A 115,343-nucleotide genomic window follows, 5' to 3' on the forward strand; every position below is an offset into this window, starting at 1 on the left:
GGGCGCCTTGATCGACGACGCGGAGACACTGAAAGGCTGGTAGCTGTAGCGGCCGGCGTGCAGGATCTGCATGGCGATCTTTCCGCCCGCGTCGTGAACCGCCTTGGTGATCCGGCGGTGACGGCGCGCTTCGATGCGGTTGGTCAGCTTGGCACCGAAGGGCAAGAGCCAACCGGTGCGGTTGGGCGCGTAGCCGCCGGTGATGATCAAGCCGACTCCGCCACGGGCACGTTCGGCGAAGTACTCGGCCAAGCGGTCGGTGTCCTTCGCGCGATCTTCGAGGCCGGTGTGGATCGATCCCATGACGACGCGGTTCTTCAGCGTCGTGAATCCGAGGTCGAGCGGTTCCAGCAGGCGGGGGAACTGTGTATCCGTCATGACTGAAGATGTCCTTCCGTGGCGTACTCGCCAGTGTCTTCGATGGCGTACTCGCCAGTGGGCAATGCGTCCAGAACTTCCTGGCACCAGTCGGTGAATCCTTCTTCGACGCGGATACCGCCGCGAAGTACCAGGTACTGGTGCAGTGAAGAGCCGGAAAGTGCTGCTGGATTAGGGAAGTCACGCTTTTCGATGAGTCGGTAGACGTCGAGGCGGGCGGCGTGGCCGTCGCGGTGGCGAGCGACTTCGCGTCGTAGAGCGGGGAGATCGGCGTGCGCTGCGGCCCTGATCTTGATGGCCAACTCGTTGCGCAGGTGGTTCGGTTCGGACGGCTCGGCGATCCATCGGGTCAGTTCGGCGCGGCCGGCATCGCTGACGCGGTACATCTTCTTGTCCGGGCGGCCGTCCTGCGCGATGGCCTCCACCTCCACCCAGCCTGCCTCGTCCATTCGCTTGAGGACTCGGTAGATCTGCTGGTGCGTCGCGCTGTGGAAGAAGCCGATCGACTTGTCGAACCGGCGTGTGAGGTCGTATCCCGACGCATCCTGTTCGGACAGGGAGACGAGCAACGCATGTTCGAGTGCCATGGAAAAAGTATCTATGCACTCAGGTGCGTATGCAACTAAGTGCGTACTAACTTGGGTGCATAGAAGGTTTTGTATGTCGACTTCGGAGAGAGGCGCCGAGTCGCCCGCGCGCAGTTAGGCTTCGCCGTATGAGCGCCGAGTCCACGAGCATGCAGGCCGAGCCACCCGCAGGCATCGGTGGTGCGGCCACGAAGAGTCAAGTGTTCGCGTGGGGGCTGTGGGATTGGGGATCGGCAGCATTCAATGCCGTGATCCTCACGTTCGTCTTCTCGGTCTATCTCACCGACGCGGTCGGCGACGACCTGCCCGGCACGATTTCGGCAACTACGTGGCTCAGTTGGGCTCTCGGGATCGCCGGCTTCTTCATCGCGATACTCGCCCCGATCACCGGACAGCGTTTCGATGCGTCGGGTAAACGCAAACTCTCGCTCGCGATACTCACCGGCATCACCGTGCTCTCGATGGCGGGTCTCTATTTCGTCGAAGACAACTACCGCTACCTGTGGCTCGGATTGGTTCTGCTCGCAATCGGTTCGGTGATTTTCGAACTGGCCGGCGTTCCGTACAACGCCATGATGCGGCAGGTGTCGACACCGGAGAATCTGGGACGAGTCTCCGGCTTCGGCTGGGCCATGGGATATTTCGGCGGAATCGTGCTGCTGTTGCTGTGCTACTTCGGGTTCATCGTCGGCGACGGCGACACTCGGGGATTCCTGGGATTGACCACCGACGGCGGCATGAACATCCGGATGGTGGCACTGCTGGCTGCAGTGTGGTTCGCGGTCTTCGCGATTCCGGTGTTCTTCAAGGTTCCCGAGTTGCCCAGCCCCGCGGTCGATCCGGGAGCGTCCAAGGCCGGGTTCCTCGACTCCTATCGGGTGTTGTGGCGCGATCTGCGCGAACTCTGGAACGTCGACAGGCGCACGATCTGGTACCTGATCGCGAGCGCACTCTTTCGTGACGGTCTGGCGGGTGTGTTCACCTTCGGAGCCGTGTTGGCTGTCAACGTCTACGGAATCAGTGCGGCCGACGTCCTGCTGTTCGGTGTTGCCGCCAACGTGATTTCCGCAATCGGTGCATTGGTGGCCGGACGCTTCGACGATCGGATCGGACCCAAACAGGTCATCACCGTCTCGCTGGCGTCGATGATCGTGGTCGGCGCGATATTGATCGCGGTGTCCGGGCCGGTGATGTTCTGGATCTTCGGTCTCGCCCTCTGCCTGTTCGTCGGGCCCGCTCAGTCTTCGGCACGAACCTTCTTGGCACGCATCACCCCGCCTGGGCGTGAAGGTCAGATGTTCGGCCTGTATGCGACCACAGGCCGAGCAGTGTCGTTCTTGGCGCCGACACTGTTCGGCCTGTTCGCTTGGCTCTTCGGTGCAGACCGTGCCGGCATCATCGGACTGCTGGTGGTTCTCGGCGTCGGCCTTGCCGCATTGTCGATGGTGAAGGCGCCGGAAGGGGACAGTGCGATCCCCGTCAATCCTTGAAGTAGACCAACTGGTGTGTCGTAGCGAGCAATGCGCCGTCACTGCCCCAAATTTCGGCCGACTGATCGAAGTATCCGTTTCCGAACCGTTGGGTCCGCGCCGTTCCCAGCACGGAATTGTCTGCCTGTGCGGTCAGCGTCTGAGCGTCGGCGTGGAAGTAGATGGTCATCGAGACCGTTCCGGCCGGAGCCATCTTGCCTCGGCGCAAGAAGACTCGTGGGAAGAAGACATCACACAGTGCGGTCAGCGACGTGAAGTCGAGAGCGCGTGCCGGCTGATCTCGCACCCAGAGCGTCGTGGTCGAGTCGGGGTGCTCGCCCGACTCCAGATCGGGGATCGCACCTTCGACAAAGCGCATCTCGTAGTTCTGTGCCCAGGCGATGAACTCGGGGAACGGCAGCAGCGCAACGTTTTCGGCCGACGGAACTTCCGGCATCGTGATCTCGGTAGACGACCAGGTTTCACGCCTGGTACCGAACACAGCCGTCGCGGTAGTGGCGACGGTTCCGTCCTGAGACAGTTCGATGGACCAGTGCTGCGTCGAGCGGTTGGTACGCACCGGCCGGGCGGAGATCTCGAAGGCGCCCTCGGAGATCGGACCGGCAAAGTTGACGGTCAACGACAGCGGATCGCCGAGGCGTTCGGGGTGCTTCAGTACAGATTCGACCAATGTGGCAGCGGTGACGCCGCCGAACGGCCCGACCATGTTGTTGTACGCCGGATTGGTTTCGCCGGTCGACAAGCCGGCCGTGAGTGGCGTCAATCCGACAGCGGTGTCGAACGGATGGGGTGGTGCAACGGTCTCGGTCATCGCAGAACTCCTGGTGGTGGAATCAATTCGGCTCTATGTATGACAACATACATAGAGCCGAATTCGTCGCGACGATCAGGATCCTGCACGTGCGAGGATTGCCTCGGCCAACTCTTCGGCTCGCTCTTCCGGAATCCAGTGACTTCCGCCGTCGAGCACGACGAACTCGTAGGGAGCGTCCACGAATTCACCACAGCGTTCTGCGCCTGCGCGGCCGAGCGCTGTGTCGCCGGTGCTCCAGACATACGTGGTCGGCACGGTGGTGCGATCGATGTCGCCGAAGTCGCGAGTCATCGCGCGGTACCAGTTCAAGGCGCCGGTGAGCGCGCCCTCCCCGCTCAGGACACGAATGTGCTCGTCGGCGAATTCAGGATCGATCTGGCCGTCGAACATGGCGCGCAGCCGGCGGAAGTTGTCCTCCGACAACACTTCCTCGGCTTTGCCCTCCTGTCGGAGAAGTCCGATGTACGACGAGCGTTGCTTCTGGTCCTCGTCCTCGCGGAGTGCCCAACCGAAGGCGGTGGGGTGGGGGACCGAGATGGCTGTCAGGCTGCGGATCCGGTTCGGATGGCGACCGGCGACCTGCCAGGCGACCGCCGAACCCCAGTCGTGGCCGACCAGATGCGCGTCGGACAGGCCGAGTGCGTCGAGCAATCCGACGACGTCGGCTACCAGATGCTCGATCTTGTAGGCATCCACCCCTTCGGGGCGCGCGCCGGCGGAGTATCCGCGCTGATTCGGTGCGATCACACGGTATCCCGCCGCGGTGAGCAGTGGTGTGACCTTGCCCCAGGATGCGGCGCTCTCCGGGAAGCCGTGCAGCGCTACCAGCGGAATGCCGTCGTCCGGGCCCGAGATCAGTACGTCGAAGGTGAGGTCGCCAACGGGGATTTCGTATGTACTCGTGGAAGACATGACTCTCACCGTACGTCGAAAAGGTGAACCCGAGGTCAGTTTCGAGGTGGATTCCAGGTGGCCATTCCGAGCATGATGACTCGCAGTTGCTTCTCGGCTCGTGTGATGACGGCGGCTTCGTCGCGATACCCGGCAGTCCCGGCGTCCAGCAGTTCGACGACAGCGCTGAACATCGTCGAGACGATCAGGTCGGCAGCCATTTCCAGATCGTCCGACGACCAGCTTTCCAGTCCGGCAATTCTGGAGAGGTCGATGGTCAGTTCGCTGACGAACAACCGCATTTCAGTGGCTATCGCACGTCGTACCTCACTGACGCCGCTGTAGCGTTCGCGGCAGAGGAACCGAAACTGTCGCTCGTGTGTATGCACTTGTCGCACAAGGATGCCCAGTGACGTAGCGGCGTCCTTGGTGCTGGGATTACGCCTTGCGTCGCGCAGCATCTGGCGCAACATGCGCATGCTCTCTTCGACGAGGACGACACCGACGTCCTCCAGTGAAGCGAAGTGGCGGTAGAACGCCGTCGGAACGATCCCGGCTTCCCTGGCTACCTCTCGCAAGCTGATTCCGGCGAAGCCGCGATCGGCCGAGAGGTCCATGGCAGTGTCCAGGAGCGCTTGGCGTGTGCGTTCCTTCTTTGCGGCACGACTTTCCGGTTCCCTGTTGTCGGGTTCCCTGCGCTCTGGGTTCACCGGTCCGGCCTTCGTCACGACGTCGAGTGTAGGTACAGGCATTCCGGCTCCTTTCGGCAACTCGTGTAACTCGGATCACATTCTTGTTGACATGTACTTGTGTGCACCTGTCACACTATCTTCGGTGAACATTTGTACACTGAATTCACGCCGTCGGGGGAAGCTAGCCCAGCAATCGATACACCCGGCAATCGAAGTACGAGGAGGGTCATGACAATCGCATCTGCTCCTGAGAACACGACACCGAAGTCCACACCTCGGCGCGGACTGTCCTTGGTGGGACTGATCGAAGCCATGGCTGCTCCACATCAGATCGATCGGTACCTCGAGTTGGTCAACCCGATGGCGACCGTTCGTGACATCCGCGCGCAGGTTGTCGCCGTCGACCATCCGACCGCTGACTCCGTCACTCTGACGCTGCGCCCGACTCGCCAGTGGCGCGGTTTTCAGGCGGGCCAGTTCGTGCAGTTGGGCGTGGTGATCGACGGTGTTCGTCACACTCGCTGCTACTCGCCGGCCGGCGGCGCGTCTACGCGCAGCGGGCTGATCGAGCTCACCGTGAAAGCGCATCCCGGTGGCCTGGTGTCGCAGTATCTGTACGCCAACGCGGCGCCTGGACTCGTTGTCAGCCTCTCGCAGGCAGACGGTGTGTTCTCCCTTCCCGTCGACCGCCCGCGTCGGGTGTTGTTGATCAGTGGCGGCAGTGGAATCACCCCGGTCATGTCGATGCTTCGGACGCTGGTGGAGGAGGAGCACTCGGGCGAGATCGTGTTCGTGCATTACGCGAACACCGATGCCGACGTGGCATACACGCGCGCGCTGAAGACCATCGCCGAGCAGAACCCGAACGTGAAACTGGTACTCGTGTACACCGAAAGCGGTGGAGGTGACCTCGAAGGTTTCTTCGATCGCGGGCACCTCGACGCCGTGGCTCCGTGGATCGCCGATCCGGACACGATCGACGCCCAGGCTTATCTCTGCGGGCCTCCCGGTCTGATGCGGGGAGTGCGTGAGGTGTTCCGTGAGCTCGACGTCGAGCACTTGCTCAATACCGAGGAGTTCGCGCCGGCGGTGGCCGAGCCGGGTGAGGCCGGCGGCGAGGTGTCATTCACCAAAAGTGGGGTGGCGGCCGAGAACTCCGGCGAAACACTTCTCGAACAAGCAGAAGCTGCGGGCCTCAATCCCGAATACGGATGCCGGATGGGAATCTGCTTCTCCTGCACCTCCGTCAAGAAGGCGGGTCGTACCCGAAACGTGCGCACCGGTGAGACAGACGACGAGCCGGACAAGAAGATCCAGCTGTGCGTCAGCGCTCCCGTCGGCGACGTCACCGTCGACATCTGAAGTCCCATTTTCCACACGACTGTCTGGAGACCGACATGTTTGGACTTTCACTTCCCACCCTCCCGTTCCTCGGCAACGGTTCCGATGCGAAGGACGACGCTCCCGTCGTCCTGACGTACGAGCAGGTCGAGGAGATCGGCCGCGAGTTGGACGCCTTGCGTGATCGCACCGTCGCTTCGCTTGGGGCCGAAGACCGGGAGTACATCTACAAGATCATCAAGGCTCAGCGCGGGTTCGAGGTCGCAGGTCGCGGCTTGATGTACCTCGGATTCCTGCCGCCGGTGTGGCTCGCGGCAGTCGGTGCGCTGAGTGTGTCGAAGATTCTCGACAACATGGAGATCGGCCACAACGTCATGCACGGTCAATATGACTGGATGCGGGAACCCGGGCTCAATTCCGAAGTCTTCGAATGGGATACGGTGTGCCCGGCCGACCAGTGGCGCCACTCGCACAACTACATGCATCACACGTACACCAATATTCTCGGCAAAGACCGTGACATCGGATACGGCATCCTGCGTATCGACGACGCGCAGAAGTGGAACCCCTATTACCTCGGTAATCCGGTCTGGGCCTTTGCCTTGATGATGCTCTTCGAGTGGGGTGTGATGATGCACGATCTCGAGATCGAGAACGTCATCCAGGGCAAACGCAAGTGGCACGACGTCAAGCCGCTTCTGAAGGGCTGGTGGAACAAGGCGGGCAAGCAGGTCCTCAAGGACTACGTCATCTTCCCGGTTCTGACGGGGCCGCTGTTCGTGACCACTCTCGCGGGGAACGTCACCGCCAACCTGGTCCGAAACGTGTGGACGTACTCGATCATCTTCTGTGGCCATTTCCCCACCGGCGTACAGAGCTTCACCGAGGACGAGACGGCCGACGAGACTCGTGGTCAGTGGTACGTGCGTCAGATGCTCGGCAGCGCCAACATCGAGGGAAGCCCGCTCTTCCACATCATGTCCGGCAACCTCTCGCACCAGATCGAGCACCACCTGTTCCCGGACCTGCCTGCGCATCGTTATCCGGAACTCGCTCCCCAGGTGAAAGAATTGTGTGGGAAGTACGGTTTGCCGTACAACACCGGTGGGTTCTTCAAGCAGATCGGTTCGGTATGGGGCAAGATCTTCAAGCTCGCTCTTCCGCCCGGTTTGGTCAAGTCGAAGACGCCTCCCGGTGTTATCGTCGAGCGCCAGCGAACTGCAGCCTGAGAGGCACACACTGATGGTCGGGAAATTCGAACGCCGCAAGGACACGGTCCAGGAACTGACCGAAAGTGCAGCCAACCACGTGGGCTCCATCGCGATGATCATCGCCGGGGCTGTTCGAGACGTGACGCGCGAGATCGGTGACTGGGTGTCCGACGGAATCGAGATGCGTGAAGCAGCGAAAAAGGCTGCGGCTGACGATCGTTCGGAGTCCGTGACCATCGAGCACGACGAGACCGATCCGCCGGAAGATTGGCGTTGATTCCAGCTCTTCGATCGCCGAGACAGTAAGGCCGACGACCGGATCGCCCAATCGCGAGCCGTTTCGCCTGAACGACCACGTTGCCCTCCGTCACAGATGACGGAGGGCAACGTGGGTTTCGTGGACTGTTTCGGCGGCCGAAGACGCGGATCGAACACCGATCACAAGTGAGGTCCTAAGCAGCGCTTCCGAGGCTCGCCGAGTCGAAGCTGCCGAGCCCGGTGCTACCGAGACCGCTGCTACCGACCCCGCCCAATGCGAGCGCATTGCTGCTACCCGCGCTCAGTAGCTGGACGATGATGTTGATGACGATGGGGTCGCCGGTGAGCGGAATTGTAGGCACAGGGGGACCTGCTTTCTGTTTCGAGATGTGGTGAGCAAGGTGAGCAAGGTGAGCGGCGACGGGTTCGTCGACGTGGTCAGGCGGGCTGTTTCAGCCACTTCCGGTGCTGCCGAGCGACACGATAGAGCCGTTGCCGAAGCCGAGTGCTCGGGAGAGTGAGCCGAAGTCGATGACCAGGCTGCCCAGGGTGTGCTGGTTTATCACAGTGGTTCCTGTCTGTGCCGCGACTTTGTGATGCGAGCGGGTAAGTCGATCAGGGAGCAGGCGTCGTGGGAGTTTCGCCGCCGCCGCCGCCAATCGGAGAGTTGTTGGTGTAGAGGAAACTGCTGCCGGCGTTGAACATCTGTAGGACGGTGTTCATGACGACGGCCAAAGCGCCTGTGGTTGGTGCGGCGATCATGTGCTTGCTCCTGGTTTCAGCGGTGGCGACGTGGTGGTCACCGTGGTCACCGCCATCACAGTGTCAGGCGGCTTGGAGCGGGCCCTGCGCGAGAGATTCTCTCGCACAGGGCCCGAGATTCGTCCTAGGAGACGCCGCCGCCATCCGTCGAGCCCGTGCCGGTGCTGCCCGCGTTGAAGAGCTGCAGGATGGTGTCGAAGAAGGCACCGAGGAGAGCGTTATCCTGGCCGTTGATCATGTGTTTCCCCTTAATTGTTACTGGTTTGCGCGGTGATTCGCACCACACTTTTATAGCCCGGTTCGGAGCGGAAAAGTGGGGTCCAGGCGCCACACGTGGACAGCTAATAGCGAGGATGTGAGTGTTCACATTTTCGCTGGACGATTGTCCACATCAGTGCTTGCGAAAGTCAGAGAGATCATGGCAGCGCGCAGTTTGAGCAGTTCAGAGGGCAGGGCCGGATCCAATCCGGTCAGGGTTGCGATGCGCTTGATTCGATTGTCGACGGTGTTGGTGTGCAGGCCGAGCGCCGACGCGGTGCGCTGACGATGCTGGCCGTTGGCGAGATGTATGGACAATGTCTGCAGCAGTTCCGGATTGCCGTCGAGTGGCCTTAGAAGATTGATCAAGCTGTCGCGGCCTGCGCCACCCCGAGTGAGTTGATACTCGAGCGCGAGGTCTTCCATTCGGTACGACCGCGCCGGCAGTCTCAGGCGCCGCACGAGTTGCGCCAATTCGTGAGTGGTTGCTTGGGCGGCGGCGATATCTCGTACCGCGGCGTTCTCGGCGATTGCTGTGATCTCCACCCCCACCGTTGCGCGTGCACGTTGGATGACCTCGCACACTGTTCCCCAGTCGGGTGTGCCCTCGATCAGGACCAGACCACGTTGCGGTGCAGGAGCTTCGAGCAGTGCCGACCCGAAGTGGGCCGCGATTTTCGATTGAGCGACGGAGAGGTCACGGTAGGCCTGTATGCGCTGGTGGTTGCCGTTGCGTGCTCCCGGGCGGATGGGCGGCAGGTTCACCAGGAGCCGCAGGACGAGATAGCGGGGTGCGAGTTCAACGCCCATCTGCAACGCAAGCTGGGTGGGATCGTCGCCGTCCAGCATGGCTTTCACGAGAGCGCCGGCGGAGTATTCCCCGAGTTGGGAGCCAGCTGGAAGAGCCGAGAGATAGCTGATCGAGATGAACGAGTGAAGCCGCTGCGCGAGTGCGAACAAGAACTCGTTGAGATCCCCGAGATTGGCGGAGTCCTCGGCGTCGGCCCGGCTGAGGATGAGGGTGCGGAAAGTGCTGATGCCCTCGTTGGTCAAGTTGAGGATCGCGCTGAGTGGCACGCCTTTCAATGCTTGTTGGACGGTCATCGTGTGAATGCCGTCCAACTCTTGGTCGGTGGGAAGTTTGCGGTGATCCAGCAGCTGGATCCCCACTTGGAGCCCCTGCACGATCACCGCAATCAGTTCCCGACGAACTGCCTCCGTTTGGAGGGAAGTCAACGTCGGGTTGGCACGGGACAGGTGATCTACGAGATCGCTTGCCAGTGGGATGACGTCGTTGACCGCTGTGGAGGCGGGCTTGCCTCCCAACATGAGCGGTCCCGGGTTGTTCAGCAGCGCTGGGGACATGGGTGGCCTCCTCTAGACAGGTGCGTCGCCTGGCACAGGCACCCGGAGGCTCGGCGCGTTACGAAGCGGGGTACACGCTGAGGCCTTGTTCGGGGACATACTCGCCGCTGAAATTTGCGGATCGAATTGCGCCAGGCGTTGTGATTTCTACCACATGAACGATCGTCCAACTGTGAAATGGACAAATGTGAAGATAAGTCCATATGCCCCACGCGCTGCGGACCTAAACAATCGTCCACTTACGGTGTTTTTCGACGTCAGAGCGGAAAACGGATTCGGAGGACATCACGAGTTCCGTCTGGGATCATTGCCGGCGCCTACGGTGCTCGTCGCGGGCGATTTGCTCAGATCAAGCTCGAGGGCCCTGGGTCCTCGCGGACCCAGGGCCCTCGAGGCCTAGGTATTGATTCGACCAGTCCGATGTACGGGAACCGGTTCAGGGTGAAATCACCCCTTTTTGTACTACTGTCTGTATTGCGGAAATCTCTAGATGACGCCCAGTGAAATCATGGCGTCGGCCACCTTCACGAAGCCGGCAATGTTCGCGCCGTGCACGTAGTCGCCCGGCTTTCCGTACTCGGCAGCGGTGTTGATGGTGCGCTTGTGAATGCCGCGCATGATTCCGGCGAGACGCTCGTCGGTGTACTCGAAGCTCCAGGAATCACGCGAAGCATTCTGCTGCATTTCGAGGGCGGAGGTTGCGACGCCACCGGCGTTGGCCGCCTTGCCGGGCGCGAAGGCTACGTTCGCGTCACGGAAGAGCTGGATGCCACCGGGGGTGGTGGGCATGTTCGCGCCTTCGGCAACGGCCTGAACGCCGTTGGCGATCAAGGTCTTTGCGGCATCTTCGTCGAGCTCGTTCTGAGTCGCGCAGGGGAGTGCGACGTCGCACGGCACGTCCCAGATGGAGCCATCGGCGATGAACTCGGCATGCGGAACTGCGTCGGCGTACTCGCTGATGCGGCCGCGGCGAACTTCCTTGATCTCCTTGAGGAGGTCGAGATCAATGCCCTTCTTGTCCACGATGTATCCCGAGGAATCCGAGCAGGCGATCGCGACGCCGCCGAGCTGGTGGATCTTCTGGATTGCGTAGATGGCGACATTGCCGGATCCGGAGATCACGACGTTCTTGCCTTCGAGGCCTTCACCCTTTGCCTTGAGCATTTCGGCGACGAAGTACGCGACGCCGTAGCCGGTGGCCTCGGTGCGAACCTGCGATCCGCCCCAGGTGATGCCCTTGCCGGTGAGGACGCCCGACTCGTACGTGTTGGTCAGCCGCTTGTACTGACCGAACAGGTAGCCGATCTCGCGACCGCCGACGCCGATGTCGCCGGCCGGAACGTCGGTGTATTCACCGATGTGACGCTGCAGTTCGGTCATGAAGGACTGACAGAAGCGCATGACCTCTGCGTCGGAGCGGCCCTTGGGATCGAAGTCCGAGCCACCCTTGCCGCCGCCGATGGGCAGGCCGGTGAGTGAGTTCTTGAAGATCTGCTCGAAGCCGAGGAACTTCACGATGCCCAGGTTGACGCTGGGGTGGAAGCGCAGGCCGCCCTTGTAGGGGCCGAGTGCACTGTTGTACTGCACGCGGAAGCCACGGTTGACGTGAACGTTGCCCTGGTCGTCGGTCCACGGCACGCGGAAGATGATCTGGCGTTCCGGCTCGCAAAGCCGCTCGATGAGTCCGGCGTCGGCGTAGCGGGGGTGGCGTTCGAGCACTACGTGAAGAGACTCGAAGACCTCTGCGGCGGCCTGATGGAACTCGGGCTCTCCTGCATTGCGAACCAAAACCTGATCGTAAATCTGCGCTACGCGGTCACGTACGGACACCGCTCACCTACCTCGTTGTGAGAACTCTTTTACATTTCCGTTACATACTAGGCGCCTTTATTGCTGTATCGGACAACTGTCCTGTGAAGGTGAAATCGGACACAGCTGTCACTTGTGTCAGTTGAACGGGCGATTTATAACAATTTGCTCAGCTTTCACTCTCTTAACACAGTCCAAATGGTTTGCTTCTGCGGTCGGGGATCACTGTGCCTGTGGTCCGAACGGGAGTCGAAATGATCAGAGGGGCTGCACGTGCGTAATAAACACTCCATGTCGGCGATGTTGTCGATAGGCGTCGTCACGATTGCCGCGACGATTGCCGCAGCACCGTCTGCGTCGGCGATCGGCGGACCGTGTGGGTCGGGAGGAAGTGGTTCCGCCGGATCGATGACGGGTTCGCTCGGTTCGCTGACCGGATCACTTGGCAGTGGTTCCGCCGGTACCGGCTCCCTCGCCAACGCGTTGCCCTGGATCACCGGCGCGCCCAACGGTGCTCTGCCGGTGCTGACCGGCCGCACCAAAGCGATCGAAATGGTCACTGGCCCAGGCAGTCCCAACAACACGATCGAGCGGTTCAACGTGTCGGGAACCGACCTCGGAATCATGTGGGACAACGGTCTTTCGGGGCCGGATCACGACGTTCTGATGGCATTCGGCGATACGGTTGGCGACTGCGACACCCCGGGTGACGACTGGCGCAGCAACGTGTTGTTCCGCAGCAACGACACCGCCATCGCCGACGGCATGAAGATCGACAGTTCTCCTTTGGACGGCCCCAATCATTCTAAGGAGATCATTCCGGGATTCGGCATTCCGGGCGAGTTCACCACCATCCCGACCGCTGGAATCTCTTACGGTGGTGTGCAGTACATCAGATTCATGTCCGTTCGGTCGTGGGACGAACCCGGAGCCTGGACCACCAACTACTCGGCTCTGGCTTTCTCCACGGACAACGGCGAGAACTGGGAGCTCGATCCGGCGACGGTTCGCGCGAACACAGAAGGACTCGGTATCCCGGGGATTCCGGCGGTATCACCGATCAATTCCAACTTCCAGCAGAGCGCCTTCCTCGACGGACGCGATGGTTACCTGTACGAATACGGAACTCCCTCAGGTCGTTTCGGTAAGGCGGTCCTGGCGCGAGTGGCCGGCGCCGACATCAGAAACCTCGGCGCCTACGAATACTGGGACGGCTCCGGTTGGAGTCCGCGAGATACCGATGCCGTTCAGGTCATCAAGGCACCGGTCAGTGAACTTGCCGTGCAGTGGAACGACTACCTGAACAAGTACGTTGCCATGTACACCAGTGCCGAGGGCAACCTGGTGATCCGTCAGGCCGACCAACCGCAAGGCCCGTGGAGTGGTACGCAGACCCTGTTGAGTGGAATCACGTTGCCCGCGTTGTACGGCGGATTCATGCACCCGTGGGCGAGCGGACAGTTCCTCGAATTCGTCGCCACCACGTGGGACCGTTACAACGTCATCTACATGCGGACCGATTTGAACGGACTCCAGATGGCGTCATCGGATTCGCGCGATCGTCCTGACCCCGCGACCACCGGTGAGGCTCGCGTCCTCGAAGTCACGATGCCGGAAGACCGCTAGCCCGAGCAAGATTCGACAACTGTGTCCTGCAACTCGATCGAGTTGCAGGCCACAGTTTTGTGAGCGTTGATTTCGGTGATGCTCAGAGAATGAAGAGCATTTCCTGATACGTCGGGAGTGGCCAGTGATCGTCGGCGACGATGGTTTCGAGGAAGTCGGCCGCTGCACGTACCTCTGCCATGGCGGGCAGGAGTGCGTCCTGTGCGTGCTTGGCCTGATCGAATGGCGACTCGCCGGCGTCGGTGTCGATTGCTGCGCGCAGGGCCGCGAGCGCTGTGCGCAGAGCCGCAACGGGCGCCGACACTTCTTCGAGCGGAGCTGAATCCGGTTCGAGGCCGGCGGACTTCAGTGCGACGAAGTTCTGCGCAACTTCCGTCTGGTGGCGCACTGCAGCCGGAAGGATCAGCGTCGTACCGATTTCGGCGGCCAGGCGTGCCTCGACGCCGATGCTCAGTGAGTACTGTTCGAGTCCGACCTCGTAGCGACTGTGCATCTCTCGGTGGTTGAAGACCTTGTACTTCTCGAAGAGTTCCATCGAGGACTCGGTGATCAGTTCAGGAAGGGCGTCCAGCGTCGTGCGAAGGTTCGGCAGGCCGCGAGACTCGGCCTCGATCTGCCAGTTCTCCGAGTAGCCGTCGCCGTTGAAGACAACCGCACCGTGGTTGGTGATGATCTCGGTGAGCAGATTCTGGACAGCGGTGTCGAAATCCGCGCCGTCGGCGACCGCGGCCTCCAGTTCGGTGGCCATGTAGTCCAAGGCCTCGGCCATGATCGTGTTGATGGTGACCATCGGGCCGTTGACTGTTTGCAGCGATCCTGGCGCGCGGAACTCGAAACGGTTGCCGGTGAAGGCAAATGGGCTCGTGCGGTTGCGGTCGCCCGGATCGGTCGGCAGGACGGGAAGGGTGTCGGCTCCGATCATCATGGTGCCCTTGTCCTTCGACGATGTTGCCGCGCCCTTGGCGATCTGCTCGAAGACGTCGGCCAGTTGATCGCCGAGGAAGATCGAGATGATTGCCGGGGGAGCCTCGTTGGCACCGAGACGGTGATCGTTGGTTGCCGATGCGACCGACGCGCGCAGGAGGCCGGCGTATTTGTGGACGGCCCGGATGACTGCGGCGCAGAATACGAGGAACTGGGCGTTGTCATGCGGATTGTCGCCGGGGACAAGCAAACTGCCGAGTTCGGAGTTGCCCAGCGAGAAGTTGACGTGCTTGCCGGAGCCGTTGACACCGTCGAACGGCTTCTCGTGGAACAGACATTCCATGCCGTGCTTCTTGGCGATGGTTTTGAAGGTGGTCATCAGCAACTGCTGGTGGTCGGCGGCGATGTTGCCTCGCTCGAACATCGGGGCGATTTCGAACTGGCCGGGCGCAACCTCGTTGTGCCGTGTCTTGGCGGGGATGCCGAGTTTGAACAGTTCCCGCTCGGTGTCCATCATGAATCCGAGCACACGTTCCGGGATCGCCCCGAAGTAGTGGTCGTCGAACTCCTGGCCCTTGGGCGGCTTTGCGCCGAAGAGTGTTCGGCCGGCGTTGAGGAGGTCGGGGCGGGCGAGGAAGAAGTGTCGATCGATCAGGAAGTACTCCTGCTCGGGACCGCAGAACGACACGATGTGCTCGGGGTCGTCGTGGCCGAACAACTTCAGGATTCGTTCGGCGTGGAAACCCATTGCCTGTTGTGAACGCAGCAGGGGAGTCTTGTGGTCGAGCGCTTCGCCGGTCATCGAAACGAACACGGTCGGGATACACAGTGTGTTGCCGTTGGGGTTTTCGAGAACGTAGGCCGGGCTCGTGACATCCCAGCCGGTGTATCCGCGAGCCTCGAATGTGTTGCGCAGCCCGCCGTTCGGGAAACTCGAAGCGTCGGGTTCACCTTGGATCAAGGTCTTGCCGGCGAACTCCGCCAGTGCACTGCCGTCGCCGACCGGCTCGAGGAAGCTGTCGTGCTTCTCGGCCGTCAACCCGGTCAGTGGATAGAAGACGTGGGCGTAGTGGGTTGCGCCTTTCTCCAACGCCCAGTCCTTCATCGCCGACGCGACCGCATCGGCGACCATGGGATCAAGCGGTTTGCCTTGCTCGATCGTCGCCATCACCGACTTGTAGACGAGCTTGGGCAGTCGCTTCTGCATGACCACCTTGTTGAAGACGTTGGCACCGAACACCTCGCCGGGTGTCTCGTCGGTGGTGAAACTGACCACCGGAGGTGTGTAGGCCTCGACGTCCTTGATCGCTTGCAAGCGAACTGCATTTCCACTCATGTGCTTACCCCTCGCCCGGGCCCAGGGCTGCGCTGCTGATTGCGAGCCCGACTTCGGCAAACCCTACGAACCTCCGGTATCGGGGGTGTTTCGTAGATATTGCGCCTGTCCGCAAACTTCGAGTCACAACGGAAATGTCGATCTGTCGGAGGTCTACGGCAGACTTCGAGCCGACGGGCTATTGCAGGACAGTCGAATCGGAGAGTCTTTGTGATCAGGGTGTTGGTGCCAACAACGGTGGAGCAGGGCGATCTCGCGGAAGTGCTTCGGTTGTACGAGGAACTTGTCACCGAGACCCGAAAAGAGGTCGGCTGCATCAATTACGAGTTACTGCAGCGCACCGACAATCACTGCGAGCTCGTGTTGGCGGAGGAATGGGAATCGCAGGAGCACCTCGACGCCCACACTCATACCGAGCACTTCGTCAGGTTGGTTGAGGCGCTGGACAAGCTCGAGACGGCAGCGCCGGCGCAGATCTTCACGAAGGTTCTGTAGCGGCGGGATCAGGGCTCAGCGCCTGCTCATCTTGTAGACGCGAACGAGCGTGCCGTCCAATTCGGGGGCCACGGTGCCGCAATGAAAGCTGTGGGTTCGTCGAGGTACTGGACCCCGTGCCTTTCGCCGTGAAAAGAAGTTTGAATCGAATAACAGGCGGCTGTGACGTCGACTTCGAGGGAACCGTCGACCACTGACAACACCCAGGTGTCGAATTCTTCGAGCAGTACAGCGGACCCCCTGTCGCATCCGTCGCAGGCACAGTCAGGAATGGACGCCATCGCCACAGCCGGGTTGCCCGCGGCGATCGTGACATTGAACGGGTGGGCGCTGTCGACCGGAGTGTGCGTGGTCAGCACGAGCGGAACCGCACCGTCACTCGAAGGCTCCAAAACGGTGTCGGCCCCGCCGGACTCCAAGGGACGGAGCGCCCATCGCACAGGCGGTACTTCTCGTGCCCAGCCGCGATCGACGAGGACCTTTGTCCACGCTCGAGCTCTTGCCACCACGATCAGGAACTTCTCCGGATCGGTACAACGCTCGTACGAGTCCTTGCGGGGTTGGACGTCGCCGCTGTATGGGCTCAGCCACCCTGGTGTCTGCGCGCCCGTGATGGCGAACGCGGCAGCGACGTCATCGAGTAGGTCGCATAGTTCGCGAGAGAGCCTGGAATCGTCTTCGCTCCAGCCATTTTCGCGGGCGGAGAGGACGTTGTTGTTGTAAGTCTCCCACCACGGCCTCGTCGGGTCCGTAATCATGACGGCAACGCTACTGGCAACTCTGACGATCAGTCTCCGATATATCCGGTCTCCGGGTTGACCTTGCTGAGGAAGTCGCGGATCGACGCACGGTGTTCATCGATAGTTTCGGGCTGAATTTCGTTCGATGGACTGTTCGCTCGGTCGAGGACACTGTAGTAGGAAACACGGTGAAAACTGGAAAACCCGTACCCCTCGTTCGGCCCCGATTTCCAGTCGTAGTCGGACGCGCCCGGCTCCCCGGGGCGGACCGTCACCGTGAAGATTTCTCCATCGACTTCCAGCGTGAATGGCCCATCATCTGCGATCGGACGGCTTTCACATGTCGACTCGTCCTGTTCCTCGAACGTCATGTGTCGACCCTGTCACAAGGGAAGGGCTACAACGATTGGTCGGGTCCGGTCAACGAGGCGGGACCGGTAGTCGGTTGGTGTGCGCCGGTGAACCGCTCGACGACGGATACAACGACGATCGCGAGTGCCAGGATTCCAACGGTCCGGGCGAGTGACTTCAGGGTCTTCGGAAGTGCCTTCTTCATGCGAGGCAGATTACTGCGGACGGCAGGTAATTTGTGGGCTAGGTTTCGGTCCGTATCGGACTGCTCTGCCCAGTGGCCGCTCGTCCACGCAGTGTGACTATCCGTGAATCAAATCTTGTGGTGCCCCCGGCAGGATTCGAACCTGCGACCAAGAGATTAGAAGGCTCTTGCTCTATCCCCTGAGCTACGGAGGCGCGTGGAACATCATACTCGAGGGTTCGGGATGTGACGCGCGCCGCCCAACTCCGACGCGTTGTCGTAGTCGGTTCGCGAAGGTCCTACCCTTGAGGTATGGCTACACCCGACCTCGCGCCGACAGATTCCCCACCGGAGTCCACACAGCACAGCGGTGCACCCGCTTCTTCGACCGCGATATTCGTGGTCAGTGGACTCATCGCAGGGCTCACCGCAGCCATCGTGGTGGGATTCTCCGCGTCGCAGGCACTGACTCTTCTGGGTATCCCGGATCCAGGTCCGATCACCACATACGGCCTCCCCGCGATGCGTGCACTGGGGGAGATCGCCGCGGTCATCGCGATCGGGTCACTGCTGCTGGCCGCGTTCTTCGTGCCGCCGCAGAAGTCGGGTGTCCTCGACGTCGACGGCTATCGAGCAGTCCGAACTGCATCGCACGCCGCGATCGTGTGGGCAATCTGTTCGTTCATGATGGTGCCTCTGACGCTCTCCGACACGTCGGGTCAGCCGTTCGCCGAAGCGATCAAACCGGCAAACCTCTGGTCGGGACTCGATCAGGTCGAGATCGCCGGCGCCTGGCGCTGGACGGCGATCATCGCGGTTGTTCTGGCGATCCTGGCCCGACTGACACTGCGCTGGTGGTGGACACCGCTCCTGCTGCTGGTCGGTCTTCTCGGACTGATGCCGCTTGCTCTCACCGGTCACTCGTCTTCGGGCGGCTCGCATGACATCGCTACCAATAGTCTGATCCTGCACCTCGTGGCGGCTTCGCTCTGGGCCGGCGGGTTGTTCGCGCTACTGGCACACGCGCGCCGCGGCGGCGATTACACCGACGTAGCGGCTCGACGCTTTTCGACGGTCGCATCCATCTGCTTCGTCGTCATGGGATTCAGCGGCGTCATCAACGCGATTGTCCGTCTGCCTCTCGACGACGTTTTCACCACGACGTATGGACGATTGATCGTCGCGAAAACGGTTGCACTGATCATCCTCGGGTTCTTCGGTTGGGCTCAGCGGAGTCGGGCGCTGCCGGCACTGGCGGAGAACCCGAAGAGTCGCTCTGCTCTGATTCGATTTGCCGGCGCTGAAACGATCGTGATGGCGGCGACCATCGGTCTCGCGATCGGCCTCGGTCGTACCCCGCCGCCTCCGCCGCTGTCGATTCCCTCGATCCCCGAGGTCGAACTCGGTTACAACCTTCCGGACCCGCCGTCGTTCATGGCGTTCGTGACGGACTGGCGATTCGACCTCATGTTCGGCACCGCCGCAATTGCTGCGGCGATTCTGTACGGCATCGGCCTGCGCAAGCTGGCCAAGCGTGGAGACTCCTGGCCCGTCGGCCGAACCATCGCCTGGATGAGCGGTTGCGCGGTGCTCCTGATCGCCACGTCGTCCGGTGTCGGCAAGTACGCGCCGGCAGTCTTCAGCGTTCACATGGGCGCACATATGGCGCTGTCGATGTTGGGCCCAGTCCTGCTGGTTCTGGGTGCGCCGATCACTTTGGCTCTGCGGGCGCTCGATCCGGCGGGCAAGGACGGCGTGCCAGGCATTCGCGAGTGGATTCTGACCGCGCTGCACAGCCCGTTCTCACGATTCATCACCCACCCGATCGTTGCGGCAGTTCTCTTCGTCGGCGGTTTCTACGCGCTGTATCTCGGCGGAATCTACGGCGCGACCGTCGACTCGCACAGCGCTCACCTGCTGATGAACCTGCACTTCATCCTCAGCGGCTATCTCTTCTACTGGGTGGCGATCGGAATAGACCCGTCACCACGCCAATTGCAGCCGGTGACCAAGCTGGCGATGGTCTTCGGCTCACTTCCGTTCCACGCGTTTTTCGGCGTGGCATTGATGAGCACCACCGCCGTCATGGGCGGCGCGTTTTTCCGCTCGCTCGGACTCGGTTGGAACAACGACCTGATCGGCGATCAGCAGCTGGGCGGCAGCATCGCGTGGGCGACCGGCGAGATCCCACTCATGGTGGTCATGCTCGCGCTGCTGGTTCAGTGGTCGCGCAGTGACGGAAGGACCGCGCGCCGAACGGACCGTGCGGCCGAGCGTGACCACGACGCCGACCTCGCTGCTCACAACGCCATGTTCGCCGAATTGGCCAGGCGGGACCGCGAGGGGTGGAAACCGCGTGAGGCTGCTGACGCGGAGACTGCAAGCGAGGACTCTGCGGACGAGACACCCAGCGAGAAGAAATCCGACGAATCCTCCACTAGCACTTAGTTCCGACACTGCCCGGGCCGTTTGGCTCGGGCAGTGCTGTTTCTCCACAGCTGTCCCGCCGATGCACAGGTGGAAATCGAAATCCCGAGCCAGGCGTTTGCCGTTCCACAATCGAAACTGCCGACGCAATGATCGGCCCCGCGGCAGTTGGCGGGTTCTGGAGTTCGAAGGGGGATCGGACATGTACGAAACGCATGCAACGGTTGTCGGAACCGTCATCACCAATCCGGTGAAGCGGCAGACAACCAATGGCGAAGAGGTGCTGAGCTTTCGGATGGCGAGCAACACGCGTCGCAAAGACGCGGTGACCGGAGAGTGACGGACGGAGCGACCCTCTATCTCACGGTCAGCTGCTGGCGGCGGTTGGTCACCGGCGTCGGCGCATCCATCATGAAGGGTGATCCGGTCATGGTGGCGGGGGAGTTGCGCACCAACGAGTACACGACCAAAGAGGGTGTGCCTCGTTCCGATCTCGAGCTACGGGCGACTGCGGTAGGCGCGGACCTTACTCGTTGCATCTCGAAGATCGAGCGTCAGAGCAAGCCGACGTCGGCGGAGAATGTCGAGGACGCAGTCGACACCGTCGCTGCGTGAGGACTCACACCGAGGGTTTCGGGCAGTCGCGGGGCCGAGAGTCGTGCCCCGCGTCCACTCGCTCGAGAAGTTCGGTGAGAGTTGCTCGCTCCGATTCGTCGAGGTCGTCGAACACATCCGAGGATTCGCGGCGTTGAGCTTTCGCGACGTCGGCAGCGAGGGTAGCGCCGGCGTCGGTGAGCTCGAGTAACACGGCTCGCCGATCGTTCGGATCGGGAGTGCGGCGCACCCATCCGGCCTCTTCGAGGGAATCCACGACGTCGGTCGCCGACCGCGGAACGATGCGCAATCGCTCGGCAAGAAACCCGAGTCGAACCGGCTCGCCCACTCGGGTCAGTACTCGCAGCGCTCGGCTTTGCGACGGCGAGAGACCGAATGGTTCCAGCGCTGCCACTTGGCGTCGGCGGATGAGCCGTGCCACGGACATCACGACGTCGGTGAGTTCGCGCTCTCGGGAATGCATGGCGTCAGTCTAGCGTTGTTGGTGTCAGCCTCATAGTGAGGTAACCTCATCAATATGAAACTAGGGTGAGAAAGCCTCCAGGAGGTAGAACGTGAAACCAGATCACATGCGAAACATCGAACGATCCGCTGTCGAGATCACTCCGGCGGACTCCGTACCGGCAAAGCGCGTACTCGGACTGTTCGCGCCGTATCGAACTCAGATCGCCATCGTCACCGCGGTCATCACACTCAGCGCGATCGTGGCGTTGGGCAGTCCGCTGCTCCTACGCGAAATGCTCGACAAGGCGATCCCGGACAAGAACCTCGGACTCGTCAGCGTTCTGGCCATCGGCATGATCGCCATTGCCGTGATCACGAGCTGTCTCGGCGTGGCGCAGACTTGGATGTCCAACAGCATCGGCCAGAAACTGATGCACCAACTGCGCGTGCGGGTCTACTCGCATCTGCAGAGCCAGTCGCTCGGATTCTTCGCTCGAACCCGAACCGGAGAAGTTCAGTCGCGCATTGCCAACGATATCGGCGGTATGCAGTCGGTGGTCACCAACACGGCAACGTCCATCGCGCAGAATGCAACGACCGTGGCAGCCACCATTGTTGCTCTGTTCCTTCTGGATTGGCGACTCGCCATCTTCTCGCTGGCGATCTTGCCGGTGTTCATCCGTATCGCACGCAAGATCGGTGACGAGCGCCGCAAGATCTCGGGTAAGCGGCAGAAGCTACTCAGTGATCTGTCGGTCCAGGTGGAGGAATCTCTCTCCGTCAGTGGCATTCTCCTCGGCAAGACGACCGGCGCGAAGTCGGCTCTGACGGATCGATTCACCGAGCGTTCAGCGGAAGTCGCGGACGTCGAACTCCGGGCCATGATGGCCGGCAAGTGGCGCATGGCGACCATGTCGATCACTTTCGCGGCCATGCCCGCACTGGTCTACTGGTTTGCCGGTTTCACTCTCGATCACGGCAACACCATCACCGTCGGCACCCTCGTCGCATTCACCACACTGCAGACCCAATTGTTCCGCCCCACCATGATGCTGCTCAACACGGGCGTCGAGGTGCAGAGTTCGATGGCACTGTTCAGTCGCGTGTTCGAGTACCTGGATCTGCCGATCGACATTGCGGATCCGGAAGAGTCGAAGAGCTTCGACCGCACCAAGATGTCCGGCGAACTTCGGTTCGACCACGTCGACTTCTCGTATCCAGGAACCGACAGCAAGACTCTCGACAACATCGACCTCACGGTCCCGGCCGGCGGAACCTTGGCGCTGGTCGGCTCCACAGGTTCGGGCAAGACCACCCTCGGATACTTGGCGGCACGTCTGTACGACCCGACTGCGGGATCGGTGAGAATCGACGACATCGATCTGCGGGACCTCGATCTGGCGACGGTCTCCGATCTGGTGGGCGTGGTGTCGCAGGAGACGTACCTCTTCCATACGACGATTCGTGAGAACCTTCGGTTCGCGAAACCCGATGCCACCGACGCCGAGATCGAGCAAGCAGCGCGCATCGCGCAAATCCACGAGTTCATCTCCGGTCTCGACGACGGGTACGACACCATGGTCGGCGAGCGCGGCTACCGATTCTCCGGTGGTGAGAAACAGCGCATCGCGATCGCGCGCACAGTTCTGCGGAATCCGCCGATCCTGGTCCTCGACGAGGCGACGAGCGCCTTGGACAATCGCACTGAACGTGCGCTGCAGGACGCGCTCGACGAGCTGATGGTCGGACGCACCACTCTTGTTGTAGCGCACAGGCTTTCCACGGTTCGAGATGCGGATCTCATCGCGGTCCTCGACCAGGGCGTGGTTGTGGAAAAGGGCACCCACGACGAACTTGTGCAACAAGGTGGGCGATACGCACAGTTGCTTGCGGCCTCGGGTAGCGACGCCGTCGAACTCCCGTCGGAACTGCAGACCGTGTGAGTGTAAGAAATGTCGGCCATTTCACTTCCGCAAGTTTCTAGAACGTGTTCTACTTTAGTGGTCGTTGATCGACTATCAGTGGAGGCGGAAAGATCATGGGTCAGGTTCTGGACAACATCTCACAGTTCGCCGACGAGATCCGCGCCGACGGAGTCGAGGGCGACAAGCTGATGCGCTTGACGGACGGCAGCGCGAAGCGTTTGCGCGACGCCGGCGTCATCCGGATGTTGCAGCCGAAGGAATTCGGAGGCCTCGAGGCGCATCCGCGTGAATTCGCCGAGACGGCAATGGCTATCGGCGCGATGGACGGTGCCACCGGTTGGGTCAGCGGCATCGTCGGTGTTCATCCGTGGGAGCTTGCGTTCTTCGACCGCAAGGCTCAGGAAGAGGTGTGGGGAACCGATCCCGATACGTGGATGGCGTCACCGTATGCGCCGATGGGCGTGGCGAGGCCGGTCGAGGGCGGCTACATCCTCAACGGTCGTTGGTCGTTCTCGTCCGGTACTGATCATTGTGACTGGATCATGATCGGCGCGATGGTCGGTGACGAGTCCGGTAAGCCGTTGATGCCGCCGAAGATTCTGCACGTGTTGTTGCCGCGCTCCGATTACGACATCGACCAGGACAGCTGGAATGTCGTGGGCCTGCGCGGTACGGGGTCGAAGGACCTGATCGTCAAGGATGCGTTCCTGCCGACGTATCGGACTCTTGATGCGGGAAAGGTTTTCGACGGGACGGCGTGGAAGGAAGCGGGCCGTACGGAGACGTTGTACAAGTTCCCGTTCTCGTGCATTTTCCCGTTGGGGATCACTTCGTCGTTGATCGGTATTGCTGAGGGTGCGTTGGCGTGCAACATGGCGGCGCAGCGTGAGCGCGTGACGGTCAGTGGTGTTCCGATCAAGGAAGATCCGTACGTGCTGTTCGCGATCGGTGAGGCGGCGGCCGAGATCGCTGCTTCTCGGGCTGCGATCTTGGAGACGGTGGATCGTTTCTGGGACATGACCGAGAAGGGTCAGGAAGTTTCGTTCGAGCTTCGTGCGATCGGTCGGCGCACGCAGACTGCTGCGGCGTGGCGGGCGGTGCGGGCGGTGGACGAGATCTTTGCTCGTTCCGGTGGTGGCGCGTTGCAGTTGAACACGCCGATGCAGCGGTTCTGGCGTGATGCGCATGCCGGTCTCGCGCACGCGATCCATGTGCCTGGTTCCATTTTCCATTCGTCGACGCTCTCGCAGCTCGGTGGCGAGCCGAAGGGCATCCACCGGGCAATGATCTGAGCCGTCCGGGGGACACCGGAGGTGTCCCCATCGCGGTTTTCGTGGGGGTCGATGAGCATGTCGGTGAATCTGGTCGATGACCTCGGACTGTCCGCAGAACCCGGATCGGAGTGAGTGCCAACGCGCAATGTGGGTTATAGGACAAACACCGATAGGCTGGCGGTCATGGCTGAGTTCATTTACACGATGAAGAAGGTGCGCAAGGCGCACGGTGACAAGGTCATCCTCGATGACGTCACGATGAGCTTTTACCCCGGCGCGAAGATCGGTGTCGTCGGACCGAACGGCGCTGGTAAATCCAGCATCCTCAAGATCATGGCCGGACTGGACCAGCCGGGCAACGGCGAGGCATTCCTGGCTCCGGGCGCGACCGTCGGCATCCTCATGCAGGAGCCGGAGCTCGACGAGACCAAGACGGTTCGCGAGAACGTCGAGGACGGTCTCGGAGAGACGATGGTCCAGCTCAAGCGGTACAACGAGATCGCCGAGCTGATGGCCACGGATTACTCCGACGAGCTCATGGAAGAGATGGGCGAACTGCAGGAGAAGCTCGATCACGCAGACGCGTGGGAGATCGACTCGCAGCTCGAGCAGGCTATGGACGCCCTGCGCTGCCCCCCGCCGGAAGAGATGGTCACCCACCTCTCCGGTGGTGAGAAGCGACGCGTTGCGCTCTGCAAGCTGCTGCTGAGCAAGCCCGACCTCCTGCTCCTCGATGAGCCCACCAACCACCTCGACGCCGAATCTGTCCTGTGGCTCGAGCAGCACCTCGCTGCTTACCCCGGCGCAATCCTCGCCGTGACCCACGATCGTTACTTCCTCGATCACGTCGCGCAGTGGATCTGTGAAGTCGACCGCGGACGCCTGTACCCGTACGAGGGCAACTACTCCACCTACCTGGAGCAGAAGGCTGCACGCCTCGAAGTTGCCGGCAAGAAGGATCAGAAGCTGCAGAAGCGCCTCAAGGACGAGCTCGCATGGGTTCGTTCCGGCGCCAAGGCCCGCCAGGCCAAGAACAAGGCTCGTCTCGATCGCTACGAGGAAATGGCGAACGAAGCCGAGAAGACCCGCAAACTCGACTTCGACGAGATCCAGATCCCGGCACCGCCGCGCCTGGGTGACGTGGTCGTGGAGGTCTCGAACCTCGACAAGGGATTCGACGGCCGCGTGCTGATCAAGGATCTTTCGTTCACGTTGCCGCGCAACGGAATTGTCGGCGTCATCGGCCCCAACGGCGTCGGTAAGACGACGCTGTTCAAGACCATCGTCGGTCTCGAGGAGCCTGACGCCGGTGAGGTCAAGATCGGTCAGACGGTCAAGCTGTCCTACGTCGACCAGAACCGTTCCGGAATCGACCCCAAGAAGACGGTCTGGGAGACCGTGTCCGACGGGCTCGATTTCATCGTCGTCGGCCAGACCGAGTTCCCCTCGCGTGCGTACATCAGCTCGTTCGGTTTCAAGGGCCACGATCAGCAGAAGCCGGCCGGCGTCCTCTCCGGTGGTGAGCGCAACCGCCTGAACCTGGCGATGACGCTCAAGCAGGGCGGCAACCTGATCCTGCTCGATGAGCCCACCAACGACCTCGACGTCGAAACCCTCGGCTCGCTGGAGAACGCTCTCGAAGAGTTCCCCGGCTGCGCCGTCGTGATCTCGCACGATCGCTGGTTCCTGGACCGCACCTGTACCCACATCCTCGCGTGGGAAGGTGGCTTCGGCGACAACGAGGCAGCTTGGTACTGGTACGAGGGCAACTTCGAGGGCTACGAGGCGAACAAGGTCGAGCGACTCGGCCCCGACGCCGCACGCCCGCACCGCGTGACTCACCGCAAGCTCACCAGGGACTGATCCGGTGTCCGACGTATACACAGCGCAGATCCAGGTCCGGTGGGGCGATTCCGACCGGTTGGGTCACGTCAACAACACGCGTTACGTCGAGTACATGCAGGAAGCTCGCATCCAGTTCCTGGAAGCGAAACTGGCGCCGCTCGGCGGCCGACCGGGATACCTCGTGGTTCGAAAGATGACCATCGAGTTCCTCAAGCCGGTCACCGATCGGTCCGGTCCGTTGAACGTGGAGATCTTCACGACTCACGTCGGGACTTCCTCGTTCACGGTTCGGCACGTCATCCGTGACAACGCGGGTGTCGAATGCGCCTTCGGCGACGCGTTGATGGTCGGATTCGACACCGTGTCCGAAAAGTCCAGACCGCTGGCGGACAGCGAACGTGCGGTGCTCGAAGCATCGCTTGTTCAGATGACGACATCGTAGATTTCGTTTCTCAGTTCACCCTAGGTACTGGTTGCCGCGGCTAGTCTCGAGTCAGAGATTGGTCGCGGCGATCAGAACCCACAAGGATGTGAGCCAGGAATGACAGACCGTGTACGGCAGCAGGGCACAGGCCTCGACGAAGCGACGTTGTTGACGCGTCTTCGCGAGGCCTTTTTCACGCACATCGACGAGGGTGACAGCGACGATGTCATCAACGGTCGATCGGATCGAGTCCTGCTCGCGCATCTCGCGCTCGGGAGGCAGCGGACGCCAGGCACGGCCGTATGGCGTGTGTACCGCCCGTCAGGATCCGAGGGTCTCGGCGCTGCCGTCCAGATCGTCACCGACGACATGTCGTTGCTCGTCGAGTCCGTTACCGCGATGCTCAACCGACAAGGCGTGGGAATCAGTCAATTCGCCCATCCGATCCTGACGGTTGAACGTGACAACGCGGGCAATCTGATTTCCTTGGGCGACAGCGGTATCCAAGAATCCTGGATGCACGTCCAGTTGGACTCCGAAGTCGAGGATTCCGATCTCGACGCGATCGAAGCCCACCTCGGCAAAGTGCTCGCGGACGTCCGCCAGGTGGTTGGTGACACCCCGGACATGAAGGCACTGCAACTGCGCGTTGCCGACGAGTTGGAGAGTGCTGCAGAAACTGCCTCCGGGAGGATCACCCCCGAAGAATTCTCCGATACCGCTCGGCTGCTCCGGTGGATGGCGGACGGAAACTACGCCGTACTCGGATACCGGCGATTCGAGGGCACGAAGGACGGCTCGCGCACGGTCGCCGGCAGCGGGCTCGGCGTGCTGCGCTCCGACGCGGTCACCGAAGGCCCGATGAGTTTGCCTCCAGTTGCAGATCTCCCGGATCGACCGCTTCTGGTCCTGACGCAGGGATCGTTCCCCGCCACGGTGCACCGCGCTGTCTACCCGTACTTCGTGGGTGTCTCGATCCTCGACGACGAGGGAAACATCGTGGGGGAGCACAGATTCCTGGGTGTGTTCACCGTGGTCGCACTCCACGAGAACGTCCTCGCGATTCCTCTGATCGAGCGACGCGTCCGCGAAGTCATCGCGCGTGCCGGTGTCGACCTGCATTCGTACTCCGGGCAGGCGATGCTCGAGGTCATCCAGTCCTTCCCGCGCACCGAGTTGTTCTCGAGCGATGCCGAGACCTTGTTCGAGACCGTCCACGCCGTGCACAGCATCGGGCTGCGTCGACAGGTGCGACTCTTCGTCCGCGAGGACACGTTCGGACGGTTCGTATCCTGCTTGGTGTATCTGCCTCGCGACCGGTACACGACGCGGGTGCGACTGGCGATGCAAAACCTGTTGTGGCGCGAATTCGGCCCAGGCACAGTTGATTACACCGCCCGGGTTACCGAGAACGATCTTGCGCTGTTGCACGTGACGATCCGGCGCGATCCGGACAGTGAGCCGGTTCATCTGGATGTCTCCGAGGCCAACCGCGAGCGAGTTCAGGCCCTGCTGACCGAAGTCAGTCGTAGCTGGGACGACCGCATCAACGACCTTGTTCGCGACATTCCGGGTGTGGATCCGGAACTGGTGCAACGGTATTCGCGGGTACTTCCCGATGGATACAAGGAGGACTTCGAGCCGTCACGCGCGCTGGCCGACATCGCCAGGCTCGAGGCGTTGGCGCCAGGCGCGATCGACGTACTGCTCTATCGCGCTGTGGACTCCGCGCCCGGTGCCTGGCGCTTCACGCTCTTCGTCGGCGGCGACGGCATCTCGTTGAGTCAGGTGCTCCCCGTGCTGCAGTCACTCGGCGTCGAAGTTCTCGACGAGCGGCCGCACGTCGTGCAGCGACTCGACGGCGTTCAGTGCTGGATCTACGATTTCGGATTGTCGGTACCGGCGGACCTTCGGGCGTCGGTCGAGATCGACCTCGATGCGCAGGTGCCACTCGAGACCAGTACCGCCCCGCTGACCGAGGTCCAGAAGCGATTCACGGCTGCATTCGGTGCAGTCTGGTTCGGCCGGGCAGAAGCTGACCGATTCAACGAGTTGGTGCTGCGGGCCGGAATGTCCTGGCGGCAAGCCGTGGTGTTGCGTGCTTACGCAAAGTATTTGCGCCAGGCCACATTTCCGTACAGTCAGTTCCACATCGAAGGAATCGCGCTAACGCACCCGCAGACCGCGTTTGCATTGGTGCAGTTGTTCGAGGCGATGTTCGACCCCGAGAAACAGGACGACATTCGCGTCGCCGAATTGGACGAGCAGTTGCGTGCGTCCATCGACGAGGTACTCAGCTTGGATGCCGATCGCATTCTGCGTGGAATGTTCTCCTTGGTGAAGGCGACCTTGCGTACCAATTTCTACGTCGTCGACGCCGATGGCCGCTCTCGCGACTACCTGTCGGTCAAGCTCGATCCCTCACGGATCAGCGAGTTGCCCAAGCCGCGGCCGGCTTTCGAGATCTACGTGTACTCACCCGAGGTCGAAGGCGTCCACCTGCGATTCGGCGCAGTCGCGCGCGGCGGACTCCGCTGGTCCGACCGGCGCGAGGATTTCCGCACCGAGGTGCTCGGCTTGGTGAAGGCTCAGGCCGTCAAGAACGCGGTGATCGTCCCGGTCGGCGCCAAGGGCGGCTTCGTCGTGAAGAATCCGCCTCTGCCGACGGGTGATCCGGCCGCTGATCGAACGGCGACGCTGGAAACGGGCAAGGCCTGCTACACCACGTTCATCTCCGGATTGCTCGACATCACCGACAACGTGCACGCGGCCACCGGCGAAGTTGTGACGCCGGATCGAGTGGTGCGCAAGGACGATCAGGATCGCTACCTGGTGGTCGCCGCGGACAAGGGCACGGCGACGTTCTCGGATCTCGCGAATTCGGTTGCCGCCAAGTACGACTTCTGGCTCGGCGACGCGTTTGCCTCCGGTGGCTCCGTGGGATACGACCACAAGGGCATGGGAATCACCGCTCGCGGCGCCTGGGAAAGCGTCAAGCGGCACTTCCGCGAACTCGGGGTCGACACGCAGACGCAGGATTTCACGACGGTAGGCGTCGGCGACATGAGCGGAGACGTGTTCGGCAACGGAATGCTCCTCAGTCGGCACATCCGTCTGGTGGGCGCGTTCGACCATCGACACATCTTCCTCGATCCGAACCCGGATGCAGCGAGCTCGTTCGTCGAACGTCAACGACTTTTCGAGTTGCCACGGTCGTCGTGGGCCGACTACGACAAGAGCCTGATCAGTGAAGGTGGCGGCGTCTGGGACCGCACGGTCAAGTCGGTTCCGATCGCCGAAAGCGTCAGGATCGCACTGGGTCTGGCCGAGGGGGTCACGAAGCTCTCGCCGCCGGAATTGATGCAGGCGATTCTGTCGGCACCGGTGGATCTGCTGTGGAACGGCGGAATCGGTACATACGTCAAGGCTTCGACCGAGACGAACGCGCAGGTCGGAGACAAGAGCAACGACGCTGTGCGAGTCGACGGTCAAGACCTGCGGGTCAAGGTGATCGGTGAGGGCGGCAACCTCGGCGTGACTGCTCTGGGACGAATCGAGTTCAGCGCCAACGGCGGTCACATCAACACCGACGCCATCGACAACTCGGCCGGGGTCGACTGCTCCGATCACGAAGTGAACATCAAGATCCTTCTCGATTCGCTCGTGCGTTCGCAGTTACTGCCGACGCAAGAACGGAATCCGTTGCTGGCGTCGATGACCGACGACGTGGCGGCGTTGGTGTTGGCGGACAACATCGCCCAGAACGCGCTGCTCGGAATCTCCCGCGTGACGGCGCCGCAGATGCTCGGTGTTCACCGCCGTCAGTTGACGGATCTGACCAAGGCACGTGGCCTTGACCGCAAGCTCGAGGCGTTGCCGACCGACAAGGAGATCGAGCGTCGACTCGAGGCCGGTGTGGGTCTGACGTCGCCGGAATTGGCGACGCTGACGGCGCACGTCAAGCTTTCACTCAAGGACGATCTGCTCGCAACCGAGTTGCCGGACAACGATTTCTTCGCCCAGCAGATCCCGCAGTACTTCCCGACCGCTGTTCGCGATCGGTTCGAAACGGAGATCAAAGCACACCCATTGCGGCGGCAGATCGTCGCGACGATGCTCGTGAACGAAGTGATCGACAACGGCGGAATCACGTACGCCTACCGCCTGGCCGAGGAGACCGGAGCGAGCAGTACGGACTCGATCCGCGCGTACGCCGCTGTGCGAGAGGTCTTTGCGCTCGACGAGGTGTGGTCGCGAATCCGCTCGGCCGGCGTCAGTGCAGAGATCGAAAACGAGCTGATCGTGGAGTCATGCCGCTTGCTCGACCGCGCGTCGCGGTGGTTCCTGGCCAATCGGCCCCAGCCGATCGCGGTCGGCGCCGAAGTTGCGCGCTACTCGGCAGCGTATCGGGCGACGGCGCCGCTGGTTCCGGGGCTGCTCGCCGGCCACCAGCTCGACGATCTGCTCGTGCGCGCTCAATCCGTGATCGATCGCGGGGCTCCGGAAGCGTTGGCGCTGGACGTGTTCCGACTGCTCGACGTCTACTGCCTGCTCGACATCGCGGATATCGCCGACATCGCAGATCACGACATCACCGAAGTCGCGGAGCTGTACTACGCCTTGGACGCGCATCTGGGAATCGACTGGCTGCTGAGCGCGGTCTCGGGACTCGAGCGCGGCGATCGCTGGCACTCGCTTGCTCGGCTCGCGTTGCGAGACGACCTCTACAGTTCGCTGCGGCAGTTGACGATGGAGGTTCTGGCCGGCGGCGAGCCGGGGGAGTCGCCGCAGGAGAAGATCGACGAATGGGAATCGACCAACGCCTCGCGGCTGAGTCGGGCGAGGGCAGCTCTCGTCGAGATCTTCGAGTCTGGGACGCTTGACCTCGCGACGCTCTCGGTGGCGGCGCGGCAGGTTCGTAGCATGGTGCGCAGCATGGGCACCCGATCGGAGGTAGGACGTTGAGCGAAGGATTCCACGCCGAAGTTGTGGTTCGGTGGTCCGACATGGATGCCTTCCAGCACATCAACCACGCACGGATGGTGACGTTGCTCGAAGAGGCGAGGATTCCTTGGTTGTTCGAAGACTCGCGCCCGACGGTCACCCTGCGTGACGGGGCTGTGATTGCCGATCTCCATGTGCGGTACCGCGGGCAACTGCGGCACGAAGATTCACCGCTCGATGTCTTCATGTGGGTGGAAAAGGTTCGCGCGGTGGACTTCACCATCGCGTACGAGGTTCGCCCCCGCGGCGCCGATCTCAGCGTCCCGCCGTCCATCGTGGCATCGACTCAGATCGCGGCCTTCGATATCGACACTCAACGTCTGCGCCGCCTCAGCGGGCCCGAGCGGGAGTACCTGGAGAGCTGGCAACGTGCATGAACGTGTCCTGACCGTGCCCGAGGAGGCCGAGCGAAAGAACTTGGCCGGCTTCATCGGTCACGCCTTGCGTTTGGACGAGTCCGCGGTCATCCGAATGCGTCGACGCGGCGATGCGCACCTGAGCGTCTGGGCGTCAACGGGTTTCGACGCTCTGGCGACGCGAACCGTGGCGGGCACCATCAACCCTGACGACACGTCGGCTGCCGGCGATCAGTTGCTCTCGGCGGTGGAGCAGGCAACAAGTGAGCTGATCGATCCGGGGTTCGCCATGGATTCGGCGTGGCGTGGGGCGTTGCCGCCGATGGACGGCTTCGAGCACCTGGACGACGTACCCGCCCGGGTGTTGATCGAACTGGCGCAGCGGGGCAACGCCTTGGCGCTCGAGCATGGAAGTAGTCACGGTCCGCCGGCGTCGTTGCTCGATCAGGACGTGCTCGAGGTCAGTGGTCCGTCAGGCACGGTCGGGATCTCGATGCGAGTTATTTTTGCCCTGACCGCAATGGGATTCGTTCCGCACGCCGGATCCGAAGCGATGACTGCGGACATCGATCTCGAACAGATCGACGCGTCGGAACTGGTTCGGGTGCGGGCGAGTAGATCGTGGGTGCGCCTCGATGCACGGTTTGGTTCGATCTACCGTCACCGCGGTGGTTCGATACCGCTGATGGTTGCGCGGTAGGAGTTCAGGCGACGGCCACCACCAGCGCGATGGGGCCGCCGCCTGACGACGTGCGAGAGTGTTCGGTCAGATCAGCCACGCCGCAGCGTTGACGGGCAACTGACCGTCGACGAGTGGTGCGCTGCTCAACAGCAGCTGCCCGCTCGGCAGTGCGATCGGCACCTCCGTGGTGTTGAGAGCACAGATCAGACCGCCGCGTCGACGGAAAGCGAGGCAGCCGGGGGGACTGCCGTACCAATCGATGTCGGTGCCGGAAAACTCCGGCCTGGCGCTACGAAGTTCGAGGGCGGCGCGATACAGCGAGAGCATCGAGTCCACATCCTCGATCTGAGCCTCCACGGTGAGCGTCGACCACTCGGCCGGCATCGGCAGCCAGGTGCTCGCACCGGTGGTGAATCCGAAAGGCGGCTCGGTTCCTTCCCAGGGAAGGGGCACTCGACAGCCGTCGCGTCCTCTCTCGGCATGCCCGGATCGTTCCCAGACCGGGTCCTGTAGTGCATCGTCGGGCAGGTCGACGTTCGGCAGGCCGAGTTCGGCTCCGTTGTAGATGAAGCTCGCGCCCGGAAGCGCCAACTCGACGAGGATCATCGCCCGTGCGCGTTGCGTTCCGATCTCGCCCCCGCCGTAGCGCGTGACTTCACGTTCGACGTCGTGATTCGACAGTGTCCACGTGGGCACACCCCCGACCTCGGCGACGGCCGCGAGGGAGTTCTCCACGGCCTCTCGGACGGACTCGGCGGAGAATTCGGTTTCTGCAAGCCGGAAGTTGAATCCGAGATGCAGTTCGTCTGGCCGGATGTATTCGCCGAACTTCTGGTTGTCCTTCACCCAGATCTCGCCGACGGTCATCGCCTCCGGGAACTCGTCCATGACCTTGCGGATGCCGCGGTGGATTTCGTGAACTGCCGGATTGTTGAACCGCGGGTCGTCGTCGGAATTGCGCATGAGCTCGTTGAGCTCCCAGTCGTGGTCCGGCAAACCGTCGGGCTTGGCCATTCCGTGGGCCACGTCGATGCGGAATCCGTCGATTCCGCGCTCGAGCCAGAAGCGCAGAGTCTTGGCGAGGTCGTCGAAGACCTCGGGGTTGTCCCAGTTCAGGTCCGGCTGTTCCTTGGCGAAGATGTGCAGGTACCACTGGCCGGGTGTTCCGTCGGCTTCGGTGACGCGGGTCCATGCCGGGCCGCCGAAGATGCTCGGCCAGTTGTTCGGCGGTTCGTTGCCGTTTTCACCTTTGCCGTCTCGGAAGATGTAGCGGGATCGCTCCGCAGAACCGGGCGCCGACGCCAGGGCTGCCTTGAACCACTCGTGCTGATCACTCGTGTGGTTCGGGACCAGGTCCATGGTGACCTTGATTCCGCGCTCGTGGGCTGACGTGATCAGCGAATCCATCGTCGCCAGATCACCGAACAGGGGATCGATGTCGCGAGGATCCGAGACGTCGTAGCCGTGGTCTGCCATTGGTGACTTCATCACCGGGCTCAACCAGATCGCGTCGATGCCGAGCAGTTCGAGGTAGCCGAGTTTCTCCTCGACTCCGCCGAGGTCGCCGATACCGTCACTGCCCGAATCGGCAAAGGAACGCGGATAGATCTGATAGAAGACCGCCTCGTTCCACCACGGGGCTTCGGGCCGGCTTACAGAGGACGAATCCGCGGGGGTGCTCACAGCAGTTCATAGTGCCAAACGTCTGGCACTCTCACGACTTGGACACGGCAAAAGCGTGACTCTTTACCTAGCCTTGGTGTACTTTGCATTTACGCGGTGACTCCATGTGGCAACTTTGGTGTTACTGCCGGGGGAGAAGTATCGAGAATTCAACCAAGGGGGCTTGGCCTTGACTTTGTCGGCAATCGAAGCGGTCAGTTTGGATCACGTACTGCTCGACGATGATCCGATCAACCGTGACTGGATAATCTTCGGCACACCGGTTGCACGGTCGGCGCAATGGTCGGCGAGTAAAGACGGGACCACGACTACGCACGTCTGGGATTGCACGAAGGGGCGCTTCCGCTGGTACTTCCATGCGGACGAAATCGTGCACATCATCGAAGGGTCGGTCACCGTTCAGGGCGACGGAATCGCGAAACGAACCCTGGGCGTCGGCGATGCCGCACTCTTCCGGGCGGGCAGCTGGTCGGAGTGGGAGGTCGAAGAGTACGTGCGCAAGCACGCAATCTTGAGTTCTCCGCTACATCCCACGGTGTCGTTCGGGGTACGAGCGGCCCGCCGGATCGCGCGTGTGTTCAGGCCGAAGGCGAAGTAAACGGTCAGATGGCGGAGTTCACCATGGACGCAGCAGCCATCTCCATGTAGTCGATCAACTGCTTGCGGTGCACCGGGCTCAGGGTCTTCTCGTCGATGGACGCGATGGCGACGTGCATGCACCGAAGCCACGCATCACGCTCGATCGGGCCGATCACGAAAGGATTGTGGCGCATCCGCAGACGCGGGTGCCCACGCTCCTCCGAGTACGTGTGCGGCCCGCCCCAGTACTGCTCGAGGAACATCCGCATCCGCCGCTCGGCCGGACCGAGATCGGCCTCGGGGTAGAGCGGGCGCACAACCTCGTCCTTCGCGACTTCTTCGTAGAATCGCGCGGTGAGCTTGTGAAACGTCTCGGCTCCGCCGACGGCGTCGTAGAAGGTCTGCTGCACGTCGTGCTGTACGTCATTCATGGCAAGTTCCATTGTGCCTGACGGCCGTAGTGGTCGGTTTCCGGGTCGACGACGGTTGCATCGGGTCGGAATGCGTACCCATTCACCGGAAATTCACCGGCCGTCCTGGCAATTTTGTTCGAAATGGGAGTGCGTAACGCGATCATCCGTGGTCAACTTGGGGGCAGTCTCCCGGAGGTCGTATGAAGAACCGACATGCTGCACGCAATCACCGACAACTCCAGCCCACTAGCGCGCGGAACGACCACGCGTTAGGGGCTGTTCTGGAAGTTGTTCCTGACGGGTTCGCGCACACTGCTGACCCACTCTTTTCCGAAGAGCATTCTCACCTCGAGATGTTCCCTCCCGATCGCGTTGTGCCCGAGTGGGTAAAACGTCGGGTGCTACTGCTCAACGTCACGTACGAACCGCTGACCGCCCTTCCTGCCAGGCGCGCGGTCGTACTGATGGCCTGCGGCAAGGCCGATACCGTCCACGAGGACGAACAGGGCCCGGTAGTCCATTCTGCGGACTGGTCGGTGCAGGTTCCCTCGGTCATTCGATTGCGCACCTATGTGCGCGTTCCGTATCGCGCCCGCATCCCCATGACCCGTGCCGCACTGATGCATCGTGACCACTTCCGATGTGCGTACTGCGGAGCCAAAGCCGAAACCATCGACCACGTCGTTCCTCGCAGCAGAGGTGGCGGGCATTCGTGGGAGAACTGCGTCGCGTGCTGTGCCCCCTGCAATCACCGCAAGGCCGACAAGATGCTCAGCGAACTCGGATGGACTCTCCGTGCGGAATTGGTTCCCCCGTCCGGTCCGCATTGGCGTCTGCTCGCGGCGACCAAGGAATTGCATCCGGCGTGGATGCCGTATCTCGGCGTGGGCGCAGCCTGAGCTATGTGTCGGCGTGGGCGCAGCCTGAGCGGCGTTCTGTCGTCACGGAAACGAAATTGCCCGAGAATTTGTGGCCCTGACGCTTTCCTTCCTGGCGTTCTGGGCTACGTTATCTGGTGTGAGCATTCTCGAGGTAGTACTGATATACGTTGGGATTCCGGCCTTGATCACCGCGTTCTTCGCGGCTGCGTCCTTCCTCGGGAAGAAGACGCCGGGACCGGTTCCGCCGGCGTTCCATCTCGGTGAGTCGTGGGATCACGCTCCCGTGCTGTGGAGTGCTGTCGACGAAGTCACCGTTCGCGGTGGCCATCACGGCAGTGCACACGCAATCGAAGCCGGTTCGGCTGATCTGATCGGAGGGTCCGCAAGTGGCAAGTGGTGATCATTCGACCGCGCTCGCAGTAGCGCCCGAGGACCTGCCCGTCGGCAGCGTCGTCACGTCCAGCGGACGCGTTTCCGGTGTGCACCGCATCGGCGAGCCGTTCACCGACGATCTTCCGTTCGAGACCATGGATCTGGTCGCGCTCGACGTCGCGATGACCGAAGCGACGCGGGCCACCAAGGTGCGATTCAACGCCTACATCGGTGATCTCGGTTCTGATCCGGCAGCGGGTGCCGACGCACTGTTCCCGACCACGCCCGAAGCCGAGCGTTCCGTGCTGATCGCCGTCTCGCCCAACCAGCGCACCGTCGAGGTACGCAGCGGGCGGGCAATCGCCGATCGGGTCACTGATCGCGTTACCCAGCTCGGAGCAACGGCAGCTGTTGCATCCTTCAGTGAAGGCAACCTGATCGACGGACTGATCAGTGCCATCCGCGTTATGGCAGCCGCAATTTCAGCGCCGTAACTGTTTGTCAGACACAGGCCGGTGCCCGCGTCGATTCGTGAGAATCGACGCGGGCACCGGCCTTTCGCATGTCAGCTCGCGTCGAACTTTCGTGCTGCGAGTGAACGAACCACACCAGCCTGGCCTTCGACGACCAGACGACGTAACGCGGGAGGGATGTCGCCTTCGAGGAATCGGTCTGCCGCCGCGACGGATTCTGCGGAGATCGACCACGCCGGGTAGAGCCCGATGACGACGGTCTGTGCCACTTCGCTCGAGCGTCGTTCCCACACCGCCGCGATGTCGGCGAAGTAGCGGGAGACGAAGGGTTCGAGCAATTCGTCCTGGCCTTCGCGAGCGAACCCGCCGATGATCGATCGTGCGGTGATGTTGGGCACCGAGTCGTCGCCGACGACCTTCCCCCAGACCTCTTCCTTGACAGCGGCCTGCGGACGTCCGGCCGCGGCCGCCGCGGCTTGACGAGCGCCCGCAGCGGTCGGGTCACGCTGGGCTTCGGCGTCGATGAACGGAGTTGCGGTTCCTTCAGCGTCGATCTCACCGGCAGCTGCCAGTGCCCCGACGATGCGCCAGCGCAGGTCCGTGTCGACGATCAGGCCGTCGAGCCCAACGGTGGAGGGATCGGCGTCGAGCAATTCGCGCAGTACCTCGGTGTGCCACGGGGAGAGTGCTGCACCGGTGAGTGCGTTGACGAATGCCAGCTGGTGGTCGGACCCGGCCTCTGCCTCACGTGCGAGTTCGAGCAACCGATTGGCGAAGCTCGCCGCGCCTTCGGCCTCGGCCCAGGCCGGATCTGCGTAGGAGCCGATGGCGGTTTGGGCTTGGAGCAAGAGACGTTGCACCACACCGACTTCGGTCTCCGAACTGATGCCGCGCTCGACCAGTGCGACGAAGTCGCGTGCCTTCAGTTCGGCCTGACGGGTCATTTCCCACGCCGCCGACCAGACCAGGGTGCGGGGGAGTGAGTCGGTGATGTCGCCGACCCGCTCGATCGCCGTCGCCAAAGATTTGGGATCGAGTCGCACGGAGCCGTAGGTGAGATCGTCGTCGTTGACCAACACGAGTGCACCGCGGGCGACGCCGACAAGTTCGGGGACGTCCGTGCTTTCCACAGCATCGAGGTCGAGTTCGACGCGATGGCTTCGCACCAACTTGCCGTCGACGTCGTCGTAGATGCCGATGGCGATCCGGTGGATTCGCCGCTCGCCGGCGCCTGGTGCCGCACCGTCCTGCAGGACGGCGAAGCGGGTGAACTTTCCGTCTGCGTCGACATCGAAGTCGGGGCGCAGGATGTTCAAACCGGTGGTCTTGAGCCACTGTCGACCCCAGTCGGAAAGGTCACGGCCCGAGGACTTTTCGAGTGAGCCCAGCAGATCGTCGAATGTTGCGTTTCCGAATGCATGCTCACGGAAGTACTCACGCAGTCCGGCGAGGAACGGCTCGAGTCCGACGTATGCGACCAACTGTTTGAGGACGCTGGCGCCCTTCGCGTAGGTGATGCCGTCGAAGTTGACCTCGACGGCAGCCAGGTCCGGAATGTCCGCGGCAATCGGGTGCGTCGACGGCAACTGATCCTGGCGGTATGCCCACGACTTCTCGACGTTGGCGAACGTCGTCCAGGCGTTCGTGTACTCCGTGGCCTCGGTCTGGCACAGGACCGAAGCGAAGGTCGCGAACGACTCGTTGAGCCACAGGTCGTCCCACCACGCCATCGTGACGAGGTCGCCGAACCACATGTGCGCCATTTCGTGCAGCACCGTTTCGGCACGACGCTCGTAGGAGTAGCGGGTCACCTTGGACCGGAAGACGTAGTCCTCGAGGAAGGTCACGGCGCCGGCATTCTCCATCGCGCCCGCATTGAATTCGGGGACGAAGAGCTGGTCGTACTTGCCGAAGGCATAGGGAACACCGAAGTTGCGGTGGTAGAAGTCGAATCCCTGCTTGGTCTCGGTGAAGAGCCGCTCCTCGTCCATGAACTCGGCCAGCGAAGCGCGGCAGAAGATTCCGAGCGGGATGTCGCCGTGCTCGTCGGAGTAGTTGTCGGTCCACTGCGCGTAGGGACCGGCGATGAGCGCCACCAGGTACGTGCTCATCTTCGGGGTGGTCCGGAAAACGTGCTTGCCGGGATCGGCGGCAAGGGTCTCGACGACCGCGGAGTTGGAGATGACCTTCCACGACGTGGGAGCGGTGACGTGGATGTCGAACGTGGCCTTCAGATCGGGCTGATCGAAGCACGCGAACATGCGCTTGGCGTCAGCCGTCTCGAACTGTGAGTAGAGGTAGACGGCGTCATCGGTCGGGTCGACGAATCGGTGCAGTCCCTCGCCGGTGTGGGAGTAGATGCAATCGGCCTCGATGACCAACTCGTTGTCGGCAGCGAGGTCGGGAAGGCTGATGCCCGTCGACTCGTCGTAGTCGGAGACGTCGAGTGCGGTGCCGTTGAGGACCGCGGAATGGACTCGGGCCGCGACGATGTCGACGAAGCTGCTTGCTCCGGCCGTAGCCGTGAACGTGACGGTGGTCTTCGAAGAGAACGTCTCCTCGCCCGGTGCGTCGTTGCCGTCGGTGAGATCGAGTTCGATCAGATAGTTCTCGACGGTCAGGATTGCTGACCGTTGCGCTGCGGTTTCGCGTGTCAGGTTCGGTGCGACCACAAAGATCTCCTCGTAGATGGTGCGGATCTATTACGTCCATCCCATCACGAAGAGAACGGCTTTACTCAAGCGGACACTTCTGCCAGCGGAATCTCCGGATCGGCCAGCCGCTCCGGATCGACAGGACGCGAAGAGGCGACCAATTCCTTGATGGCGTCACCGGCATCCCAGATGTTCACGTTCATGCCGGCGAGCACCTTGTTCGCGGAATCGAGCCAGAAGGCCAGGAACTCGCGCTTGTCGACGTCGCCGCGCGTGACGACACGGGAGTAGCCGCCGTGCGGTGCGTGACCCACGTATTCCATCCCGAGGTCGTACTGATCGGTGAAGAAATACGGCATGCGCACGTACTCGGCGGGCCGACCCAACATGGTGTCTGCGGCCGTCTCGGGTTGGTTGAGTGCGTTTGCCCAGTGCTCCACCCGAATTCGTGCATTCAGAATCGGATGCTGTGCGGCCGCGATGTCGCCTACTGCAACGACGTCGGGGTCGCTGCTCTGCAGACCGGCGTCGACGAGAACTCCGTTGTCGACGTCGATACCCGCCTCCGACGCCAACTCGGTGTTCGGCAACGCGCCGACAGCAATCAACACGGCGTCGGCCGGAATCACGGTGCCGTCGCTCAAAGTGACGCCGGCGGCGTGATCGCCGTCGACAGAGATTGCGCTGACGTCCGTGCCAGTGCGCAAGTCGACGCCGTTCTGGCGGTGCAGAGCGGCGAAGACCTCACCCATTTCCGGGCCGAGGGTCGATTCGAGCGGAAGGCCGGCATGCTCGAGCACGGTGACGTCGACGTCGAAACCGCGAGCCGACGCGGCAATTTCGAGACCGATCCAGCCGGCACCGATCACGACGAGCTTCTTGTCGGCGGCCAGGGTGCGCAGTAGCGCAGCGGCTTGATCGACTGTTCGCACGTAGTGAACGCCCTCGGCGTCGGACCCCGGGATGTCGAGGCGCCGCGAACGTGAGCCGGTGGCCAAGGCGAGCTTGTCGTAGCTGATCGTGGAACCGTCCGGAAGTGACACGGTGTGCGCAGCGGGGTCGATGGCCGTTGCCGTCGTTCCCGGACGAAGATCGATGTGATGGTCGCGGAACCACTCGCCGTCGTGGACGGTGAATTCGGGGAGTGTCTTCTTGCCTGCGAAGAACTCTTTCGACAGCGGCGGCCGCTCGTACGGAAGGTGGTCTTCTTCGCTCAATACGGTGATCTCACCGTCGAAATCTCTGTCACGCAGGGCTTCTGCGATCTTTGCGCCCGCGAGCCCGCCGCCGACGATCACGAATCTCCGGTTGGTGCTCATTACTGAACCACTCCTTCGTACTCGTTTCTTTTCGACACTACTGCGATCGGAAGGTGGTCCGGGGGAAAGCGCGGGAAGGATTGCGGGTTCATGATTGTTGGCAGAACGGGAGTATGTCCCCGAACTGATAGAACCTGACCGACATGAACTGATAGGGAGTTTCTTCGTGAGCGCAACCTCGAGTAAGACCACGGACACTGCTGACTTCTGGTTCGACCCGCTCTGCCCGTGGTGCTGGATCACCTCGCGCTGGATTCTCGAGGCCCAGCAGGTACGCGACATCGAGGCCAAGTTCCACGTGATGAGCCTTGCGGTTCTCAACGAGGGCCGCGACCTCCCCGACGAGTACCGCGAGATGATGACCAAGGCCTGGGGCCCGGTCCGCGTCGCTATCGCTGCAGCGCAGCTGAAGGGTGACGAGATCCTGCTGCCGCTGTACACGGCCATGGGTACGAAGATTCACAACGAGGGCAACAAGGACTTCGCCGACGTCATCAAGTCGTCGCTCGCCGAGGTCGGACTGCCGCCCGAACTGGCCGAGGCTGCCGACACCGACAAGTACGACGAGGCACTGCGTGAGAGCCACCACAAGGGCATGGACGCCGTCGGACCCGACGTCGGAACCCCGACGATCCATGTCAACGGCGTGGCGTTCTTCGGTCCCGTGCTGTCACGTATCCCGCGCGGCGAGGATGCAGGCAAGGTGTGGGACGGCGCCGTCGCGCTGGCCGGCTACCCGCACTTCTTCGAGCTCAAGCGGACCCGCAACGAGGATCCTCAGTTCGACTGAGCGGTAGTGAGCGCCGGATTTCGGTAGAGCTGACCGGGCCGGAAGAACAGATGCCCTGAGTGCGTGCGGTTGCGAAGCGCGGCCGCACGCCAGGTCAGCACCGGATGCGACGACAAGATGTTGACGAACCACGGGAAGAAACCGGATTCGAGTGTCGCGCGATCGGCGAGTTCGTCGAACCCGACCAGACCCACGAGATACTTTCCGGCGCCGAGGACACCCATCGCGCCCGGTGCGCCCTGTGGGCGCATGTGAAAACCGAAGTTGTCTGCCGTGTACTCCATGGAACGCGACAGCGAAGACCCGATCACCGGAATGTAGTTCGACGCGAACTGTCCCCACTGGCGCCAGTACGACGCATGCCCAGCAGCGATGTGGCCGACCTCGTGACCGATGATGAATGCGAGCGCATCGGGCTCGCGGGCCTGCCCACCGACCTCGAACAGGTCGCTGTAGACGACGACGAAACGCCGAAATCCGTGCCCTGACGCAAATGCGTTGATCCGTCCGTTCCCCAGCACGACGTAGGCATCCGGCGGAGTTTTCATGCCGAACCGTGCCGCGGCCTCGGCAACCAGCTGATACCCCTCCGGAAATTGCGAAGGCGTCATCTTGATTCCGTTGACCTGCTGCGATCCGTACAGCTGACCTCGCGCGAGGAACAGCAGGATCGGAGCCGCGAGCACCACGAGGATCCACGTCGACAGATCACCCGCAGCGATCAGAACGATCGCCACCACATAGGTGACGACTGTCGTCAGAACGGCGAGCACGAGTAGCGGGATTTCCCACGGGTGGCGAACCGCGTCACTGCCTGGTGACACACGAACGGCGGGTGCAGCGGCCTGGCCGTTGACGGGGTACATGGGCACCACGATAGGTGCGCTCGCGCGGCGATGCGTGTTCCTGAAAGTGTGACGTCGACCCGGGTGCGCCCGGCTGGTCGGGCCTGAGAGAATTGTCGCCATGCGCGTATACCTGGGTGCCGACCATGCCGGATTCGAACGTAAGAACGAGATCATCGAACACCTGAAAGCGAACGGCCACGAGGCTATCGACTGTGGTGCTCACGAGTACGACGCCGTGGACGACTACCCGGCATTCTGCATCGAAGCCGCAAAGCGCGTCGTTGCCGACGAGGGCAGCCTGGGAATCGTCCTGGGTGGCAGTGGCAACGGTGAGCAGATCGCCGCGAACAAGGTTCCCGGCGCACGGTGCGCTCTCGCTTGGAGCGTCGAAACGGCGAAGCTGGCCCGCGAGCACAACAACGCTCAGCTGATCGGCATCGGTGGACGTATGCATTCCCTCGAGGAGTCACTCGCCATCGTCGACGCTTTCCTCGCCACCGCATGGTCGGGTGAAGAGCGTCATCAGCGTCGTATCGACATCTTGTCCGAGTACGAGAAGACCGGCGTCGCACCGGCTCTGCCGCAAGCCTGATCCGAAAGTTGTTCCGTGCCTGAAGGTCATACCCTGCATCGACTGGCACGGTTGCATGCCCGCAAGTTCGTCGGTTCACCGGTCCGCGTCGTCAGCCCGCAAGGCAGATTCGCCGAGGACGCGCGTCTGGTGGACGGACACGTACTCACGTCCTCGGATGCCTGGGGGAAGCACCTCTGGCACACCTATGACAACGGATTGACAGTTCACGTACACCTCGGGCTGTACGGAAAGTTCACCGACTCCGCCCTGCCGATGGAAGAACCGGTAGGCCAGGTCCGGATGCGAATGGTCGGTGCCGATTTCGGCACCGACCTTCGTGGTCCCACCGCCTGCGAAGTCCTACTGCCGCCTCAGGTCGCCGTGATCGAGGCCAGACTCGGGCCGGACCCACTGCGCCGCGGCGCGGATCCACACCAGGCATGGGTGCGAATCTCCAAGTCCAAGAAGGCGATCGGCGCGCTGCTTCTGGATCAAGCGGTCCTGGCGGGTGTCGGCAACGTCTATCGCGCCGAACTTCTCTTTCGTCACGGAATCAGCCCTGAACGACCGGGGAATCTCGTCTCTCACGACGAATGGACTGCCATGTGGGCAGATCTTGTCGAATTGATGAAGGTTGGTGTCAGGCGCGGGAAGATGCACGTCGTTCGCGCCGAGCACGACAACGGTGATCCGGCGTACGCGAAGGATCGTCCGCGGACTTACGTTTACAGAAGAGCAGGATCGCCGTGCCGCGTGTGCGGCACACCGATCCTGCATTCCGTCATGGAGGCGCGAAACCTGTTCTGGTGCCCGGTGTGCCAGCCGGCTTAGAAGTCGAAGCCGCCGAAGTCTCCGCCGCCGAAGTCTCCGCCTCCGAAGTCCCCGTAGTCGCTGCCTCCACCGTCTGCGGTGAAATCGGTGTTGTCGACACTTCCTTGTTCCGCGCCGGAGTCACCGGCGTCCATACCTTGATCTCCCGAGTCGCCCTGATCTCCCGAGTCGCCCTGATCTCCCGAGTCACCCTGGTCTCCCGAGTCGCCGGCTCCCGTATCGCCACCCTGCGCGAAAGCTTCTGCGCCGTAAGGAACCCCGGCCATGCCGGAGAACATGGTCGAGAACAGCATCATCGAACCCAGACCCCAGGCGCCGGCGACGAGGGCAGGCTTCCACCAGGGTTCGGAGTACCAGCCGGCCGGGACCGGGCGTCCGGCGACTCGGCCACCGGGGTAGTAGTTGGGTGTGTGCGACGACGGATTGGGTGATGCCGCGACCTTGCGGCCCTCGAATTCGACCTCACGGTCTTCGGTGACCGAACCCGCAGCCTTCTGTCCGTCGATGGAAGGAACTTCCGGTCCCGGATCCATGCCCATTGCCACCCGCGCCGCGCGGATGTAGTAAAGCCCTTCCAGCGCAGTCTGTTTCGCGAGACGTGCCTGCACCGGCGTTGCGGCCTGATCGATCTGCGAGCCTGCGGCGTTGTACCGTTCGGCCGCGTCGGCGAGGGCTTGGCGCGACGCGTCGTCACTGCCGGTCAGGTTGTAGACCTGACCGCCGAGGCGTTCGATCGCCTGCCTGGCATCGGCTTTCGCGTCGTCGAGTTGTGTTGCGCTGTGGCCGGAACCGCGTTGCTGGCTTTTCATGACCAGAAATACGACTACGGCCAGAACGACGAGTATGAGAAGAATCGTGGTCACGAGTGGCCTCCCGAGCAGAATCGATCCGGACAACTCCAGGATACGGACCACAGGGGAGTGGCCTGAGTGCACAAAGTCTGAACACAAAAAATCCGCACCGGCCAGGCCGATGCGGATTTTTGTGGAGTTTCCCTCCTCATGGAGGGGATGACGGGAATCGAACCCGCGTGATCAGTTTGGAAGACTGAGGCTCTACCATTGAGCTACATCCCCGTGCATACGACAACTCGGGATCGCCGTGTTCGTCGTCTGCGATACGAAACTGTACCCAATGCCCCACCGGATTTCATAATCGGGGGGTTGGAGAAGTTCGATACCGTCGTTCACCTGGGGAATTGCCGAAATGCCCGGCGAGTCGGGGTGTCTTGCCTTGCGGCCCGGCTTCTGATTCCGGCTGTCATCACGTTTCGTTCAGCCAAGGCTGTATGTGGCGGCGGTCGGATGACATACTGACGGGGTCGGACAGGCGGGCCGTGTACAAACGACGGTCGGGTTCGTGAGAGAGTAGTGAGCGCGATAGGGTTGTGCGCGGTCACCGATGGTGGCTGCCTTTGTGGCCCGTTGTCTTTGTGGCCTCGGATGGCCGTATCGTGTGTTTCATGTGATCGGAAACGGGATGTAGCGCAGCTTGGTAGCGCATCCGCTTTGGGAGCGGAGGGTCGCAGGTTCAAATCCTGTCATCCCGACAAGTACGTACATGGCACTTCACCTCCAGTAAGTCCGGGAGTGAAGTGCCGCGCCAGACAGCAGTACCGATTCAACACAAGTTGTGAGCAAGACCAGACGAAGGAGCGAAGTTTCGTGAAGAGCACCGTCGAGCAGCTCAGCCCGACGCGAGTCCGTATCAACGTTGAGGTGCCCTTCGCGGAACTCAAGTCTGATTTCGACAAGGCCTACAAGGCCCTCGCGCAGCAGATTCGTCTCCCCGGCTTCCGTCCCGGCAAGGCTCCGGCTCGCCTCCTCGAAGCACGTGTCGGTCGCGGCGCTGTGCTCGAGCAGGTCGTCAACGACGCTCTGCCGTCGCGTTACTCCGAGGCTGTCACCAGCGCCGGCGTGAAGGCCATCGGCCAGCCCGAGATCGAGGTCACCAAGATCGAAGACGGCGAGCTCCTCGAGTTCACCGCCGAGGTCGACGTGCGCCCCGAGATCGAGCTCCCTGACTTCAGCTCCATCAACGTCGAGGTCGATCCGATCGAGATCACCGACGAAGCCATCGAAGAGCAGTTGCTTTCGCTGCGTCAGCGTTTCGGCACCCTCACCGGCGTCGACCGCGCAGTCGAGGACGGCGACTTCGTCTCCATCGACCTGTCGGCCACCGTCGACGGCGAGAACGTTGCCGAGGCAACCGCTAGCGGACTGTCGCACGAGGTCGGATCGGGCCAGCTCATCGAGGGCCTCGACGAAGCCATCATCGGCCTCAAGGCGGGGGAGTCCAAGGACTTCACGTCGACGCTGGTCGCCGGCGAGTACGCGGGCAAGGAAGCTGTTGTCACCGTGACCGTGCAGACGGTCAAGGAGCGCGAGCTTCCGGCTGAGGACGACGAGTTCGCTCAGCTCGCCAGCGAGTTCGACACCCTGGAAGAACTGAAGGCTGACCTCCGCGAGCGCGTCGCACGCGTCCGCAAGGTCGAGCAGGCCGGTCAGATCCGCGACAAGGTTCTCGAGCAGCTGCTCGAGACCGTCGAGGTTCCGTTGCCGGAAGCCGTCGTCAAGGCTGAGGTCGATGCTGCACTGCACGACGCCGTTCACGGTCTCGATCACGACGAAGAGGCACTGAACAAGCTCCTCGAAGAGCAGGGCAGCAGCCGCGAAGAGTTCGACAAGGATGCCCAGGAAGCCGCTGAGCGCTCCGTCAAGACGCAGCTCTTGCTCGACTCGATCGCCGATGCGGGCAACGTCACCGTCGGTCAGGACGAGCTCACCGAGCGCATCCTGTTCCAGGCGCAGCGTTACGGCATGGCTCCTGAGCAGTTCATCCAGCAGATCCAGCAGGCCAACCAGCTCGGCGCCGTCTTCGCAGACGTCCGTCGTGGCAAGGCTCTCGCGTCCGTCGTCGAGTCGGCCGGTGTCAAGGACACCTCCGGCGCCGTTGTCGACACCGCTGAACTGTTCGGCAGCAGCGAGGACGAAACCGAAGCGGATGCGTCTGATTCCGCCGAGAGCGAAGACAAGTAAAAACGCAGGCGGACGGGTGTTTTCACCACGATCGACTGCACTGAGTTTTCCGCTTTGAGCGAAGTAGGGCGGCACCGGGACTCCGGTGCCGCCCTACTTCGTTACTGTCTGTGTCAGTAGAAGTGTTTCGCATAGACGATCCACCGCACAAGTAGATCCACATAGAAGGCAGGTACCGTGACTTCCAATCACCTGGAGACTTTGCAGAGTCCCGCCATGACTTCAGCGACCGCTGGGTTGAACCTCAGCGACTCGGTGTACGAGCGCTTGCTGCGAGAGCGCATCATTTTCCTCGGTACCCAGGTCGACGACGACATCGCCAACAAGCTGTGCGCGCAGATCCTGCTGCTCTCGGCCGAGGACCCGACGCGAGACATCTCGCTCTACATCAACTCGCCCGGTGGATCTGTCACCGCAGGTATGGCGATCTTCGACACGATGCAGTTCGCCGAGTGCGACATCGCCACCTTCGGTATGGGCCTTGCGGCGTCGATGGGTCAGTTCCTGCTCTCGGCAGGCACCAAGGGCAAGCGTTACGCACTGCCTCACGCCCGCATCATGATGCACCAGCCGTCCGCCGGTATCGGTGGTTCCGCCAGTGACATCGCGATCATGGCCGAGCAGTTCAAGCACACCAAGCGCGAAATGGCCGAGCTGATCGCTCAGCACACCGGCCAGACGGTCGAGCAGATCACCGCGGACTCCGACCGTGACCGTTGGTTCACGGCGAAGGAAGCTCTCGAGTACGGCTTCGTCGACCACGTCGTCTCCCGTGCGAATCAGGCCGGCGGCACCGGCAACTGAGCCGGTTCGTCCATCCTTTCGCTGCCCAATTCATACTTTGGAGAACTGATGACCAATCTTTTCGGAGCTAACTCGCTGGGCGGCCAGGCGCCGTCGGGCCCCCAATCGCGTTACATCCTGCCCCAGTTCACGGAGCAGACCAGCTACGGCGTCAAGACGTCCGACCCGTACAACAAGCTGTTCGAGGAGCGCATCATCTTCCTCGGCTCGCAGGTCGACGACGTCTCCGCCAACGACCTCATGGCACAGTTGCTGGTTCTCGAATCGCAGGATCCGGACCGCGACATCACCATGTACATCAACTCGCCCGGTGGTTCGTTCACCGCGCTGATGGCGATCTACGACACGATGCAGTACGTCCGTGCCGACATCTCCACCGTCTGCCTCGGTCAGGCTGCTTCGGCAGCTGCTGTCCTTCTCGCCGGTGGTACGCCGGGCAAGCGCTTCGCGCTCCCCAACTCGCGCATTCTGATTCACCAGCCGGCCACGGGCGGCATCCAGGGTCAGGTTTCCGATCTGGAGATCCAGGCTGCGGAAATCGAGCGTATGCGTCGACTCATGGAGAGCACGCTGTCGCTGCACACGGGCAAGGATCCGGAGACCATCCGCGTCGACACCGATCGCGACAAGATCCTCACGGCCGAGCAGGCCAAGGAGTACGGCATCATCGACGACGTGCTGGCTTACCGGAAGCTCAGCGCACAGAAGTAGTCGATTTCCGCCTCGTGTCGAGGATCTGTATTCCGATTCCCGACACGAGGCGGACACGTCGAGAAGTGCCTGGTGGAGCGCTCGCCAGGCTGAAATCTCGACTCTTTTCTTTTTTATCCGCAGGCGAAACGCCGAGAACAGGTCGACCCCGTTCGGGATCTGCGGGTACCGTCACTTCACGGGCTGGTTCTCGACCGGCGTTCTGCGATTGTTCGACCAGATTTGTTCGATCGGTTTGTTGATCAGTTTGTCTGATCCGACAACTTCTGATCTGACAACTTCTGATCTGATACCGAGTACTGCGGAGCGTCTCGACCGATCGAGTGGCGGCGAGTGCACGTACATGATGGAAAGTAGGGACCTCACGAGATGGCACGCATCGGCGACGGCGGGGATCTGCTCAAGTGCTCTTTCTGCGGCAAGAGTCAGAAGCAGGTCAAAAAGCTCATTGCAGGACCCGGGGTGTACATCTGCGACGAGTGCATCGACCTCTGCAACGAGATCATCGAAGAGGAATTGGCCGAGTCGAGCGAGGTCAAGCTCGACGAGCTTCCCAAGCCTGCGGAGATCCGAGAATTCCTCGAGAACTACGTCATCGGTCAGGATTCCGCCAAGCGGACGCTGGCCGTGGCCGTCTACAACCACTACAAGCGCATTCAGGCCGGAGACAAGGGCCGTGATGCGCGGGGTGAGACGGTTGAGCTCGCAAAATCCAACATCTTGATGCTCGGCCCCACTGGCTGTGGCAAGACGTACCTCGCTCAGACTCTCGCGAAGATGCTCAACGTCCCGTTCGCCATCGCCGATGCGACGGCGTTGACCGAGGCCGGCTACGTCGGTGAGGACGTCGAGAACATTCTGCTCAAGCTGATTCAGGCTGCCGACTACGACGTCAAGCGCGCCGAGACCGGAATCATCTACATCGACGAGGTCGACAAGATCGCTCGCAAGAGCGAGAACCCGTCGATCACGCGTGACGTCTCCGGCGAAGGTGTTCAGCAGGCGTTGCTGAAGATCCTCGAAGGTACGCAGGCGAGCGTCCCGCCGCAGGGTGGTCGCAAGCATCCGCACCAGGAATTCATTCAGATCGACACCACGAACGTGCTGTTCATCGTCGCGGGTGCTTTCGCTGGTCTCGAGCGGATCGTCTCCGATCGTGTCGGCAAGCGCGGTATCGGTTTCGGCGCCGAGGTTCGGTCGAAGGCCGAACTGGATACGGTCGATCGTTTCGCCGAGGTCATGCCGGAGGATTTGATCAAGTTCGGTCTGATTCCCGAGTTCATCGGCCGTTTGCCGATGATCGCGTCGGTGACCAACCTCGACAAGGAATCGCTCGTTCAGATCTTGTCGGAGCCCAAGAACGCTCTCGTCAAGCAGTACCGTCGTCTCTTCGACATGGACGGCGTCGAACTCGAGTTCACCGAAGAAGCGCTCGACGCTATTGCCGATCAGGCGATCTTGCGTGGAACCGGCGCTCGTGGCCTGCGCGCCATCATGGAAGAGGTTCTTCTTCCGGTGATGTACGACATCCCCAGCCGTGACGACGTCGAAAAGGTGGTCGTCACCGCGGAGACCGTCAACGACAACGTACTTCCGACCATCGTTCCGCGTAAGCCGGAGCGTGGCGAGCGTCGCGACAAGACGGCGTAGAAACTTCAAAACGACTGTGGCCCGGTATCTCTCGCGAGATGCCGGGCCACAGTCGTTCGTGCAACACAGTCGTTCGTGCAGGGTGTCTGGGGGGGTGTTCGGCTAGATCGGGTTGCCGAGTTCCTTGAGGGGAGTGCGGAACGTCTCCTTGGCGGTGAACGCGGAGATCGCGCAGATGACGCAGGCCACCGATGTCAGAATGGCAACGGGCATCCAGTGTGTCTTGTCCCCGCCCATGAGGGCGTTGCCGATGGCGGGCGCAAAGCCTGCGAGGGCGAAGCCGACCTGGGTGCCGATCGCGATGCCGGAGTAGCGGACCTTGGTGTTGAACATTTCGGAGTAGAACGACGGCCAGATGGCATTCGGGGCAGCGTAGAAGACGGACATCAATCCGATTGCGGCCAGGAAGATCAGCGGGACGTTGCCGCTGGCGATTGCGCCGAAGTACACGTAGATGAACACCGCGCTACCGAGGGCGCCACCGATGAACAGCGGCCTGCGACCGATCCGGTCGGAGAGAATCGCCCAGGCGGGCTGGCTGAGCAAGGCCACGGCGTTGGCTGCGATGGCCACCCAGAGCATGGTCGACTTCGGAATCCCCACTTCCTCGGTGGTCGCGAAGGCGAGTCCGAAGACGGAGAAGATGGTCGAGACGACGGCGATGAAAGCGCAGCAGATCACGCGAATCAGATTTGCGCTGTGGGTGCGAAGGAGATCGGCAACAGGCAATTTGGCGACGGCCTTCGACTCCTGCTGCTCGGTGAACTCTTCCGGCTCTTCGAGCTTGAGACGCATGATGTATGCAGCCACGAGAACGATCAGGCTGCCCCAGAACGGGATTCGCCAGCCCCACGTGTAGAGGATGTCGTCGGGGAGTGCGGCGATGGGCAGGAAGACGAGGCTGGCGAGGATGAAGCCGGCCTGGGTGCCGTTGAGGGTCCAGCTGCAGAAGAATGCCCGTCGACCTTCGGGAGCATGTTCGAGAGTCAGTGAGCTGGCGCCACTCTGTTCGCCAGCGGCGGAGATGCCCTGAGCGATTCTCATCAGGACCAGCAGTATTGGTGCAAGAACTCCGATCGAATCCGCGCTGGGAATACATCCGATGAGGAATGTTGCTGCGCCCATCATGATGAGCGTGAGCAGCATGATCTTCTTGCGGCCGACGCGGTCACCGAAATGGCCGAGGACTACAGCGCCGAGGGGACGCGCGACGTACGCGACACCGAAGGTGGCCAGCGAAAGCAGTGCCGCATGTCCGCTGTCCGGGAAGAACACGGTGGGGAAGATGAGTGCAGCGGCGGATGCGTAGATGTAGAAGTCGTAGTACTCGAGCATGCTGCCGAGAAACGACGACGTTGCGGCGCGCTTGACCTTGGTCGTGTCCGGCCTGGCCAAGGATCCCGCCTCGGGTCCGGACGGGGTAACCGTGCTAGCTGACATGCTCATCTCCTGAGTGGAAGCGTCGTGGAGGCTCTACATCCGCCGATGGTGTTCGTCGAGGGTGTTCGTATCGAGAACGTCTGTGCGGAGAGCGATACAAGGAATGTAACCGACGCCACAGCGACTACACAAGATTATTAACCAAATAGTTCATAAAAATCTACCGGCGGACTCTTCGCACGTCGAAACCGCAGTTCAGGCGGTCAGGAGCCTGGCTGCGCGGCGGCCGCCACCAACTGCGCCACCTGTTCCTCGGTGATGCCGAGGCCGAAGGTGGCGAGTTTTCCGAGCGGCATCGAGCCTGCGAGGGCCATCATCTCGGGGCTGACCGCCTGTGCACCGTCGCCCGCTGCGGCAGCCATGGCGGCGCCGAGAACTGCGCTGCCGACGGGATGGGCGAGCCATTCGCCGATGGTCGACATGGCGTCGAGCGTGCCGACGCCGACGTTCCCGGCCAGGGTGATCGTGTCGGTGGTTGCGATGTCCCGCGACGAGAAGCCGACGCGGATCTCGTAGTCGCCAGGTTCGATCGCCCAGTCCTGCGCCGCGACGGACCAATAGGCGAATGCCCTGGTGTCGAGTGTGATGGTCACAGTCGCGGATTCGTCGGGGTCGAGGTGGACCTTGGCAAAGCTCTTCAATTCCTGCGCGGGTCGATCGATGCTTGCCGAGGCGTCGTGGACGTAGACCTGAACGACGGTGCTGCCCGATCGGTCGCCGCTGTTGCGCACGGTGACGGTCACTTCGGCGGAGTTCTCACCGGCCTCGACGGAGGTATCGGTGATGTCGAAGGTGGTGTAGCTCAGCCCGAACCCGAACGGGTACGCCACTTCGCGCAGCGCGGAGTCGTAGTAGCGGTATCCCACGTACAGGCCTTCGCCGTAGCGGACGTGCTGCTGTGATCCCGGGAAATGCAGATACGACGGATTGTCTTGGAGGCGAAGCGGAATGGTCTCCGTGAGGCGGCCGGACGGATTCGTGATGCCGAACAGAAGATCGGCAATCGCCGAGCCGCCCGCCTGGCCGAGTAGCCAGCCCTCGAGGATTGCGGCGGCATGATCCTTCCAAGGCTCGATCGAAACCACACCGCCGTTGGCGAGCACGACGACCGTGTTCGGGTTCGCGCCGTGGACCGCTTCCAGCAGGGCGATCTGGTCAGCCGGCAGTTCGATGTCGGTTCGGTCGAATCCTTCGGATTCTGTGGCGGACGGTAGTCCGAGGAACAGCACCGCGACGTCAGCGCGGCGCGCAGCGTCGACAGCCTCGGTGACCATGTCGTCGTCCGGAGTGCCGTCGAAGGTGAAGCCCGGTGCGAAAGTGACGCGGTCGGCGCCTTCGAGGTCGAGGATCGCGTCCAAGGCATTGTCGAGCTTGGTTGGAACCACCTGTGAACTGCCGGCCCCCTGGTACCGCGGGCTGCACGCGAATTCGCCGATCACCGCGACAGTTTGCCCGCCGGGGGTCAGCGGCAGTAGTTCTCCGTCGTTGGCCAGTAAGACAGCGGACTCCGCTGCAGCGGTCCGTGCCAGTTCGTGGTGACGCTCGACGTCGTACGTGTGGCCTTCGGTGCGCGCGGCGGCGGTGCGTTTCACCAGCGTCGACAGTCGTTCGGCTGCAGTGGTGAGCACTGATTCGTCAAGGTCGCCGCCGCGCACGGCGTCGACGATCTGGGTATCGGTTCCGGTCGGCGGCATTTCCAGGTCGAGGCCCGCGGCGAGTGCCGCCACGCGGTCGTTGACCGCTCCCCAGTCCGAAACGACGAGGCCGTCGAAGCCCCACTGTTCGCGGAGTACCTCGGTGAGCAGCCAATGGTTCTGGCTCGAGTACACACCGTTGATCTTGTTATACGAGCACATGACCGTCGTCGGGGCCGCGGTCTTTACGGCGTATTCGAAGCCGGCCAGATAGATCTCGCGCAGCGTCCGTTCGTCGACGTCGGCACTGACTCTCATCCGGTCGTGTTCTTGGTTGTTGGCAGCGAAGTGCTTGAGCGAGGTTCCGACGCCGCGAGACTGGATGCCGGTGATCAGCGCTGCCGCGACGCGGCCGGAGAGGAATGGGTCCTCGGAGACGTATTCGAAATTCCTGCCACACAAGGGTGATCGTTTGATGTTGATGCCTGGGCCGAGGAGGACCGAGACCTGTTCGGCTTTGGCTTCGTCGCCCAGAGCCTCACCGACCTGGCGGATGAGGTCGAGGTTCCACGACGAGCCCAACCCGACCGCCGGTGGGAAACACGTCGCTGGAATGCTGTGGCCGAGTCCGAGTGCGTCGCCGCCCTCGGGTTGTTTCCGGACTCCGTGCGGACCGTCGGTCAGGAGTATCGATTCGATTCCGGCAACGGACTGGCTGTGCCAGAAATCCGAGCCGGACGTCAACGACGCCTTCTCCTCGAGTGAAAGCCCGTCTACGTAATTCTCGGTCACGTCATTCCTCCCGGTGGCAGCTGTGAGTTCCACTCACCACCGTAGGGGGATTTTTCGGACTTCGGGGTAGGTCAGGACGGCGCCTTCGAGGTCAGGAACGCAACAACCATGTCGCCGAGCATTGTTCGTAGATGCTCACGATGCGTCGAGTCGGTCAGATCGCGGTCGAAGAGCGCTTTGAAGGTGTACCGATTGGCGATACGAAAGACGCAGTAACTGCTGATCAACATGTGAATATCGAGAGCATCGACGTCGGAGCGGAATGCCCCAGACTGCTGCCCGTCGTGGAGGATCTGCGAGACCAGGTCGGCGGCAGGGGCGCCGAGGCCGCTGAGTAACTCGGATTTCTCGATGTGCTCGCCGCGGAGCATGTTCTCGTTGGCCACGAGTCGGATGAAATTCGGGTGCTGTTCGTGGTGGTCGAAGGTGAGTTCGGCCAAAGCGCGGACTGCTGCCGTGGGGTTCAATCCCTCGAGGTCGAGTTCACGTTCCTGCGCACGAATGACGCTGTACGCATGCTCGAGTACCGACTTGTACAGCCCTTCCTTGTCGGTGAAGTAGTAGTAGATCATGCGCTTGGTGGTATGCGTCTTGGTTGCGATCTCGTCGACTCGGGCGCCGGCGAAGCCTTTGTCGGCAAACTCCTCGGTGGCGACGGCGATGATGTTCACCCTGGTCAGATCGCTGTTTCGGCGTCGTTTCTCCGGCTTCGACACCACGGAGTTCACTGACTGCTCGGAAACCATGTGCTCACTCTATCTGCCAGCAGTTTGTCGACTTTGCTTGTCGAGTTCACGTCGGGGGAGTAACGTCCAGTGAACTAACTCACTAGTTCGTACATTAGTTTCGAGCGTCAACCCCGAGGTGCCCCTGATGACTCCATCTCTACCGGTTCTGGTCCTCAACGGACCCAACTTGAATTTGTTGGGCCAGCGCCAACCGGAGTTCTACGGGAGAGACACCCTGGACGACGTCGTTTCCCGCTGTGAAGCGGCGGCCGAGAAGTTCGGAGTGGTGGTCGAGGCAAAGCAGTCGAACCACGAGGGCCAACTGATCGATTGGGTCCACGAGGCCAGGGGAAATGTCGCGGGCATCGTCATCAATCCCGGTGGGTACTCGCACACCTCCGTTGCGTTGCGCGACGCTCTGGTCACACTCGATGCCCCCGTCGTGGAGGTGCACATCAGCAACATCCACAGTCGCGAAGATTTCCGTCACCACTCGTATGTCTCCGGCATCGCCGACGCCGTCATCTGTGGATTGGGAATCGACGGATACAGCGCCGCAGTGGAATTCGTCTGCATCCGAGAAGGGAAGAACTGATGAGTGATTCGATCCTCTGCGGTCTGATCGGCACCGGAATCGGAGCCTCCTTGACTCCGATCATGCACGAGGAAGAAGGGCGCAGACAGGGCCTGCCTTACGTCTACCGCATCCTCGATCTCGACGTGATGGGAATGGCGCCGTCGGACATCGGTGAACTTCTCACCTATGCAAGACGTTTCGGCTTCCGCGGCCTCAACATCACTCACCCGTGCAAGCAGTTGGTGATCGAGCACCTCGACGAGCTCTCGCCGGATGCGAGCCGACTCGGTGCGGTGAACACGGTCCTCTTCGACTCCGGCAAGGCGATCGGACACAACACTGATTGGTCGGGCTTCGGCCGAAATTTCGACGACGGACTTCCCGGAGCACAGCTCGATCGCGTCGTGCAGCTCGGTGCCGGCGGAGCCGGTGCGGCGGTTGCCTATGCCGCGCTCACCCGGGGCGTCGGGACACTGACGTTGGTCGATTCGAGCCTGCCTCGCGCGCAGGAACTTGCACAAACCTTCGCGCAGCAGTTTCCGGCGCAGGTTGTCGAGGCGCGGCACACGAGCGACCTCGCCGAAGTGCTCGGCAACGCAAACGGATTGATCCACGCGACGCCGATGGGAATGGCGGCTCATCCTGGAATGGCATTCTCGCCAGATCTGCTCCGTCCAGATCTGTGGGTAGCGGAAATCGTCTACCGCCCGCTCGAGACCGAGCTGTTGCGTCAGGCGAGGTTGATCGGAGCCCCGACGCTCAGCGGAGGCGGAATGACTGTCTTTCAGGCCGTCGACGCGTTCCGGATCTTCACGGGCATCGAGCCCGACAGTAAGCGGATGCTCGCGCACATGACGGAACTCGTGCACGGCGAACAGACTGCGGCAGCGCTGTGAGTGCCCCGGTCCGGACGTCGATCGCGACGGTATCGCTCAGTGGCACTCTCGAGGAGAAGCTCGACGCCATCGCTGCTGCCGGCTTCGACGGCTTCGAGGTGTTCGAGCCGGATTTTGTCGCTTCGCCGTGGTCCCCGAAGGAATTGCGAACGCGGGCTGCGGATCTGGGCTTGACCCTCGATCTGTATCAGCCGTTCCGTGACTTCGACACGGTGGACGAGGCCCAATTTGCTCGGAATCTTGTTCGAGTGCAACGCAAATTCGAGCTCATGGATCAACTGGGGTGCGAGACGCTCCTGGTGTGCTCCTCGCCCCTGCCGACCGCAAGTCACGATGACGGTCAGTTGACAGAGCAATTCGGAGCTCTCGCCGAACTGGCGTCCGAGCACCGCAAGAAGGTTGCCTACGAGGCGCTCGCGTGGGGTGCCCACGTCAACACGTACGGCCATGCGTGGCAGATCGTCGAGGGCGTCGACCATCCTTCGCTCGGTACCTGTCTGGACAGCTTTCACATCCTCTCGCGCGGTGACGATCCCGCCGGAATTCGCGAGATTCCCGGCGAGAAGATCTTCTTCCTCCAGTTGGCGGACGCTCCGTTCTTGGCGATGGACATCCTCCAGTGGAGCCGGCATCACCGAAACTTCCCGGGGCAGGGCAGCTTCGATCTCAGTGCGTTCGCTCAGCATGTCTACGCCACCGGTTACGACGGACCGTGGTCGCTCGAGATCTTCAACGACGTATTCCGCCGCGCGGACACCCAGCGGACGGCAATCGACGCTCATCGGTCGCTCCTCCATCTGGAAGAACAGGTCGCCGCCGCGAACCCTGCCGCCGGTGGACCCACGCTGTTCACCGCCCCGGAGCGCACCCCGCTCGAAGGGATCGTGTCTCTGCGAATCGCTGCGGGTCCGGCTAAACAGGACCAGGTGCACTCGATGCTCTCTCGCGTCGGTTTCCATCTGGTCGGACGGCACCACGATCACGACTTGCAGTTGTGGCGGCACGGACCGCTCACCGTTGCCGTCGACGCGACAGCGGGCACGGTGTGGACGGCGCCCGGGCTGCCCGCGGATCTGCCGGTTCTCACTCAGATCGGCATCAGGGCAACCGAACCCGAAGTGTGGGGAGAGCGCGCTCTGGCTCTCGAAGTACCGGCGACGCGCGTGCAGTTGCCCGGTTCGAGCGACGAGAACTCCGAGGTACCGGACGTCGTACGCTTGAAGGTCACCGATGCGACATCGATCGACCTTCGTGGCCCCGGCAGCGCTGCAGCGTGGGAATCGGCATTCGAAATCTACCCGCTGCCCGCCGAGCGCAATCGTGAACAGGGCGCAGTGTTCACCGGGATCGACCACGTGGCACTGGCAGTTCCGGCCGAGAGTTGGGACGGCATCATGCTGCTCCTGCGGTCCGTGTTCGAGATGCAACCGCACGAGGGGCAGGACGTCACCGATTCGGTCGGACTCATGCGGAGCCAGGCACTTACGCTCGTTCAGGACGGTGACGGACATACCCTGCGGATCTCACTGAACATGGTGGAGGGCAGTCGAAGTGGGCTGCCGACGGTCCGTCGCGGCGGCGTCAGCCACGTCGCTTTCGCGTGTGAGAACATCTTCGGTGCCGCTGCGTCCATGCAGGACTGGGGCTTTGCTCCGCTACCCATTTCCCCGAACTACTACGACGATCTGGACGCACGTTTCGGCCTGAATTCAGAACTGCTCGACCGGATGCGCAGCGCCGGAATCCTTTACGACGCTGACGCCCGCGGTGAGTTCTTCCACCTGTTCACCCCGACGGTCGGGGGAGACCTGTTCTTCGAGGTCGTGCAGCGAGTGGGTGGATACGAGGGCTACGGGGAGGTCAACTCCGCTGTGCGACTGTCGGCTCAGTTGCGCGCGAATCAGACGTGACCTCGACTCGGTGCGGGTGCGAGTAGATATTCATCGAATCGCCGCGGATGAAACCGGCGAGGGTCAACCCCGATTCCTGTGCCAACTCCACGGCCAATGACGACGGCGCGGAGACTGCGCCCAGAATCGGAATGCCCGCCATGACGGCCTTCTGGACGAGTTCGAACGACGCCCGCCCACTGACGATCAGGATCGTGTCGTAGAGCGGCACTCGGCCGTCGGTGATTGCCCAACCGATCACCTTGTCGACTGCGTTGTGCCGGCCGACGTCCTCGCGCAGCGCCAGGAGTTCGCCGGTGGCGGTGAACAATCCGGCTGCGTGCAGGCCTCCGGTGCGCTCGAAGATCCGTTGGCTCTCCCGAAGCGTGACCGGCATGGCCGACAGGACGGTGGAGGTGACGGAAGTCGTGTCACCGACCAGGGGATGCCGCGTGGTGGTTCGGACGGCATCGAGTGACGTCTTGCCGCACACGCCGCACGCGGAACTGACGACGGTGTTGCGATCGGTGGTGTGATCGGGCAACGGCACTCCGGGAGCGAGCGCGATGTCGAGGACGTTGTAGGTGTTCGCGCCGGTTTCGTCGACGCCGTCGCAGTACCGGACGACGCTCACGTCGTCGCGGGTACCGATGACGCCTTCGCTGAGAAGGAATCCGTGGACGAGGTCGACGTCGTTGCCTGGTGTTCGCATCGTCACGGCCAGCACCTGACCGCCAACCCTCATTTCGAGTGGTTCTTCGACGGCCAGCGTGTCGGGGCGCGTGACGACCCGATCACCCGAGATTCGAACGACCGGTGTTCGTGCGGTGACCCGTCCCATCTCAGGCGCCTGATGCTTCGAGTCGAACAGTGACGGCCTTCGAGACCGGCGTGTTCGACTTGGCTGCAACGTGTTCGAGGGGAACGAGCGGATTTGTCTCGGGGTAGTACGCCGCCGCATTGCCGCGGGGGGTGTCGTAGGAGACGATGCGGAATTCCGTGACCCGACGCTCTTCGAGTGTTCCGTCTGGTTTTGTCCACTCGGACACGATGTCGACGAGATCGCCGTCGCGGAATCCGAGTGCAGTGATGTCTTCGGCATTGACGAGGATGACCTTGCGTCCGCCCTTGATACCGCGGTATCTGTCGTCGAGGCCGTAGATCGTGGTGTTGTACTGGTCGTGGCTGCGCATGGTCTGCAGAATCAGGCGCCCGCTCGGAGTGGGTATCCAGTGCAGTTCGTTCACGCCGAAGTTGGCTTTGCCGGTGTGCGTGCGGAACTCACGCGAGTCACGCGGTGGGTGTGGGAGCTGGAATCCATCCGGCTGGCGAACCCGGGTGTTGTAGTTTTCGCATCCGGGCACCACTCGTGAGATGGAGTCGCGAATCAGGTCGTAGTTGCCCTCGAAGGCCGACCAGCGGACGGAGTGATCGCTGCCGAGTAGTTCGCGGGCGAGTTGGCAGATGATGGCGACTTCGCTACGTAGGTAGGGGCTGACCGGCGTGAGGCGTCCGCGCGACAGGTGCACCATGGACATCGAATCTTCCACGGAGACAAGCTGCTTTCCGCCGGCCTGGACGTCGAGGTCGGTGCGTCCGAGGGTGGGGAGGATGATTGCGGTCTGCCCGTGAACGACGTGGCTTCGGTTCAATTTGGTGGAAACCTGAACGGTGAGTTCGCATTGGCGCAGCGCGGTTTCGGTGGCTGCGGTGTCCGGGCTGGCCTGGATGAAGTTGCCGCCCATCGCCATGAAGAAGCTTGCCTTGCCGGCATTCATCGCGCGGATCGCGTCGACGGTGTCCCACCCGTGCGTGCGGGGGCTCGAGATCGAGAACTCGGTGTCGAGCGCGGCCAGGAACTCTTCCGGCATCTTCTCCCAGATGCCCATCGTGCGGTCACCCTGGACATTGGAGTGTCCTCGCACCGGACAGACCCCGGCACCGGGTTTGCCCATCATTCCACGCATGAGCAGCAGGTTGACCGCTTCTTCGATGGTGGCGACTCCGTGTGTGTGCTGAGTGATGCCCATGGCCCAGCAGGTGACGGTTCGCTCGGATCGGGCAAGCGCGGCAGCCGTTTCCTCGAGCTGCGCCATCGACAGGCCCGTCGCCTCGAGTACCGTGTCGAGATCGACCGCGCGGATGTGCTTCTCGTATTCGTCCCAACCGGCGCAGTAGCGGTCGACGAATGCGCGATCGACCACCGTGCTGGGAGCGCGATCTTCCTGCTCGAGCAGCAGCTTCCCCAAGCCTTGGAACAGCGCCATGTCGCCGCCCAGCCGGATCTGCAGGAACTCGTCCGCGATGTCGACTCCGTGCCCGATCACGCCGGAGACTTTCTGCGGATCCTTGAACCGCCGCAATCCCGCCTCGGGGAGGGGATTGATGGCAATGATCTTGGCGCCGTTGCCCTTTGCCTTCTCGAGTGTCGAGAGCATTCGAGGGTGGTTGGTGCCGGGATTCTGTCCGGCGATGAGGATGAGATCGGCGTTCTCGAGGTCGGGAACCGTCACCGAGCCTTTGCCGATGCCGATGGATTCGGTCAGTGCGCTTCCGGACGACTCGTGACACATGTTGGAACAGTCGGGCATGTTGTTGGTGCCGTAGCTACGAATCATCAACTGGTAGAGAAACGCTGCTTCGTTGGACGTGCGACCGGAGGTGTAGAACACTGCTTCGTCCGGCGACGCGAGGCCGTTCAGATGTTCGGCGATCAGTGCGTACGCGCCGTCCCAGTCGATCGGCTGGTAATGGGTTGCTCCCGGGGTCAGGACCATCGGGTGCGTCAGTCGGCCCTGTTGGCCGAGCCAGTAATCGGTCTTGCCTTCGAGGTCGGCGATCGAGTGCTCCGCGAAGAATTCAGGCGTGACCGTGCGAAGCGTTGCTTCCTCGGCAACGGCCTTCGCTCCGTTCTCGCAGAACTCGGCGGGCTTGCGATGTCCGGGAGTCTCCGGCCACGCACACCCCGGGCAGTCGAAGCCGTGACGCTGGTTGAGCCTGGTGAGCGTTCGGGCGGTCCGCAAGGCTCCCATCTGCTCGATTCCTCGTTGCAGCGACACCAGAACGGCCGGCACTCCGGCGGCGTAGTCCTTGGGGTGCGTGACTTCGAGATCCGATTCGTCGATGTCTTTCGAGGGGCCCTGGCGCGTCATGTCTCCATACTGGCCCGAACGGCGCGGTACTGCCATCGAATGGGCCGGTCGAACTCACCGGAATGCGACATTCATCGGCTAGCCTTACCTACCGAACGAGCGGACTTAAGGGGTAAGAGCATGGATCGAACGGACGCAGGTCGGCTGACCCGGCGCGGATTTCTGATCGGCACGTCGGGAGCGTTGCTGGCATTCGCCGCAGCCTGCTCCAGTTCGAACGACGAGGACACGCCCCCTAGCGGCGACTCTGCGGGATCGATCACCCACAAATTTGGGGTTACCGAGCTGCCCGAGGATCCGCAGCGGATCGTCAGTGTCGGATACAACGATCAAGATGCGATCCTCGCCCTCGGTGGGACTTTGGTCGGAACCTTCGACTGGTACGGCGATTACCCCTACGGTGTGTGGCCATGGGCGCAGCCGTTGTTGAACGGGGCGACTCCCGAGATCATCGGAACCGCGGGCACCACCATTCAGATGGAGAAGGTCGCTGCCACGACACCCGACCTGATTGTCGGCACCTACTCCGGGCTCACTCAGGCGCAGTACGACAAACTCAGTGCCATAGCGCCGACGGTGGCGCAGCCGAAGGAGTTCGCGGATTACGGAATCCCCTGGCAGAACCAGACGACCATCATCGGCGAAGCGCTGGGGCAGCAAGGAAAGGCCACCGAGCTGATCGCCGGCGTCGACCAGAAGTTCGCCGACGTGAAGACGGCCAATCCGGCGTTTGCCGGCAAGACCGTTCTGGTCGGCGCGTTGAAGGGGCCGGGACAATTCGGGGTCTACGGACCGGAAGACCCCAAGGTGAGGTTCTTCACTGAACTCGGATTCGTGAATCCGCCTGTCACCGATCAGATCACGGGTAACTTCGCCGAGATCAGCACCGAGCAACTCTCGCTCGCGGACGTCGACGTACTCGTCTGGTACGCCGGTGGTGGCTACGGCGACAAGCTTCGGGCGGAATTGGACAAGACCCCGATCTACCAGGAACTCGACGTCGTGAAGGACGGCCGCGCGATCATTCTGGAAGACGCTGCTGCCGAAGCCATGACGTGGAGCACCGTACTGAGCTTGCCGTATGCGCTCGAACAGATTCCGCCGCGGATCGCGGGCTTGCTCGTCTGATCGGTTCAAGGACAGCGCTGTTCAAAGACCAGGGATTCGGACAGTCGGCGGTACTCTCGCCTCATGGGTGTACACGTGCGGCCGGCTGTCCGATCCGATATTCCGGCGCTGTCGGCGGTGTTGGCCGAGGCGTTCGAAGATGATCCTTTGATGGCCTGGATGTTGCCGGACGAGGACTCCAGGGCTGAGCGCCTGACGAAACTGTTTGCCGCAGAAGCTCGTTACCACCACTTCGCCGGTGGCGGTGTCGAGGTGGCCACCGATGACAACGGCGTGATCGGCGGGGCAACTCTGTGGGATCCGCCGGGGCGGTGGAAGCAGTCGTGGATTTCCGGGCTCGTGAGCCTGCCCGCAATGGTGCGTGTCTTCGGCAGGGGGCTACGACACGCGGCCGAGGTCAGCTCCGTTCTCGAAGGAGCACATCCGAATTCGCCGCACTGGTATCTCGCGACGGTCGGGACCGGCAGCGCGGCGCGCGGTGGGGGATACGGCAAAGCACTACTGAACTCCCGGTTGGAGCGTTGCGATCGTGAACACGTCGACGCTTACCTCGAGAGCAGCAAGGAATCGAACATCCCGTACTACAACCGCTTCGGTTTCGAAGTGACCCGTGACATCGTCATGCCAGGCGGCGGGCCGACGATCTACGCAATGATGCGTCAACCGCGGGGCGCGTGATACCAACTAGTGGTGACCCAGATTCCCGAGCTCCACGCAGGCACACCGTTCGACGAACTCGACGACTACATCGCCTTGGCCAGGTTGTCCGGCCTGTTGTTGTCACCCGACGGCTCGCTGCTGATCTGCGCGCGCGCCGTTCTCGACGACAAGAGCGCCGAATACGTGTCCTCGTTGTGGGAGATCGACCCGGAAGGTCGGCGTCCGGCGCGTCGGTTGACCTGGGGCTCGACCAGCGAGTCGGGTGCTGCCTTCGCGTTCGACGGCGACGTGCTCTTCACCGCCACGCGAGCCGTGCCGGGCGAGAGCGATCCGCAACCCGCACTCTGGCGCTTGCCCGCGGCGGGCGGAGAAGCTCAGCTGTTGATCTCACGTCCCGGTGGTGTCTCGTCGGTATCAGCGGCCAAGGCGGCGCCGACGTTCGTGGCCCAGACTTCGGTCATGGCTTCGGCGATCAGCCTCGACCAGGACGATCAGGTGCGATCGGCGCGCAAGGACAAGAAGGTCACGGCGATGCTGCACACCGGATATCCGGTGCGCCACTGGGACCACGACCTGGGCCCCGATCATCCGCATCTGGTTGTCGCCGAGACGGATTCGAAGGAATCCGTCGAGTTGCGGGACATCACACCAACTGCAGGCGCGGCGCTGCGAGAGACGTCGACCACGATTTCCGACGACGGTCTCTTCGTCGTGACAACGTGGACTGTCGGCGATGCGAGTGCCGCCCGCCGATCGACGTTGGTTCGGATCGACACGGTGACCGGCGACCGAACCACCCTTGTCGACGAGGCCGACGCGGACGTCTACAACCCGGTGCTCTCGCCGGACGGAACCAAGCTCGCGTTCATCCGGGAGACCCTCACCACGCCGGAGTCCGCACCGCGAATGACTCTGCAGCTCTACGACTTCGGATCCGGTGCCGTGACCGGCGTGGCCGACGGCTGGGATCGATGGCCTACCTCACTTGCCTGGCTACCCGACGGATCCGGGCTGGTGGTCACCGCTGACGACGGCGGCCGAGGGCCGATCTTCACCATCGACCTGTGGGGTCAGCCGGTGCGCCTGACAGCCGACGACGCGGCGTACACCGATGTTCGAGTGGCGCCGGACGGCGAGTCGATCTACGCGTTGCGAGCCTCGTACGAAGCGCCGCCGCACGTGGTGCGGGTGGATCTGGGATCCGGTGAGATCACTGCACTTCGTGGACCCGACGCATTGCCGGAGCTGCCGGGAACACTGACCGAGATCACCGCTCGCGCCGAGGACGGTTCGACAGTCCGGAGTTGGTTGGCACTGCCGACCGGCGCCGCACCGCACGCACCGGTGCCATTGCTCCTCTGGGTCCACGGCGGCCCACTCGGTTCGTGGAACACCTGGTCCTGGCGGTGGAACCCGTGGCTGCTCGTCGCCAAGGGCTATGCCGTACTGCTGCCCGATCCCGCACTCTCGACCGGATACGGGCAGGATTTCGTCCAGCGCGGGTGGGGTCAGTGGGGCAAGGCGCCCTTCACCGACCTGATGGCGATCACCGATGCTGCCGTCGCGCAGCCCGAGATCGACCCCAAGCGAACCGGCGCGATGGGTGGTTCGTTCGGCGGTTACATGGCCAACTGGATCGCCGGCCATACCAACCGTTTCGACGCGATCGTCACCCACGCAAGCCTCTGGGCACTCGATCAATTCGGCCCGACGACGGACGCGGCCTGGTACTGGCAACGCGAGATGTCGCCGGAGATGGCCGTCGAGAACTCGCCACACCTGTACGTCGCGGACATCACGACTCCGATGCTGGTCATCCATGGCGACAAGGACTACCGGGTTCCGATCGGTGAGGGCTTGCGACTCTGGTACGAACTGCTCGCCGAGTCAGGTCTGCCCGCCGACGACGACGGGAAAACGGACCATCGCTTCCTGTACTTCCCCGACGAGAATCACTGGGTGCTCAAGCCACAGCACACCAAGATCTGGTACGAGGTGGTCACCGCGTTCCTCTCCGAGCACGTTCTCGGCGAAGATGTCGCGCTGCCGGAGATTCTGGGCTGAACGCGCGCGTGCCTCGTTCGGCTGAAACAGCCGAACGAGGCACGATCGTCTTCGCGTGGATCCGGAGCGGACTCAGGCGCCGGGGCAGCGAACCGTGTACGCCCACTCGGTGTGGTCGGGGCCGGTGACGCGAACCAGCACGGACGATGCACCGCCGGCGGGCACGTTGACGACCGCCGAACCGGTTCCCTCGTTGATGTCGTCGCCGATGTATCCGGTGCTGTGGATCAACCGTCCTTCGTAGTACACCTCGATCAGGTCCGGGATGTCCTCGGTTTCGTAGCCGAGTACGAACGACGTCGGTCCGCCGCGGCCGAGCTCGTGCTTGGTGCTGGTGATTCCTGCGCCGCCGGAGACCGTCGAGGCGTCACACCGTTGCGTCGGAGCAAACGATCCGCCGCCGCCGCTGCCGCTGGCCAGCCCACTGAGAATGTCCCTGACATTGCCACTGGCCAGGCCGTTGACGATGTCCGTCGCGCTGGTCGAACCGGCGTTCAGGCCGCCGAGGACGTCGTTGAGGTTCCCAGTGGCAATCCCGCCGACGATGTCGCCCACGCTGCCGCTGGCGATGCCGTTTGCGATGTCGTTCCCGATATCGCCGACGCTTCCGTTGATCGTGGCGCTGCCACTGTCGATGCTTCCTTGCACACTTTCTTCGATGCCGGGGGCAGCGGACGCAGTCGCCGGAAGCACGAGGGCAACCGCCGCTCCGATCGTCGCGGCCGCCGCCAAGGTCCGAACGCCGGGACGGCGAGAACTCCAGTTGTTCAACATATTTGCTCCACAGGTAGTTGGTCGGTCGTCCTTCAGAGCGATCCTGTCAGCGGAGCGGATCGGTGAATATCGTTTGTTCGGCTGACCCCGGACTGCGGGGCAGTCGTTCGTGTGCGCCGCGGCGGCCGACGGGCGAATTCGTTCACGACGGGGGAGTCATTAGGATCAAGTGGTGACCAGTGCAGCTCCAGAGAACCCCCAGACCCCCGCCGACGCCCTACCCAAGAGCTGGGACCCCAGCGCTGTAGAGGCCGATCTGTATCAAGGCTGGGTAGACGCCGGGTACTTCCAGGCCGACGCGACCAGCGACAAGCCCGGCTACTCCATCGTGCTGCCGCCCCCGAACGTCACTGGCAGCTTGCACATGGGCCATGCCCTGGATCACACCCTCATGGACGTGCTCAGCCGTCGCAAGCGGATGCAGGGCTACGAGGTGCTGTGGCTACCTGGCATGGATCACGCCGGTATCGCCACGCAGTCCGTCGTCGAGAAGCAGCTCGCTGCCGACGGCAAGACAAAGGAAGATTTCGGCCGCGAGCTCTTCATCGACAAGGTCTGGGACTGGAAGCGCGAATCCGGTGGAACCATCGGGGGCCAGATGCGGCGCATCGGTGACGGTGTCGACTGGAGTCGCGATCGTTTCACCATGGACGAGGGCCTCTCGCGCGCCGTCCAGACCGTCTTCAAGCGCATGTTCGACGAGGGTCTGATCTACCGCGCCGAGCGTCTCGTGAACTGGTCGCCGGTGCTGCAGACCGCGATCTCCGACATCGAGGTGAAGTTCGAGGACGTCGAGGGTGAGCTGGTTTCCCTGCGCTACGGCTCGCTCGACGACAACGAGCCGCACGTCATCGTCGCGACCACTCGCGTCGAGACGATGCTCGGTGATACCGCAGTGGCGGTCCATCCCGAAGACGAGCGCTACAAGCACCTCATCGGAACCACTCTCGATCATCCGTTCACCGGGCGTCAGATTCCGATCATCGCGGACGACTACGTCGACCCCGAGTTCGGAACCGGCGCAGTGAAGATCACGCCGGCTCACGACCCCAACGACTTCGAGATGGGCCTGCGGCACAACCTGCCGATGCCCACCATCATGGACAAGACCGGCAAGATCGCCGACACGGGAACCGAATTCGACGGTATGGACCGCTTCGAGGCTCGCGTCAAGGTTCGCGAAGCTCTCGCCGAGCAGGGCCGCGTCGTCGCCGAGAAGCGCCCGTACCTGCACAGCGTCGGGCACTCCGAGCGCAGTGGCGAGGCCATCGAGCCTCGTCTCTCGTTGCAGTGGTGGGTCAAGGTCGAGACGCTCGCCAAGGCTGCGGGTGACGCGGTTCGCAACGGGGACACCGTCATTCACCCGGCGAGCCAGGAACCGCGATGGTTCGACTGGGTCGACAACATGCACGACTGGTGCATTTCCCGCCAACTCTGGTGGGGCCACCGCATTCCGGTCTGGTACGGCCCCGAGGGTGAAGTTGCGTGCTTCGGTCCCGACGAAACAGCGCCGGAAGGCTGGGTCCAGGATCCCGACGTCCTCGACACCTGGTTCTCCTCGGGACTGTGGCCCTTCTCGACGATGGGCTGGCCGGACAACACGCCCGAGCTCGAAAAGTTCTATCCCACCAGCGTTCTCGTCACCGGCTACGACATCCTGTTCTTCTGGGTCGCCCGTATGATGATGTTCGGCACCTACGTGTCCGAGGACGAGTCGATCACCGCCGGTCCGGGTAAGTCCGGTGCGCAGATGCCGTTCAAGGACGTGTTCCTGCACGGACTGGTCCGCGATCAGTACGGCAAGAAGATGTCGAAGTCTCGCGGCAACGGTATCGACCCACTCGACTGGGTCGATCGTTTCGGCGCCGACGCCCTGCGATTCACACTCGCGCGCGGCGCCAACCCGGGCAGTGACCTGTCCGTCGGTGAGGATTCGGCGCAGTCCTCGCGCAACTTCGCGACCAAGTTGTTCAATGCGACCAAGTTCGCACTGATGAACGGCGCTGCTCCCGCGCCGCTACCCGCTCGAAGCGAACTGACCGACGCCGATCGTTGGATCCTCGACCGTCTCGACACGGTCCAGGCCGAGGCGGACGCCGCATTCGATCGCTACGAGTTCAGCAAGGCGTGCGAAGGCTTGTTCCACTTCGCGTGGGACGAGGTCTGTGACTGGTACCTCGAACTCGCCAAGGTGCAGTTCGCCGCCGACGAGGCTGTCGCCGCGAACACCCGCGCCGTGCTCGGCAACGTTCTCGATGCACTGCTCCGCCTCCTGCACCCGGTCATTCCGTTCGTGACCGAAACCCTGTGGAAGGTGCTCACCGGCGGCGAATCCGTCGTCGTCGCCGACTGGCCGACGTTGTCCGGTGTGGCAGTCGACACCCAGGCCGCCACCAGGATCGAAGACATCCAGAAGCTGATCACCGAGGTGCGACGTTTCCGAAACGATCAGGGGCTCAAGCCTTCCCAGAAGGTTCCGGCTCGTGCGTCCGGGCTCTCGGAGGCAGGCATGGACGGCCAGTTCGCCTACGTGGCGGCGCTTGCCAAGCTCACCGAACCCGAAGAGGGATTCACCGCGTCGATCTCCGTCGAGGTGCGTCTGAGCCAGGGCACCGTCACGGTCGACATCGACACCTCGGGCACCATCGACCTCGGCGCGGAGAAGAAGCGGCTCGAAAAGGACCTCGCGGCAGCGCAGAAGGAGCTCGTCACCGCTGACAACAAGCTGGCGAACGAGGCCTTCCTGGCGAAGGCGCCCGACGCCGTCGTCGACAAGATCAAGACACGTCGCCAGATCGCCGTCGAAGAGATCGAGCGCATCACAGGACGTCTGAAGGAGTTGGCCGACAAGTGAGTTCGTACGAGCCGTCCCAATTCGACGCTCAGAGTTCGGTTCCGACCCCGGTCGACATCGCCGAACTGGCGCTGGTGGAAGCAGAACTCGACAAGCGTTGGCCTGAGACCAAGATCGAGCCGTCACTGACTCGTATCGAGGCGCTCATGGATGTCCTGGGCTCACCGCAGCACAACTATCCGTCGGTGCACGTCACGGGAACCAACGGCAAGACGTCGGTGACCCGCATGATCGACTCCTTGATGAGCGCTCTGCATCGTCGTACCGGCCGAACCACCAGCCCTCATCTGCAGATCGCGACCGAGCGGATCAGCATCGACGGTCATCCGATCTCCCCGCGGCTCTACGTGGACACGTTCCGCGAGATCGAGCCGTACGTGCAGATGATCGACGCACAGTCGCAGGAAGCCGGGGGACCGGCGATGAGCAAGTTCGAAGTGCTCACTGCGATGGCCTATGCGGCATTCGCGGAGGCTCCGGTGGACGTCGCCGTGGTCGAGGTCGGCCTCGGCGGACGCTGGGACGCCACGAACGTGATCGACGGACAGGTCGCGGTGATCACGCCGATCAGCCTCGATCACGCCGAGTACCTGGGCACCGACCTGGCCGGAATCGCGGAGGAGAAGGCCGGGATCATCAAGAAGGGCCGCGAGGACCTGGTTCCGGTGGACACCGTCGCGATCATCGCCGAGCAGACTCCCGAAGTCATGGAGGTATTGCTGCGCCGTGCTGTCGAGGTCGAGGCCGCGGTCGCGCGTGAAGGCTCGGAGTTCAAGGTGCTTGCTCGCCAGATCGCGGTAGGCGGACAGCAGCTCGAACTTCAAGGCTTGAGTGGCGTGTACACCGACATTTTCCTCCCCCTTCACGGTGAGCATCAGGCGCGCAACGCCGCGCTCGCGCTCGCTGCCGTCGAAGCGTTCTTCGGTGCCGGTCCGGACCGACAACTCGATCAGGACGCTATCCGCAACGGGTTCGCCTCGATCGTCAATCCCGGTCGCCTCGAACGTGTTCGGAGTGCGCCGACGGTCTTTCTCGACGCCGCCCACAATCCTGACGGCGCGCGTGCTCTCGCGGCCGCACTGGCCGCGGAGTTCGACTTCCGCAAGCTCGTGGGAGTTGTCAGCGTGATGGCGGACAAGGACGTCGACGCCATCTTGACCGCATTCGAATCCGTCTTCGACGAGATCGTCGTCACCCACAACGGGTCACCCCGGGCGATGGATGTCGAGGAGCTGGCGAACATTGCCGTCGCGAAGTTCGGCGACGAGCGCGTCGTCGTGGCGCCGGTGCTTGCCGACGCGCTGGAAGTCGCGATCGAAATCGCCGAGCAGGTCGCCGAACCCGGCGAAGCCGTATCAGGGGCAGGTGTGGTGGTGACGGGATCCGTCGTGACCGCAGGCGCCGCCCGCACGCTGTTCGGAAAGGACCCCGCGTGAGTACCCCGTCAGATGCCAATCCCGAGTCCGGAGGCCACGAGCCCGGAGACCCCGAGTCCGGAGACACTGCCGGCGAGTTCGGGCCTCCGACCAAGGACCCTTGGAAAAGTTTCCGCGGAGTGATGGCCGGAACCCTGATCCTCGAGGCGATCGTCGTGCTGCTGGCTTTGCCGGTTGTCGCGGTCGTCGGCGGTGGCCTCACCGCGGCCTCCGCGGGATTCATCATCGGGTTGGCGGTACTGATGATTCTGGGAGCCGGCGTCCAGGGCAAGCCGTGGGCGATGGGGTTCAACGTCGCACTGCAGGTGATTCTTCTATTCGGTTTCTTCGTCCACCCGTCGATTGCCGGTGTGGCGATCACCTTCGGGATCGTCTGGGGATACCTCGTCTACCTGCAGAGAGACATCAAGCGCCGGATGGACAAGGGCCTGCTTCCCGGCCAGCGGGACTGACCATTTAGGCTGTCCGCTGTGACTGAGCGCACCCTCGTACTGATCAAGCCCGACGCCGTTGCCCGTGGATACGTAGGAGAAATCCTCAGCCGTATCGAGCGCAAAGGCCTGACAATTGCAGCACTCGAACTCCGTGTAGCTTCCGAAGAGGTGGCTGGTAGCCACTACGCAGAACACGCCGAGCGCCCGTTCTACCCGAGCTTGTTGGAGTTCATCACCTCCGGTCCGCTGGTGGCCGCAGTGCTCGAAGGCCCCCGCGCCATCGCTGCTTTCCGTCAGTTGGCCGGCGGAACCGACCCGGTCGACAAAGCTCTTCCGGGCACCATCCGTGGCGACTTCGGACTCGAAGCGCAGCAGAACCTCGTTCACGGCAGTGACTCCGTGGAGTCGGCAGAGCGCGAAATCGCTCTGTGGTTCCCCGCGCTGTCGTCCATCTGAATCTTCGATCGGGGCCTCTGGCCCACATGTAACGGGCCTCTGGCCCACATGAACGGGCCTTCGGCCCACATCTCCACAGCGAATTCTCGGCACGTATCCCACATCGGTGCGCCCTTTGCAGTTGCAGGCGCGTTGGTGTGGGATACTGCTTTCAGTTGAACCGCAATTTGTTTTACGCACGTTCAACCGGATGACACCTAGGTTCGATGCCCTTTCATCGCTGCTCCAGGTCAACAGGAAATCCCTGGACCTCTGCACGCTGGATGATCAGGCGCTCGCGCACAGGACAACGGCCATCCAGCCAGGCACTTCATGTGCTCGCAGTGAATAACGGGCATTGCGGACCATGCGGAGCGAGACCTTACAATCTCGCACTCACTTCTGAGTGCGAGTACACACAGCACGCTCCCGCGTGGCCGCGTGACAACTCGACTTCTGGGTTGGACGCGCCCGGGGGCTGAGGAGACTTACGTGGCCGATCAATCCCCAACCGAATCAGATTCCAGCACCACCCCGGAATTTCCCGACAAGATGCGCGTACACGCGCTGGCGAAGCTGCTCGGTGTCACGAGCAAGCAGGTCCTTGCCGAAGCCGCAGCGCTCGGTACCGAGTTGCGCAGTGCGCAGTCGAGTCTCCAACGGGACGTTGCCCAGCGGATTCACGCCTCGCTGACTTCCGCTGCCGAGGCCATCGAGCCGGTCGTCGCCGAGCTCGATAGCCTCATCGACCCGGTTGTCGAGGCCCCGGTTGTCGAGGCCCCGGTTGCGGAAGAGCCTGCTGCAGAGGCTCCGGCCGAGAAGCCTGTCAGGGCTCGTCGCACCCGCAAAAAGGTCGTTGTCGAAGAACCGGCCGCCGAAGAACCTTCAGCAGAAGAAGCAGTGGATCCGGCTGTCGCCGAGATCAGCGCTGGACTCGACGCCGCTGCTGCGCTGCAGAGCAAGGAAGCCGAGCAGTCCGATCTGTTCACTTCCTTCGAGGCGCCGCAGACCCATCAGCCCGAGGTGGCTCCCGCCGCGCCGCAGGTCCCGCTGTTCCTGCAGCCGGATCTCGAAGCCGCCGAGGTAGCTCCGCGTCGCCGTCGCGCACGCCGCGAGCCCGCTGCACCGGCGGTCGTCGAAGAGAAGCAGACAACTGCGGAAGCCGAAACCGTCGTTCCCGAGGCAGCACCGGTTGCAGTTCCTGCCGTCGAAGAGCCGGCTGTGACCGCACCGCAAATCGAGGGCGAGAGCGCCGAGTCCGAGGACGAGGACGACGATCAGCCGCGTCGCCGTCGTCGTGGACGCCGTGGACGTGGACGTGGTCGCGGTGAACAGGGTGGCGAGCAGGGCTCGGACGAAGAGTCGGATACCGCTACCGAATCGGAGCAGGAATCTGCCCCTGCGGCAGTCGAGAAGCAAACCGACGACGCTGCCGGCGAAGAATCCGGTGATAAGTCCGAGTCCACCGCTGATGCGGATTCCGAGAATGCCGACGATTCCGATCTCGATGCCGACGGATCGAGCCGCCGTCGCCGCCGTCGTCGTCGTCGCAAGACCGGCACCGACGGCGCCACCGACGCGACTGCGACGTCCGAGGACGATCCGCCGAACACCGTCGTTCACGAGCGCGAACCTCGCAACAAGACCCGCGTCAAGGACGAGGTCCAGGGCATCAGTGGTTCGACACGTCTGGAAGCGAAGCGTCAGCGTCGCCGCGACGGTCGTGACGCCGGCCGTCGTCGTCCGCCGATTCTGACCGAGTCGGAGTTCCTCGCGCGTCGTGAGGCCGTCGATCGCGTCATGGTTGTGCGTGATCGAGCAGACAGCGGTCAGCCGCATGCGACTACACAGGTAGCAGTCCTCGAAGACGGAGTGTTGGTCGAGCACTTCGTCACCAACTCGGCGTCCGCGTCGATGGTCGGCAACGTGTACCTCGGACGTGTCCAGAACGTGCTCCCCAGCATGGAAGCGGCGTTCATCGACATCGGACGTGGCCGCAACGGCGTTCTCTACGCCGGTGAGGTCAACTGGGAGGCTGCCGGTCTCGGTGGCAACTCGCGCAAGATCGAGCAGGCCCTCAAGCCGGGCGATCAGGTGCTCGTTCAGGTCAGCAAGGATCCGGTCGGTCACAAGGGTGCTCGACTGACCACACAGATTTCGCTTGCCGGTCGTTTCCTCGTCTACGTGCCCGGTGGTACGTCCACGGGTATCAGCCGCAAGCTTCCGGACACCGAGCGCAAGCGTCTCAAGGAAATCTTGCGCGACATCGTTCCCGCCGACGCCGGCGTGATCATTCGCACGGCGTCCGAGGGCGTCAGCGAAGAAGAGTTGGCGCGCGACGTGACTCGTCTGCAGGCTCAGTGGGCCGGCATCGAGGAGCAGGCCGCGGCTGCGGACACCGGTAAGTCCGGCAACCCGCAGGCGCTGTACGAAGAGCCTGACATGCTGGTCAAGGTCATTCGCGATCTGTTCAACGAGGACTTCTCCAAGCTGGTCATCGAGGGCGAGAAGGCGCATACGACGGTCGAGAACTACATCAACTCCGTTGCGCCCGACCTGCTTCCGCGACTCGAGAAGTACACGCCGAACAACGGTATCGACGTCTTCGCTGCTCGCCGTATCGACGAGCAGTTGGCCAAGGCACTCGATCGCAAGGTGTGGCTGCCGTCCGGCGGCACCTTGGTGATCGATCGCACCGAGGCCATGACCGTCGTCGACGTCAACACCGGAAAGTTCACCGGAGCCGGCGGAAACCTCGAAGAGACTGTTACCCGCAACAACCTCGAAGCAGCCGAGGAGATCGTTCGCCAGATGCGCCTGCGGGACATCGGCGGAATGATCGTCGTCGACTTCATCGACATGGTCCTCGAATCGAACCGGGACCTGGTCCTGCGTCGGCTCACCGAATGCCTGGGTCGCGATCGCACGCGCCATCAGGTGTCGGAGGTCACGTCACTCGGACTCGTGCAGATGACGCGCAAGAAGTTGGGCACCGGATTGGTCGAGGCCTTCTCGACCACCTGTGAGCACTGCCACGGCCGCGGCATCATCGTCCACTCCGAGCCGGTCGAGGTGAAGTCCTCGGACGACGGGGGATCGCGTTCGGGCTCGCAGCGAAGCGAATCCGGCACCTCGCGCAAGAACAAGCGTGGCCGCGGAGACAAGTCGCCTTCTACCGAGTCCAACGGACAGGAAGCTCCGGCGCCGGAGGTTCCGGCTGTCGACGCGACCGTCAAGCGGGCTCATCCGGTGGCATTGGCGATGGCCTCGCACCACCACGACGACGACGAGACCGTCGCGGCCGACTCGATCGAGTCTGATTCCACCGGTACGTCTTCGGGGGATGATGCATCCAAAAGTGCCGATCGGCAACAGGATCGGCCGATCGATACTCCTGCTGCTACTGAGCGCCATGACGTTCCTGTTGTGGACTCTGCTGCGGAAGAAGTATCCGCAGTGGACAACGAGTCGGCGGCAGCTTCGACCGAAGCAGCTCCGCGCGGTCGTCGGCGTAGTCGCCGGGCGTCGCGGGCAGCGTCGGCACCGGTTGCCGAGGCAGCTCCCGAGGTGGGTACGGTCTTCGTGATTCCGACTCCGGAACCCGTGGCAGAAGCGGTCGTGGAAAACGTTCCGGCTCCGGCCAACGAAGTTCCGGCTGAGGAAGAAGTTGTCGTCGTCAAGCGACCCCGTCGCAGGCGTGCAGCAGCACGTCCCGCAGGTCCTCCGGTAGACGGAGAGTAAGAACTACTGGCTTTCGGTCGGTTGGATGACTTCGCGATGAGCGAGGACATCCAACCGTTATCCGAAGTTTCAGCTGGTAGAAGCAGTACAGAGTAGTGAGCACCACCCCTCGGCGGGGCGGTTTGACCCTGACGGTTGCTTTCCCGTAACCTTGGAGGGTCGCCACCCGGCGGTAGAGATTCCGTGTGCCTAGAGTGCGCGTGAATGTCCCGGTACGTCAGTGCCGAGCCGAGGTGACATAAACCAGACCAGTCGCGATGCATTTGAAGCCTCAGGCAGCAGCGCGAGCAAGTTCGAAGAAGCAAGGGGTAGCCCTCCGATGGCAACGTACGCGATCGTCAAGACCGGCGGAAAGCAGTACAAGGTCGCTGTTGGTGACCTCGTCAAGGTCGAGAAGATCGAGGGTGAGCCCGGCACTGCTGTCTCGCTTGCTCCCGTTCTCGTGGTCGACGGATCTGACCTGACCACCGACGCGGCCAAGCTGGCCAAGGTCGCAGTCACCAGTGAGATCGTCGAGCACACCAAGGGCCCGAAGATCCGCATCCACAAGTTCAAGAACAAGACCGGTTACCACAAGCGTCAGGGCCACAGGCAGCCGATCACGGTGCTCAAGGTCACGGGCATCAAGTAACCAGTTCTTTCTAGCTAATTTCACCCGAGGAGGGTCAATAGCATGGCACATAAGAAGGGTGCATCCAGCTCCCGTAACGGTCGCGATTCAAACGCCCAGCGCCTCGGCGTGAAGCGCTTCGGCGGCCAGTCGGTCAGCGCAGGCGAAATCCTGGTTCGCCAGCGCGGCACGCACTTCCACCCCGGCGTCAACGTCGGCCGTGGCGGCGACGACACCCTGTTCGCTCTCGCTGCCGGTGCAGTCGAGTTCGGCCAGAAGCGTGGACGCAAGACCGTGAACATCGTTCCGGCCGTCGTTGCGGCTGAGGTCTAGTCTTTCTCGCTAGTTGTGCGTCACCGGTTCTACTTTCGGTAAGAGAGTGACGCGTTCCAAGCTCCCGATAGGGGCGGACCAGGGTTGAAATAACCCGGTCCGCCCCTATCGTTTGTTTAAGCAGTGCCAGTTTTACCCCGAGCAACCCTGCTCACCAGAAGTTCAGCTCATCGCGTGAGACCCGCAATTGACTGAGGAAGGATCCGGCAGTCATGTCCCGATTCATTGACCGTGTTGTGCTGCACGTCAGCGCTGGAAAAGGCGGCAATGGTTGCGCCTCCGTACACCGCGAGAAGTTCAAACCGCTCGGCGGTCCGGACGGTGCCAACGGAGGTCGCGGTGGCGACGTCATCCTCGTGGTCGACGAGAACATCCACACCCTCCTCGACTTTCACTTCCATCCCAACGCGAAGGCGACCAACGGCAAGCAGGGCGCCGGCAGTAACCGCGAGGGTGCAAACGGTGAAGACCTCATCCTCAAGGTCCCGGATGGAACTGTGGTTCTCGATACCGACGGCAACGTGCTTGCCGACCTCGTCGGTGTCGGCTCGCGCTACGACGCCGCTCAGGGTGGCCGCGGCGGACTCGGCAACGCAGCACTCGCCTCGAAGGCTCGCAAGGCCCCAGGTTTCGCACTCCTCGGTGAAGACGGTGTCGAGCGTGACCTGGTTCTCGAACTCAAGTCGGTAGCCGACGTCGGTCTGCTCGGATTTCCCTCTGCCGGTAAGTCTTCGCTGGTGTCCGTTCTCTCGGCGGCCAAGCCGAAGATCGCCGACTACCCCTTCACCACTCTGGTCCCCAACCTCGGCGTCGTCTCGAGCGGTGACACCACCTTCACCGTCGCCGACGTGCCCGGGCTGATCCCCGGTGCCAGCGAAGGCCGCGGTTTGGGCCTGGACTTCCTGCGCCACATCGAACGCTGCGCCGTATTGGCGCACGTGATCGACTGCGCCACCCTCGATCCGGGACGCGACCCGATATCCGACATCGACGCCCTGGAAGCAGAGCTGGCCGCGTACACCCCCGCGCTCTCCGGCGACTCGGGACTCGGTGACCTCGACAAGCGCCCGCGCGTCGTCATCCTGAACAAGACCGACGTTCCGGAGGCAGCCGAGCTGGCCGAGATGGTCACACCCGAGATCGAAGCTCGCGGATGGCCGGTCTTCACCATCTCGGCGGTGAGCCGAGAAGGTCTGCGACCGTTGACATTCGCGCTGGCGAAGATGGTCCGCGACTACCGCGAAGCTCATCCGAAGCCCGAGCCGAAGCGCCAGGTCATTCGCCCGGTCAAGGTCAAGGATTCCAGCTTCACCATCGAGAAGGATCCCGATATCCCCGGTGGGTTCGTCGTCCGAGGCACCCGCCCGGAGCGGTGGATTCGTCAGACCGCCTTCGACAACGACGAGGCCGTTGGTTACCTCGCCGACCGTCTTGCACGCTTGGGTGTCGAGGACGCATTGGTCAAGAAGGGCGCTCAGCCAGGGGCTTCCGTCACCATCGGTGACGTCAGCTTCGAGTGGGAGCCGATGACGCCGGCCGGTATCGATCTGACCCGTACGGGCCGTGGAACCGACCCGCGTCTCGATCAGGTGGAGCGTATCGGCGCCGACGAGCGCAAGCATGCTCGTCGCGTCCGCCGCGGGCTGCTCGACGAAGACGCCTGACTCACGCGATTTCAGGACGAAAACCGAAGAGAGGGAACGGGACTGTGCTCGGGTCCACCAGGGAGTCGATAGCGTCGGCTCACAGTATCGTCGTGAAGATCGGGTCGTCTGCGCTCACCAGTCTGGTGGCGGGACTCGACACTCACCGACTTGATCTGTTGGCCGATGCCATCGAGACCCGCATGCGCGCGGGCTCCGATGTAGTCGTCGTCTCGTCCGGTGCCGTCGGCGCCGGACTGGCGCCGCTGGGACTGACCAAGCGACCGCGGGATCTCGCGACCAAGCAGGCTGCGGCCAGCGTCGGTCAGTTGGCGCTGGCTCACGCCTGGGGTACGTCGTTCGCCCGTTACGGGCGTACCGTCGGGCAGGTTCTACTCACGGCGGACGACATTGCTCGACGGACGCAGCACCGCAACGCCCAACGGACACTCGATCGTCTACGGGCATTGCACGCGGTGGCGATCGTGAACGAGAACGACACCGTTGCCACCACCGAACTTCGATTCGGTGACAACGATCGGTTGGCTGCTCTGGTTGCTCATCTCGTCGGCGCCGACGCGTTGATCCTGTTGTCGGATGTGGACGGCCTGTACGACGGGGATCCCCGAAAGGGCGATGCCACACTGATTCCCGAGGTCAACAGTCCCGAGGATCTCGACGGTGTGGTTGCCGGATCGGGTGGCGCTCTCGGTACCGGAGGCATGGCGTCAAAGCTCTCAGCAGCACGCCTGGCCGCTGATTCCGGAGTGCCGGTGCTGCTCGCGGCAGCATCGGACGCTGCGCAGGCACTCAGTGGTGCCGATGTCGGAACGGCATTTGCGCCCCGGCCGACGCGATTGTCGGCTCGCCGATTCTGGGTACGTCACGCCGCTGACACATCGGGTGACCTTCACCTCGACGAAGGCGCCGTTCGCGCGGTGGTGTCCAAGCGTCGAAGCCTGCTGTCCGCCGGCATCGTCGGTGTGTCCGGCGATTTTCACGCCGGCGATGTCGTGTCGCTGATGGGACCGGGGGAGAAGCCCGTCGCTCGGGGTGTCGTTGCGTTCGACGCTACGGAGATCGAGGAGATCCTGGGGCGCTCCACCGCCGATCTACCGGCCGACATGCAGCGTCCCGTGGTTCACGCGGACGACTTGGTGGCGCTGTAGCTGTCGTACTCGACCAGGGCGGAAAGTGCTTCAGCACAACCGACTTCGAGCTTGAGGTCGGCGTATTCGTCACCTCGGGTCGTTCCGCGATTGACGATGGCGATCGGCTTCCCGGTCTTGGCGGCATGCCGCACGAAACGCAGACCGGACATCACCGTCAACGACGACCCGGCTACCAACAGTGCATCGGCTTGGTCGACGAGGCTGTACGCCCGGGCCACACGTTCCTTGGGGACGGATTCACCGAAGTAGACGATGTCCGGCTTGAGTAGCCCACCGCACACGGCGCAATCCACGACGCGAAAGTGTGCGGTGGATTCGATCACGGCATCTGCATCGGGCGCGATCTCGACTCCCGTTGCAGCAGCCACAGTTTCGGCAAATCCGGGGTTGGCTTCCTCCAGTCTCTCGGCGAGAGTGGTGCGGGAGATCAGCCGCTGGCAGCTCAGGCATCGAACCTGCGCGTAGGTGCCGTGGAGGTCGATGACGTTTCGCGCGCCGGCCTTGGTGTGCAGCAGGTCGACGTTCTGGGTGATCACACCGACGGCTCGCCCTGTTCGCTCGAGTGCCGCGACGGCCCGGTGGCCCTGGTTGGGCCGCGAGCTGTCCATGTATCGCCAGCCGATGTGGTTACGCGCCCAGTAGTGACGTCGAAACGCCGGATCCCCGATGAACTGCTGGAACGTCATCGGATTGCGCGGGGGTGAATCGGGGCCACGGTAGTCCGGGATTCCGGAGTCGGTGGAGATGCCTGCACCCGTCAGAACTGCCAGGCGACGGCCGGCCAGGAGCTCGGGAAGGGCGTCGAGGCGGCTGTTGTCGGTAGGCACCGTTCCAGGATAGGCGCGTGTGCGAGACGGCGGCGCGGAGGAAGTCCGAAATGTTCAATAGAACACGTGTACGACTGTCGATACTCGTAGACATGAACACAGTGAACCCAATTCCCGCTGGTTACCGCACGATCACTCCCTACCTTGCGGTGCCGGACGGGCATGCCGCACTCGACTACTACAAACGAGCACTCGGAGCTGAGATCGTCGATGCGATGAATGCACCTGACGGCACTCTCATGCATGCCGAGATTCGGATCGGTGATTCGATGCTGCAGCTTTCGCAGGAGATGCCGGACTTCGGTCTCAGGTCGCCGCAGGACGGCTGGGTGCATTCGTCCATCGTCGTTTACACCGAGGACACGGATGAGTTCGTCGATCGGGCCGTCGCCGAGGGAGCCACGCTGGTCACGGCGGTCGCCGATACGTTCTCGGGTGACCGGCACGGAGTGTTTCTCGACCCATTCGGCCATCGGTGGGCCGTATGCACGAAGGTCGAGGACGTACCTGCGGAGGAGGTGGCTCGCCGGGCGCGGGCGCTCTTCTTCCCGGATACGGATTCGCCACAGTAACTTTCGGCAGCTTTCGCCGGATCATTCAGGCTGCGGCGGCGTGCTCAGTATCCGGCGACCGGGTCGACGAGGGCAGCCAGTGCCTCGCCCTTCGCGAAGCGGGTCACGTTCTTGGAGACGTGATCCGCAAACGCGGCGGGGCGAACTCCCGGCGGATTGGAATCGTGGGGTGTGATGATCGCATTCGTCAGATCCCACAGCGGGTGACCGTCCGGGAGGGGTTCGGGGTCGGTGACGTCGAGACCGGCGCCGCCGATCTGCTCCGACTCGATCGCCTCGACCAGCGCGTCGGTATCGACCAGTGATCCGCGCGCGACATTGATCACCCAGGAATGGGGTTGCATCGCCGCCAACTGCGCGCGGCCAACGAGGTGACGGGTGGCCGGGGTGGCGGGCGCAGCGATCACGAAGTGATCTGCGCGAGAATAGATTTCATCCATCCTGGATGCGGGGTACGTCGAGATGGCCCCGGGAACCGGGCTACCGGAACGATTGACTGCGATGCTGTCCGCCCCCTGCGCGGCCAGCATCGGAATCAGCGCGCGGCCGATACCGCCTGCGCCGATGATCGCAACCGTCGAGCCACGAAGGGTGCCGATCTTGGGAAAGAACTCGAACTGACGCCACGTTCGAGCTTCGATGTGTGCGGGCAGGTGACGAACTCCGGCCAACAGCAGCATGAGCGCGTGCTCGGCCACCGAGGCCGAAAACGCGCCGGCCGCCGAGGTCCACGTGATTTCGGTGTCCTTCGGAATCACACCGGAGTCGAACCAATCCTCGATTCCCGCCGACGGCAGCTGCACCCACCTGACCGACGCCGGTAACTCCGACGGAAAAGTTTCGGGTGAGCCCGCCCAGATCAGGGCGTCGGCAGTGTCGATCGGACTGATCAGACCTCCGCCCCGAAGCACCGCGCTGTCGAGCAGTGCATCGGGGACGGGGCCGATCGCTACGCGTGGAGAGGTGTCAGTCGCCATGACTAGACGCTACGCGGGGACCTCCACCAGTGGGTAGACACCGTTCTCGTCGTGTACCTCACGCCCGGTGACCGGCGGATTGAAAACGCAGAGCATGCGCATCTGCGTATCGGGCTCGACGCGGTGACGCTCGTGACCGTTGAGCAGGTACATCGACCCCGGTGCGAGATCGTATTCCTTGTTGTTGTCCAGGTCGATCAGCTTGCCGGTGCCCTCGACGAGCCAGACCGCTTCGACGTGGTTGGCGTAGTGGAACTCGTTGACCGAACCTGCCTTGATGGTGGTTTCGTGGAACGAGAACCCGACGCGGTCGCCGCCGAGGACGATGCGCTTGCTGCGCCAGTTGCCGTCCTCGCTCGTGATGTCGCGGTCGGTGTCGGTGATCTCGGTGGTGGTGCGAACGATCATGGGAGAGTCCTTCCTCTAGCTGCAGACCTTGAGTGTCGCCTCGGCCAGGATGGAGAGGCCGTGCTCGAGCTCGTCATCGGTAATCGTCAGTGCCGGAAGCAGTTTCACAACCTGGTCGGAGGGTCCGGAGGTCTCCGCGAGCAATCCCTCGTCGAATGCCAGCTGGCAGACCTTGCCGGCGCGCTCGGGCTGATCGAAAACGAGGCCCTGAACCAGGCCGCGTCCACGGTGCGAGACCTCGCCGGGGAACTGATCGGAGAGATTGGCGAAGCATTCGCTGATGCGTGCGCCCTTCTTCAACGTCGTCTTCGTCAGTGCGTCGTCGGACCAGTAGTGGTCGAGTGCAACCTTGGAGGTGACGAACGCCGGGTTGTTGCCACGGAAGGTGCCGTTGTGTTCGCCCGGTCCCCAGACGTCGAGTTCACGCTTGAACAGCGTGAGCGCCATCGGCATTCCGTAACCGCTGATCGACTTGGACAGCGTGACGATGTCGGGAACGATTCCGGCCTCTTCGAAGGAGAAGAACGGGCCGGTGCGGCCGCAGCCCATCTGGACGTCGTCGACGATCAGCAGGATGCCACGATCCGAGCACAGTGTTGCCAGCGCCCGAAGCCATTCGGGGCGAGCGACATTGACGCCGCCTTCACCCTGAACGGTCTCGACGATCACTGCCGCGGGACGGTTGATGCCGCTACCGGAATCATCGAGAACGCGGGAGAACCACTGGAAGTCCTCGGTGACGCCGTCGAAGTAGTTGTCGAAGGGCATCGGTGTCGTGTGCACGAGCGGAACACCGGCGCCCGCGCGCTTCATCGAGTTGCCGGTCACGGAGAGTGCACCAAGTGTCATTCCGTGAAATGCGTTGGTGAAGTTGATGACTGCCGAACGTCCTGTCACCTTGCGAGCCAGCTTCAGTGCAGCCTCGACGGTGTTCGATCCGGTCGGGCCGGGGAACTGGACCTTGTAGTCCAGGCCGCGCGGCTCGAGGATGTTGCGCTGAAAGGTCTCGAGGAACTCGCGCTTGGCGACTGTCGACATGTCGAGGCCGTGCGTGATGCCGTCGCTCATGATGTAGTCGACCAGCGCCGATTTGAGCACCGGGTTGTTGTGGCCGTAGTTGAGGGCGCCGGCACCGGCGAAGAAATCGAGGTATTCGCGTCCGTTTTCATCACGAATCCAGGATCCGGATGCGCTGGTGAACACTGCAGGCCAGTCACGGCAGTAGCTGCGGACCTCGGACTCGAGGGTTTCGAAAATGCTTGCTTCGTTGATATTCATATCTTCTTTGTTCCTCCGGGGCATGCTGTATGCCGAGCGCGAAGTGCGCTAGGCGCCGATCGTGTAAAGATCTTCGGCTTCGTGTCCATCGGGAAAATCTTTGGGCGAGAACAAGTTCTGCCTGGTTATCGGTACTTCGCGTCGACGTGCGAGCGCAGTGAAGAGTGCGATCGAAGCCTCGTTGTCGGGGCTGATCGTCGTCTCCAGATGTGTAACACCCAGTGGGGCAGTGCGATCCATCAAGTCGGACAGCATGCGAGCAGCAATTGCCTTGCCGCGCTGGTCCTCGTCGACCGCGACTTGCCACACGAACAGGGTTTCCTGCGCGCTGGGACGGGTATAACCGGAAACGAATCCGACTACGCGGCCGTCTACCTCTGCGACGATGGACGTCGCGCTGAAATCCCTGCACCACAACAGGTATGCATAACTCGAATTGAGGTCGAGCACCTTCGAATCACGTGCGATCTCCCAGAGCCGGACTCCGTCATCGATCTGTGGGCTTCTGAACAACACCGCGTCCGGCGCGGTGGTCGGGATAGCTCTCGTATCAACAGGCTTCATCGGTCATCTGAACGTAACAATCATTGCTGTCGAAGTCATGCAGATGTCCGTTTCGGGCCGTGCGGAACCCGTTGCGCCCCAGGTGAGGACATGAATGTGATCGTGCTCACATTATGTAACTTTTGGTGTTGTCCGAGCGACTATTTCGGGCCAAAACTCTCTATTTGGGGCTCGCGAGCGCCAATGGGAGGACCGAATGCGCACCTGCCTGCCGAAGTGCGCGTGCGGCCATCGTGAAAGTCCAACCGGTGTCAGCGATTGCGTCGACAAGAAGTATCGGTCCCTGATGGATACTCATGTCCGGAACTTCCCAAACATCGACCAGTCCGGACACGCGATAGGCGGAGTTCGCTGCCGACACCGGAGGGTGGTCGGGTCGCAAGCGAAGGGTGCCCAGGTCGGTCAATCGCCCGACCTCGGCCAGCTTGGCAGCCAGGCTCGACACCAGCAATGGATGCGTCGTGGATTCGAGGGCCATGACACCGGTGGGGCGCTCGGCCCAATTCCAGGCGGCCAGAACGCTGATACACGCGCTGACCACCGCATCGGGTACCTCGGCGTCGGGTCCGTAGAAAAGCGCGCGGAGACGTTGGCCCCAGCCCAGGTCCGACATCCGTCCGAGAATGCGCCCGGTTTCCGGTCCCTCGGTGATCTTCCCGGACAGCTTGACGCCCAGCTTGCTCAGGCCGGTCGGCCACATCTTGCGCGGCTCCAGGTCGAATCCGGGGCGCTGCAAGCGCGCCCGAGTCTCGTCGAGGGCGGTGGTGTCGACAGTGGTGTCGTAGCGATTGCCGGTGCAGTTGTCACAGCGTCCACACTGTGAGTTCTCCGATGTCAGACCAGGATCGTCGAGTTGTTCACGCAGGAAGGTCATTCGGCACGTGGTGATGCTCTGGTACTCGACCATTGCAGCCTGCTCGGCCTGGCGAGCGTCGTCGAGTCGACCGTAGCGCTCGGCGTCGTACACCCAAGGTTCTCCGGTGCTGATCCAACCGCCCTTGACTCGTTTGACCGCGCCGTCGACGTCGAGAACTTTGAGGACCATTTCGAGACGGGTGCGATTGAGCTCCACCAGCGGTTCGAGTGCCGGTGTCGACGTGGCCTTTTCGGTGTCGAGGTGCTCGATGACGCTGCGGACCAGATGCTCGCGGGGGAAGGCGACCGAGGCGAAGTAGCTCCAGATCTGCTTGTCCTCGGCGCCCGGCAGCAGGATCACGTCTGCCCTGTCGGTGGAACGTCCGGCGCGGCCCACCTGCTGGTAGTACGAGATAGGTGACGACGGTGCGCCGAGGTGGACGACGAACCCGAGATCAGGCTTGTCGAAGCCCATCCCGAGGGCCGAGGTGGCCACCAGAGCCTTGACGCGATTGCCCAACAGGTCCTGCTCGAGGGATTCACGTTCGGTGGGATCGGTCTGGCCCGTGTAGGCGGCGACGGTATGACCGCGCTCGGAGAGCAGGCTTGCGAGGTCGCGAGCGGCCGAAACCGTCAGCGTGTAGATGATGCCCGATCCCGGCAGCGTCTCGAGCATGTCGGCGAGCCAGGCAGCGCGCGCCGTCGCCTCGGGAATGTGAACCACGGAAAGGTGAAGTGACTCGCGTTCGAGCCCGCCACGAAGTACGAGAGTTTCCTCGCCGCCGACGCCGAGTTGGGCGGACACGTCCTCGACGACGCGGTTGTTGGCCGTAGCCGTGGTCGCGAGGACGGGAATGCCCTCTCCGAGTTCGGCGATCAAAGTCCTGATACGCCGATAGTCGGGACGGAAGTCGTGTCCCCAGTCGGAAACGCAGTGAGCCTCGTCGACCACTACCAAGCCGGCATCAGCTGCCAGGGACGGGAGAACCTGATCGCGGAAGTCGGGGTTGTTGAGGCGCTCGGGGCTGACCAGCAGTACGTCGAGATCGTTGGCTGCAACGCGGGCGTGGATGTCGTCCCACTCCGTGACATTGCCCGAGTTGATGGTCGCGGCTCGCACCCCGGCACGCTCGGCAGAACTGACCTGGTTTCTCATCAGGGCCAACAAGGGCGAGACGATGACCGTGGGGCCATGACCTGTTGCCCGGAGCAGCTTCGCCGAGATGAAGTAGACCGCAGACTTGCCCCAGCCGGTCCGCTGGACGACGAGGGCACGCTTGCGTTGCACCACCAGCGCCTCGATGGCCGTCCACTGGTCCTCGCGTAGGCGGGCATCCGGCCCCGCGAGTTCACGGAGCAGTCGCTCGGCTTCGTCGCGCATGGCTGGGGCAGTGGCGGTGGTCATGGACCCCATGGTGCACGACCCTGCCGACACGTGCGGGCTTCAGGCCTTGGCAACAGGTTCCTGCAGCTCGGTGACCCAGCCGTCGACGTCCTCCGGGCACGCCAGCGTGACCTCCCGGCTGGGGCCGGCATTGCGGTATCCCGCTGCGTCGATCCACTGAGCCAAGGCTTGATAGGCGGGCAGGCAGTTGTCCATCGACCCCTTGTGCAGCAGCGAGGCCACCTGAGCTTCGGCCTGCAATTCGACGACCGCGAACTCGTAGTCGCCCTCGGGATCCGCATCGACCGGTAGCGCGGCATGCACGACGACGTTCTCGTCGTCACCGGCATCCTCGTAGTACGCGAGCGCAGGTCCGATCGTGGCGATACCGGCACGATCCAAACCGGTGCACAGGCGCTCGTACAGCCCGCGAACCACCGGACCGATCGACGACGGATCCATCGTCTTGGCGGTACCGGTCAACTCCGCGACCCGCAGCGCCGGAACGGACTTGATCACAACCTCGTATGCGGACATCTGTCCCTCACTTTCGATGATGCGTAGGCGCGCCTGTACATGCGCCAGTCGCGCGGTGTCTTCCTGGATTCGGGTCTCGAGTTCTGCTCGGCGAAGCGTGAGCATCCCGCGGATTTCGTCGACGGTGACTGCCGACTCCACCACCTGCTGGACCTGGGCCAGGGTCAGGCCCAACTCCTTGAGTGCGACGATGCGGTTGAGCAGCGCCAACTGGCCCGCGGTGTACGAGCGGTACCCGGTGGATGCGTCGACCCTCGCGGGCGCGAGCAGGCCGATGGCGTCGTAGTGGCGGAGCATGCGCACGGACACGCGACCTGCTCTCGCGAAGTCTCCGATGCTCAACATGGCTACTTGCCCCGTTTCTCCCTCACGAACCCGACACCTACAGGTTTACGACCTCACACGGTGTCAGAGTCAAGCCTGACGCTTCAGCACTTTCTCGATCGCAGCGCGAGTGGGTGACGACACCGACGCGCCGCGGACCGTCGTCGCCAGACTTCCCGCCGTGGCAGCGAACTGCAGGGCGCGGTCCTGGCCCTGTACCCACTCCACGGCGAAGGCGCCGGTGAAAGCATCGCCTGCGCCAGTTGTATCCACGGGTGTCACGGCCGGGGAGTCGGCGTGGATTGTCTCCTCGCCCGACCGGAGATCCGCGCCGCCGGCCCCGAGCGTCGTGACGAGGTATCGGACGCGACCGGTGACCGCGGCCAACTGCTCCGACTCGGTCTGGTTGACGATCAAGATGTCGACTGCATCGATCAGTGGATCCGGAAGTTCTTGCACAGGAGACGGATTGAGGATGACCGTCGTCCCGTTAGCATGTGCGTGCCCGGCTGCTGCTGTGACTGTCTCGACCGGGATTTCGAGTTGGCACAATAGAACGTCGGCGTGTGCGATCGCGTCGAGGTCTGCTTCTGACAACGAGGTGACCGAGGAATTGGCGCCCGGGACTACGATGATGTTGTTCTCCGCGTCCTCGCTCACGGTGATGGCGGCAACGCCACTCGGGCCGTCGACACTACGAAGCAACGCGGTGTCGACCCCGGCGTCTTGCAGGGTCTCGCGCAATTGGGTACCGAAACCGTCGTCGCCGACCGCGCCGACGAACGACACGTCCCCACCGGCCTTCGCGGCGGCGATGGCCTGGTTACTGCCCTTGCCTCCCGCCGCGGTGGCAAAGGCAGTGCCGAGCAGCGTTTCTCCCGGAGCGGGGAATCTGGCCACCGACGTGGTCAGATCAATGTTGATACTGCCGACGACGACGATTCGAGGCGTGCTCATACCTCGAGGTTATCGGCCTTCATTCTCTTTCGACGAACCTTGCGGATGATCCGACGTGCTTCCTCGTCGGTGGCGACGGAGGGCGGAGAGCCGTCCAGTGGCTTCCGTGCGGTCTCGGGGATCATCAGGACTGCGATACCACCGATCACCGCGGCGATCATCATGTACATCGGTGCGACCAGATTGCTGCCCGTTGCACTTTCGAGAGCTGTCAGCACCAGGGGAGTGGTTCCACCGAAGATCGACACCGCGAGGTTGTATCCGATTGCCAAGCCGCCGTACCTGATTCCGGTCGGAAAGAGCGCGGGAAGCACGGACGGGAACACCCCGACGAACAGCAGGAGCAAGCCGCCGAGAATTGCGAGTCCCAGGAAGACCGTCACGTAGTTGCCGATGCCGATCAGAAGGTAGGCAGGCAGGGACAGGACGAAGAATCCGATGAAACCGCTGAGCAGCAAGGGTTTACGCCCGACGCGGTCCGAGAACTTTCCGACGTAGCTGATTCCCATCATCATCACGATCATGACGATGATCATCAGAACGAGTCCGTGGGATTCGTCGTAACCCAACGTGTTGGTCAGATACGTCGGCATGTAGCTGAGCAGGCCGTAGTGAGCGATGTTGTACGTGGCCACCAGGACGATGCACAGAACAAGCGGACGCCAGTTGTCGACGAGAGTTTCGCGTAGTTTCTTGCCTGTGGATTCATCTGCGAGGGAGCGCTCTTCGGCCTGCTCCATCATCTGGAATGCGGGAGTTTCCTCCAAACGCAGACGGAGGTACAGGCCGATGAGACCCAGCGGTCCGGCAATGAGGAAGGGGATGCGCCAGCCCCACTGGAGGAGGTCCTCGGCGCTGACGACGGTCTGGATGATCGTCACGATGCCCGCTGCCGCCACATATCCTGCCAGAGTCCCGAATTCGAGGAAGCTGGCGAAGAAACCGCGCCGCTTGTCCGGCGCGTATTCGGCAACGAACGTACTGGCCCCGCCGTATTCGCCGCCCGTGGAAAAGCCCTGCAACAGGCGTAGGAGTACCAGCAGGATCGGGGCGGCGATACCGATGGATTCGTAGCTCGGGATGAGGCCGATGGCGAAGGTACTGCCGGCCATCAGAATGATGGTGGTGGCCAGGACCTTCTTGCGTCCGATGCGGTCACCGAGTGGACCGAAGAACAATCCGCCGAGAGGGCGGACGATGAAGGCAGCCGCAAAAATTGCAAACGTCGAGAGGAGTTGAGCACTGCCGCTCGCGTCCGGGAAGAACACTTTTCCGATAGTGGTAGCTAGATATGCGTAAACGCCGAAATCGAACCACTCCATGGCATTTCCGAGCATCGTTGCCTTGACAGCGCGCTTGACGGACGCATTGTCGGTGACGCAGACATCGGGTGATTCGGCCACTTCGAGAGCGCTGATCGAGTTCTCTGGTGTAGTCATGACATGCGCTCCCCAGCGCAATCATCGAACCGAGCGGGGCACGTACCTGATGCACGCATCTTTTCGTTGCCCACTCGCCGATGAGCCGGTCGGGAAATCGAGCGTCCGCGTGCCCTGTGGCTCGTTGCGACCCCCGTCGCACGGCTCTGGCCCGCGGCAGTGTCCGGAGCCCACAGGGCTCCGGACTACCGGCAAGTAAGACGCTTACGCTATCAAAGTTGGGCGCGGGAGCCGATTTTCGGGCTAGAAGGCGCGGGCGTACTGCGACGGGATATGTGGTCCGACCTCGGCGTTCAGTTCCCGTGCCGCCCGGCGCGCCCAGTACGGATCACGCAACAGTTCGCGGCCGAGGAGCACCGCCACTGCGCTTCCGTCCTCGACGATCTTCTCGGCCTGTTCGGGTTCGGTGATGAGGCCGACGGCGGCGGCCGGTAACAGGCTCTCGTTCTGCAGGCGACGGGCGAACGGAACCTGGTATCCCGGTTCCACCGGAATCTGTGCCGCCGGTGAATTGCCGCCGGTGGAGACGTCGACGAGATCGACCCCGTAATCGGAGAGGATGTTGGCCAGGGCAACGGTCTGATCCGCGGTCCAGCTGTCGACCTTGAGCCCACGCTCTTCCGTCAGCCAATCGGTCGCCGAGACCCGGACGAAGAGCGGTAGCTCGGCCGGCCACACCTCGCGGACTGCTGTCAGGATTTCGAGGAGCAATCGAATGCGGTTCTCGAAGCTGCCTCCGTAGCGGTCCGTTCGCTTGTTGCTCTCGGGGGAGAGGAACTGATGGATCAGGTATCCGTGGGCCGCGTGAATTTCCACGACCTTGAATTCGGCCTTCAATGCGCGGGTAGCCGCCGCTGCGAAGTCCGCGACGACCTTCTCGATGCCCTCCGTGGTGAGCTCGACCGGATCGGCAAGGTGACCGAACGGAACCGCGCTCGGGGCAACCGTCTGCCACGAGAGTCGGTCGTCGGCGGGCAGGCTCTTGCCGCCGCGCCACGGAACCTGCGTCGACGCTTTTCGTCCGGCGTGCGCCAACTGGATTCCGGGCACTGCGCCGAAGTACGCGAGTTGCGCATTGATCTCGGCGAAGGCTTGCGCCTGCGTGTCGTTCCAGATCCCCAGATCAGCTGCCGATATCCGGCCTTCGGGACTGACGGCCGTCGCCTCGGTGAGAATCAGGCCGGTGCCGCCGATTGCACGGCTCACCAGATGCGTGCGATGCCACTCGTTGGGCACTCCGACCTGGTCGCCGATGACGTCGGCCGAGTACTGGCACATCGGTGCCATCCAGACGCGGTTCGGGATGGTGACGCCACGCAGGGTCAAAGGCTCGAACAACACACTCACGGATGGCTCCTGACTCGAAGAAGAAGGTCGGTGGGTGCAACAGCGCCGCGCATCGGAATTGTTCCCCAGCGGTCCGCCGAAATGTTCGCAGGCGGTCCGCCGAAATGTTCGCAGGCGGTCCGCCGGAATGGTCCCGGGTGGTCACAGCCTCGTTCCGCCGAGCAGGCCGCGGAGGTGGGTGGTTAATGTGTATTCATGACCGCTGTGACTTCCAACGCAGAAACCGTCGACTCGAACGCGTCCGACACCAAGTCCGTCGTGCACGACGCCGCACGCCGAGCCCGTAAGGCTTCGCGTGTCCTGGCTTTGCTGACCACGGCGCAGAAGGATGCTGCGCTCCACGCCGCAGCCGACGCGGTACTCGCGGCAAGCGATCGGATTCTCGCGGCCAACACTCTCGATATCGACACCGCGAAGGCGGGCGGCACCGAGGAATCGCTGCTCGACCGTCTTCGTCTGACCGCTGACCGGATCGAGGGCATCGCGTCAGGTCTGCGCCAGGTTGCCGGACTACCTGATCCGATCGGCGAAGTTCTTCGCGGCTCCACTCTGCCGAACGGTTTGGAACTACGGCAGCAGCGCGTTCCGCTCGGTGTCGTCGGCATGGTGTACGAGGCTCGTCCCAACGTGACCGTCGATGCCTTCGGGCTCACCCTCAAATCGGGAAATGCTGCGCTGCTTCGTGGTTCGTCCTCGGCAGTCAAGTCCAACGAAGCGTTGGTAGCGGCCCTGCGTGCGTCGCTGGTTGCTCAGGGACTGCCCGAGGACTCCGTTCAACTTCTGCCAAGTGCGGATCGCTCCACGGTCACTCATTTGATTCAGGCCCGTGGCCTCGTCGACGTCGTCATCCCACGAGGCGGCGCCGGCCTGATCAGCGCCGTAGTTCGCGATGCCACCGTTCCCACCATCGAGACCGGTGTCGGTAACTGCCACGTCTACGTTCACTCGGCCGCCGATCTGCTCATGGCCGAGAAGATTCTTCTCAACTCCAAGACCCGTCGGCCCAGCGTGTGCAACACCGCGGAGACTGTGTTGGTCGACGCCGCCATCGCCGAGACGGCCGTGCCGAAGTTGCTTCAAGCGCTTCAGATGCACGACGTCGTCGTGCACGGCGATCTGCCTGGACTCGTCCCGGCCACCGAGGACGACTGGTCGAAGGAGTACCTCACGCTCGACGTCGCGCTCAAGGTCGTCGAGAACCTGGACGCTGCGGTCGAGCACATCGACCAGTACGGGACCGGCCACACCGAAGCCATCGTGACTTCCGATCTCTCGGCTGCCCGTGAGTTCACCGCTCGCGTCGACGCCGCGGCAGTGATGGTCAATGCGTCGACTGCCTTCACCGACGGTGAGCAGTTCGGATTCGGCGCCGAGATCGGCATCTCCACCCAGAAACTGCACGCGCGTGGCCCCATGGGGCTACCGGAACTGACGTCCACCAAGTGGATCGTCTGGGGCGACGGGCACACCCGACCCGCCTGAAAAGTTCACCAGACTTGCCCCACCCTTTTTAGGAGTTAACCGTGGACCGAGCTCTTCCCGATACAACACCGTTCTTCTCGAGCGTCGACGACGTGATCGAGCGTTTGGCCGAGACGGGTTACCTGTCCGACAAGGGCACTGCAACGGCAGTGTTCCTTGCCGACCGACTGGGCAAGCCCCTGCTCATCGAGGGACCGGCCGGTGTCGGAAAGACGGAACTCGCCCGCGCAGTCGCCCAGACCACGGGCGCAGAACTGGTGCGTCTGCAGTGCTACGAGGGCGTCGACGAGGCTCGTGCGCTGTACGAGTGGAATCACGCGAAGCAGATTCTTCGGATTCAGTCGGGCGGGGCGAGCGGAGCGAGGGGTGATGTCGCGGTCGACCACAGCTGGGACTCGACGAAGGCGGATGTCTTCTCGGAGGAGTTCCTGCTCGCACGTCCACTGCTCAAGGCCATTCGCCGCGAGGACCCGACGGTGCTGTTGATCGACGAGACGGACAAGGCAGACGTCGAGATTGAAGGTCTGCTCCTCGAAGTGCTCAGCGACTTCGCGGTCACGATCCCCGAGCTCGGAACGATCACCGCCACCCGCAAGCCGTTCACGGTGCTGACGTCCAACGCCACGCGCGAACTCTCGGAGGCTCTGAAGCGTCGTTGCCTCTTCCTGCATCTCGATTTCCCGGACGCCGACCTCGAGCGTCGCATCCTCGCAAGCCGGGTGCCGGAGCTTCCTGAAGCGATTGCCGAGCAGCTGGTCAACACCATTCGTGTTCTTCGCGGAATGCAGCTCAAGAAGGTTCCGTCGGTGTCCGAAACCATCGACTGGGGACGCACCCTTCTCGCTCTGGGCATGGACACGCTCGACGACGACGCCGTACGCGCCACGCTCGGCGTGATCCTCAAGCACCAGTCGGACCAGGTGCGCGCCGCCGCTGAACTTCGGCTGAACTGAGGTCTGACATGGCTCCCGCAGGATCGACGTCGCCGCTCTCGCCCGGCGGCCTGGCAGCGCCGCACGGGATTCCCGGTCACCTCGTCGATTTTGTCGAGGCTCTGCGACGACGCGGAATCATGGTCGGCCCGTCCGAGACCGTCGACGCCGGTCAGGTCATGTCGGTTCTCGACCTGCTCGATCGTGAAGCGCTTCGTGAAGGGCTGGCATGCTCGCTCCTGCGCCGACCTACCCACCGGGCGACGTTCGACGCCGTCTTCGACCTGTGGTTCCCCAAGGCGATCGGTGACCGTGCGGTAGGCGACGTCGACGTCACACTGCCGCGCAAGCCAGACGGCTCGATCGACCTACAGGCATTGCGTGAGCTGATCGCCGAACTGCTGACAGACGGCAGCGACGAGGCGATGGAGATGACCGAACTCCTGACCGCCGCGATGGTCGAGGAACTCGGGCAGTACCAGTCGAGTAACGGCCCGTCGTTCTCCGCCTATCAGGCGCTGCGCGACGTCGCCCCGGAGACGTTGCTCAACAAGATCCTGCAAGGTCTACTCGGCAACCAGGAAGGCGCGGGGTCCGAGGGCAAGGACAATTCCGACTATCAGTCCGAGGTCGCCAAGCGCACGGCAGCGCAGCGCATCGCGGACTTCCGCAAGATGGTCGAGAAGGAAACGCGTCGACGCACCGCCGAGAATTTGGGTAAGGAACGCGTCGCCACGTACGGCGTTCCGAAACTCGCCGAGGAAGTCGACTTCCTGCGGGCCTCCGACGCCGAACTCACCACACTGAAGAAGAACGTCGCACCACTCGCTCGTCTGTTGGCCAGCCGTCTCGCGGTGCGTCGTAGCCGCTCCCGCTCGGGTTCGATCGACCTGCGTCGCACGTTGCGCAAGTCCATGTCGACGGGCGGAGTGCCGATCGATCTGGTGCAGCGCAAGCCGAAGCGAGCGCGGCCGGAACTTGTGGTGATGTGTGACGTGTCGGGTTCGGTAGCGGGGTTCAGCCATTTCACCCTGCTCCTCGTCAACGCGTTGCGCGAGCAGTTCTCACGAGTGAGGGTGTTCGCGTTCATCGACACGACCGACGAGGTCACGCGGTTCTTCGACTCGAACGCAGACCTCGGGTCCGCGATGTCACGGATGGTGCGTGAAGCCGAACTGATCACCTACGACGGCCACTCCGACTACGGGCACGCCTTCGGGGTCTTCCAGGAGAAGTTCGCGCAGTCGATCACCAGTCGCACGTCGCTGCTGGTACTCGGCGACGGTCGCAACAACTACCGCGATCCCAACCTCCAGTCGCTGTCGCAGATGGTTGCGGTTGCCAAGCACGCACACTGGCTCAACCCTGAGCCGAAGGGGCAATGGGGAACGGGTGACTCCGCGGCGAAGGTGTACAACGAGGTCATCAGCATGCACGAGTGCCGCTCGGCCCAGCAGCTTGCCGACGTCGTGTCCCGTCTGCTGCCGGTCTGACCCGTAAGCTCGACACTCGTGCAGAAGGGACTATCGGTGGAACGTGCTCGACGCCTCGGAGTGATGGGTGGCACCTTCGACCCCATTCACCATGGCCACCTCGTTGCGGCCAGTGAGGTCGCCGACCGGTTCGGACTCGACGAAGTGATCTTCGTCCCCACCGGGCGGCCCTGGCAGAAGCAGGGGAAGGGCGTCAGTCCTGCCGAGGACCGGTACCTCATGACGGTCATCGCCACCGCCTCCAACCCGCGGTTTTCCGTCTCTCGGGTCGACGTCGACCGTGAAAAAGTGACGTACACCGTGGACACACTGCGAGACCTCCGGGCCTACCATCCCGACGCCGAACTCTTCTTCATCACCGGTGCCGATGCGCTGGCCAGCATCCTTTCCTGGCAAGATTGGGAAGAGTTGTTCGCATTGGCGAAGTTCGTCGGGGTATCGCGACCGGGTTTCGATCTCAATGCAGAGCACCTGGCCGGTCACCTCGACACCATGCCCGCCGACGCGGTCACGTTGATAGAGATTCCGGCACTTGCCATTTCGTCGACCGAATGTCGTCGTCGGGCAAGTGAAGACCGCCCTGTCTGGTACCTGGTGCCGGATGGAGTGGTGCAGTACATCTCGAAGCGGAACCTGTATCGACCTGTCGACGCGGAGCGCCGCGACGGAGCTACAACGATGTCGGAGCCCGCACCGGGGAAGTCGGAAGCCGTCCCGGGCGCCGAATCGAGCTAGCCGAGAACAACAAGTACTTTCTGAAGACGAAACTGGAGAACATCGAGTGAGTGCAAACACCGAAGCCATCGACATGGCACGCATCGCGGCCTTGGCAGCCGACGAGAAGCTGGCCACCGAAGTGGTGGTGCTCGATGTGTCCGAACAGTTGGTCATCACGGACTGCTTCGTGATCGCATCTGCGACCAACGAGCGTCAGGTCAACTCGATTGTCGAGAACATCGAAGACCGCCTCCGCGAAGCGGGACACAAGCCGGTCCGCCGTGAAGGCACCCGCGAGGGCCGCTGGGCACTGCTCGACTACGCCGACATCGTCGTCCACGTCCAGCATGACGAGGAGCGCAACTTCTACGCTCTCGATCGTCTGTGGAAGGACTGCCCGACGGTCGAGGTCGAAGGCCTCGGACAGAACCGTCCCGGCCCCGCCGATGCCAACACGGTGTTCGAGACCGACACGGTTTCCGAGCCGGACGCGCAGGATCCCTCGCTGTGACTTCGTCGGCGCCCAGTGCGGCGTCGAACCCTGTCCGCCGGCTCATCCTGCTGCGTCACGGACAGACCGAATACAACGCCGACTCTCGGATGCAGGGGCAACTCGACACCGACCTGTCGGAGTTGGGACGCACGCAGGCCAAGAGTGCAGGTCCGGTGATCGCCGATCGCAGACCGTTGACGATCGTGTCCTCGGATCTGCGGCGCGCGTATTTCACGGCAGTCGCTGTCGGTGACGCCGCCGGACTTCCGGTCCTCACCGACACGCGTCTGCGTGAGACACACCTGGGTGAATGGCAAGGCCTGACTCATCATGACGTCGACGAGCGCACTCCCGGTGTGCGATCTGCCTGGCGAGCGGATGCCACGTTGGCGCCGCCCGGCGGCGAAAGCCGAATCGACGTCGCGAATCGTAGCCTCCCCGTAGTTCACGAATTGCTCGACACGCACCCGGACTGGGCCGAGCGGCCCGTAGTTCTGGTGGCGCACGGAGGCTTGATCGCGGCACTGACAGCGGCATTGCTCGACCTACCCGTCGATCGCTGGGCCGTCCTCGGCGGATTGGGAAACACCAGTTGGGTGCAACTCAGCGGACACGGCGACGTCAAGTCGATCGAGTGGCGACTCGACGTATGGAATGCTTCTGCGAGTGTCGCAAATGACGTCCTCTGAAAGTGCCGACGGGCAGCGCCCCGTCCTCCTCGTGCTCGCGGATTCGCTGTCGTATTTCGGCCCCAAGGGCGGCCTCGCGGCAGATCATCCACGCATCTGGCCCAACATCGTGGCCGACGAACTCGGCTGGGACGTCGAGTTGGTCGCCCGTATCGGCTGGACGTGCCGCGACGCGTGGTGGGCACTGACTCAGGATCCTCGTGTATGGGCGGCGGTGCCGCGGGCCGGCGCCGTCGTGTTCGCAGTCGGCGGTATGGACTCGCTACCGTCCCCATTGCCTACCGCGCTCCGCGAGACCATCCGCTACGTTCGACCACCCGCGCTTCGACGCGTGGTGCGCGAGGGTTATCAGTGGCTGCAGCCGCGGCTTGCACCTCTGGGCCGCCCGGTCGCACTTCCGCCCAAGCTGAGCGTCGAGTATTTGGAAAGCTCGCGAAATGCGTTGGAGTACATGCGGCCGGAACTGCCGATGATCGCGACCCTGCCGTCGGTGCACCGCAGCGATGCCTACGCGAGCGTGCACGCCGGACGACCTGCCGCGGTGTCCGCGATCACCGAGTGGGCTACGGAGAAAGACGTTCCCGTAGTCGATCTCGCGGATGCAGTGCGTGACAACGTCTTTTCCGAGAACGGCAACCCCGACGGTATTCACTGGGGTTGGGACGGTCATGTCGGTGTAGCCCGCGCGATGATCGCTGCGATTCGCGGGGTGGAGTCGAAGAAAGTGGTTTCGCCGCAACTGGTATCACCGCCGAGCGAAGTCGGTTAGCAGAATGCCGGTCGTCGTCGTCACGGATTCCTCCGCCTGCATCCCGCAGGAGTCGGCCGACGCATGTGGGATTCAGGTGGTTCCGCTCCATGTGCTCCGTGACGGCTGCGACTTGCGTGAGGGTGTCGACGCAATGCCGAGCGACCTGTCAGGAGTGACAACGGCCGGAGCGTCGCCCGCCGAGTTGTCCGAAGCGTATGCACGCGCCCTGGACATGAGCGACGGTGACGGCGTTCTCGCCGTGCACATTTCACGGCAACTCTCGGGAACGTGGGAAGCCGGACGAGTCGCAGCCCAGGAGTTCGGAGGAGCCGTCCGGATCGTCGATTCGCAGTCGGCCGGAATGGGTTTGGGCTATCCCGCTCTCGAAGCTGCGCGCTTGGCCGAGAAGGGCGCGTCACTCGAAGAGGCGTACGGCCGGGCGGTCGACGTAGCGAGCCGTGGGCGCTGCTACATCGTCGTCGACAAACTTGATCAATTGCGTCGGGGCGGACGAATCGGAACCGCAGCCGCGTTGTTGGGTACTGCGTTGGCGATGAAGCCGATCCTGCATCTGGTGGACGGCAAGCTCGTGCTCGGTGAAAAAACACGTACGACTACCAAAGCGCTTGCACGCTTGGTGGATTCGGCAGTCGAGCGCGCCGGTCTCGGCCGCGTGGCGATAGCCGTGCATCACATGCGAGCGCGAGAGCGTGCCGACGCGATAGCGGAACAGTTGGCCGAGCGCATTCCCGATGTGGCGGAATCCGTGGTCACCGACTTCAGTGCGGTTATCGGAGCGCACGTCGGTGTCGGCGCGATCGGTGTTGTCGTGTGTCCGCTGCCGGAGATCGACACGAGCGCCTGATCGTTTCTCCACAATCCGCGAGTTCTCCACAGGCTGAAATTGTTCGTCTTCGGCGGCGTGGTCTCTCGTTAGCGTCCTGTCATGAGGATCAGCGAGGAGCGCGAGCGGGCGCGTGATCGCCTCGCGGCGATGGACGGGAACTACCGGCAGCGACAGGCCGTCGACGACTTCGAGGATTCAGCGTCTTTCGAGAGGTCCCCGCAGCCATTCGAGAGGTCCCCCGAGTGGCTTCAGGACTTCGACGAAGACGAATACGAGGCTCAACCCGACGCGTCACGGTTCGATCGGCTGCCCGAGCGCTGGCGCGGTACACGTTGGCGCCCGAGCCGATCGGCGACCTGGGTGTTGGCGATCGTTGCAGCCCTGGCCACGGCAATCGGCTTGTTCACCGTGTGGTGGGATTCTCCGAGTTTGCAGGCGGTCCCACCGTTGCCCTCGCCCCAGAATGTCACGGAGCAGAATGTCACGGCGCAGAATGTCACGGCCGACGATGGTGAATCAGCCAGTCCCGTACCGACCGGCGTCGTAGCGGAGCAGCCGCCTGAGGCTTTGGTGGTCAGTGTCGTCGGACTCGTGCGCACGCCTGGGCTTGTCAACCTTCATTCGGGCTCGCGCATCGCCGACGCGCTCGCTGCGGCAGGTGGAGTGCTCGAGGGCGCCGAGACGGTGGGCCTGAACCTGGCTCAGAAGCTTGCCGATGGTGATCAGATCGTGGTGGGGGCCGCCGATCAGTCCGGTGGTGTTTCAGCGAGTTCGAGTACCACTGCGGGAGGGACCAGCCCCGCCGATGCAGGGGAGTCCGGCGGGGCTGGGTTGGTGAACCTCAATACCGCTACCGAGTCCGAACTGGACGACCTTCCCGGGGTAGGGCCGGTAACGGCTGCGGCGATCATCTCCTGGCGAACTTCCAACGGAAAATTCACGGACATAGAACAATTGGGGGAAGTCGACGGGATCGGCCCGGCAAGGTTGGCCAAACTGCGAGTGCTGGTGTCGGTGTGAACGAACCGGAAGCCTCGCCGGTCCTCGACGCTCGACTGCTACCGTCGGCCGTCGCAGTGTGGGGGAGCAGTGCGGTGGGGATCCTGTTCGGCGCGGTCGCCGCGTGGGTACTGGCGGTGGCATGCGCTATTCCAGCGGCAATCCTCACTTACGCGGTTGTGCGCCGGACATCAGCGGTGTGGGTACGAATCATGTTGGTTGCATTGCTGTTCGGTGCCGGATGCAGTGTCGTCAGCGGGTGGCGGGCGTCCGAGGTCGAGGGGCACCCACTGACCCGGGCTGCCCTCGAGGGAGCGTGGGTGAGTGTCGAAGTGGAACCCGCGGAGGATCCGCACGCGGTCTCCGGCGCGGCGGGTCAAGGTCAGGTTTTCTTCAGGGCAACCGTCAATTCGGTGACTACCCAGAATCGCAGGTACTCCGGAGGCGGCCTGGTCACGATCCGGGCGCCCAGTTCGTCGTGGCTCGAAGTTGTTCCAGGGCAGAGCCTCACGGTTCGCGGCCGGGCGAGTCAGCCATGGCGTAGCGATTCCACACTCGCGGTGATCACGTCCGAAGGCCCTCCCGTCGCAGTTGGAGAAGTGCCCTGGTATCAGCGATGGGCGAGTGTGGTGCGTACTCGTTTCGCCGCTGCGTGCTCGGCTGCGCTCCCGCCGGATCAGGCAGGTCTGCTGCCTGGCCTCGTCGTCGGAGACACATCGGCGTTGTCGCCGGTGGTGAAGGACAACTTCACCGTTGCCGGGCTTTCCCATCTCACCGCGGTGTCCGGCGCCAATATCAGCATTCTGCTCGGGGCGGTTCTGCTGCTGGTCAGAGCCGCGGCGCTCAGTCCGCGCGTCGGCGCTGCTTTGGCGCTGGTAGCCCTCGTTGCGTTTGTTGTCGTCGCGAGGCCGTCGCCGAGTGTTCTGCGCGCCTCGGTGATGGGCCTGATCGGCCTGCTCAGTCTGGTGACCGGTCGACGCAAACAGGCACTGCCTGCTCTTGCCGCAGCCGTCATCGTTCTGGTTGTCGTGATGCCCGAACTTGCCGTCGACTGGGGGTTTGCGCTGTCGACCACGGCCACGGGCGCGTTGGTGATCATTGCTCCGGTGTGGGTGGACGTGCTTCGTCGAAGAGGTTGGCCCCGTTGGTTTTCGGAGATGACAGCTGTCTCGAGTGCTGCGTTTGTCGTGTCTGCGCCACTGGTGGGCGCCATGGCGGGAACCTTCAGTGTGGTTACGATTGCCGCGAACATGGCCGTGGCGCCTGTGATCGGAATCATCACGGTGTTCGGTGCGGTGATTGCCTTGTGTGCGCTGATCTGTCCACCGATCGCGGTGTTCATCACGCCACTGGTCCGGCCGCCGATGGGGTGGCTGCTGTACGTGTCCGAGCGGGCGGCGGCGCTTCCCGGAGCGTCGGTGGTGGTGCCGTCAGGGCTCATCGGTGCTCTGATCGTCGTGGGCGTCTTACTGGCCGCGGCCCTGACGCTGTGGAATCGGATCTCGAGATGGGTGGTCGGCGTCCTCGTTCTGGGAGTTGTTCTAGCCCTCGTCTTTCAGCACGTGTTCGGCGGTGGTCGTATTGCTCCGGGGTGGGTACTGGTGATGTGCGACGTCGGTCAAGGGGACGGTCTTGTGCTCTCGACTGGAGACGGCAGGGTGATCGTCATCGATGTCGGTCCTGATCCCACGTCGATGGATCGTTGCCTGAACATGTTGGACGTCAACGACATCGCGTTGCTGATGATCAGTCATTTTCACGCCGATCACATCGGTGGATTGGAAGCAGTTCTGGGTGGGCGTTCGGTCGCTGCGATCGGAGTCGGGTCGATGTTGTTGCCGGAGTCAGGTTTTCGGGCGGTAAAGGATGCCGCCGAGTCGCACGGCGTTCCGGTTGTCTCGTTGCGGGCAGGTATGGAGTTGACGTTGGGATCGGTGAACATGGAGGTTCTCGGACCGTTGCTTCCGACTCCCCGCGATACGGGGGACGGCGCGGACGCCGCCAACGATCAGTCGCTGGTGGTGATGGCGCACACGGGCGCGGGTCGCATTCTGTTGACGGGCGACGCCGAAGTTGCGGGGGAGGAGGCCATCCTCCGATCGGGAACGGACGTGAAGGCCGATGTGTTGAAGCTGCCCCATCACGGTTCTCGGACCACGTCGTCGGCTTTTCTGGAAGCGGTGCGTCCGAGGTTGACGATGATCAGCGTCGGCGACGGCAACAGTTTCGGGCACCCGAATGGGGAGGTTCTCGACGAACTGGATTCGTTGGGCGGGGCGGTGGTTCGGACCGACGCCGACGGCACCGTCGCTGTGTACGGCGGGGGCGGCGGGTCTGTGTCGATCGTGTCGGTTCCTCGTGGGACCATCTTCGGGTGAGTAATCCGTCTGGAGTCGATCCGCTGCATCTTGTTCTCGGGGACGACGAATTCCTGATCGACCGCACGGTATCGCAGCTCATCAGAGCCGTCCGCGGTGACCGCGGCCAGGGTATTTCGGATCTCCCGGTGACCAAGATGCGTGCCGGAGACACCAATGCTCCCGAGTTGGCCGAGTTGCTCAGCCCCTCTCTTTTTGCCGAAGACCGTGTGATCGTCCTGGAATGGGCCGCAGAAGCAGGCAAAGATGCCGTAGCTCTTGTTCTCGAGGCGGCGCGTGAGCCGGCAGAAGGCGTCGTTCTGATCGTCGTGCACTCGGGCGGCGGTCGCGCGAAGGCGTTGGCGCCGGCTCTCGAGAAGCTCGGCGCGACGGTTCACAACTGCGGAAAACTGAACAAGAGTCAGCTTGTCGACTTCGTCCGGGGTGAGTTTCGGACCGCCGACGTCAGGGTTGCGCCCGATGCGATCGCCGCGATGATCGAAAGCGTCGGCTCCAACCTTCGCGAACTTGCGTCGGCCTGCTCGCAATTGGCGGCAGATACCGGCGGCAAGATCGACGTGGATGCAGTCCACAAGTACTACTCGGGCAAGGCCGAGGTTTCCGGATTCGATGTGGCCGACAAAGTTATCGTCGGCGATACCCGGGGTGCGCTCGAGGCTCTGCGATGGGCTGACCAGATCGGAACTGCGCACGTTCTGCTCGCTGACGCCCTCGCCGATGCAGTCCACACCATCGCGAAGGTCGGCCCGTTTGCACGGGGCGGTGACCCGTTCCGGTTGGCGTCGGATCTCGGGATGCCGCCGTGGAAGGTCACGAAGGCGATCAAGGAAGTCGGCGGTTGGGATCCCACGTCGATCGGCGCTGCGATGCAGATCGTCGCCGCTCTCAATGCCGACGTGAAGGGCGCCGCAGTCGACTCGTCCTTCGCTCTGGAGATGGCAGTGCGGAAAGTGTGCGCGTTGCGGAAGAACTGAGGACAACATGGCCGATCGCGCGGCCGGCCAGAAGTAGTCCGACGACAGTGGCGGCCGTGGCCTCGGCCACCCGGTAGTCGAGGCGTTTCACGCAGGCTTGCTCCAACTGGGTGTGCGGAATGGCCTGAGGCCGTGTCGTTGGTTCACCAGTCCTGATGTCGGTCACTCGTAGGGAGTCGTTCGGCGCCGGATTCATCACACTGCCGCAGACAATTGTTTCTTGGCCGATGCTGTCTACCGGCACCTTCACGGTGGTGAGAAGCGCTCGTCCAGTGGCGAGAAACGCCAGAATCGCAACGAGTGAACACATCACGCCGAAGAAGATCCAGAATTCGCCCCGTTGCCTGCGCCTCCACGATCCGTAGCTTGCTGCGACTCCGACGACTGCAACCGTCAATGATTCCCACCAACGAGGGATCCCCAGGGCTGCCAATACGCCGAAAGCGACGACCGCCCAGAAGACAGTCGTGAACAACCAGCTACGAGGGCGTTTCCCGTTGACCGCCATCATCAGATGGTCGCAGCCCGATCCACATATTCCGTGCAAGACATGGATGGCGGGTTTTTGCTCTGATCCGATTGAGTACGCAAAATAGCCGCCTGGTCTTTCGACCTGGCGGCTATCGAGACGAACCAGTATGACGGCGAACCGTCACAGTGGAAACGTCAGAGCTTGTTGGCAGCCTGCGAGAGTGCAGACTTCTTGTTGGCAGCCTGGTTGGCGTGAATGACGCCCTTGCTGGCTGCCTTGTCGAGCTTGCGGCTGGTGGAGACGAGGAGCTCGTTGGCCTTGTCCTTGTCACCGGCTGCCGCAGCCTCGCGGAATGAACGGATCGCGGTACGCAGCGAGGACTTCACCGACTGGTTACGGAGTCGGGCCGCCTCGTTGGTACGGATTCGCTTCACCTGGGACTTGATGTTGGCCACGCGTAAAATCCTTGTCGTCTTTAGCTGGTTACGGTCGAGAAAGCTGTGGGCGCACTGATGCACCGACTGGCAAGATTACCAGCCGAGGGCCCAAGAACCCAAACCGTCGCACGTTGCGTCTGTCGAGAAGAGTACACCGAGCGCCCGATTTCTCGCCGCGCTGCCGAATAGCCCCACTTGTAGCAGCATGTTGCCCTATGACGCCGCCGCCTTCGAAAAGTTCGAGTAAAACAGGTTCGACCACCACCCGAGCGCGTCCAGCCGCAGTGTTCGACGGATATTCAGACATCGGTCGCTACGAGTTGGCTTTCGACGAGATGTTCGAGCCCGACGGCTCGGTGCGTGCCCCGTACAAGGGTGTGTACAAAGCCCTGGCGCCGACGAGCAGCGCCGACCTTGCCGCGCGTGCCGACGCACTCGGACGTGCATTCATCGACCAGGGCGTGACGTTCTCGCTGTCCGGGCAGGAGCGACCGTTTCCGTTGGATCTGGTGCCGCGCGTCATCGCCGCGCAGGAGTGGTCGCGGCTGGAAAAGGGCATCAAGCAGCGAGTTAAGGCGCTCGAGTTGTTCCTCGCGGACATTTACGGCGAGCAGCGAATCCTGCGCGATCACGTGTTGCCGCGCCGCCTGGTGACCTCGTGCGAGCACTTCCACCGTGAAGCAGCCGGCATCGTGCCGCCCAACGGTGTGCGAATCCATGTCGCGGGTATCGACCTGGTCCGAGACGAGGCGGGAGAGTTCCGAGTCCTCGAGGACAATCTGCGATCTCCGTCCGGTGTCTCCTATGTGATGGAAAACCGTCGCACCATGACTCGGGTGTTCCCGGATCTGTTCATGTCCCACAAGGTGCGGGCGGTCGGTGATTACGCAACGCACCTGCTGAGAGCGCTGCGTGCGGGTGCTGCACTCAACGAAGCGGACCCGACAGTGGTTGTTCTCACACCGGGCATCGCCAATTCTGCCTATTTCGAGCATTCATTGCTCGCTCGTCAGATGGGTGTGGAACTCGTCGAAGGTCGCGACCTGTTCTGCCGCGACAACATGGTGTACATGCGCACGACGGAAGGCGAGCGTCAGGTCGACGTCATCTATCGCCGCATCGACGACGAGTATCTCGACCCGATGCACTTCCGTCCGGATTCGATTCTCGGCGTCGCAGGCCTACTGAATGCGGCGCGAGCGGGCAACGTGGTGATCTCGAGTGCCGTCGGCAACGGAGTCGGTGACGACAAACTCGTCTATACCTATGTTCCGCAGATCATCGACTACTACCTCGGTGAGAAGCCGCTCTTGCAGAACGTCGACACGTTCCGCTGTTGGTTGGACGAGGAGTGCGAGCAAGTCCTCGACCGCGTCGCCGAACTCGTCATCAAGCCGGTGGAAGGGTCCGGCGGCTACGGAATCGTCTTCGGACCGGACGCGAGCCCCAAGGAACTGGCCGCGATCACCCGCAAGATCAAGGCAGACCCGCGCGGGTGGATCGCGCAGCCTCTCGTGCAGTTGTCCACGGTGCCGACCAAGATCGACGACGTTCTCTCGCCGCGCCACGTGGACTTGCGACCCTTTGCCGTCAACGACGGTGAGGACGTGTGGGTGTTGCCCGGCGGCCTGACCCGGGTGGCACTTCCGGAAGGTTCGCTGGTGGTCAACTCGAGCCAGGGCGGCGGAAGCAAGGACACATGGGTGCTCGCCAGCCGCAGCTCGGACGAGGACCCAGAGCTGTCCGGTGAGGAACTGGTGTCCGAGCCCCCGGAATCCGCGGAGCCGGTGCAGGGACCTGAACTGAGCACCTCTCAACAGCAGCAGCAACAACAGTGAACACCTCAGAAGTGCCCAGCTACCAAGAACTATCAGCGAACGGAGCGTGGTGACCGATGCTTGCTCGCAACGCAGAGTCCCTCTACTGGATCGGCCGCTACGTCGAGCGCGCCGACGACACCGCTCGGATCCTCGACGTCGCCGTCCACCAACTGCTCGACGACGCAACCGTCGACCCGGACCGCACGTCGCGTCTGCTCCTGCGTGTCCTCGGCATCGAAGCGCCGGAGGAGAAGCTCGACGTACGCTCGCTCACCGACCTGGTTGCGTTCAGCCGCAATCAGGTTGGATCGATCGTGGACTCGCTGGCAAGTGCCCGTGAGAATGCTCGCGGAGCACGTGAGGTCACGTCGAGTGAGATGTGGGAGTGCCTGAACACCACGTACAACGGACTGGCGGAGCGTGAACGCGCGTCACGCAGGCTGGGGCCACACGAGTTCTTCCGTTATGTGGAGGAACGCGCAGCGATGTTCGCGGGGCTGGCGGATTCCACGCTCAGCCGCGACGACGGTTACCGGTTCCTTCTGCTGGGCAGGTCGATCGAACGTGTCGACATGATTGTGCGGATGCTCCTGGCGCGCGCCGGTGACCGCCCGTCGTCGCCGGCGTGGGTCAGTGTTCTTCGCTCGGCAGGCGCACATGACACGTATCTGCGTACGTATCGCGGAGCGCTCGACGCCAACCGCGTCGTCGAGTTCATCTTGTTGGACAGACTCTTTCCGCGCTCGGTGTTCCATTCGATCAGGCAGGCCGAGAAGTGCCTGCAGGAACTCGACCCGCAGCCGGGCAGTCGCGTCGGAATCCGGGCGGAGGCGCCGCGGCTTCTCGGCCGCGCACGCAGCGAACTGGAGTTTCTGCCGCAGGGCGTGTTGCTCGAAGATCTGCAAGGACGGTTGCTCGGTTGGCAGGAGACCTGTCGCGAACTGGGTGAGGCGATTGCATTGCAGTACTTCCACGCTGCGCCGTGGGTCGCGTGGACGGATGCCGGCGCCGCGTATGCGGAGTCGACGGTGGAGGGAGAGCTGTGAGCTGGCGAATGAGGGTCGTGCACACCACGGGATATGCGTACGACGCCCCGGTGACGTCGTCGTACAACGAAGCGCGATTGACACCCCGCGGCGACACCAGGCAGACGGTGATCCTCACGCGCGTCGAAACCCAGCCGGCAACGCGTTCCTATCGGTACACCGATTACTGGGGCACCGCGGTGACCGCCTTCGACTTGCACGCCCCGCATACGGAGCTGGAAGTGACCGGACTGTCGGTGGTGGAGACGGAACCGTTTGTTCAACCCGAGGAAACCGTCGACTGGGATGAATTGTCGGGAAACGCGATTAAAGATCGATTCAACGAGCAACTGAGTTTCACGAGATATGTTCCGCGTGATCGTAAGCTGGCGACAATTGCCAAGGAATTGCGCAAAGATAAATCACCTGAAGATGCAGTAGTGGCTGCGTCGCAATGGGTTTACGGTGAAATGTCATATGTTCCGGGTACGACCGGAGTGCATACGTCGGCGGTCGAGGCCTGGTCGGCCAGGAAAGGCGTCTGCCAGGATTATGCGCATCTGACCTTGGTGTTGCTTCGAACGATGGGCATTCCCTGTCGGTACGTTTCCGGCTATCTCCACCCCAAACGTGATGCGGCAGTCGGGGACACGGTGGTCGGGGAATCGCACGCGTGGATCGAAGCGTGGACTGGCGCGTGGTGGGGATATGACCCGACCAATGCGATAGCTGTGAATGAACAGCATGTCTCGGTCGGAATAGGAAGGGACTATTCGGATGTGCCGCCTTTGAAGGGAATCTTTTCCGGTGGACGCTCCACAGATCTCGAAGTTGTTGTGGAGATCACCAGGCTTGCGTAAAGTCCGGCAAATCTAGGCGCGTGAGCATTACTACCGTTCGATGAGAAGAAGGTGGGAATATGTCTCCAACTGCACAGGAATTGACTGAGATCGAACCGATCTCGGATGTGAAGAAGTATGCGGCCGAAGCGGTGGGGACATTTGTGCTCGTGTTCTCCGCGGTCGGAACTGCCGTCTTCGCAGGTGCGAAAGTCGGCAATCTCGGAGTTGCCTTCGCATTCGGCTTGACCCTGCTGTTCCTCGTATATGCGATCGGACCGATTTCCGGTTGCCACGTCAACCCAGCCGTGACTCTCGGCCAATTCGTGATCGGGCGCATCTCGGCCGTCAATGCGGCGATTTACGTTGTCGCGCAAGTGATCGGCGGCTTGGTCGCCGGCGTCGTGATCTACACGGTGGCCAACAGTCTCCCGGCGTACAACCGGGCCGCAGACGGACTCGGCGCAAACGGTTGGGGCGCACACAGTCCGTCAGCCGAGAAGAATCTTCTCGGACAGGTGGTTTCCGACGGTTACGGCATCGGTGCCGCGATGATCATCGAGATTCTCCTGACCGCTCTGCTCGTGTTCGTCGTTCTCGCGTCGACCGACCAGATCTCCGACGTGCCGCTCGCCGGGGTGTCCATCGGCTTCACCCTGGCCGTCATTCACCTGATCTCGATCCCGATCGACAACACCTCCGTCAACCCCGCTCGAAGTCTCGCTGTCGCGCCGTTCCAGGACGGTGCACTCGGTCAGGTGTGGTTGTTCATCGTGTTCCCGCTGATCGGCGGTGCGCTCGGTGCACTCATCTATCGAGCACTCTTCGGACGGTTCAACCGTCTGGACAGCTGATCGATACTGTTTCCATCGTTCGGGTCGGCTTCAGCTCCAGCTGAAGTCGGCCCGAAGTTTTGCCGCGACGGCGTCGAACTTCTTGTGATCCATGACGGCGCCCTCGCGCCGAATCCCGCTCTCGGGAACGTCGAGCACCCGGTCGAGCCGGACCCAGCTGGGCCTTCCCTCGCCGTCCCACGGGCCCGAACCGATTGCGAGCCAATCACGCTCGCCTTCGCGTTTGCTCTGCGAGGACAGCATCAAACCGAGCAGCGTGTTGCCGTCACGGCCGACAACCAGCACCGGGCGGTCTTTGCCCTGGGTCGGATCCTCCTCGTAGGCAACCCAGGTCCAGACGATCTCGCCCGGATCGGCCTTGCCGTCGAGGTCGGGGGAGTACTCGACCTTGCGGGCGCGATGTGCGGTCGGAGACGTCCGCGCGGCGATCGGCCGGCCGGACGGACCCGGCTTCGAGGCAGACGACTGAGACGTGGACGACTGCAACTGGCGCAGCAACGCAGGGCCCTTCTCCACCGCGAGGGCGCCGAGGGTTCTGCCGATCTGCTTCCACATGCTTGCCATAGCGTTCGAGCATAATCACCCACCCGTGGGAACCCCTGGTACGGCGGCGCCGAGACTTGGATATCCTGAGGGTTGACAGTGGCCCGGATCCGGGCCGGTGCCGGTCCGACTAAGGGGTCTCCCATCAGCAGCTTCGCCGACAAGACGTTCACGGATCCTGCGCAGATCCGGAACTTCTGCATCATCGCGCACATCGACCACGGTAAGTCGACGCTGGCAGATCGCATGCTTCAGCTCACCGGCGTGGTCGAAGAGCGGGCGATGCGTGCGCAGTACCTGGACCGCATGGACATCGAGCGTGAACGCGGCATCACCATCAAGGCCCAGAACGTTCGTCTGCCCTGGACCGTCGACGGCGAAGAGTTCGTCCTCCACCTCATCGACACACCCGGCCACGTCGACTTCACGTACGAGGTCTCCCGCGCGCTCGAAGCATGTGAGGGTGCAATTCTGCTGGTCGACGCAGCTCAGGGCATCGAAGCTCAGACGCTGGCCAATCTGTACCTGGCGATGGAGAAGGATCTCAAGATCATTCCCGTCCTCAACAAGATCGACCTCCCGGCCGCGGATCCCGACCGCTATGCCGAAGAGATTGCGCACATCACCGGCTGCGAGCCAGGCGATGTCCTGCGCGTCTCGGGCAAGACCGGCATGGGCGTCAAGGAACTGCTCGACGAGGTGATCAAGCAGGTACCTGCACCCGTCGGCGATGCAGACGGCCCCGCCCGCGCGATGATCTTCGACTCCGTTTACGACGCGTACCGCGGCGTGGTCACCTACGTGCGTGTGGTCGACGGTCGGATCCGTCCCCGCGAGAAGATCACGATGATGTCCACGGGCACCACACACGAACTGCTCGAGGTCGGCATCATCTCGCCCGAGCCGAAGGCCAGTATCGGTCTGGGCGTCGGCGAGGTGGGCTACCTCATCACGGGTGTGAAGGACGTCCGCCAGTCGCGCGTCGGTGACACCGTCACCACAACCCGCAACGGCGCGACCGAACCGCTGGTCGGCTATCGCGATCCGAAGCCGATGGTCTATTCCGGTCTCTACCCGATGGACGGCTCGGACTACCCGGTGCTGCGCGACGCTCTCGACAAGCTCCGTCTCAACGACGCGGCCCTGGCGTACGAGCCGGAGACGTCGGTTGCCCTCGGATTCGGCTTCCGCTGCGGCTTCCTCGGCCTGCTGCACATGGAGATCACCCGCGACCGCCTCGAACGTGAGTTCGGCCTCGAACTGATTTCCACTGCGCCCAACGTCGTCTACCGCGTCGTGATGGAGGACGGGGCCGAGGTCATCGTCACCAACCCGTCGTACTGGCCGGAAGGCAAGGTGCGCGAGGTCTACGAGCCTGTCGCCAAGTGCACCGTCATCGCCCCGAGCGAGTACGTCGGCGCCATCATGGAGCTGTGCCAGTCCCGTCGCGGTGAGCTCGGCGGCATGGACTACCTCTCTGAGACTCGCGTCGAACTGCGCTACGAACTGCCCATGGGCGAGATCATGTTCGACTTCTTCGACGCCCTCAAGTCCCGCACCAAGGGATACGCCAGCCTCGATTACGAGGAGGCCGGTGAGCAGCAGGCCGACCTGGTGAAGGTCGACATCCTTCTGCAGGGCGAGGCCGTCGACGCGTTCTCCTCGATCGTGCACCGCTCCAACGCCGGTGCTTACGGCGGACGCATGACGTCGAAGCTTCGTGAGCTGATTCCTCGCCAGCAGTTCGAGGTTCCGATTCAGGCCGCGATCGGCGCGAAGATCATCTCGCGCGAAAACATTCGCGCAATCCGCAAGGACGTTCTTGCCAAGTGCTACGGCGGCGACATCAGCCGTAAGCGCAAGCTGCTCGAGAAGCAGAAGGAAGGCAAGAAGCGCATGAAGACCATCGGTCGCGTCGAGGTGCCGCAGGAAGCATTCGTGGCGGCCCTGACGTCGGAATCGGTCGGCGAGAAGCCCAAGAAGTAGGAGCGCATGGTCACCACCTGGTTGTCCCGAGAGTTCGGAATCGAAATCCCGGTTCTCGGGGCGCCCATGGGTGGTCGCGCGGGCGGCGCGCTCGCCGGAGCTGTTTCGGCGGCCGGTGGGTTGGGTCTGCTCGGTGCGGCCCGGTACAACACACCGGAGTGGATCGAGGCCGAAGCCGAAGTGGCCCGCTCGATCGGCGGAAAATTCGGCGTCGGCCTGATGACGTGGTCGCTGCCCGAGAACGAGTTGATGCTCGACGCTGCGATTGCCGTCGAGCCGACCATGATCACCTTGTCGTTCGGTGATCCCGCCGCGTATGTCGGACGAATCCACGATGCGGGCATTCCCGTTGTGTCACAGATCAATACGCTCGCGGACCTTCGCATTGTCGAGGCCGCAGGTGTCGACGCTGTGATCGCGCAAGGCGGTGAGGCAGGCGGCCACACGGGCCGAATCGGCACCTTGCCGCTGCTGCAGGAGATCCTCGAAGCGACGTCACTTCCGGTGCTGGCAGCCGGCGGAATCGGAACCGGACGCGGTTTGGCCGCCGTCCTGGCAGCCGGTGGCGAAGGCGTGATGATCGGAACGGCGCTGCTCGCCAGCCCGGAGACGGTCGGGCCGGACTATGCCCGCGACCGCGTCGTCGAAGCCGGAAGTGCCGACACGATTTACACCTCGGTATTCGACCGAGCGCGCAGTCAACCGTGGCCGCAGCGGTGGGGTGGCCGCGCGGTGGCCAACGAGTTCACTGCCGCGTGGCACGGAGTCGACGCCGACGAGGAGACGCTGGCACAGGCGTACGACCCGTCGGATCCGCACAGCGGAGTCGTCTATGCCGGAGAAGCTGTCGGACTCGTGCACGGAACCCATCCGGCCGGCGATGTGGTTCGACGCATCGGCGCGGATGCGGAGCGTCTGCTCTCTCGTTTCGCCTGAAAGCAAGGTCGGACACAGCCGGGTCCCATATGAGAAGGTAAGCCTCTACTAACTAGTGGAGGAGAGTTTTCGTGCGTGCGATGAAGTTCTCGGCGGTGGCTCTCTTGGGAGCACTGGTCGTAGGTATCAGTGGATGTTCGTCCTCGGACGCCGACGAGATCGCGGACGGTCGGGTCACCACGATCGATCACAAGTTCGGCGCCACCACGATCACCGGGACGCCGACGCGTATCGTCGCGGCCGACACCCAGTGGCTCGACGCTCTGCTCGAACTCGGAATCCAGCCGGTGGGGTACCTGGCTGCCGGCCCGATGGGCGACGAGCGTGGCCTGTTCCCGTGGGAGAGCGGCGTGGACGCGTCGGCGAAGGAACTTGATCGCTCGGCGATCCAGCAGTTCGGTGTCCCGCTCAAAGCAGAAGAAATTGCAGCATTGGATCCCGATCTGATTCTCGGCGGGTTCTCCGTCGCCGATCAAGACGATTTCGACCAGTTGAGCAAGATCGCTCCGACAATTGCCGGTCTGTCCGACGTCCAGGTCGATCCGTGGCAGGACCAGGTCGAGATTCTCGGTCGAGTTCTCGACAAGGAGTCGCGCGCCGACGAGATCGTCGAGGCGACAAGCGGGCAGATCGATGCGCTCGCGCAGCGGCTGCCAGGCCTGAAGGGCAAGACGGCGCTTCTGTCGCAGTACGTCTTCCCGACGTCGCAGTTGGTGATCGTCGCCGATCCCAAGGACGGCGCATCGGGATTGTTCACTAGCCTGGGAATGTCGTTGCCGCCCAAGCTCGTCGAAGAGGCGGGCGTTACCGGTGGCCGGCTGATGCTCAGCCCCGAACGGGTCGACGCTCTGAGCGCCGACGTCGTGGTGTTGCTGCCGAACGGCGGAACGCTGGAAGACATGATGAACCTGCCGGGGTTCGCCGACCTACCCGCAGTCAAGAGTGGCGGTCTGGCCATCGTCGACTATCCGACTGTCGCCGGGTTGAACACTCCGTCGTCGCTGTCGCTGAAGTACTCGCTCGAATCGATAACGCCGCAGCTCGAAGCGGTGGCCGGCTAGCACTGCTGTGCGCCTTTATTAACCGCGGGCGGTTAATAAAGGCGCACAGCAGGGGGTCTAGGTCGCGTTGTGCGCGGGCTGGAAAGCTCCGGCTTCGGCAGCTTCCTCGGCGCGGATCACGTGGACCACGGCGTTGATCAGCGCCAGGTGTGTGAACGCCTGCGGGAAGTTACCCAGATGGCGACCGGTGTGGGCGTCGATCTCTTCGGCGTACAGCTTGAGGGGGCTCGCGAACCCGAGCAGGCGCTCGCAGAGATGCTTTGCCCGATCCAGTTCGCCGATCTCGACGAGGGCGGAGACGAGCCAGAAGGAACAGATGGTGAACGTGCCCTCCTCGCCGCTCAATCCGTCGTCGGTGGTGTCGACGCGATAGCGCAGGACCAACCCCTCCTCGGTGAGCTCGTCGGCGATCGCCAGCACCGTTGCCCGGATGCGCGGATCGTCGGCCGGCAGGAAGCGCAGCAGCGGTGCCAACAAGAGCGACGCGTCGAGTGAGTCGTGGCCGTACCGCTGCGTCAGAACTCCGCGTGAGTCGACACCGTGCGCGAGGATGTCGGCCTTGATCTCGTCCGCGATGGCCGTCCATTGCTGCGCAAAGCTCTTCTCGCCCTGCATCTCCGCCAGCTTGGCGCCGCGATCGAGTGCGACCCAGCACATGATCTTCGACGACGTGAAGTGCTGTGGTTCACCGCGCACCTCCCAGATCCCACGGTCGGGTTGGCGCCAGTGCTTGATCGCTTCCTCGACCTGCTTCTTGAGTAGCGGCCACAGCGCTTCGGGGACACGCTCGCGGGTGCGGATGTGGAGGTACACCGAGTCGAGCATGGTGCCCCAGATGTCGTGCTGCTGTTGATCGAATGCGCCGTTGCCGATGCGCACGGGACGGGCACCGTCGTATCCGGAGAGATGGTTGAGTTCGGATTCCTCGAGTGTGCGCTCGCCGCCGATGCCGTACATCACCTGCAAGGGATGTGGCTGACCGTTGTCCGAACTCGACACGTCGTAGATGAAGTTGAAGAAGTCGTTGGCCTCACGGTCCAACCCGAGCGTGTAGAGACCCCACAGTGCGAAGGTGGAATCGCGAACCCACGCGTAGCGGTAGTCCCAGTTACGTTCTCCGCCTGGTGTTTCCGGAAGCGAGGTCGTCGAAGCCGCGAGCAAGGCTCCGGTCGGTGCGTAGGTGAGCCCCTTGAGTGTGAGCGCACTGCGCTGCAGGTATCCGCGCCACGGGTGATCGGGGAACTTGCCGATCGTCACCCACTCGCGCCACGACTTGGACGTCTGCCACATCTTGTCGGCGGCCTCGTCGAACGTCTGCGGCGCGGGAAGATCCGACCACGAGAGCGCGACGTACACGTTGTCGCCTTCGACCAGTCGCGTCCGGGCCCGTGCCTCACGACCCTCCAGGCCCAGTCGTAGGTCGGTGGTCAAGCGCAGAGTTGGGTGGTCTCCGGGCTTGGCGGAGCGACACGTTGCCGTTGCTTCCTCGTAGACCTTTCCGGTGTACTCCCAATTCGCCGTGCCGCGGTGATAGTCGAACGCGGGCTCGCAACTCATCTCGAGTTCAACGGTGCCGCTGACGCATTTGACCGTACGGAGAAGGGTGTGTTCGGCATCCCAGTCTGTGGGTGTGCGCTTGTGGGTGTTCGATCGCTTGTCGACGTTGTGCCAAGGACCGAGGACCAAGGCGTCGCGTACGACGAGCCAGCCGGTCTCGGTCTGCCAGGTGGTCTCGAGAATGAGTCCACCCGGCAGATAGCGTCGGGCGGCCGGGACGTTCTGGCCGTACGGGCCGATGCGGAAATGGCCTGCGCTGCGGTCGAGGATGGCACCGAACACGCTGGGGGAGTCCGGGCGGGGAACGCACATCCACTCGACAGATCCGTTACGGGCAATCAGGCACGAGGTTTCGCAATCGGAAAGAAACGCGTAGTCGTCGATAGGGGGAAAGTTGCTTCGATGGTGACCCGTGGAGGCGGGAGGAATAGTCTGCACCACTTCGTCGTCAGCACTCATTCGGCCATCATCCGGCCAGAATCGACACACGTCCAATCCACACGCTGTCGGGACCGTATCGTCCGAAGGATAGGGTGTTGGCGTGGATCGGATAGCGGATTGGTGGGACAGCTTCGAGCTGTGGATGGCGGGGCTCCCGTTCATCCCGCAGGTCGCGTTGGTCCTGATCGTCGTCGTTCCGCTGTGCCGCCTGGTGGCCGTCGGTCTGGATCGCGCGTTGGCCGCCGTTCTCGCTCTGCCGCTCTTCGGCTGGTTGCGTAGGAATTCTCGAGAAGTAGAGGAAAGCTGATGCCCCGCTCACGGGTCACTCTCGCCCTGATAGCCCTGATTCTCCTCGTGATCGTCGCGTGGCTTCTCACCCGTTAGTTCTCCCGATTAGAGCGGGCGCCGGTGCTCTGCTAAAGTCCACCGCGTGTCCGAAGCAACAGCTCCCGTAATCCGCCATCAGTTGGCGTTGATTGCTGTCGGCATGCTCGACGTCGCTGACGTCGCCTGTTGTTGATTTCCTGAGTTCGACCTCTCCGGTGGTGCTGCGCACCCCACTCGAACTTCTCTGCGCGTAACTCGCGCCCCCGATTCAGGGCTCATTGCCCGTCGGCTCTCCATGTCTGAACATCCCGATGGAATCAGCCCCAGAGGTCTCGGACTTGTCGTTTGACCAACCCTCGTTTGTCAGTCCTTTCAGGAAGGTATCTGCAATGAAACGCCGTTCCCGCACACTTCTCACTGCTATCGCGACCATGGGGGCCGTGGTACTCACAGCGTGCAGTGGTGGCTCGAGCGACACCGTGGGTGGTGACAGCGCCGCCAGCGACGGTAGCGCCGGCACGATCAACCTGTTCGCCTACGCCGTGCCGAAGCCTGGCTTCGACAAGCTCACTGCAGCCTTCCAGGCGACAGACGAGGGCAAGAACGTCAACTTCAATCCTTCGTACGGCGCCTCGGGCGACCAGTCGCGCAAGGTGAAGGACGGCGCCGAGGCAGACTTCGTCAACTTCTCCGTCGAGCCCGACATCACCCGCCTGGTCGATGCCGGTCTGGTAGATCAGAACTGGAACCAGGACGCCTACAACGGAATTCCGTTCGGATCGGTAGTCACCATCGTGACGCGTCCGGGGAACCCGAAGGGCATCAAGGACTGGGACGACCTGCTTCAGCCCGGCCTCGAGGTCGTCACGCCGAACCCGTTCAGCTCCGGCTCGGCCAAGTGGAACCTCTTGGCGCCGTACGCCGCCAAGAGCGACGGTGGCAAGAACCCGCAGGCGGGTCTCGACTACGTCACCGCCTTGGTCAACGATCACGTCAAGATCCAGCCCAAGTCGGGACGCGAGGCTTCGGAAGCCTTCCTGCAGGGCAGCGGTGACGTTCTGATCAGCTACGAGAACGAGGCACTGTTCATCGAAGGCAACGGCGACCCGGTCGAGCACGTCACCCCGCCCACGACCTTCAAGATCGAGAACCCGGTTGCCGTGATCTCGAACAGCAAGGTCCTCGACAAGGCGACCGCGTTCAAGGACTACCTGTACACGACCGAGGGTCAGACGCTCTGGGCCGAAGCAGGATTCCGTCCCGTTGATCCCGCCGTCGCTGCCAAGTTCACCGACAAGTTC

Annotated in this window: 101 protein-coding genes, 3 tRNA genes and 1 pseudogene (2 of these 105 running past the window's edge); 64 read left to right on the forward strand and 41 right to left on the reverse strand. The window is 62.8% G+C overall.

Annotated features, from left to right (window positions below):
• Together H351_RS13745 and H351_RS13750 are read right to left on the reverse strand one after the other, a co-directional pair.
• Positions 1-378: the start of an NADPH-dependent 2,4-dienoyl-CoA reductase gene (locus H351_RS13745; RefSeq protein WP_021333446.1), read on the reverse strand. It extends 1,653 nt beyond the left edge of the window; the window shows 378 of its 2,031 coding nt (coding positions 1-378); the start codon lies at positions 376-378; its stop codon lies beyond the left edge, outside the window.
• On the reverse strand, positions 375-965 hold the full coding sequence (locus H351_RS13750) for a PadR family transcriptional regulator (protein ID WP_020970016.1): 591 nt from the start codon (positions 963-965) through the stop codon (positions 375-377). The genes H351_RS13745 and H351_RS13750 overlap by 4 nt, the downstream gene beginning before the upstream one ends.
• Positions 966-1,093: 128 nt before the next feature.
• Here H351_RS13750 and H351_RS13755 point away from each other — a divergent pair, with 128 nt between their 5' ends.
• Positions 1,094-2,455 (forward strand): MFS transporter, encoded by a 1,362-nt coding sequence (locus H351_RS13755; RefSeq protein WP_046378786.1) that lies wholly within the window; start codon positions 1,094-1,096, stop codon positions 2,453-2,455.
• Here the strand turns inward: H351_RS13755 and H351_RS13760 are convergent.
• The 3 genes from H351_RS13760 to H351_RS13770 form a co-directional block, all read right to left on the reverse strand.
• A complete protein-coding gene (locus H351_RS13760; protein WP_029255688.1) occupies positions 2,445-3,266 on the reverse strand; it encodes an acyl-CoA thioesterase in 822 nt (273 codons plus the stop codon). The genes H351_RS13755 and H351_RS13760 overlap by 11 nt on opposite strands.
• Positions 3,267-3,341: 75 nt before the next feature.
• A complete protein-coding gene (locus H351_RS13765) occupies positions 3,342-4,181 on the reverse strand; it encodes an alpha/beta fold hydrolase (protein ID WP_003945355.1) in 840 nt (279 codons plus the stop codon).
• A gap of 35 nt (positions 4,182-4,216) precedes the next feature.
• A complete protein-coding gene (locus H351_RS13770) occupies positions 4,217-4,912 on the reverse strand; it encodes a TetR family transcriptional regulator (protein ID WP_003945327.1) in 696 nt (231 codons plus the stop codon).
• A gap of 168 nt (positions 4,913-5,080) precedes the next feature.
• Between H351_RS13770 and H351_RS13775 the strand changes: the two genes are divergently transcribed.
• The 3 genes from H351_RS13775 to H351_RS13785 are packed head-to-tail and all read left to right on the forward strand — an operon-like array spanning position 5,081 to position 7,681.
• On the forward strand, positions 5,081-6,214 hold the full coding sequence (locus tag H351_RS13775; protein WP_020970014.1) for a ferredoxin reductase: 1,134 nt from the start codon (positions 5,081-5,083) through the stop codon (positions 6,212-6,214).
• A gap of 35 nt (positions 6,215-6,249) precedes the next feature.
• Complete coding sequence (locus tag H351_RS13780; RefSeq protein WP_020908255.1) at positions 6,250-7,422, forward strand: fatty acid desaturase family protein; 1,173 nt, start codon at positions 6,250-6,252, stop codon at positions 7,420-7,422.
• 13 nt (positions 7,423-7,435) lie between these two features.
• Positions 7,436-7,681 carry a hypothetical protein gene (locus H351_RS13785; RefSeq protein WP_019749125.1) on the forward strand — a complete coding sequence of 82 codons (246 nt, stop codon included), beginning with the start codon at positions 7,436-7,438 and terminating at the stop codon, positions 7,679-7,681.
• 175 nt (positions 7,682-7,856) lie between these two features.
• Here H351_RS13785 and H351_RS32275 read toward each other — a convergent pair whose 3' ends face one another.
• The 4 genes from H351_RS32275 to gdhA form a co-directional block, all read right to left on the reverse strand.
• A complete protein-coding gene (locus tag H351_RS32275) occupies positions 7,857-8,024 on the reverse strand; it encodes a hypothetical protein (protein ID WP_003945367.1) in 168 nt (55 codons plus the stop codon).
• A 253-nt stretch (positions 8,025-8,277) separates the two neighbouring features.
• Positions 8,278-8,424, reverse strand: a complete 147-nt coding sequence (locus tag H351_RS32280; protein WP_167333749.1) for a hypothetical protein — start codon at positions 8,422-8,424, stop codon at positions 8,278-8,280.
• A 363-nt stretch (positions 8,425-8,787) separates the two neighbouring features.
• Positions 8,788-10,047, reverse strand: coding sequence for a PucR family transcriptional regulator (locus H351_RS13790; RefSeq protein ID WP_019749122.1), 1,260 nt, complete (start codon positions 10,045-10,047; stop codon positions 8,788-8,790).
• 486 nt (positions 10,048-10,533) lie between these two features.
• Positions 10,534-11,877, reverse strand: coding sequence for an NADP-specific glutamate dehydrogenase (gdhA, locus tag H351_RS13795; protein ID WP_003945368.1), 1,344 nt, complete (start codon positions 11,875-11,877; stop codon positions 10,534-10,536).
• A 270-nt stretch (positions 11,878-12,147) separates the two neighbouring features.
• Between gdhA and H351_RS13800 the strand changes: the two genes are divergently transcribed.
• Positions 12,148-13,482, forward strand: a complete 1,335-nt coding sequence (locus H351_RS13800; RefSeq protein WP_029255687.1) for a DUF4185 domain-containing protein — start codon at positions 12,148-12,150, stop codon at positions 13,480-13,482.
• 82 nt (positions 13,483-13,564) lie between these two features.
• On the opposite strand, the gene H351_RS13805 is transcribed toward H351_RS13800, so the two are convergent.
• Positions 13,565-15,742 carry a glutamine synthetase III family protein gene (locus H351_RS13805; protein WP_029255686.1) on the reverse strand — a complete coding sequence of 726 codons (2,178 nt, stop codon included), beginning with the start codon at positions 15,740-15,742 and terminating at the stop codon, positions 13,565-13,567.
• Positions 15,743-15,967: 225 nt separating this feature from the next.
• Here H351_RS13805 and H351_RS13810 point away from each other — a divergent pair, with 225 nt between their 5' ends.
• Positions 15,968-16,237 carry a putative quinol monooxygenase gene (locus tag H351_RS13810; protein ID WP_244891489.1) on the forward strand — a complete coding sequence of 90 codons (270 nt, stop codon included), beginning with the start codon at positions 15,968-15,970 and terminating at the stop codon, positions 16,235-16,237.
• Positions 16,238-16,263: 26 nt separating this feature from the next.
• On the opposite strand, the gene H351_RS13815 is transcribed toward H351_RS13810, so the two are convergent.
• The 4 genes from H351_RS13815 to H351_RS13825 form a co-directional block, all read right to left on the reverse strand.
• A complete protein-coding gene (locus tag H351_RS13815) occupies positions 16,264-16,995 on the reverse strand; it encodes a DUF6226 family protein (RefSeq protein ID WP_029255684.1) in 732 nt (243 codons plus the stop codon).
• Between the two features lie 29 nt (positions 16,996-17,024).
• Positions 17,025-17,348: a hypothetical protein gene (locus tag H351_RS13820; protein ID WP_021344742.1), complete on the reverse strand. Its 324-nt coding sequence runs from the start codon at positions 17,346-17,348 to the stop codon at positions 17,025-17,027.
• 26 nt (positions 17,349-17,374) lie between these two features.
• Positions 17,375-17,533 carry a hypothetical protein gene (locus H351_RS32285; RefSeq protein WP_003945304.1) on the reverse strand — a complete coding sequence of 53 codons (159 nt, stop codon included), beginning with the start codon at positions 17,531-17,533 and terminating at the stop codon, positions 17,375-17,377.
• Positions 17,534-17,651: 118 nt separating this feature from the next.
• Positions 17,652-17,727, reverse strand: a tRNA-Arg gene (locus tag H351_RS13825).
• Positions 17,728-17,824: 97 nt separating this feature from the next.
• On the opposite strand from H351_RS13825, the gene H351_RS13830 reads away from it, so the two are divergent.
• Both H351_RS13830 and ssb read left to right on the forward strand, forming a co-directional pair.
• Positions 17,825-19,960, forward strand: coding sequence for a bifunctional copper resistance protein CopD/cytochrome c oxidase assembly protein (locus H351_RS13830; RefSeq protein ID WP_029255683.1), 2,136 nt, complete (start codon positions 17,825-17,827; stop codon positions 19,958-19,960).
• Positions 19,961-20,141: 181 nt separating this feature from the next.
• Positions 20,142-20,554: pseudogene (gene ssb / locus H351_RS13835) on the forward strand (single-stranded DNA-binding protein).
• Positions 20,555-20,558: 4 nt separating this feature from the next.
• Here ssb and H351_RS13840 read toward each other — a convergent pair.
• Entirely contained in the window at positions 20,559-21,017 is a 459-nt protein-coding gene (locus tag H351_RS13840; protein WP_003945320.1) for a MarR family winged helix-turn-helix transcriptional regulator, read from the reverse strand.
• A gap of 106 nt (positions 21,018-21,123) precedes the next feature.
• Here H351_RS13840 and H351_RS13845 point away from each other — a divergent pair, with 106 nt between their 5' ends.
• From H351_RS13845 to H351_RS13875, 7 genes are all read left to right on the forward strand, one after another.
• Complete coding sequence (locus H351_RS13845; protein WP_051253148.1) at positions 21,124-22,941, forward strand: ABC transporter ATP-binding protein; 1,818 nt, start codon at positions 21,124-21,126, stop codon at positions 22,939-22,941.
• A gap of 95 nt (positions 22,942-23,036) precedes the next feature.
• Positions 23,037-24,215 (forward strand): acyl-CoA dehydrogenase family protein, encoded by a 1,179-nt coding sequence (locus tag H351_RS13850; protein WP_020908243.1) that lies wholly within the window; start codon positions 23,037-23,039, stop codon positions 24,213-24,215.
• Between the two features lie 165 nt (positions 24,216-24,380).
• On the forward strand, positions 24,381-26,060 hold the full coding sequence (gene ettA / locus H351_RS13855; protein WP_007730925.1) for an energy-dependent translational throttle protein EttA: 1,680 nt from the start codon (positions 24,381-24,383) through the stop codon (positions 26,058-26,060).
• Positions 26,061-26,064: 4 nt separating this feature from the next.
• The gene (locus H351_RS13860; RefSeq protein ID WP_019749099.1) at positions 26,065-26,484 is read left to right on the forward strand and encodes an acyl-CoA thioesterase; all 420 of its coding nucleotides are present in this window, start codon (positions 26,065-26,067) and stop codon (positions 26,482-26,484) included.
• A gap of 99 nt (positions 26,485-26,583) precedes the next feature.
• Positions 26,584-31,431 (forward strand): NAD-glutamate dehydrogenase, encoded by a 4,848-nt coding sequence (locus H351_RS13865; protein ID WP_019749098.1) that lies wholly within the window; start codon positions 26,584-26,586, stop codon positions 31,429-31,431.
• Positions 31,428-31,847, forward strand: coding sequence for an acyl-CoA thioesterase (locus tag H351_RS13870; RefSeq protein WP_029255682.1), 420 nt, complete (start codon positions 31,428-31,430; stop codon positions 31,845-31,847). The genes H351_RS13865 and H351_RS13870 overlap by 4 nt, the downstream gene beginning before the upstream one ends.
• Positions 31,840-32,526, forward strand: coding sequence for a DUF8010 domain-containing protein (locus H351_RS13875; RefSeq protein ID WP_020970006.1), 687 nt, complete (start codon positions 31,840-31,842; stop codon positions 32,524-32,526). The genes H351_RS13870 and H351_RS13875 overlap by 8 nt, the downstream gene beginning before the upstream one ends.
• 66 nt (positions 32,527-32,592) lie before the next feature.
• On the opposite strand, the gene H351_RS13880 is transcribed toward H351_RS13875, so the two are convergent.
• Positions 32,593-34,191 (reverse strand): glycoside hydrolase family 13 protein, encoded by a 1,599-nt coding sequence (locus H351_RS13880; RefSeq protein ID WP_029255681.1) that lies wholly within the window; start codon positions 34,189-34,191, stop codon positions 32,593-32,595.
• 106 nt (positions 34,192-34,297) lie between these two features.
• On the opposite strand from H351_RS13880, the gene H351_RS13885 reads away from it, so the two are divergent.
• Positions 34,298-34,789, forward strand: coding sequence for a cupin domain-containing protein (locus H351_RS13885; RefSeq protein WP_019749095.1), 492 nt, complete (start codon positions 34,298-34,300; stop codon positions 34,787-34,789).
• Between the two features lie 4 nt (positions 34,790-34,793).
• Here the strand turns inward: H351_RS13885 and H351_RS13890 are convergent, their stop codons facing one another.
• Positions 34,794-35,201, reverse strand: a complete 408-nt coding sequence (locus H351_RS13890; protein ID WP_003944464.1) for a globin — start codon at positions 35,199-35,201, stop codon at positions 34,794-34,796.
• Between the two features lie 182 nt (positions 35,202-35,383).
• Here H351_RS13890 and H351_RS13895 point away from each other — a divergent pair, with 182 nt between their 5' ends.
• From H351_RS13895 to H351_RS13905, 3 genes are all read left to right on the forward strand, one after another.
• Complete coding sequence (locus H351_RS13895; protein WP_020908239.1) at positions 35,384-36,082, forward strand: HNH endonuclease; 699 nt, start codon at positions 35,384-35,386, stop codon at positions 36,080-36,082.
• A gap of 118 nt (positions 36,083-36,200) precedes the next feature.
• Entirely contained in the window at positions 36,201-36,464 is a 264-nt protein-coding gene (ctaJ, locus tag H351_RS13900) for an aa3-type cytochrome oxidase subunit CtaJ (RefSeq protein ID WP_007730943.1), read from the forward strand.
• Complete coding sequence (locus H351_RS13905) at positions 36,451-36,930, forward strand: DUF5130 domain-containing protein (protein WP_019749092.1); 480 nt, start codon at positions 36,451-36,453, stop codon at positions 36,928-36,930. The genes ctaJ and H351_RS13905 overlap by 14 nt, the downstream gene beginning before the upstream one ends.
• 71 nt (positions 36,931-37,001) lie before the next feature.
• On the opposite strand, the gene pepN is transcribed toward H351_RS13905, so the two are convergent.
• Positions 37,002-39,581 (reverse strand): aminopeptidase N, encoded by a 2,580-nt coding sequence (pepN, locus tag H351_RS13910; protein ID WP_029255680.1) that lies wholly within the window; start codon positions 39,579-39,581, stop codon positions 37,002-37,004.
• Between the two features lie 65 nt (positions 39,582-39,646).
• A complete protein-coding gene (locus H351_RS13915) occupies positions 39,647-40,882 on the reverse strand; it encodes an NAD(P)/FAD-dependent oxidoreductase (RefSeq protein ID WP_020908238.1) in 1,236 nt (411 codons plus the stop codon).
• Positions 40,883-41,048: 166 nt separating this feature from the next.
• Here H351_RS13915 and H351_RS13920 point away from each other — a divergent pair, with 166 nt between their 5' ends.
• Positions 41,049-41,672, forward strand: a complete 624-nt coding sequence (locus tag H351_RS13920; protein WP_003944541.1) for a DsbA family oxidoreductase — start codon at positions 41,049-41,051, stop codon at positions 41,670-41,672.
• Here H351_RS13920 and H351_RS13925 read toward each other — a convergent pair.
• Complete coding sequence (locus H351_RS13925; protein ID WP_021333424.1) at positions 41,660-42,538, reverse strand: M48 family metallopeptidase; 879 nt, start codon at positions 42,536-42,538, stop codon at positions 41,660-41,662. The genes H351_RS13920 and H351_RS13925 overlap by 13 nt on opposite strands.
• 100 nt (positions 42,539-42,638) lie before the next feature.
• On the opposite strand from H351_RS13925, the gene H351_RS13930 reads away from it, so the two are divergent.
• Complete coding sequence (locus H351_RS13930) at positions 42,639-43,112, forward strand: ribose-5-phosphate isomerase (protein WP_003944571.1); 474 nt, start codon at positions 42,639-42,641, stop codon at positions 43,110-43,112.
• Between the two features lie 15 nt (positions 43,113-43,127).
• Positions 43,128-43,925, forward strand: a complete 798-nt coding sequence (locus H351_RS13935; protein ID WP_029255679.1) for an Fpg/Nei family DNA glycosylase — start codon at positions 43,128-43,130, stop codon at positions 43,923-43,925.
• Here H351_RS13935 and H351_RS13940 read toward each other — a convergent pair.
• Together H351_RS13940 and H351_RS13945 are read right to left on the reverse strand one after the other, a co-directional pair.
• Complete coding sequence (locus tag H351_RS13940; protein WP_051636596.1) at positions 43,922-44,734, reverse strand: hypothetical protein; 813 nt, start codon at positions 44,732-44,734, stop codon at positions 43,922-43,924. The two genes, H351_RS13935 and H351_RS13940, sit on opposite strands and share 4 nt — an antisense overlap.
• 193 nt (positions 44,735-44,927) lie before the next feature.
• Positions 44,928-45,001 (reverse strand) — tRNA-Gly (locus H351_RS13945).
• A 399-nt stretch (positions 45,002-45,400) separates the two neighbouring features.
• Here H351_RS13945 and H351_RS13950 point away from each other — a divergent pair.
• From H351_RS13950 to clpX, 5 genes are all read left to right on the forward strand, one after another.
• Positions 45,401-45,474, forward strand: a tRNA-Pro gene (locus H351_RS13950).
• Between the two features lie 115 nt (positions 45,475-45,589).
• Positions 45,590-46,963 carry a trigger factor gene (tig, locus tag H351_RS13955; RefSeq protein ID WP_019749086.1) on the forward strand — a complete coding sequence of 458 codons (1,374 nt, stop codon included), beginning with the start codon at positions 45,590-45,592 and terminating at the stop codon, positions 46,961-46,963.
• A gap of 216 nt (positions 46,964-47,179) precedes the next feature.
• Entirely contained in the window at positions 47,180-47,767 is a 588-nt protein-coding gene (locus H351_RS13960; protein ID WP_007730960.1) for an ATP-dependent Clp protease proteolytic subunit, read from the forward strand.
• A 48-nt stretch (positions 47,768-47,815) separates the two neighbouring features.
• Entirely contained in the window at positions 47,816-48,478 is a 663-nt protein-coding gene (locus tag H351_RS13965; protein ID WP_003944539.1) for an ATP-dependent Clp protease proteolytic subunit, read from the forward strand.
• A 369-nt stretch (positions 48,479-48,847) separates the two neighbouring features.
• A complete protein-coding gene (gene clpX, locus H351_RS13970) occupies positions 48,848-50,128 on the forward strand; it encodes an ATP-dependent Clp protease ATP-binding subunit ClpX (RefSeq protein WP_003944582.1) in 1,281 nt (426 codons plus the stop codon).
• Between the two features lie 102 nt (positions 50,129-50,230).
• Here the strand turns inward: clpX and H351_RS13975 are convergent, their stop codons facing one another.
• From H351_RS13975 to H351_RS13985, 3 genes are all read right to left on the reverse strand, one after another.
• Positions 50,231-51,568, reverse strand: a complete 1,338-nt coding sequence (locus tag H351_RS13975) for an MFS transporter (RefSeq protein WP_020970000.1) — start codon at positions 51,566-51,568, stop codon at positions 50,231-50,233.
• A gap of 203 nt (positions 51,569-51,771) precedes the next feature.
• Positions 51,772-53,994, reverse strand: a complete 2,223-nt coding sequence (locus tag H351_RS13980) for a glycoside hydrolase family 3 C-terminal domain-containing protein (protein WP_029255677.1) — start codon at positions 53,992-53,994, stop codon at positions 51,772-51,774.
• Positions 53,995-54,065: 71 nt separating this feature from the next.
• Positions 54,066-54,740, reverse strand: a complete 675-nt coding sequence (locus H351_RS13985; protein WP_019749082.1) for a TetR/AcrR family transcriptional regulator — start codon at positions 54,738-54,740, stop codon at positions 54,066-54,068.
• Between the two features lie 127 nt (positions 54,741-54,867).
• Here H351_RS13985 and aroQ point away from each other — a divergent pair, with 127 nt between their 5' ends.
• Genes aroQ through H351_RS14000 form a run of 3 tightly spaced genes read left to right on the forward strand, consistent with a single transcriptional unit; the run spans position 54,868 to position 58,105 of the window.
• Complete coding sequence (aroQ, locus tag H351_RS13990; protein ID WP_029255676.1) at positions 54,868-55,317, forward strand: type II 3-dehydroquinate dehydratase; 450 nt, start codon at positions 54,868-54,870, stop codon at positions 55,315-55,317.
• Complete coding sequence (locus H351_RS13995; RefSeq protein ID WP_029255675.1) at positions 55,317-56,195, forward strand: shikimate dehydrogenase; 879 nt, start codon at positions 55,317-55,319, stop codon at positions 56,193-56,195. The genes aroQ and H351_RS13995 overlap by 1 nt, the downstream gene beginning before the upstream one ends.
• Positions 56,192-58,105, forward strand: coding sequence for a sugar phosphate isomerase/epimerase and 4-hydroxyphenylpyruvate domain-containing protein (locus tag H351_RS14000; RefSeq protein WP_029255674.1), 1,914 nt, complete (start codon positions 56,192-56,194; stop codon positions 58,103-58,105). Before H351_RS13995 ends, H351_RS14000 begins: the two co-directional genes overlap by 4 nt.
• Here H351_RS14000 and fdhD read toward each other — a convergent pair.
• Together fdhD and H351_RS14010 are read right to left on the reverse strand one after the other, a co-directional pair.
• On the reverse strand, positions 58,056-58,925 hold the full coding sequence (fdhD, locus tag H351_RS14005) for a formate dehydrogenase accessory sulfurtransferase FdhD (RefSeq protein WP_020908229.1): 870 nt from the start codon (positions 58,923-58,925) through the stop codon (positions 58,056-58,058). The genes H351_RS14000 and fdhD overlap by 50 nt on opposite strands.
• A 1-nt stretch (position 58,926) precedes the next feature.
• Positions 58,927-61,236 (reverse strand): FdhF/YdeP family oxidoreductase, encoded by a 2,310-nt coding sequence (locus H351_RS14010; RefSeq protein ID WP_029255673.1) that lies wholly within the window; start codon positions 61,234-61,236, stop codon positions 58,927-58,929.
• 120 nt (positions 61,237-61,356) lie between these two features.
• Here H351_RS14010 and H351_RS14015 point away from each other — a divergent pair, with 120 nt between their 5' ends.
• From H351_RS14015 to H351_RS14025, 3 genes are all read left to right on the forward strand, one after another.
• The gene (locus H351_RS14015) at positions 61,357-62,364 is read left to right on the forward strand and encodes an iron-siderophore ABC transporter substrate-binding protein (RefSeq protein WP_029255672.1); all 1,008 of its coding nucleotides are present in this window, start codon (positions 61,357-61,359) and stop codon (positions 62,362-62,364) included.
• Positions 62,365-62,427: 63 nt separating this feature from the next.
• Positions 62,428-63,042, forward strand: a complete 615-nt coding sequence (locus tag H351_RS14020; protein WP_003944518.1) for a GNAT family N-acetyltransferase — start codon at positions 62,428-62,430, stop codon at positions 63,040-63,042.
• A gap of 12 nt (positions 63,043-63,054) precedes the next feature.
• Complete coding sequence (locus H351_RS14025; protein ID WP_029255671.1) at positions 63,055-65,088, forward strand: S9 family peptidase; 2,034 nt, start codon at positions 63,055-63,057, stop codon at positions 65,086-65,088.
• Between the two features lie 72 nt (positions 65,089-65,160).
• Here H351_RS14025 and H351_RS14030 read toward each other — a convergent pair whose 3' ends face one another.
• A complete protein-coding gene (locus H351_RS14030) occupies positions 65,161-65,862 on the reverse strand; it encodes a hypothetical protein (RefSeq protein WP_003944468.1) in 702 nt (233 codons plus the stop codon).
• A gap of 172 nt (positions 65,863-66,034) precedes the next feature.
• Between H351_RS14030 and H351_RS14035 the strand changes: the two genes are divergently transcribed.
• The 9 genes from H351_RS14035 to proB all read left to right on the forward strand — a co-directional run bounded on the left by H351_RS14035 (position 66,035) and on the right by proB (position 78,517).
• Positions 66,035-68,716: a valine--tRNA ligase gene (locus tag H351_RS14035; RefSeq protein WP_029255670.1), complete on the forward strand. Its 2,682-nt coding sequence runs from the start codon at positions 66,035-66,037 to the stop codon at positions 68,714-68,716.
• On the forward strand, positions 68,713-70,152 hold the full coding sequence (folC, locus tag H351_RS14040; protein WP_019749072.1) for a bifunctional tetrahydrofolate synthase/dihydrofolate synthase: 1,440 nt from the start codon (positions 68,713-68,715) through the stop codon (positions 70,150-70,152). The genes H351_RS14035 and folC overlap by 4 nt, the downstream gene beginning before the upstream one ends.
• Positions 70,149-70,604, forward strand: a complete 456-nt coding sequence (locus tag H351_RS14045; protein ID WP_019749071.1) for a DUF4233 domain-containing protein — start codon at positions 70,149-70,151, stop codon at positions 70,602-70,604. Before folC ends, H351_RS14045 begins: the two co-directional genes overlap by 4 nt.
• Before the next feature lie 18 nt (positions 70,605-70,622).
• Positions 70,623-71,042: a nucleoside-diphosphate kinase gene (gene ndk, locus H351_RS14050; RefSeq protein WP_019749070.1), complete on the forward strand. Its 420-nt coding sequence runs from the start codon at positions 70,623-70,625 to the stop codon at positions 71,040-71,042.
• Between the two features lie 471 nt (positions 71,043-71,513).
• Positions 71,514-74,762 (forward strand): translation initiation factor IF-2 N-terminal domain-containing protein, encoded by a 3,249-nt coding sequence (locus H351_RS14055; protein WP_029255669.1) that lies wholly within the window; start codon positions 71,514-71,516, stop codon positions 74,760-74,762.
• A 319-nt stretch (positions 74,763-75,081) separates the two neighbouring features.
• Positions 75,082-75,393 carry a 50S ribosomal protein L21 gene (rplU, locus tag H351_RS14060; RefSeq protein WP_003944533.1) on the forward strand — a complete coding sequence of 104 codons (312 nt, stop codon included), beginning with the start codon at positions 75,082-75,084 and terminating at the stop codon, positions 75,391-75,393.
• A gap of 42 nt (positions 75,394-75,435) precedes the next feature.
• Positions 75,436-75,705, forward strand: coding sequence for a 50S ribosomal protein L27 (rpmA, locus tag H351_RS14065; RefSeq protein ID WP_003944532.1), 270 nt, complete (start codon positions 75,436-75,438; stop codon positions 75,703-75,705).
• Positions 75,706-75,917: 212 nt separating this feature from the next.
• The gene (gene obgE / locus H351_RS14070) at positions 75,918-77,369 is read left to right on the forward strand and encodes a GTPase ObgE (protein ID WP_019749068.1); all 1,452 of its coding nucleotides are present in this window, start codon (positions 75,918-75,920) and stop codon (positions 77,367-77,369) included.
• A gap of 44 nt (positions 77,370-77,413) precedes the next feature.
• Positions 77,414-78,517 carry a glutamate 5-kinase gene (gene proB / locus H351_RS14075; protein WP_020908223.1) on the forward strand — a complete coding sequence of 368 codons (1,104 nt, stop codon included), beginning with the start codon at positions 77,414-77,416 and terminating at the stop codon, positions 78,515-78,517.
• Here proB and H351_RS14080 read toward each other — a convergent pair.
• A complete protein-coding gene (locus H351_RS14080) occupies positions 78,490-79,347 on the reverse strand; it encodes an NAD-dependent protein deacetylase (RefSeq protein WP_019749066.1) in 858 nt (285 codons plus the stop codon). The two genes, proB and H351_RS14080, sit on opposite strands and share 28 nt — an antisense overlap.
• 50 nt (positions 79,348-79,397) lie before the next feature.
• Here H351_RS14080 and H351_RS14085 point away from each other — a divergent pair, with 50 nt between their 5' ends.
• Entirely contained in the window at positions 79,398-79,919 is a 522-nt protein-coding gene (locus H351_RS14085; RefSeq protein ID WP_029255668.1) for a VOC family protein, read from the forward strand.
• 44 nt (positions 79,920-79,963) lie between these two features.
• On the opposite strand, the gene H351_RS14090 is transcribed toward H351_RS14085, so the two are convergent.
• From H351_RS14090 to H351_RS14130, 9 genes are all read right to left on the reverse strand, one after another.
• Entirely contained in the window at positions 79,964-80,896 is a 933-nt protein-coding gene (locus tag H351_RS14090; protein WP_007731007.1) for a D-isomer specific 2-hydroxyacid dehydrogenase family protein, read from the reverse strand.
• A 9-nt stretch (positions 80,897-80,905) separates the two neighbouring features.
• The gene (locus H351_RS14095; protein WP_003944463.1) at positions 80,906-81,304 is read right to left on the reverse strand and encodes an ectoine synthase; all 399 of its coding nucleotides are present in this window, start codon (positions 81,302-81,304) and stop codon (positions 80,906-80,908) included.
• Positions 81,305-81,319: 15 nt separating this feature from the next.
• On the reverse strand, positions 81,320-82,582 hold the full coding sequence (gene ectB, locus H351_RS14100; protein ID WP_020969986.1) for a diaminobutyrate--2-oxoglutarate transaminase: 1,263 nt from the start codon (positions 82,580-82,582) through the stop codon (positions 81,320-81,322).
• 48 nt (positions 82,583-82,630) lie between these two features.
• The gene (ectA, locus tag H351_RS14105; RefSeq protein ID WP_019749063.1) at positions 82,631-83,146 is read right to left on the reverse strand and encodes a diaminobutyrate acetyltransferase; all 516 of its coding nucleotides are present in this window, start codon (positions 83,144-83,146) and stop codon (positions 82,631-82,633) included.
• Positions 83,147-83,306: 160 nt separating this feature from the next.
• A complete protein-coding gene (locus H351_RS14110; RefSeq protein WP_029255667.1) occupies positions 83,307-85,406 on the reverse strand; it encodes a RecQ family ATP-dependent DNA helicase in 2,100 nt (699 codons plus the stop codon).
• A gap of 39 nt (positions 85,407-85,445) precedes the next feature.
• Positions 85,446-86,267, reverse strand: a complete 822-nt coding sequence (locus tag H351_RS14115) for a MerR family transcriptional regulator (protein ID WP_029255666.1) — start codon at positions 86,265-86,267, stop codon at positions 85,446-85,448.
• A 69-nt stretch (positions 86,268-86,336) separates the two neighbouring features.
• Complete coding sequence (locus H351_RS14120) at positions 86,337-87,203, reverse strand: ribokinase (RefSeq protein ID WP_029255665.1); 867 nt, start codon at positions 87,201-87,203, stop codon at positions 86,337-86,339.
• Positions 87,200-88,642 (reverse strand): MFS transporter, encoded by a 1,443-nt coding sequence (locus H351_RS14125; protein WP_029255664.1) that lies wholly within the window; start codon positions 88,640-88,642, stop codon positions 87,200-87,202. Before H351_RS14125 ends, H351_RS14120 begins: the two co-directional genes overlap by 4 nt.
• A gap of 243 nt (positions 88,643-88,885) precedes the next feature.
• A complete protein-coding gene (locus tag H351_RS14130; protein WP_029255663.1) occupies positions 88,886-89,989 on the reverse strand; it encodes an NADH:flavin oxidoreductase/NADH oxidase in 1,104 nt (367 codons plus the stop codon).
• A 195-nt stretch (positions 89,990-90,184) separates the two neighbouring features.
• Here H351_RS14130 and H351_RS14135 point away from each other — a divergent pair, with 195 nt between their 5' ends.
• The 11 genes from H351_RS14135 (at position 90,185) to holA (ending at position 101,744) form a co-directional block, all read left to right on the forward strand.
• On the forward strand, positions 90,185-91,471 hold the full coding sequence (locus H351_RS14135; RefSeq protein ID WP_029255662.1) for a glutamate-5-semialdehyde dehydrogenase: 1,287 nt from the start codon (positions 90,185-90,187) through the stop codon (positions 91,469-91,471).
• 41 nt (positions 91,472-91,512) lie between these two features.
• A complete protein-coding gene (locus H351_RS14140; RefSeq protein ID WP_019749056.1) occupies positions 91,513-92,424 on the forward strand; it encodes an AAA family ATPase in 912 nt (303 codons plus the stop codon).
• An 8-nt stretch (positions 92,425-92,432) separates the two neighbouring features.
• The gene (locus H351_RS14145) at positions 92,433-93,896 is read left to right on the forward strand and encodes a vWA domain-containing protein (RefSeq protein ID WP_020908216.1); all 1,464 of its coding nucleotides are present in this window, start codon (positions 92,433-92,435) and stop codon (positions 93,894-93,896) included.
• Positions 93,897-93,914: 18 nt separating this feature from the next.
• A complete protein-coding gene (nadD, locus tag H351_RS14150; protein WP_003944462.1) occupies positions 93,915-94,631 on the forward strand; it encodes a nicotinate-nucleotide adenylyltransferase in 717 nt (238 codons plus the stop codon).
• A gap of 46 nt (positions 94,632-94,677) precedes the next feature.
• Positions 94,678-95,124: a ribosome silencing factor gene (gene rsfS, locus H351_RS14155; RefSeq protein ID WP_003944502.1), complete on the forward strand. Its 447-nt coding sequence runs from the start codon at positions 94,678-94,680 to the stop codon at positions 95,122-95,124.
• The gene (locus tag H351_RS14160; RefSeq protein ID WP_019749053.1) at positions 95,121-95,795 is read left to right on the forward strand and encodes a histidine phosphatase family protein; all 675 of its coding nucleotides are present in this window, start codon (positions 95,121-95,123) and stop codon (positions 95,793-95,795) included. Before rsfS ends, H351_RS14160 begins: the two co-directional genes overlap by 4 nt.
• Positions 95,782-96,564, forward strand: a complete 783-nt coding sequence (gene octT / locus H351_RS14165; RefSeq protein WP_019749052.1) for a diglucosylglycerate octanoyltransferase — start codon at positions 95,782-95,784, stop codon at positions 96,562-96,564. Before H351_RS14160 ends, octT begins: the two co-directional genes overlap by 14 nt.
• A 4-nt stretch (positions 96,565-96,568) precedes the next feature.
• Positions 96,569-97,411, forward strand: a complete 843-nt coding sequence (locus H351_RS14170; protein ID WP_020908214.1) for a DegV family protein — start codon at positions 96,569-96,571, stop codon at positions 97,409-97,411.
• 81 nt (positions 97,412-97,492) lie between these two features.
• Entirely contained in the window at positions 97,493-98,413 is a 921-nt protein-coding gene (locus H351_RS14175; protein ID WP_029255661.1) for a ComEA family DNA-binding protein, read from the forward strand.
• Positions 98,410-100,770: a ComEC/Rec2 family competence protein gene (locus H351_RS14180; RefSeq protein ID WP_029255660.1), complete on the forward strand. Its 2,361-nt coding sequence runs from the start codon at positions 98,410-98,412 to the stop codon at positions 100,768-100,770. The genes H351_RS14175 and H351_RS14180 overlap by 4 nt, the downstream gene beginning before the upstream one ends.
• On the forward strand, positions 100,767-101,744 hold the full coding sequence (holA, locus tag H351_RS14185; protein WP_029255659.1) for a DNA polymerase III subunit delta: 978 nt from the start codon (positions 100,767-100,769) through the stop codon (positions 101,742-101,744). Before H351_RS14180 ends, holA begins: the two co-directional genes overlap by 4 nt.
• Before the next feature lie 666 nt (positions 101,745-102,410).
• Here holA and rpsT read toward each other — a convergent pair.
• Positions 102,411-102,671, reverse strand: a complete 261-nt coding sequence (gene rpsT, locus H351_RS14195) for a 30S ribosomal protein S20 (RefSeq protein WP_003944567.1) — start codon at positions 102,669-102,671, stop codon at positions 102,411-102,413.
• A gap of 197 nt (positions 102,672-102,868) precedes the next feature.
• Between rpsT and H351_RS14200 the strand changes: the two genes are divergently transcribed.
• Genes H351_RS14200 through H351_RS14215 form a run of 4 tightly spaced genes read left to right on the forward strand, consistent with a single transcriptional unit; the run spans position 102,869 to position 107,191 of the window.
• Positions 102,869-104,491 carry a circularly permuted type 2 ATP-grasp protein gene (locus H351_RS14200; protein ID WP_019749047.1) on the forward strand — a complete coding sequence of 541 codons (1,623 nt, stop codon included), beginning with the start codon at positions 102,869-102,871 and terminating at the stop codon, positions 104,489-104,491.
• Between the two features lie 56 nt (positions 104,492-104,547).
• Positions 104,548-105,519: an alpha-E domain-containing protein gene (locus H351_RS14205; protein ID WP_019749046.1), complete on the forward strand. Its 972-nt coding sequence runs from the start codon at positions 104,548-104,550 to the stop codon at positions 105,517-105,519.
• An 8-nt stretch (positions 105,520-105,527) separates the two neighbouring features.
• Positions 105,528-106,358: a transglutaminase family protein gene (locus tag H351_RS14210; protein WP_007731033.1), complete on the forward strand. Its 831-nt coding sequence runs from the start codon at positions 105,528-105,530 to the stop codon at positions 106,356-106,358.
• A gap of 59 nt (positions 106,359-106,417) precedes the next feature.
• A complete protein-coding gene (locus tag H351_RS14215) occupies positions 106,418-107,191 on the forward strand; it encodes an aquaporin (RefSeq protein ID WP_019749045.1) in 774 nt (257 codons plus the stop codon).
• A 30-nt stretch (positions 107,192-107,221) separates the two neighbouring features.
• On the opposite strand, the gene H351_RS14220 is transcribed toward H351_RS14215, so the two are convergent.
• Entirely contained in the window at positions 107,222-107,755 is a 534-nt protein-coding gene (locus tag H351_RS14220) for a type II toxin-antitoxin system PemK/MazF family toxin (protein ID WP_020969977.1), read from the reverse strand.
• A gap of 72 nt (positions 107,756-107,827) precedes the next feature.
• Here H351_RS14220 and lepA point away from each other — a divergent pair, with 72 nt between their 5' ends.
• The 3 genes from lepA to H351_RS14235 all read left to right on the forward strand — a co-directional run bounded on the left by lepA (position 107,828) and on the right by H351_RS14235 (position 111,717).
• On the forward strand, positions 107,828-109,720 hold the full coding sequence (gene lepA, locus H351_RS14225; RefSeq protein WP_003944564.1) for a translation elongation factor 4: 1,893 nt from the start codon (positions 107,828-107,830) through the stop codon (positions 109,718-109,720).
• Between the two features lie 6 nt (positions 109,721-109,726).
• Positions 109,727-110,656: an NAD(P)H-dependent flavin oxidoreductase gene (locus H351_RS14230; RefSeq protein ID WP_029255656.1), complete on the forward strand. Its 930-nt coding sequence runs from the start codon at positions 109,727-109,729 to the stop codon at positions 110,654-110,656.
• Positions 110,657-110,736: 80 nt separating this feature from the next.
• Entirely contained in the window at positions 110,737-111,717 is a 981-nt protein-coding gene (locus H351_RS14235) for an ABC transporter substrate-binding protein (protein ID WP_244891496.1), read from the forward strand.
• 57 nt (positions 111,718-111,774) lie between these two features.
• Here H351_RS14235 and H351_RS14240 read toward each other — a convergent pair whose 3' ends face one another.
• The gene (locus H351_RS14240; RefSeq protein ID WP_003944557.1) at positions 111,775-113,733 is read right to left on the reverse strand and encodes a glycoside hydrolase family 15 protein; all 1,959 of its coding nucleotides are present in this window, start codon (positions 113,731-113,733) and stop codon (positions 111,775-111,777) included.
• An 82-nt stretch (positions 113,734-113,815) separates the two neighbouring features.
• Between H351_RS14240 and H351_RS14245 the strand changes: the two genes are divergently transcribed.
• The 3 genes from H351_RS14245 to H351_RS14250 all read left to right on the forward strand — a co-directional run.
• A complete protein-coding gene (locus H351_RS14245) occupies positions 113,816-114,022 on the forward strand; it encodes a hypothetical protein (protein ID WP_019749040.1) in 207 nt (68 codons plus the stop codon).
• Between the two features lie 123 nt (positions 114,023-114,145).
• Positions 114,146-114,235, forward strand: coding sequence for an Ms4533A family Cys-rich leader peptide (locus H351_RS32865; protein WP_309599318.1), 90 nt, complete (start codon positions 114,146-114,148; stop codon positions 114,233-114,235).
• Positions 114,236-114,431: 196 nt separating this feature from the next.
• Positions 114,432-115,343, forward strand: the 5' portion of a protein-coding gene (locus H351_RS14250; RefSeq protein ID WP_003944569.1) for a sulfate ABC transporter substrate-binding protein. 120 nt of this gene lie beyond the right edge of the window; 912 of the gene's 1,032 nt are visible here — the first part of the coding sequence; it begins with the start codon at positions 114,432-114,434; the stop codon falls past the right edge of the window.

The sequence above is a fragment of the Rhodococcus erythropolis R138 genome, from assembly GCF_000696675.2.
In the GTDB taxonomy this organism is placed as follows: Bacteria; Actinomycetota; Actinomycetes; order Mycobacteriales; family Mycobacteriaceae; genus Rhodococcus_F; species Rhodococcus_F erythropolis.

What these genes read in the sequence shown, in the direction of transcription:
- H351_RS13925 (WP_021333424.1), bottom strand. Translation starts at nt 42,538, where the DNA reads ATGTACCCCGTCAACGGCCAGGCCGCTGCACCCGCCGTTCGTGTGTCA.
- H351_RS13965 (WP_003944539.1), top strand. Translation starts at nt 47,816, where the DNA reads ATGACCAATCTTTTCGGAGCTAACTCGCTGGGCGGCCAGGCGCCGTCG.
- H351_RS14135 (WP_029255662.1), top strand. Translation starts at nt 90,185, where the DNA reads ATGACCGCTGTGACTTCCAACGCAGAAACCGTCGACTCGAACGCGTCC.
- H351_RS13805 (WP_029255686.1), bottom strand. Translation starts at nt 15,742, where the DNA reads ATGAGTGGAAATGCAGTTCGCTTGCAAGCGATCAAGGACGTCGAGGCC.
- H351_RS14125 (WP_029255664.1), bottom strand. Translation starts at nt 88,642, where the DNA reads ATGACTACACCAGAGAACTCGATCAGCGCTCTCGAAGTGGCCGAATCA.
- H351_RS13775 (WP_020970014.1), top strand. Translation starts at nt 5,081, where the DNA reads ATGACAATCGCATCTGCTCCTGAGAACACGACACCGAAGTCCACACCT.
- H351_RS14235 (WP_244891496.1), top strand. Translation starts at nt 110,737, where the DNA reads ATGAAGTTCTCGGCGGTGGCTCTCTTGGGAGCACTGGTCGTAGGTATC.
- H351_RS13865 (WP_019749098.1), top strand. Translation starts at nt 26,584, where the DNA reads ATGACAGACCGTGTACGGCAGCAGGGCACAGGCCTCGACGAAGCGACG.
- H351_RS13800 (WP_029255687.1), top strand. Translation starts at nt 12,148, where the DNA reads ATGTCGGCGATGTTGTCGATAGGCGTCGTCACGATTGCCGCGACGATT.
- H351_RS13840 (WP_003945320.1), bottom strand. Translation starts at nt 21,017, where the DNA reads ATGCATTCCCGAGAGCGCGAACTCACCGACGTCGTGATGTCCGTGGCA.
- H351_RS14220 (WP_020969977.1), bottom strand. Translation starts at nt 107,755, where the DNA reads ATGGCAAGCATGTGGAAGCAGATCGGCAGAACCCTCGGCGCCCTCGCG.
- H351_RS14095 (WP_003944463.1), bottom strand. Translation starts at nt 81,304, where the DNA reads ATGATCGTTCGCACCACCACCGAGATCACCGACACCGACCGCGACATC.
- ettA (WP_007730925.1), top strand. Translation starts at nt 24,381, where the DNA reads ATGGCTGAGTTCATTTACACGATGAAGAAGGTGCGCAAGGCGCACGGT.
- H351_RS14020 (WP_003944518.1), top strand. Translation starts at nt 62,428, where the DNA reads ATGGGTGTACACGTGCGGCCGGCTGTCCGATCCGATATTCCGGCGCTG.
- H351_RS13820 (WP_021344742.1), bottom strand. Translation starts at nt 17,348, where the DNA reads ATGACGTTCGAGGAACAGGACGAGTCGACATGTGAAAGCCGTCCGATC.
- H351_RS14030 (WP_003944468.1), bottom strand. Translation starts at nt 65,862, where the DNA reads ATGTTGAACAACTGGAGTTCTCGCCGTCCCGGCGTTCGGACCTTGGCG.
- ectA (WP_019749063.1), bottom strand. Translation starts at nt 83,146, where the DNA reads ATGAAGCCTGTTGATACGAGAGCTATCCCGACCACCGCGCCGGACGCG.
- H351_RS13785 (WP_019749125.1), top strand. Translation starts at nt 7,436, where the DNA reads ATGGTCGGGAAATTCGAACGCCGCAAGGACACGGTCCAGGAACTGACC.
- H351_RS13750 (WP_020970016.1), bottom strand. Translation starts at nt 965, where the DNA reads ATGGCACTCGAACATGCGTTGCTCGTCTCCCTGTCCGAACAGGATGCG.
- H351_RS13960 (WP_007730960.1), top strand. Translation starts at nt 47,180, where the DNA reads ATGACTTCAGCGACCGCTGGGTTGAACCTCAGCGACTCGGTGTACGAG.
- H351_RS14215 (WP_019749045.1), top strand. Translation starts at nt 106,418, where the DNA reads ATGTCTCCAACTGCACAGGAATTGACTGAGATCGAACCGATCTCGGAT.
- fdhD (WP_020908229.1), bottom strand. Translation starts at nt 58,925, where the DNA reads ATGGGACGGGTCACCGCACGAACACCGGTCGTTCGAATCTCGGGTGAT.
- H351_RS13915 (WP_020908238.1), bottom strand. Translation starts at nt 40,882, where the DNA reads ATGAGCACCAACCGGAGATTCGTGATCGTCGGCGGCGGGCTCGCGGGC.
- H351_RS14085 (WP_029255668.1), top strand. Translation starts at nt 79,398, where the DNA reads ATGTTCAATAGAACACGTGTACGACTGTCGATACTCGTAGACATGAAC.
- H351_RS13790 (WP_019749122.1), bottom strand. Translation starts at nt 10,047, where the DNA reads ATGTCCCCAGCGCTGCTGAACAACCCGGGACCGCTCATGTTGGGAGGC.
- H351_RS13985 (WP_019749082.1), bottom strand. Translation starts at nt 54,740, where the DNA reads ATGGTTTCCGAGCAGTCAGTGAACTCCGTGGTGTCGAAGCCGGAGAAA.
- H351_RS13890 (WP_003944464.1), bottom strand. Translation starts at nt 35,201, where the DNA reads ATGAATGACGTACAGCACGACGTGCAGCAGACCTTCTACGACGCCGTC.
- H351_RS13755 (WP_046378786.1), top strand. Translation starts at nt 1,094, where the DNA reads ATGAGCGCCGAGTCCACGAGCATGCAGGCCGAGCCACCCGCAGGCATC.
- H351_RS32285 (WP_003945304.1), bottom strand. Translation starts at nt 17,533, where the DNA reads ATGAAGAAGGCACTTCCGAAGACCCTGAAGTCACTCGCCCGGACCGTT.
- H351_RS14175 (WP_029255661.1), top strand. Translation starts at nt 97,493, where the DNA reads ATGAGGATCAGCGAGGAGCGCGAGCGGGCGCGTGATCGCCTCGCGGCG.
- H351_RS14200 (WP_019749047.1), top strand. Translation starts at nt 102,869, where the DNA reads ATGACGCCGCCGCCTTCGAAAAGTTCGAGTAAAACAGGTTCGACCACC.
- H351_RS32280 (WP_167333749.1), bottom strand. Translation starts at nt 8,424, where the DNA reads ATGATCGCCGCACCAACCACAGGCGCTTTGGCCGTCGTCATGAACACC.
- H351_RS14110 (WP_029255667.1), bottom strand. Translation starts at nt 85,406, where the DNA reads ATGACCACCGCCACTGCCCCAGCCATGCGCGACGAAGCCGAGCGACTG.
- H351_RS14010 (WP_029255673.1), bottom strand. Translation starts at nt 61,236, where the DNA reads ATGACGCGCCAGGGCCCCTCGAAAGACATCGACGAATCGGATCTCGAA.
- H351_RS13770 (WP_003945327.1), bottom strand. Translation starts at nt 4,912, where the DNA reads ATGCCTGTACCTACACTCGACGTCGTGACGAAGGCCGGACCGGTGAAC.
- H351_RS13975 (WP_020970000.1), bottom strand. Translation starts at nt 51,568, where the DNA reads ATGTCAGCTAGCACGGTTACCCCGTCCGGACCCGAGGCGGGATCCTTG.
- H351_RS14015 (WP_029255672.1), top strand. Translation starts at nt 61,357, where the DNA reads ATGGATCGAACGGACGCAGGTCGGCTGACCCGGCGCGGATTTCTGATC.
- H351_RS13995 (WP_029255675.1), top strand. Translation starts at nt 55,317, where the DNA reads ATGAGTGATTCGATCCTCTGCGGTCTGATCGGCACCGGAATCGGAGCC.
- rplU (WP_003944533.1), top strand. Translation starts at nt 75,082, where the DNA reads ATGGCAACGTACGCGATCGTCAAGACCGGCGGAAAGCAGTACAAGGTC.
- H351_RS14170 (WP_020908214.1), top strand. Translation starts at nt 96,569, where the DNA reads ATGCCGGTCGTCGTCGTCACGGATTCCTCCGCCTGCATCCCGCAGGAG.
- rpmA (WP_003944532.1), top strand. Translation starts at nt 75,436, where the DNA reads ATGGCACATAAGAAGGGTGCATCCAGCTCCCGTAACGGTCGCGATTCA.
- H351_RS14210 (WP_007731033.1), top strand. Translation starts at nt 105,528, where the DNA reads ATGAGGGTCGTGCACACCACGGGATATGCGTACGACGCCCCGGTGACG.
- H351_RS14090 (WP_007731007.1), bottom strand. Translation starts at nt 80,896, where the DNA reads ATGGCGACTGACACCTCTCCACGCGTAGCGATCGGCCCCGTCCCCGAT.
- H351_RS14230 (WP_029255656.1), top strand. Translation starts at nt 109,727, where the DNA reads ATGGTCACCACCTGGTTGTCCCGAGAGTTCGGAATCGAAATCCCGGTT.
- H351_RS13765 (WP_003945355.1), bottom strand. Translation starts at nt 4,181, where the DNA reads ATGTCTTCCACGAGTACATACGAAATCCCCGTTGGCGACCTCACCTTC.
- clpX (WP_003944582.1), top strand. Translation starts at nt 48,848, where the DNA reads ATGGCACGCATCGGCGACGGCGGGGATCTGCTCAAGTGCTCTTTCTGC.
- ectB (WP_020969986.1), bottom strand. Translation starts at nt 82,582, where the DNA reads ATGAATATCAACGAAGCAAGCATTTTCGAAACCCTCGAGTCCGAGGTC.
- H351_RS14240 (WP_003944557.1), bottom strand. Translation starts at nt 113,733, where the DNA reads ATGAGTGCTGACGACGAAGTGGTGCAGACTATTCCTCCCGCCTCCACG.
- H351_RS13780 (WP_020908255.1), top strand. Translation starts at nt 6,250, where the DNA reads ATGTTTGGACTTTCACTTCCCACCCTCCCGTTCCTCGGCAACGGTTCC.
- aroQ (WP_029255676.1), top strand. Translation starts at nt 54,868, where the DNA reads ATGACTCCATCTCTACCGGTTCTGGTCCTCAACGGACCCAACTTGAAT.
- H351_RS13830 (WP_029255683.1), top strand. Translation starts at nt 17,825, where the DNA reads ATGGCTACACCCGACCTCGCGCCGACAGATTCCCCACCGGAGTCCACA.
- H351_RS14145 (WP_020908216.1), top strand. Translation starts at nt 92,433, where the DNA reads ATGGCTCCCGCAGGATCGACGTCGCCGCTCTCGCCCGGCGGCCTGGCA.
- H351_RS13845 (WP_051253148.1), top strand. Translation starts at nt 21,124, where the DNA reads ATGCGAAACATCGAACGATCCGCTGTCGAGATCACTCCGGCGGACTCC.
- H351_RS13895 (WP_020908239.1), top strand. Translation starts at nt 35,384, where the DNA reads ATGAAGAACCGACATGCTGCACGCAATCACCGACAACTCCAGCCCACT.
- H351_RS13930 (WP_003944571.1), top strand. Translation starts at nt 42,639, where the DNA reads ATGCGCGTATACCTGGGTGCCGACCATGCCGGATTCGAACGTAAGAAC.
- H351_RS13850 (WP_020908243.1), top strand. Translation starts at nt 23,037, where the DNA reads ATGGGTCAGGTTCTGGACAACATCTCACAGTTCGCCGACGAGATCCGC.
- H351_RS14205 (WP_019749046.1), top strand. Translation starts at nt 104,548, where the DNA reads ATGCTTGCTCGCAACGCAGAGTCCCTCTACTGGATCGGCCGCTACGTC.
- octT (WP_019749052.1), top strand. Translation starts at nt 95,782, where the DNA reads ATGACGTCCTCTGAAAGTGCCGACGGGCAGCGCCCCGTCCTCCTCGTG.
- H351_RS13760 (WP_029255688.1), bottom strand. Translation starts at nt 3,266, where the DNA reads ATGACCGAGACCGTTGCACCACCCCATCCGTTCGACACCGCTGTCGGA.
- obgE (WP_019749068.1), top strand. Translation starts at nt 75,918, where the DNA reads ATGTCCCGATTCATTGACCGTGTTGTGCTGCACGTCAGCGCTGGAAAA.
- H351_RS14120 (WP_029255665.1), bottom strand. Translation starts at nt 87,203, where the DNA reads ATGAGCACGCCTCGAATCGTCGTCGTCGGCAGTATCAACATTGATCTG.
- H351_RS13815 (WP_029255684.1), bottom strand. Translation starts at nt 16,995, where the DNA reads ATGATTACGGACCCGACGAGGCCGTGGTGGGAGACTTACAACAACAAC.
- H351_RS14115 (WP_029255666.1), bottom strand. Translation starts at nt 86,267, where the DNA reads ATGTTGAGCATCGGAGACTTCGCGAGAGCAGGTCGCGTGTCCGTGCGC.
- H351_RS13940 (WP_051636596.1), bottom strand. Translation starts at nt 44,734, where the DNA reads ATGAAAAGCCAGCAACGCGGTTCCGGCCACAGCGCAACACAACTCGAC.